Origin of the sequence: Sediminibacterium sp. (assembly GCF_019264485.1) — a bacterium.
GTDB lineage: Bacteria > Bacteroidota > Bacteroidia > Chitinophagales > Chitinophagaceae > Sediminibacterium.
This window is the reverse complement of the sequence record NZ_JAHVAA010000013.1, coordinates 57,672-142,148: the sequence shown is the minus strand read 5'-3', so window position 1 is coordinate 142,148 and position 84,477 is coordinate 57,672. Positions and strand designations below refer to the sequence as shown.

Here is an 84,477-nt window from a genome sequence, read left to right as displayed (position 1 = left end):
AAAGTCCGGAAGACCGAAAGAAAAATTTATTACAGATGTCATCGTCGGACTTCCGGACTTTCCGACTTCCGGTCTTTCGGACTACCCAACTCCTATGCGATTCGAATAACTTTTGCGGGATACCGTTCTGTAAAACTACGGATCATGGATCGTATCGCTTCATTCTCAGGATAAGTAGTCAGGTGTTCTTTCAGAATATCCAGCGCTTCAATCTGAATATTTTGATCAGGGGTACCCATACCATAAAACACCCCGTTTTCTACCAGCACACAGGCTCCTTTATCACGGATAATAAAGGTTTCTTTCTGATCAATCGTCCATTGAATGGCTTCTTTTATTTTTTCATTATACAGGTCTACTTCAGGCCATTCTTTTTGTTCTGTCATGTCAAGGAAGCAAAGCGCAGGATTCAACTCAAAGGTTTTTACCATTTTCCATAACATACGATGGGCATCAGCCAGGAGAGCAAATGACAATAAAGGCTGCAGGTATTTTCTTTTTTTATCGATGGCCAGCCGCAGGTAACCCCTACTGTCTTCAAACATATAAATACCCCATACCTGCTCAAATCTTTTCTGACTCTTGTTATGAGCCGGCCATAGCCTCTTTATTTCAACACTTTCAAAAAGAGAAGCGATAAATTCAGTGGGACATTCCACATGAGAAATCCGGTGTACGGTTCTTAACAGCTCCTGTCGCTTTTTACTGGTATCAAGACCTGTAAAATGGCTCAGTACCCTTTTCTTGAGGTTTTTGGCCTTACCCACATAAATCACTTTGTCTTTCTGGTCGTGGAAATAATATACGCCCGGAAGCTGCGGCAGGTTTTTGACCTGGTGCTCCGGCAAATGTGCCGGAAGGGTCTGGTTATGGTTATCTCTTTTGAGCAACTCTTTAATGAGTCGCATGCCATTGTTCTGTAAAACCAGATCCAGTATTTGTGCTGTGGCAATAGCATCACCACCCGCACGATGCCGGTTGGTGATCTGTATATCCAATTCGCGGCATAAATGTCCAAGTCCATATTTCCTGAACCCTGGGAACACTTTGCGGGCCAGCCGGATGGTGCAGAGCTTTGATACATTTAATTGAAAACCTGCCTGTTGCAAATGACACTTCACGAAAGAATAATCGAAATTCACATTATGCGCCACAAAAATCCGGTCCTTAAGCAGGTTAAAAATATGGGGTGCCACTTCTTCGAAAGAAGGCGCTTCTGAAACCATTTTATCCGAAATACCCGTCATATTGGCGATATAGGGTGGAATGGGCTGATGAGGGTTAATCAGGGTTTCGTAACGCCCCTCCACTTCGGTTCCATTGTGTAATACAATAGCTATTTCAGTCATTCCATGTTGCTCAGGGAAGCCGCCGGTTGTTTCTATATCAACGATCGCAAACTGCATAAATCAGGCTTGTAAATTCGGGAATAATCACATATCTTACAAACAAAGAATTTTTAATCCCCCTTTAGCCCCGGAATTGACTGTAAGCCTGGTTGTCTCTCAAAGATGTTTTTATATCCTCTGAAAGACCGTAAAACCTTTTTACGTACCAAATCTGCTTGCCATGTCTAACACAAAATCTCATTTTCACCTGAGTGAGAATGCCCGTAATGCCACTATTGTAGCACTGATCCTCATTGTAGTAGTGGTGATTTCCTATCTTGAATGGAAGGGTCGGTCATAATAATCTTCGCTGGTATTATACACTTAAAATGCTGCGGTAACCCATGTTACCCTAAGGTTATTTATTGCCACAGGGTAACCAATCTATGGGAATAAGGCATTGGGCTGGTCATACTTGATAAACCTTTGTCCCTACTTCATCACTCACTATTACAGTCCCGATATAAAAATCACCGGGACTGTAATAATTTGAGCCTGGTTCAGACTTATTAAAAAAAGTTGCCCAAAAACTGTAACCTAAAGTCTTAATAAACGTTAGGTATAATTAACAATGATTAACCTGTTATTATAAAATACAGGATTAGCTTTGCACCAGAAAACAACTGACATGAAGAATATTATACTGATCTGCCTGCTGATCGCTTTTACCGCCTGTAGTGGCAATCAGATCCGTAGTTTTTGTAAGAATACAGGCAAGAAATTGGCCAGTTGCTGCACATCTATGAGCATCAAGAAAAAAGAGGCTTTGGCTGCAGGTATAACTGCCGAATCGAATGAAGAAAAGCAAACCCGCTACCAGACTCCTGCTGCCATTTCTTTACTGGAATGGAATGAAGCTGTTCATGTTTGGTAAGTAACAGATCCCTACCCATATACCAAGAACCACGCCTGCGTGGTTTTTTTATGTCTTCTGATGGAGGATTTTAGCCACAGACACACAGATTAATGGCCTGAAATCTGTGAATCTGTGGCTAAATACTACAATTGTAATAGCACCACCTCATCCATTTTAGTTTACCCTTCTCTCTGCCCCCGGTTTTTCGTAAGTTTGCCACCCGTAAAAACAGGATCAGGAATGGAATTGAGCAAGAACTACTTACCCGGAGATATTGAAGCCAAATGGTATCAGCATTGGTTGGATAAAGGTTATTTCAACAGCAAGCCCGACCATCGTGAGTCGTTTACTGTGGTAATACCTCCTCCCAATGTTACAGGTGTATTACACATGGGTCATTGCCTGAACAATACCATCCAGGATATTCTTGTTCGTCGAGCCCGTATGCAAGGCAAAAATGCCTGTTGGGTACCAGGCACCGATCATGCTTCCATTGCCACAGAAGCCAAAGTAGTGGCTATGCTGCGTGAGAGAGGCATTGCAAAATCGTCAATCGGTCGTGAAGAGTTTCTCCAGTATGCCTGGGAATGGAAGGAAAAATATGGTGGAATCATTTTACAGCAGTTAAAGAAAATGGGTTGCAGCCTCGACTGGGATCGCACTTCTTTTACCATGGATGATGCTTATTACAAATCAGTAATTGATGTATTTGTTGACCTCCATAAAAAAGGATTGATCTACCGTGGTAAACGTATGATCAACTGGGATGTAAAAGCCAAAACGGCTTTGAGTGATGAAGAAGTAATTTACAAGGAAGTAAAAAGCAAACTCTATTATGTTCGGTACCAGATTGCGGAAAGCGATGAGCATATCACTATCGCAACTGTTCGTCCGGAAACCATTTTGGGAGACACTGCCATTTGCGTAAATCCTGATGATGAACGTTACCAACACCTGCATGGTAAATATGCCATTGTTCCGTTGATCGGGCGTCGTATACCCATTATTGCCGACGAATATGTAACTACCGACTTTGGTACCGGTGCACTGAAAGTAACACCGGCACATGATATGAATGATTACCAGTTGGGACAGAAATACAACCTCGAAGTAATCGACACCATGAACGATGACGGCACCATGAGCGAAGCCGCACAGTTATACCTTGGTGAAGATCGTTTTGAAGTGCGTAAAAAAATAGTACCTGAACTGGAAGGCAAAGGACATATTGTAAAGATTGAAGACTATACCAATCAGGTAGGTTTTAGTGAAAGAACAGATGCTGTTGTTGAGCCCCGTTTGAGTTTGCAATGGTGGGTAAGCATGAAAGAACTGGCAGCACCAGCCTTAAAAGCCGTGATGGAGGAAGAAATACAATTCCATCCGGCTAAATTTAAAAATCTCTACCGTCACTGGATGGAGAATATTAAAGACTGGTGCATCAGCCGCCAGCTCTGGTGGGGCCATCGAATTCCAGCATGGTATACACCAGATGGACAATACGCAGTTGCTGCTACAAAAGAAGAAGCCTACTCAAAGCTCAAGGCTCAAAGCTCAGGGCTCACTATTGCCGATCTACGTCAGGACGATGACTGTCTTGATACCTGGTTCTCCAGTTGGCTCTGGCCTTTTGAAGTATTCAAGGGATTTTCTGATCCGGGAAATGCAGAAGTGAAATATTATTATCCTACCAATACACTGGTAACCGCTCCTGAAATTATATTCTTCTGGGTAGCGCGTATGATCATGGCGGGAGAAGCATATATGAAAGAGATTCCTTTCAAACATGTTTATTTCACAGGTATTGTAAGGGATAAGCAGGGAAGAAAAATGAGTAAAAGCCTCGGCAACTCTCCTGATCTGCTGGCACTGATTGATCAGTATGGCGCCGATGCAGTACGTTTTGGCATCATGATATCTTCACCTGCCGGAAATGATATTTTATTTGATGAATCTGCACTGGAACAGGGAAGAAATTTCAACAATAAACTCTGGAATGCGCTCAAACTCATCAAAAGCTGGGAATCGCGCATAGAAAGCTCATCACTCACAGCCCAAGGCTCACAGCCTTCCTCCTTCGCCACCGACTGGTTCGAATCGCGTCTCAGTCAGGTTAAACAGGAAGTAGAAACATTGATGCAGCAGTTCAGACTCAGCGAGGCATTGAAAACCCTGTATTCACTGGTATGGGATGATTTCTGCAGCTGGTACCTCGAATGGGCCAAGCCAGGTTTTGAGCAGCCGGTTGATGCAGCCGTATATAACAAAACCATTGGTTATTTTGAAGAGATGATGCAGTTATTACATCCTTTCATGCCATTTATTACCGAAGAGATTTACCAGTTATTAAGACAACAGGAAGAAGACCTTTGTATAAAACAACAAACCATTACCGGAAAAAGCAATCATGATATCCTCCGGGCAGGTGAATTATTAAAACAGGTAATTTCTGCATTACGTGATGCCAGAAATAAAAACCAGATCAAACCAAAAGACCCGATAAAACTTCATATTGAAACAGTTGATCAGACCCCTTATCAAAATATCACAGGAATACTTTCGAAACAGGTGAACGCAGAAAAAATAGATTTCGAATCTGCCAGCACCAACAATATGATAGTAGTGGCTGTAGAAAAAGACAAGTTCTTTATTGAAACAGAGAAACAGCTTGATACAACATCACTTAAAGCCGAGCTACTGAAAGACCTGGAGTACCAGAAAAATTTCCGTGACAGTGTTTTGAAAAAACTCAGCAATGAACGTTTTGTACAAAATGCAAAAGCAGAAGTAGTGGAACTTGAGCGTAAAAAAATGGCTGATGCAGAGGCAAGAATTAAAAACATTGAAGAGAGTTTAAAAAATATATAGCATCCCCAACCCAGCGTTATCATATTCGATCAATTAACCACCATACATGAACCCTTCAGTGCATATCCGTATAGCCAATGAAAATGACAGGGCCATCATTCGGCAGATAGCAGAAATAACCTGGCCGGTTGCGTATGGTGAAATTATATCAGAGGAGCAGATACGTTATATGCTTGACCTGATTTATTCAGATGTGGCGCTGATGGAACAAATGCTGAAAGGTCACCAGTTTTATATAGCCGAATACCAGAATACACCCATTGGTTTTGCCTCTGTATCGCTTGAAGCTGATGAGGGCTGTAAACTTAACAAACTCTATATTCTTCCCGATATTCAGAAAACCGGTGCAGGTAAAGCCTTATTGCAGGAAGTGATTGACTATACCCGGTCGAAACAGCAAACCCGTTTATTCTTACAGGTAAATAAAGAAAACAAAGCCAAAGATTTTTACCATAAAATGGGATTTACCATTGAACAGGAATATAAACTCGATATTGGAAACGGCTTTTTCATGGATGATTATATTATGGGACTCATTGTTTAACTATTTTATACTTCCCATTTTCCTTTCATTGTAGCACTTTCTAACAAGCAGCCTCAGCATATGTAATATTGATTATTTATATGTAAAAATCAGGTTAAACAACTGCTCGTAAATATTGAGACTGTCTTATATTACATCCTATTACCGAAGATGTTTTGCATGAGGAATTTATTGTTGCTTTTTCTATCCATCATCATCTTAAAATCCTATGCTCAGGTTCAGCGACCCGAGAACACTGTCGCATTGTATGAACAACTGAAAAAAGCAAAGGGTGAAGAGCGTGCATCCCTCCTCTTACAATTGGCCAGGATAGAGTTCCCGAAACTGCCAGACCAGTCCATGACTTTTACACAGGAAGCTTTAACCATTTACCGGCAGGAAAATAATGAAAACGGACAGGCTGATGCCATGATCGCACTGTCGAATATGTATCGCAGGAAAAATAATTTCACTCTGGCTTATGAGCTTGATTCGGTGAGTTATTCACTCTCTAAAAAAAATAATTATCTCAGGGGTATTGCCACTGCGTCATTGAACATGATCCCTAATTATATGCGGTTACTGAATTATCAGAAAGCACTCTCAGTGGCCAATGAAGCGGTTGATGCAGGTAAAAAAGCTGATCTTGACAGTCGCCTCATGATCGGACTTTATTTAACGAGGGGTAATATTTATATGCAGATGAAAGATGCTGACCGCGCTTCTGCTGATTATGAAACGGGATACAACCTGGCAGAACAAATAAATGATGAAGTCAGTAAACAAAGGGCACTCGCATCTATGGCTACATCAGCCCGGCTGAATGGCGATAAAGTAACTTCACTCGACCTGATTCTGAGGGCCATTAAAATGGCAGAAAAATCGCAGGATAAAATTGCACTTGCCAGTTTATACCTGGCTGCCGGCAATATTTATACAACGCTTAATAACACCGGAGAAAGTCTTTACTATTATAAAAAAGCTTATTCCTTACAGCAATATATTACACAGTCTGTTATTAAAATGTCGGTACTGGGTAATATATCCCGATCGTTTACCAGAATGAAAGAATACGATTCAGCTAAGCTATATAGTTCTCTCAGACTGAACATCGCCGTCACACAAAAAGATTCGGCGGCGATTGCTGCTACTTATATCGACCTGGGTGATATCGCCAGTGCAAAAGAAGAATATCCAAGTGCAATAGATTATTATGAGTTGGCATTGACAACATATATACAAAGAAAACAGGCCCCGGAAATGACCAGGGTGTATAATGCACTTGCGTCTGCTAACCTGAAAACAAAACAATTTAAAAAAGCAGAAGATTATCTCCTGAAAAGTTATTCATTACAATCGAGGGGCATTGATAAAGGATCAAAACGTTATACCGATTATCTGCTGAGCAAAGTATATGAGGAAACAGGTGAAATGGATAATGCCCGCCGGTTCAGAAATGAATACCTGGCCATGGGCGGAGAAGCCGTGACTGCAGAAACAGAATTAAAAATAAATCGTATACAATCCGATTATGAAATAAGTAAAAGAGAAGATGCATTGGCGTTGGCTGCAAGGGAGCAGCAACTAAAAAATCTACAGCTAAAAGATACCAGACTGCGGTTATGGGGTTCCGTTGCAGTGATTGGCTTACTGGTTATTGTAGCGGCTGTGGTGTATAGAAATTACAGAGAAAAAAAGAAAGTTGCCCTTCAGTTAGCACAAAAAAATGAGCGTATTGAAACATTGATGCGGGAACTCCACCATCGTGTAAAAAACAACCTGCAGGTAATAGGAAGTGTACTCAATTTACAATCACTTAAACTAACCGATGTAAATGCCCGTTCAGCTATTGAAGAAGGCAAAGCCAGGGTGGAAGCCATGAGCCTGTTACACCAGAAAATGTACCTCGATGACAACCTGCGCGCCATCAATATTGAAGAATATATTACTTCTCTAAGCAATATGCTGGCACATAGTTTTGGGTATGATCAATCCATTGTTCGTACCCGTATTCAGCTTAGTTCAAAAAATATGGACGTGGATCTGGCCACACCCCTTGCTCTCATTATCAATGAACTGATCACCAATGCGTTTAAACATGCTTTTCAACAAGTGGAAAAACCTGAGTTAACCATCGAGTTGACAGAAGACATGACTGACCAGACAGTTTCATTGAAAGTAAGTGATAATGGTAAAGGCATTAACCTATCTGCCGTTTCTCCCTCTTCCTTTGGTTTAAAACTGATCCGTACCTTTGTTCAACAAATGGGCGCCACCATGGATATATCCAATACCAAAGGATCTGTGTTTAATATATCTTTCAATTACGCTCAGTAGTCTTATCCTATGACTGAAAAAAGAATTCTGATTATAGAAGATGAACTGATTGTTGCAGAAAATATAGCTGCTGTACTCGAGGCTCAAGGTTACAGTATTGCAGGTATAGCAGACAGGTCAACAACTGCACTCACTCTTTTCAGGGAAACCAAACCACATCTCATTATCTGCGATATTCATATCAAGGGTAAACTGAATGGTATTGAAACGGCTAAAGCCATTACCGCACTCGAACCTGTACCCTTTCTTTATCTCACCGCCTATGCAGATGAAGTTACATTGAATGAAGCTGCCACCACCGATTTTGAAGCCTACCTCTTAAAGCCATTTGTACCAGCCCAGTTAACAGTAGCAGTTAAACTGGCATTTGAAAGGTTTTATATAAAACATCCGCAAAGGGTAAAACTGGTTCCGCCCGGTAAAAGAGAACTAGAAATTCTGGAACTGGTTGCTTCCGGGAAAAGTTCTGGTGAAATAGCTGAACTACTCTTTCTCAGTATTCATACGGTAAATACACATCGCAAAAACCTGATGAACAAGTACGATGCACAAAGCAGTGCCGAACTGATTGCACTGGCGATAAAACAGGGCTGGATATCCTGATTACCCGTTTTACACTCCCATTTCATTTGTTACACTTCAGTGCTACCAGACATTACTCATTAAATTTTCACTGAAAACTAAAAAAAGTTTGTAGAAATGAAAATTGTACTGTTACTTTGTATTTCAAAGTACTTTTAAAACAAAAAATAATTGTATGTTTAGTCAACCTGAAATTACCCGCAACGTATATCCGGGCTCATTGCTAAAAAGAATGCTATTGGGCGCAGGCATTGGACTGGCGCTGATCAGTTTTTTTCTCTTGAATGTTAAGAATCCGGATCCATCCTGGCCTGAATACTGGATGATCAGACCCCTTCTTGTAGTACCGGTGGCTGTTGCAGGTGCCGGTCTGTGTTTTCATTTCCTTGACAAATACCGTTTCGAAAAAGGCTGGAATAAAACCTTCATCACAGTGCTGGGCATACTCGGTCATATTATTGCACTCTGGATGGGAATGGTGCTGGGATTGGATGGTACTTTGTGGAATTAGAAAGCTGCGAGCTATGAGCTCTGAGCCATGAGTCATAAAAATAGCCCATCTTCCATTTAGAAAGCTTGAACACTCATAGCTCGCAGCTAACAAAAATCTGCTATAAAACTATTTAGCCTGTTATTGTGCATCGTTTTACAAACTGATTTATCTTTCCGCTTCTGTGTCTGATAAATAAACAGAATTCATGAAGATTGCAGATAACACCCATCAACACTCATTATCTACACAGTTCAGACGAAAAAGATTTCAATTTTTTCTAAGCCTGATCAGTCAGCTTCCGCGTCCGCTCCATATTCTCGACATCGGTGGAACAGAAGCTTACTGGAATATGATGGGGTTCAATGATCCGCAGGTTCATATCACTTTATTAAATCTACACACACAACCGGTTTCAAATACACAAAGGTTTACCAGCATTACAGGCGATGCTACCCAGCTTGTTGGTTTTGCAGATCAGTCGGTTGACCTGGTTTATTCCAATTCTGTTATCGAACATTTGTTTACACTGGAGGCGCAAGAGAAAATGGCAGACGAAATAAGAAGGGTTGGTAAATCTTATTTTGTACAAACACCCTATCGCTACTTCCCCATCGAACCACATTGGGTTTTTCCTTTTTTTCAGTTCCTTCCACGTACTGCGCGAATAATACTTACACGCAAATTTTCATTAGGACATATACCTCGCATCAACGATCCACTACTTGCAGCAAGGCAGGTAGACGAAGTAAGATTGATGACCATTAACGAATTAAAAAAAATGTTCCCCGGAGGATTGTTGTATAAGGAGTTTTTCCTTGGGATGATTAAATCAGTGGTGATGTATAAGCTGTGAGCTTCAAACCGCAAGCTACAAGCTACAAGTTTCAGGTGTTTTTCTTTTAACGCAAATCAAAAAAAAAGCTAGCAGCTAGAAGCTAGTAGCTCGCAGCTCCTAATGCACCAACACATGCGTCTGCTTAATCACCCCCATTACAAATACGCTTTGTACATGACCAAGGTTTTCTGCCTGACTGAGTTTGTTGACATGAAAATTGTAGTAATCATCCATGTTTTCTGCTACTACTTTCAGCATGAAATCAAATTCACCGGAAATATTATAACACTCAATAACTTCATGCATCTCCAGAATGCTTTTGATAAACCGCTCTCCCGCATTCCGGTTATGTTGTTTGAGTGATACATAACAGATTACCATCAGCCCCTTTTTCACTTTGGAATGATCTAACAAAGTAGCATACTGACGTATTACGCCCTGTTCTTCCATACGTTTAATACGTTCGTGTACAGGGGTGGTACTCAGTAATACTTTATCGGCTATTTCTTTTACCGTTGCACGGGCATTTTGTTGTAATACCCGAAGTATGGCGAGATCCTTTTCATCCAGTTGTAAACTGATGGTAGTGGATTCGGCTGCTGAACGTGTTTTTGCCATTATTTTTAGCTTATTTATTCTACAAAATATAAAATATATACTATTTCATTCCAAAATAATTAATTATTTCAGAATATTCGTCTGTAAATATAGATTTGCACTTCACAAAAACACTAAAATGTCAAATTTAACCTCTTCCATTGACTTCAGTTTGAAGTATAAAGTGGCCGATATCAGTCTGGCTGACTGGGGCCGTAAAGAAATTCGTCTGGCCGAAGCAGAAATGCCCGGTCTGATGTCGCTCCGTGCCGAATATGGTGCTTCTCAGCCCCTGAAAGGTGCGCGTATTGCCGGCTGTTTACACATGACCATCCAGACCGCTGTGTTAATTGAAACACTGGTTGCCCTGGGTGCCGAAGTGAAATGGAGCTCATGTAATATTTTCTCTACACAGGATCAGGCTGCTGCGGCTATCGCTGCTGCAGGTATCGGTGTTTTTGCATGGAAAGGCCAGACACTGGAAGAAGCTGACTGGTGTATTGAACAGACTTTATTCTTTGGTGGTGCCGATCGTCCATTGAACATGATCCTGGATGATGGTGGCGACCTTACCAATATTGTATTCGACAAATACCCTGAGCTGGTTCAGCATATCAAAGGTTTGTCTGAAGAAACCACTACTGGTGTTCACCGTTTGTATGAGCGTATGGCAAAAGGTACTTTACCAATTCCAGCGATCAACGTAAACGACTCTGTTACCAAATCTAAATTCGATAATAAATACGGTTGCCAGGAATCACTGGTAGATGCGATCCGTCGTGCTACTGATGTAATGATGGCTGGTAAAGTAGCTGTTGTAGGTGGTTATGGTGATGTGGGTAAAGGTTCTGCCCTCTCTTTACGCGGTGCAGGCTGTCGTGTAATTGTTACTGAAATTGATCCAATCTGTGCTTTACAGGCAGCAATGGATGGTTTTGAAGTAAAGAAAATGATTGATGCTGTTAAAGAAGCCGATATCGTTGTAACTGCTTCAGGTTGTCGCGACCTGCTGACTGAAAAACATTTCCGTCTGATGAAAGACAAAGCGATCGTTTGTAATATCGGTCACTTTGATATTGAAATTGATATCGCCTGGTTGAACAATAACTATGGTCATACCAAAGACACCATCAAACCACAGGTTGATCTGTACAATATTGATGGTAAAGATGTAATCATCCTGGCTGAAGGCCGCCTGGTTAACCTGGGTTGTGCAACCGGTCACCCATCATTTGTAATGAGTAACTCTTTCTCTAACCAGACTTTGGCTCAGATTGAACTCTGGACCAATTTCAAGAACTACGAGAACAAAGTGTATGTGTTACCTAAACACCTTGATGAGAAAGTAGCCCGTTTACACCTGGCAAAAGTGGGTGCTGAACTGGATGAACTGACTGATGAGCAAGCCGATTACCTCGGTATCTCTAAAGTGGGTCCTTTCAAAGCAGACCACTATCGTTATTAATATTTTGTGTGATTTTTATGCGAGCCCGGTATGTATGTACCGGGCTTTTTTATAGAGAGAAGTCCGGAAGTCGGAAAGTCCGAAAGTCCGAAAGAGGTTTTATTGAAAGTAATCATCTTCCGGTCTTTCGGACTTTCAGACTACACAATAATGCCTGCTCTTTTTATGAACGCCGCTTACTGATTTATCTTATTTTTCAGTTTCAAATTGCTTGTATATGAAAAAGTTGCTCGGCTTTCTTTCGTTATCATTATTCGTGTTTGCTGTTTCGGCTCAACAGACAGATCCAATTCATATTATACCACAACCTTTATCTCTTATAAAAGGAGATGGTGTGTTTGGTTCAAAGCAAACCATGAGTTTTTCCATACATGGAGCAGGTACAGATAATATTGCCCAACAGTTTACCGTGCGTTTCTCAAATGCAACAGGTACCGTTTTAAAAACAGAAAAAACCAATACTGATATCGAATTTCATCTGCTTGATAAATCAGATAATGAATTAGGATCAGAAGGGTATCGTTTAACTGTTCTGCCAACAAAGATTACACTACATGCTAATCAGCCAGCCGGTTTATTTTATGGTATGCAAACCATATTTCAGTTATTACCAAAAAAAGCGGAAGGTAACAACGGGTTAAGAGCGAAAAACGTATGGAGCATCCCTGTAGTTACCATCACTGATAAACCCCGTTTTGGCTGGCGCGGACTGATGTTTGATGTAAGCCGTCATTTCTTCACCAAACAGGAAGTAAAACAGTTTATTGATGAAATGGTGCGTTATAAATTCAACCTGCTGCATCTTCACTTAACAGATGACCAGGGTTGGAGGATACAGATCAAATCATTACCCCAGCTTACCGATATTGGTGCCTGGAGACCGCTGCGTGAAGGTAAATGGGCCAACACACCTGATCCCTCGCCCGATGAACCCAAAACCTATGGCGGTTTTTATACGCATGATGATATCCGCGAACTGGTACAGTATGCCAAAGACCGTTTTGTAAATATTTTACCTGAGATAGATATTCCCGGTCATAGTATGGCCATGCTGGCTTCTTTTCCGGACCTATCGGCCACACCCGGCACTAAATATTGGGTGAATGCGGGTGAAAAATTCATGGAATGGCCGGCAGGTGCTCATTTCTATGCTTTGAAAGACAATAACCTCTCTCCCGCTAATGAAAAAGTATACCAGCATTTAGACAAAATATTTACCGAAGTGGCGCAACTCTTCCCCTTTGAATACATTCATATGGGGGGTGATGAAACGGCTAAAAACTTCTGGGAAAAAAGTGATGAGATCAAAGCATTGATGCAAAGAGAGAAACTGAAAGATATGGACGCGGTTCAAAGCTATTTTGTAAAGCGGGTAGAGAAAATCATCAGTTCAAAAGGTAAAAAGATGATGGGTTGGGATGAAATCTTGGAAGGTGGATTAGCTCCTGGCGCCTCAGTCATGAGCTGGAGGGGTATGAAAGGTGGTATTGCAGCAGCCAAAGCCAACCATACCGTGGTAATGTCGCCCACCGATTTTGCCTATTTAGACTATTATCAGGGTGAGAAAACCATGGAGCCGCCGGTGTACGCAGGATTACGACTTCAGAAAGCCTACCAGTTTGACCCATTACCCGATAGTATTGATCCGAAATTCATTCTTGGCGGTCAAGGCAATCTCTGGACCGAGCAGATTCAAAACTTCAGTGCTGTACAATATATGCTATGGCCCAGGGCATTGGCCATTGCAGAATCGGTATGGTCGCCCAAAGAGCGTAAAAACTGGCCTGATTTTATTAACCGGGTGGAACAACATTTTGAAAGGATGAATTTTGCCAAAATCAGGTATAGTACTGCCATGTACGACCCCATTATTTCGGCTCAGAATGATGGAAAAGGCAATCTTATACTCGTGGTTGACAAAGAAATACCCGATATGGCGGTTCATTTTTCAATAGACGAAAGCAACCCAGACCATACATACCGCCAATACCAGGCCCCCTATACCCTACCCAAAGACGTAGCCAATGTTAAGTTTGTCTGCTACAAAAACGGGAAACAGGTTGGCCGGCAGATTAATATTTCGGTGGAGGAGCTTAAGAAGAGAGCACCGAGGAGGTAAGGAAAGAAGCTGCAATCTACAAGCTGCAAGCAGTAGGTTATTGGGTAATATGATATTGATACAACGATTAAAAGGGATAATCACGCAAAAGCGATTATCCCTTTTAATATCCAAAATCATACTTGTAGCCTGTAGCTTGCCGCTTGAAACTTAAAACTCGCAGCTTCTTTCGCCGACTTCCCTGCCGTTCATCCTAAACCGTACATTTGGTTTCTGCTACTCATCACAGTGAGACGGCCTTTAATATTTCTTTAAGAATTCCCCTGAAAACCTTTACTGCAAAGGGTTATAGTGCTATATTAACAATGCTTAACATTGGCATTAACACCACTCATAATATCACTCATCCTACGCTTGTAACTAATCACAATTCCCTTCGTCTATATATCACTCGGTTCTACTTTTGACTTGTCAATTCAATCAAAAGAAAAACGACAAACTAATTATAAACACATTAATAAAAAGAAAATGAAAAAATTAATCATCCTCACCTTAGCGGTGATCGCCCTTGGAACCAGCGCTTTTGCTGATACCAACAAAAAAACAAGTTATAATGGTGCCAGCCATTTCAGCTCAACATTTACCACAGCCAAAGAAGTAAACTGGAGCGCTGATGCCAAATTCGAAAAAGTAAGTTTTCTGGAGAATGGTATTAAAAAAGAAGTGTTTTATACCCACCAGGGTGAACTGATTGGTTCGGCTAAAGCTTTTGCTTTCGACAAATTACCAAAATCTGCCCTGCAGACGATCACTACTAAATACACTTATCCTGAGTTTCAGCTTGAAGATGTGATCCAGTTTGAAAATGCAGAAGGCGAAACCAGCTATTTTGTATCGATGGATAACGCTGATATGAAGATTGTATTAGAGATTTCAGCTTTCGGACAGGTGAGCGTTTTCTCTAAAGAAGTTAAATAAAACAGCCCTTAGCATTGATTCGATATGACCCGGCCTGTAAGCCGGGTTTTTTATTATCGTTATAAGCTTTTAACATTTAGCGTTTAACTACTACCGATTCCTTAACTTACCGGTGATTATTACCAACTGAAAACCGGGGTCCCGTTCAGGAATGCTTGTGCGCACTATTTTATATCGTTTGCTGTTTTTTGCCTTCTGCTACACCTGCTTCTATCCCGCTTTGTCGCAAAACAGGTTACAGGAAGACACCGTTTTCTTTCTCGCACATAAAAAAGGGTTACTCGGAAAATTGGGTCGTGCTGTGTCCATACGCGGACAGGAAGATATTATTACAGAAAACAAGGGTGCTGTAAAAAATGAAGCAGCATTCCAGCCTTTTAAAGGCAAAATTATCCGCCAGATCAGGGTTGATAAATTGTCTTTTGATAATTCCGTAAACGATACAAGCCGTTCTGGGAGACGGTTGATGAATGATATCAGCGATGCACTTTATACAGGTACTACCAATAAGACCATTTTACGCAATCTTTTCTTTGTCACCGGCGACACCCTTTACCCCTACCTTATGGCTGATAATGAAAGATTCCTGCGCGAACTGTCTTATTTACAGGATGCCAAAATTGTTGTTGCAGATGTGAAAGACGATCCCGATGCCGTGGATGTGATCATCCGTTGGAAAGACCTCTTTCCAATCGGTGGCAGCGCAGAAATTGGCTCGGCTACCAGTATGAGTCTCGAACTCAATAACGATAACCTTTTTGGTTCCGGCGACCGAATACAGTTCAGGGGCTTATATGATATGGACCGTAAACCCGATTTTGGTTCCGGTATTGAATACACCAAAAGAAATGTGGGCGGCAGTTTTCTTAATCTTTCTTTTGGTTTTCAAACCCAGGCACCCGCATTCAACAGTGGAAGAAGAGAAGAAAAAGCATTGTACTTACGTGGCGAATTACCACTGGTTAGCCCTTATCATCAGTGGACAGGTGGCTTTGAAGTAGGTAAACACCTGACCAGTAACAGCTATCTTACAGACTCTCTTTATAAAACAGGATTCAAATACAATTATCGTTTATTAGATGGCTGGCTGGCTTTAAATATTGGCGCAAGAACAAAACTGAAACAGAATCTCTCCTCCAGGTTAAAGAGATTTGCCGGCATCAGAGGGGTACAAAGATTATTCAATGATATACCCGAGCAGTTTAAAACAACTTACAATTATTATTATTCCAATGTAGAAGCCGTACTCGGTAGTTTCACCATTTTTGAACAGGATTATTACCGCACCAATTTTCTGTACGGTTTTGGAAGAAATGAAGACGTTCCTGAAGGTTTTAGCTTATCGGTTATAGGCGGATGGGTTCGCAGAAATAATGTGGAGCGTCCCTATATTGGATTCGATTACCAGCGCGATTATTTTTCTGATAGTAAAAACTATGTCAATTATATCATCCGATTTGGGACTTACTTCAATAAAAACCAGTTTGAAGACATTAGCGGTTTAACCAGTATTGAATATTTTACCAGACTCAGAAAAATCAGTGGCAGCCACTGGTTCACGCGTCATTTTTTAAGTGGAAGTATTACACAACAGGTAAGAACAGTATTGAATGAACCCTTAAGACTTACCAGCATTTTTGGTATACCGGAATTAAACACCAATTCAGTTCGCGCATCCACACGCATAAGTGCCAACTGTGAATCTGTTTTTTACAATACCACTAAAACCTATGGGTTTAGTTTTGCCCCTTTTGTATTTACCAATATTACTTACCTGAAAACCATCGGTCAGGGTTTTGACAAAGGAGATATTTACACTTCTTTTGGCAGTGGTGTTCGTACCCGAAATGAGAACCTGGTTTTTGGAACAATGGAGTTGAAACTCTATTATTACCCAAGAACTACGGGAAGAATGACACCCTGGAACCTCACTTTTAATACAGGTCTTCGATTCAAATACAACAGCCAGTTATTACGTAAACCCGATTTTATACAGGTAAACTGATTTTTAACAGACCAATTATCATAAACCTATACGGGGCTTCAACCTTTTACAGTAATTTTCGTTTATAAACATAAACAAGTATATCATGAAGAAATTATTCTCTTTTTCGATCCTGATGGGATTGATGTTCACTACCATTACAGCCTGCGCTCAGGGCGGCGGAGATCCTTCAAAAAGACCTAGTCCACCTGCCAAAGCAACAGAAACTATTGCCAGCGGTGCTACCATCACGATCGATTACAGTTCGCCTTCGTTGAAAGGACGTACCATTGGTAAAGATGTAGAACCCAAAAAAGGAGAAGTATGGCGCGCCGGTGCCAATGATGCCACAGTATTCGAAGTAAGTAAAGATGTTACCATAGAAGGCAAAACATTACCTGCCGGCAAATACGCATTCTTTACTTTAGACAATGGCAGTGATTATACCCTCATTTTCAACAAAACTTCAAAACAATGGGGGGCTTACTCTTACAAGCAGGCCGATGACGCTTTACGTGTAAATGTAAAACCCGGCAAGTCAGATACTTCAGTAGAAAAACTGAATTATAGCATCAGCAAAGCCGGCGTGGTTACACTCACATGGGGTACACTAAAGGTTGATTTTACAGTGAAATAATCTATCCCGATATTTATGGCCACAGATCCGCAGCTTATTACGCGAATCTGTGGCTTTTTTATTCCTATTCACCTAAAATGCAGAACCTTTGCATAAGCTATCTGTATTTATAATAAATGGTACAAGCATATAATTTTCTGGCCAGCTGGCAATTGTTTCCCGAGAAATGCGATTTTCAATCGGGTATCCCTCCTAAAAGCGGCAACTATAAAATTGAATCTATCGAGAATGGACATGCTTTGGGCATTAGTATCAACTGGGTATCGATGGATAATGAAGCCTATTATACCCAATACAATATTATTCCTGATGGAGCATTAAGGGCATTTGATAATACAGACCTTGCCGACAAGGCTGAAGCTACCATCATCAATTCCTCTACCCTCCTGTTTCGTTTTCTCAGCAATGAGCAAACCGTTCTGGAAGTGAAACATGAAATCATGCCCAACGGATATCTCAAACTTACACAGCAGGGCACTGATGCTTCCGGAAAAGCTTTTGTTAATATTGAGATATACCATAAGCAGCTCAGTGTACTACCTTATGCTTCTTCTGTTGCTGGTGTGGCTATACGTCCCACAAAAGAAGGTGTAATTAAACACAAAGCCCTTTCGGCAATGGAAGACCAGACCAATATGCAACTCGATCAGATCAGACAGCAGATTGAATTACTGGCCAGACAGGCACAGGAGATCAGGAAAAGAAAGGAACTGAGTATGATGATTTATGAGGCCAAACTGAATTTCAAACCTCAGATAGGACATATCTATCATCTGTATGAAAAAAAGGATGGTCAACATATACTTTCACTCGTATCGCCTCAGGAATGGGGAGGATCCGGGCCATTCAGACAATTTGTTTCATCTGTGCGTTTATTAGCCGATCATACCTGGGTTGAAATAAATAATTAAATTACAATTCATCAAGTAAACAAGATACAAGTATGGTTATAGATCATTTACATAATGCAGGTAAATATTACGGTCTAGGTAATGGTATCGAAAAAGCATTGCGCTTTTTACAGGAACACGATTTACTGTCTTTGGAAAATGGCAAACACACGATCATTGAAGACAAAGTCTTTGCCATTGTTCAGGAATATGAAACAAAAGATCCGGCGCTGGAGAAACTTGAATCACACAAGAAGTTCATTGATGTACAGTATGTAGTAAAAGGTAAAGAAAAAATGGGGCATGCATTATTACAAACGCAAACTCCATCTCGTCTTTATAATCCGGAAGATGACTATATGTTGTTTGATGAGTCTCCCGATTTCTTTTCAGTAGTAACTGAAGGCATGTTTACTATTTTCTTTCCTGATGACCTGCATATGCCATGTATTCAGCATGGAGATACCGGACAAGTTAAAAAAATTGTCTTAAAAGTAGCTGTAGACATTTAATGATTGAAGAACTCCTCCCGTTCTCTTATTCTCCCTGTTAAAACCTTTCTGTATTTGCAGGGAGAATAAGAGAACGGGAGGAGTCATTTAATAAATTTCAGCTACTGCTAAAGATTGGCCTTATAGATAGGAAGCGATTTCTTTTACAGAAGCTCTTTTTCTGTAATCGGGATTAAAGAATACATATTTAATCTTCCCATTTTTTCCAATAACATAGGTAGCTGGTACTGGCAGATTGGCACCATTTCCCCCATTAACCACATTAAAATCGATGCCGAAATTTTTATAGCGGTCGATTGTAGCCTGCGGAACAGCAAAATTTACCTGATAATCTTTCATGATCTTCATCTGCACATCGCTGATAACAGGAAAAGACGCTTTTGTTTTTTCAACTGTTTTCACCACATTTTCCTGTATTTCAGGTGATATGGCTACTACTGTAGCTCCCTTTCCGGTAATCATTGAAAGAGAGTCGTTCATTTGGCTCATTTGTTTATTACAATATGGGCACCACTGTCCACGATAAAACATCAGCACTACATCTCCCTTTTTCAGGGCCGACTCAAGCGAAAAGGTTTTCCCATTCATATCAATGCCGTTGAACATCGGCGCTGTATCACCCACTTTTAATCCGGCTGGCTCGGAGGTCTGGGCTTTTAACCCGAGAGAAAATAAAACAACTACTGCAGTTAAAAGGTATTTCATCTTTGCTTTTTTTATAATGACGCAAGAGGAATCATTTACTTACAAAAACCTAAAAGGCAATAACCGCTTTTTACCGATTCAGAACTATTAATGACCGACAATAGATGATAAACTTCCTCCTTTCTGGAATAATCTGTCTACTCTTTTTTCTATAGCCGGATCTTTGAGTACCGGTGGTGCGTGATGTGGTTTAATACGTGCATCAATAATCATCGGTCCCTTGCAGCCCCAATGTTTGTGCTCAGTAAATGCAGCCACTCCATGTATATCATGAGAAGGATTACAACGGGTATAAGTAACCCATAAATAATTATTTAAACTCGCCGCTGTAAAAGCAGCATCATCACAAACTATTATTTGTACAATACCCTTTAAATCATTTAATATCGGCTTGAAGGTTTCATCAAGCACACTCATTTCATTTGCCGCAGCAACTGCATCAGAATAGGTACTTATTTGCAGACAAATGACCCCGGGCATGACCATCTGTGCGGGTCCGAATGAGTTCTTTTCTGAAAACGACGCAGGTATTTCTGTAGCAAGTACTCTTTTGTTATCGCCATAGGCGGCCACTACTACTTTACTGCCTGTATTCAATCCGGTACCGGAATAATCCAATGTATCGATGGTTGTATTGGTATGAAAATGTATATCCCGGCTGAGGTCTACTCTTTCAAACAAATAGGTAAAAAAGTCTTTCACACGATGTGTACTCAGCTTTTGTGTGTCATCTGCCGTAATAAATAAAAATTTGGCGAGGCTGAGTTGGCCCGTTCCCAAAATATGACTGGCAATAGTGAGTAATTCTGCTGGTTGTTTTGTTGGTAAATAGGGCGTATAACGTTCACTGCCGATAGCTAAGAGCAAAGGATGAACACCTGCCGCATCTACTGCATGTACTTCTTTCACTCCGGGTATTTCCTGCGGAATGGCATCGCCTGTAATTTCATGTATCAATTGTCCGAAACTGGTATCTTCCTGTGGGGGTCTTCCGACTACCGTAAATGGCCAGATAGCATTTTTCCGCGCATATACTTTATGCACACGCATCAAGGGAAACGAATGTTTTAGGCTATAATATCCCAGGTGATCTCCGAAGGGTCCCTCTGGCTTATTTTCTCCCGGATAAACTTCACCGGTAATTACAAAATCAGCATCAGTACTGATACAAAATCCATCTGCATAAGTATACCTGAATCTTCTGCCACCCAAAACGCCTGCGAATGTCATTTCACTGATTCCTTCCGGCAGAGGCATCACTGCAGATACAGTATGCGATGGCGGCCCACCCACAAAACAACTGACTTTTAATGGAAGCCCTTTGCGATTGGCTTTGGTCTGGTGTACGCCAATACCCCGATGCAGCTGGTAATGCAGGCCAATTTCGCGGTTGGTCTCGTATTCATTTCCGTTTAGCTGAATACGGTACATACCCAGGTTTGCTTTCATGATGCCGGGCTGATCAATATCTTCCGTATATACCTGTGGCAAAGTAACAAAAGCACCTCCATCATTGGGCCAGTGGTGAATCAGTGGAAGATCACTGATCTGAATTTCTTCATATAAAACCGGTTTAGTAAAAGGATTTCTTAGTGGTAATGCTTTTAATGCAGCCCACCCGGCGCCGAAATTTTGCAAAGGGTGTTTTATGGCTTTGATGGGATCACCTTTCAGTTCAATGAGTTTCTGAACTGAGGCCAATGTATTCCTGAATATAAAACGACTGCGATCGAGTGTTCCGAAAATATTAGATGCCGCTCTGAAACGAGAGCCTTTTACGTTCTCAAACAACAAAGCAGGACCTCCTATTTCATACACACGTAAATGAATAGCGGCCATTTCAAGATAGGGGTCCACTTCTTCTTTTACACGTACCAACTGACCATTCCGCTCCAGGTCAATTAAACAGGATTCAAGAGATGAGTATGCCATAAATACAAAACACTAGTCAGTAAAAATTGTTGAAAATCCTTATACCTATGCAAATTACGCTATTGCCTTCATCCTGTTGATGCTTTGATTTTTATTTACGATCTTGTTATATTCCTAAACCCAAAACAACCTGCCATGCTTCATCATTTCACCGACCATGTTAACTGGTTATCACTCATCATTGGTTCAATCGCCTATTTTTTACTTGGTGCCATCTGGTACGGAGGTGTATTCTCCAAGGCCTGGGTGCGATTATCGGGCATCAATCCAAATGATCCGGATATGAAAAAAGGAGTGGCTCTTACAATGATCAGCAGCTTCCTGTTCATGGCACTAAGCTGTATTGGTTTAACTATTTTCAGACAACTGGTACCCATGAATAACTATGCCGATGCCTTTCATCTTGCCATACTGATTTCTGTCTGCTTCAGTACTCCGGCCATCAGCATCGGATACCTGTATAATAAAAAACCGGCTGCATTGTATTTTATTGACTGCTGCTATCATATCCTTGGATTGATCATTGCCAGTATGATCATGCAGTATTTCGGATAAGTAATTCAATCGGAAGTCGGGCAATACGCATAAAATCCCGACTTCTGATTAACTTTACCGCATGACAAAACTCAGTGTGAACATCAACAAGTTTGCCACGCTCAGAAACAGCCGGGGTAGCGATAATCCGAATGTGTTGAAAGCTGCAGTTGATGCAGAAAAATTTGGCGCCGATGGCGTAACGGTTCACCCACGTCCGGATGAAAGACATATACGTTATGCTGACACACGTGCCATCAGAAAAATCATCACAACTGAATTTAATATTGAAGGCAACCCAACCGAACAGAAATTTGTTGATCTTGTATTGGAAACCAAACCCCATCAGGTAACATTGGTTCCGGATGCACTGGGGCAGCTTACCAGTGATCATGGATGGAATACCATCGAACATAAAAATTACCTGGTTAATATTATCGGAATTTTTAAAACCGCAGGTATCCGTGTATCCATTTTTGTTGATCCGGTGATTGAAATAGTTGAAGGCGCTGCATTAACCGGTACCGACCGTATTGAATTATATACTGAAGGATACGCTAAGTTATTTGCAGAAGGTAAAGCTGCAGAAGCGGTTACACCATATGTAAAGGCCGCAGCTAAAGCAAAAGAGCTTGGTTTGGGTATTAATGCCGGACACGATCTTGATCTTACCAATCTCAAATATTTAAAACAACATATCCACTATCTGGATGAAGTAAGCATTGGTCATGCCCTGGTATGCGATGCCATTTATCTCGGGTATGAGAATGCAGTTCAAATGTATAAACGTCAGCTATCATAATTCCTTGCCCCGGATTTCAATCCGGGGCAAGGAATTAATACCTGCATTATATACTTGTTTACTCAAATGCACGCTTGTGAAAAAAATTATCATTGTTCTGTCTCTTCTCCTATCCCTTCAATCCAAATCACAGAAGATACAACCTGTTTATCCTGTTCCCACCAAACAACAACTGGTATGGCATGAAAAGGAGTTTTATCTCTTTATTCATTTCGGCCCGAACACTTTTACAGATAAGGAGTGGGGTGAAGGCGATGAACGACCCGATATTTTCAATCCAACACAACTCGATTGTGGGCAATGGGCGCGTGTCGCCAAACAGGCTGGTGCCAAAGGCATTATTCTTACTACAAAACATCACGACGGATTCTCCCTATGGCCCAGTAAATACAGTACACATACAGTGAGAGAAAGTAAATGGATGAATGGCAAAGGTAATGTGGTGAAAGCTTTATCAGAAGCCTGTAAAAAAGAAGGGATTGAAATGGGTGTGTATTTATCTCCGTGGGATAGAAATCATCCCAAATATGGCACACCCGAATACAACGATATCTACATCGCTACCATGAAAGAACTCATTCAGCAATACGGCCCTTTTTTTGAGTTCTGGTGGGATGGCGCCAATGGAGAAGGTCCCAACGGGAAGAAACAGGTATATGACTTCAGGCGATTTGAAAATGCAGTTTTCAAATTACAACCCAATATGATCATCTTCAGCGATATTGGTCCGAGTATCCGTTGGTGTGGCAATGAAAAAGGATTTATTGGCAACACCAATTGGAACCTGCTTGATACGGCTGGTTTTGCACGTGGACTTGGTGCGCCACATGTTGACACTTTGAATCAGGGAAATTTTAATGGTAAACACTGGATACCTGCTGAAGCGGATGTATCTATCAGACCGGGATGGTTTTATCATAAAGAAGAAGATGATAAAGTAAAAACACCGGAAACCTTATTTAATATTTATTTACGTTCTGTTGGTAATGGGGGAAATTTATTATTGAATGTACCTCCCGACAGAAGAGGATTGTTTCACCCGAACGATTCTGCTGCACTGATGGGGTTTGCCAGAATGAGAGCGGAAGCTTTTCGTACAGACCTGTTTGTAAATGCTGTCATTACAACGAATGACCCACAAAAAAAGAATTTATTAAACCTGACCGATAAAAATATCAGCAGTTATTGGGCTGCAAAATCGGGGAATGAAGTTCAGTTAACTTTTACCATTCCAGGTGAGCAAACATTGAATGCAGTGAGCCTCGAAGAAATGATTGACTATGGACAAAGGGTGATTTCATTCAGCATTGAATACTGGCACAAAGACCGTTTCGAAAAAATATTCAGTGGAACTACCATCGGGAGAAAAAAAATAGCCAGTTTCAGTACTATTAAAACAGACCGGATACGAATAACTATTCATGAAACAAAAGCTCCCGTTGTGCTCAGGTCTGTTGGTGCTTATTATATCAAAACCATGCCCTAACCCTTTTTCCCAGCGGCTAAAATTATCTGTATGTGTTATTAAAGACTATACATGTTTATATGTAAATAGCCGACCTGCTTAGTACCTGTTATCCACTAAAATATTCATTCGTCATTTTAAATATGATGAACAGGATGTTCTGTGTAGATTGCCGCTATAAAACGATACAACATGAAGAAATTATTGTTTGTCTGTTGCCTGCTCAACATAGGTTTTGTTCAGGCACAAAGAATACTCACTACACCACCAAGCGGGGGCAATAAAAAAGCCATGACGGGTGAACAGATAGGTTTAACCACTGTCACCATTCATTACGATCGCCCGGCTGTAAAGGGCAGGGAAGGAAAGATATGGGGACAACTGGTACAGCCTGGTTTTTTTGATCAGGGTTTTGGCAATACCGCCGCTGCGCCCTGGCGTGCTGGCGCAAATGAAACCACTGTTATTGAATTTGATAAAGATGTAACCATCGAAGGGAAGCCCCTAAAAGCCGGTAAATATGGTTTCTACATTGCTTATGGTGCCGAACAATCAACTTTAATTTTCTCTTATGACCATCAGTCATGGGGTAGTTATTATTATGATCCAAAGAAAGATGCACTTCGGGTTACGGTGAAGCCAGTGGCCACTGCACAATCTACAGAGTGGCTGCGTTATGATTTCTCAAATCAAACAGAATCTGCTGCTACCATCAGCTTAATGTGGGAGAAGTTGGCCATCCCATTCAGGGTTGAGACCGATCTGGTTCAACAACAACTTGGTATATACCGGCAAGAACTCAGAACAGATAAAGGTTTTTACTGGGCTCCCTGGCAGCAGGCCGCACAATGGTGTCTTGATAAAAATGTAAATCTGGAAGAAGCGTTACAGTGGGCCGATACAGCTGTAAATACCACATTGGGTGACCGTAATTTTGCTACACTTTCAACACGCGCGAGGATTCTTGAAAAACTTGGGCGATCAGCAGAAGCTGCAACAGGCATGAAAGATGCCTTGAATATGGGTAATATGAACCAGATTCACCAATATGCACGCCAATTATTACAGCAGAAGAAAAACACGGAAGCATTAGAGATATTCAAATTAAATCTGCAAAAAAATCCTGGGCAGTTTACACCACTCCTCGGAATGGCAAGGGCTTATTCGGCAGTGGGTGATTATAAAAAAGCATTGGAAATGGCAGAAAAAGCCCTTCCCCTTGCCCCTCCCGGTGCCAATAAAACCTTTGTTGAACGTGCATTGACATTGTTGAAAGAAGGTAAAGACATCAACTAAAAACCATCTATATTTTTCCGGCTCCGGACTTAAGTCCGGAGCCGGAAAAATATAGATAAATTCGATTTGCTATCTTTGTCATATGACTAATCCTTCTCCCCTCGTTGGTATCATCATGGGTAGCGATAGCGACCTGAGTATTATGCAGGCTGCAGCAGATATGCTCAAACAGTTTGGTATTGCTTTTGAATTAACGGTAGTATCTGCACACAGAACACCACAGCGTATGGTTGCGTATGCCGAGAAAGCAAAATCCAGGGGGCTTCAGGTGATCATTGCCGGTGCCGGTGGCGCTGCACATTTACCCGGTATGGTGGCTGCAATTACTACATTACCCGTAATTGGCGTACCCATCAAATCATCCAATTCCATCGACGGATGGGATTCTGTATTGTCTATTCTGCAAATGCCCAATGGTGTTCCGGTAGCAACAGTGGCTTTGAATGCGGCTAAAAATGCCGGCATCCTTGCTGCGCAGATCATTGGCTCTACTGATACAATTACAGGAGAAAAATTAGCTGCTTATAAAAAGCAGCTACAGGATGAAGTAAGTATCAAAATAGAAGGTCTTAAACAAGAATGGCCAAATGGTTTTGACGAGTAGTATATATTCTAGTCAATTACCAGTATCGTAAACCCTGATTCAAGGCTTAAAGAGTTATTAGCCACCATATCTATCCAATCTTTCCCATAACGGGCATACCATCCCGATAGATTATCTACACGCTCCTGTAAACTATCATTGGGGAATAACTGTTTTTTCAGAGACTGAATCTGTCGTTCTTCTGCTTCATACTTTCTTTTCTCAGCCCTCAACATTTTCTTTTCCAGTTCTGCCAGTCGTTTGGATGATTTTACAAATAATGATTCTACATGTGCTTTCAGTGTTCCATCCACTGCACCTGCCTGCTGTTTTATTTGCTCATACAATACCTTGAGCTGTTCAGTTTCATTATTTAATGCAAGCTCCCTGCTGGTTCTTTTTTTCACCAGTTGTTCCAGTAACAGGTTTGCCTTGTGAAAGAGTGTTTGATGATTCAAGTCCAGTTGTTGCATACGCTTTTCCTGATCTGCTGTCATAACCAGGAACGAGTTACGCAATAACAGTACAGGATATGGTACTCCTATGGCCTCAAATACATTTTTTAATTCCAGCCAGTAGGCCAGTTCTCCACCACCACCGATAAAGGCAATATTTGGTAAAACTGTTTCCTGGAAAGCACCACGCAATATTACATTCGGACTAAAACGTTCAGGATATGTTTTCAGTTCTTCTAATATCTGTTCCTTTGTAAAACGCAGATTTAAGGAGTTTACCAGATAATCATCTCCTTCTTTTTCAATTCTTTCTCTCCGGTCATTGATCAGGTAAAACAGGTTGATTTCTCTTCCGCCAGCCTGCACCTTATAATTTTTTCCCAGTTCACTAATGGTACCACTTACGATCTGATGTGAGAACCCTTCCAGCAATTCTTTTTGTACGATGGAACTGAATGCCGCTTTCACCGCATGCTGATCGGGTATCAGCACTACCAATCCAAACCTTCCAAAGAGTGCATTTACCAGATCCAATGTAGCTTCCTGTATGGTTCTGCCAGGAGTATATGCCTGTCTGAATAAATCAGACAATTCTTTTCCGAAAGGCAACACGCCAGTTTGTCCCTCAATACTGTCTAATAATTTAATCAGTTCTTTATCTACCGTCATCCGGCCAACAGCACCTGTTTGTTTGGTAGCCCAGTGTAAGGCATTACCATCAACAGTAACCTGCCCAAGTTCATCCAGGTCAGCATCCTCACTACCCATATAATAAACTGGTACAAAACGATAGGCAGGTAGTTGTTCAGATAAATATTCAGCCAGTTGAATGGCGTGTAAAATTTTATAGATAAAATAAAGTGGTCCGGTAAAAATATTGGGTTGATGTGCGGTTACAACAGTGAAGCTTTTTTCATCTCCCAGTGCTTCAATATTGGCAGTTACAGCCCTGTCTGTACTGATTGTATTGTATTGCTGCTGTAAACTACTAACCAGCACATTACGGGGTGTTGCAAATTGTTGACGGGCTTTGATAGCATCCTGTATACCCTCCAGGTTGGGCATGTGCGCATAAAATGGACGAAGTGTTGATGTCTGCGCTAAATAATCGGCCACAATCGATGAAAAATATCCGGTGCTTTCGTAAGATAAACGGGTACAGTGATGCTTCATATGAGGCGTAAAAATACAATTTACTGCAAATACATGGTGCCGCTGGTAATTTTTAACAGGGAGCGTGAATAGTGAATGACCAATGGTGAATAATTGTTTACTGCTGGTCGCCAACCATACCAGTATGCTCCTGTATTCACCATTGACCATTGACGATTCCCGGAATATTCCTAAATTTATTGCTATTACGATTGCCATATGGAAACCTACGGAAAGATTATCCTGATAGCCATGCCTGTATTCTTATTACTGGTACTTTTTGAAAAATGGTATGGCTGGTATAGGGGAAAAGAGACCGTTCGTACACTGGATATGATTTCCAGTCTTAGTTCCGGCGTTACCAATGTTACCAAAGATGTCCTCGGTCTTGGCATTGCTGTCATCAGTTATGAATGGATGGTAGAAAAGTTGGCCATTACCCAGGTACCTTCCGGAGCACTCACTTATTTTATTGCGTTTATAGCGCTTGATTTTGCCGGTTACTGGATACACCGGATTGCGCATGAATACAATTTTTTCTGGAACAACCATATCATTCACCATAGCAGTGAAGATTTTAACCTGGCCTGTGCACTTCGCCAAAGTATCTCTTCGATTGTAAAAATTTTCACCATCTTTTTATTACCAGCCGCCCTGTTAGGTGTGCCCGGACAGGTGGTAGCCATTGTAGCGCCTTTGCATCTGTTTGCACAGTTCTGGTATCATACACAGCATATTGATAAAATGGGTTTCCTGGAAAAAATTATTGTAACGCCCTCCCATCATCGTGTGCACCATGCCATTAACAAGGAGTATATGGATAAAAACTATGGGCAAATTTTTATTTTCTGGGATAAAATGTTTGGAACCTATCAGGAAGAATTACCAACTGTACCGGCTGTGTATGGCATCACAAGACCTGTACATACCTGGAATCCCATCAAAATTAATTTTATGCATTTATGGTTACTGATTAAAGATGCATGGCATGCGCAAAGCTGGAAAGATAAGTTCCGAATCTGGCTCATGCCTACCGGCTGGAGACCGGCAGACGTGGCTGAAAAATACCCGGTATACAAAATTGAAGATGTGTATCACTTCCAGAAATACGAATCGGGAAATACCAAAACATTACTCACCTGGGCCTGGATACAAATGGTTTCCACACTTTTGCTTATCAGTTATTGCTTTGGCAATATTGCTGCCATTGGCAGTCCGGATATATTTATCTACGGCGGGTTTATTTTTTTGCAGGTCTATGCTTTTACTGAACTGATGGACAGAAATAAATATGCCTGGATTTGGGAAATATTCAAATTCGTTTTTGGCATTACAGTATTAATACGTACCGGGGACTGGTTTGGCATGAGCAATCTTTTCAACGGAGCTTTTTACGCAATGACAACCTATCTGGTGCTTTCCCTTTTTGTTGCCTTTTATTTTTCATGGATAGAAAACCCGAGAGCTGTACAAACAGAGAAATAAGGAATAAGAAACAGAAGAAGTAAGAAAGAATCCAACTTTCACATTCCTTATTCTTTATTTCTCTGTTCCTCTGTTTACTACACCACTTCTCCTTCCAGATCGTAATCGTATGCTTTTGTAATTTTTACCTGTACAAAATCGCCGGGTATTAATTTTTTTGTCGAATGTACTACCACTTCATTATCTACTTCTACACTGTCAAATTCTGTTCTTCCCAGGTAGCGGCCCGCTTCTTTTTTATCGATTAACACTTTAAAAATTCTGCCTATTTTTTCCTGGTTCTTTTCATAACTGATTTCCTGTTGCACTTCCATAATTTCCTGTGCTCTTTCTGCTTTCAGCTCGGCTGAAATATTATCTTCCAGGTCGTAAGCACCGGTATTTTCTTCATGGCTGTAGCTGAAAATACCTACACGGTCGAAACGGTGTTCACGTAAAAAATCTTTCAACTCTTCTACATCTTCTTCTGTTTCTCCCGGAAAGCCTGCAATTAAAGTGGTACGCAAACAGATACCAGGTACTTTTTCCCTGATCTGTTGAATCAGTTCACCCATTTCTTCTCTGGTAATATTTCTTCGCATGGCTTTCAGCATATTGTTGCTGGCATGCTGCAGTGGCATATCGAGGTATTTGCAGATATTATCCCTTTCGCGCATCACATCCAGCATCTCAAGCGGAAACTTACTGGGGTAAGCATAATGTAAACGTATCCATTCAATACCTTTTACATCTGCAAGTGCATTCAATAGTCTGGGGAGCTCACGTTTTTTATAAATATCCAGTCCGTAATAAGTGAGCTCCTGTGCAATCAGCATGATCTCTTTTACTCCCTTTTTTACCAGGCCTTCCGCTTCAGCCACCAGTTCTTCAATGGATTTGCTGATATGCTGTCCGCGCATCAAAGGAATTGCACAGAAAGAACAGGTACGGTTGCAACCTTCGCTTATTTTCATATAAGCATAATGCTGCGGGGTACTGAGTAATCTTTCACCTACGAGTTCCGCTTTATAATCTGCTTCAAATTTTTTAAGGATCAGGGGTAATTCCATCGTGCCAAACCAGGCATCTACTTCAGGCATTTCGGCTTCAAGATCGCCACGGTAGCGTTCACTTAAGCAACCCGTTACATACACTTTATCCAGTTTTCCTCTTCTTTTCAGTTCTACCTGGTCGAGAATGGTATTGATACTTTCTTCTTTGGCCTTGTCAATAAAACCGCAGGTATTCACTACCACTATATTGTGATCAAATTTTTTATTCTCATGCACTACATCAATGGCATTGGCGCTCAGTTGCCCACTCAGCACTTCACTGTCTACCAGGTTCTTGCTGCAACCGAGGGTGATGATATTAACCTTATCTTTCTTTAGTGTTTTCGATTTCATACGTGGCGGCAAAGGTAGTAATTAGGTGGCAGACACCTGTTGCTGCAGCAGAAAGGAACGTTGAATCATAAATACATTCAGGTTTTTGCCATGATCCATCATATCGGCTTGCCGTTGAAAATCAGCTTTTTGCAACAATGCCACCGATGGCAGGTTGGCAGGTTCGGTAATGGCAAAAATTTCAGGTCTCTCACTCTGAGTTACCAGCCATTGAAGCCCTGCAAACAATAATTCCTTTGCCCATCCTCTTCCCTGTGCCCAGGGCATCAGGGCATAACCAATATGCAAAGCTTCACGGTCGGGCATCATCAGCACCGAAAAGGTACCGGCAAAAGTCTGTGATCCTTTTTCACCAACATAATACCTGCCAATAGCAGACCCAGTTTGGTATAACTGAATATTTTCAAGTAAAAAAGCATCACATTCCTCTCTGCTTTTTACCGGTCGGATATAACGCATTACTTCAGGGTGGCTATTTAATTGATAAAATGCCTCCGCATCAGATCGATCAAATTGCCTGATAATCAGATTATTAGTTACGAATAAATCCACTGTTTAATCTTTTTTTAATTTTTTATGACCCGATACGGTACAAAGAAAGCATTTTTGTAATGCAATCGTTAGCTACTATTTTATGAAAAATGTTTACCATTTTTTCTCCCGACCTGGTTTTTTGTCTTCAAATTACACGTTGAAGTTCTTATTTATTGCTTTTATTGGTGTGCATATACCTCTCATTGTGCTTATTATGGCTGTGGTGTTTGACTGGATACCACTAAAAGGCTGGAATGTAATATTGGTAGCCTTAGCTGCTACACTCATTGCAACTGGTTTAACCCTCTTATTACTAAAAAGCCTTTTATGGCCAATACTTCAGGCTAAAAATGCATTACAGGATTATACCCGAAAGAAGGTCATTCCGAGTTTACCGGTTCATTATACCGATGAAGCCGGACAATTATTGCAACAGGTGCAGATTGCTATCGATTCCATGGATGCCTTGTTAAAAGAACGAAAAGATATACTGACCTTATTATCACACGATCTCCGAACCCCTTTTACCCAGTTAATTGGTTTGGGAGAATTATTACAATCAGAAAAAAGCGAGGAACTTTCTGCAAAATATGGTGCCATCATTCAAAAAATGGCAGAAGAACAATTGATATTTATTAAGGACATCATTCAAATACTAGAAACAGGAAAAGAAGATGAAATATCCCATGTTTTTGAAGCCAGAAATATTGCTGATATCTTATCACTGTCAATTGATATGCAGCAGTTGTCTGCTGTAAGAAAACAGATTCAGCTCTCTGTTCACCCGGTCCCTGCTATTCAGGTAAAATGTAACAGCCGTTTATTATCGCAGGCTATTTCCAATATTATAGGCAATGCCATCAAGTTTTCACATCGGGGTGGCGAAGTGATTGTGAAAATTCATGTATTCAGTGGTCATATTCATTTACTGGTTGCCGATAAAGGAATTGGGTTTGACACAGGAAAAGCAGCATTACTTTTCCAAAAATTTACTTCTGAAGGAAAAATGGGTACCGATGGCGAAGTATCATCAGGTGTGGGGCTCTACCTTACCCGTAAAGTTATTCAAAACCACGGTGGCATGATTGCTGCTTTCAGTGAAGGTAAAAACCAGGGTGCCGTATTTACGATTCAATTGCCCATTGCTAATTAACCCCTGCGGTTTATCTGCGCTATCTCCTTTCTCGGCGGTGAGCATTCTGGTACATTCACCGCAGAGAAAGGAGAACACAGTCCTCAGGATTCCTATCGAGAAGATTCGCAGAGATTTATTTATGTATTTCGCTGGAGAAATGGAACTTGATATCCGGATTATTAGTGATCTCCGTATTCAGGAACCATTCACTTTGTGCAAGATATACGGGATGCCCGTCTTTATCTTCTGCCGAATTCTGTTGTTTAAACCGAAGAAAATCATCGAGTTTTTTCTGGTCAGTACTGGTAAGCCAGCAGGCTTTATAAAAAGGCAGTGTCCTGAATTCGCAGGCGGCACCATACTCCTGCAATAACCTGTACTGAATGACTTCAAACTGCAGTTCACCCACACAGCCAATGATTTTTTTATTGCCTCCAAACTGTGTAAACAATTGCGCCACACCTTCATCTGTCAATTGACTGATGCCTTTTTCAAGTTGTTTGGTTTTCATCGGGTCCTTATTCACCAGTTCTTTAAATATTTCAGGTGAAAAAGTAGGAATCCCTGTAAAATAAAAATCCTCTCCTTCTGTAAGCGTATCCCCTATTTTAAAATTACCGGTATCAAATAAACCCACCACATCACCTGCATAAGCATCTTCTATTACATCCTTGCTCCTGGCCATAAAACTGTATGGATTACTGAAACGCATATCCTTATCAAGTCTTACATGATGGTAATACTTGTTCCTTTCAAACCTGCCGCTGCAAACACGCATAAAAGCAATACGGTCGCGGTGTTTGGGATCGAGATTGGCATGTATCTTAAAAATAAAGCCACTGAATTTTTCTTCTCCTACTTCTACCGTTCTGGCTGATGTATTTCTGCTTCTGGGCACTGGTGCAATACGAATAAACGCATCGAGCATTTCTTTCACACCGAAATTATTCACGGCACTACCAAAAAATACTGGAGCTATTTTAGCAGTGAGATAATCATCCACTTTCAACTCACCATATACTCCATCTATCAGTTCTACATCTTCACGTAACTGTGCTGCATCTTTTTCTCCTACTTTTTCATCCAGTAAAGCAGAAGAAAGATCATCAATGGCAATGGTATCATCATCATCGGCCTTGGTACTGGCCGTAAACAAACGCAGACTCTTATCGTGCAGGTTATAAACTCCTTTAAATTCCTTTCCACTATTAATGGGCCAGGTCATGGGGTGAAGTGAAATATGCAGTTCTTTTTCAATCTCTTCCAACAAATCAAAACGATTCTTTCCGTCACGATCCATTTTATTGATGAATACGATTACCGGTGTATCGCGCATGCGACATACTTCCATCAGTCTCCGGGTCTGGTCTTCAACCCCATTCACACTGTCTACTACCAGTATTACACTGTCTACAGCAGTAAGGGTTCGGTAAGTATCTTCTGCGAAATCTTTGTGACCCGGTGTATCCAAGAGATTTATCAATGTATTGCTGTACTCAAAAGACATAACCGAAGTGGCTACCGAGATACCTCTTTGTCTTTCGATTTCCATAAAATCGGAAGTCGCATGCTTCTTGATCTTGTTACTTTTAACGGCACCTGCTGTTTGAATGGCACCACCAAACAGTAACAGTTTTTCTGTCAATGTAGTTTTACCCGCATCGGGGTGGGAAATAATGGCAAATGTTTTGCGGCGGTTGATCTCTTTTTCGTACTTCATAATGATAGGTCCGAAAGTCGGGAAGACCGAAAGGCCGCAAGTCAGGGAGTCCGGAAGAACTGAAAACTACTGACAGTTTCCTCGGACTTTCGGACTCCCTGACTTTCGGTCTTCCTGACTTTCGGACTTTTCAGCCCGCAAAGTTATGATTTGTAAGGGAAAGACAAGGCCTAATACTTCATTTGCTTAGCTTCAGCCTTACCATCTTTAACGGTTACTACCCAATAGGTATCGTAAACCGATTCATCGAGGTTTGGGAATTTATTCTCCTTGATCAGCATATTCACCAACATGGGTGTTGAATTGGAATGACCCGCTACCACTACTGTCTTACCCTCCATTTTGAGGAGTTCTTCGGCAAATCCTTTCAGGTTACGGTGATCATACACCTGTATTTCCTTACCTGTCTTTTTTGAAAGTGGCGTTACGGTTGATTTGGTTCGGATAAAATTGGTGGAATAAATAGCATCCGGAGCAAATGTTTTTAATACTTCAGGAATGCGTGCGGCCCGTGCTTCACCTTCCGGACTTAATTTCGGATCGGCCTGCATCATGGTTGATCCCTGTGCGCTCGTATCTTTTTCTGCATGGCGCATCAATATAAATGTACTGGTCTGTGCATCTCCATTAATAGCGGTCAGCACCAGAAAAGAAAGAAATACAAGGCTAAACAGTTGTTTCATGCGAAATATTTTATGTACCAAGATAAGCGCTAAATGAACTTCCTTTCAACCGTCCGTCCATTTTATCACTTATCCAGGTGATTTATAAGGTATTCTTCACATCTTGTTCTGATCAGAGGGTTTATTTTTGAAACGACCGATTTGGTATCATTTTTGAACAAGTTATAAAAAAGAAGCATGAAAAGAATCCTTACACTACTTGTTTTAATTATCCTGCAGCTAAACACAGATGCCCAGAAATTGGGTGGGTTACTGAATAAAGCCAAAAATGCGGTATCAGGTAACCAGACCGGTTTGGCTAATGATGATATTGTGGCGGGTTTAAAAGAAGCCCTGGTGCAGGGTTCATTAAAAGGGTCGAACTTATTGGCACAGACGGATGGTTTTTTTGCCAACGCAGCTTTGAAAATATTACTACCCCCTGAAGCTCAAAAAGTAGAAAAAACACTGAGAAGTGTTGGACTTGGTAAACAGGTTGATGAAGCCATCCTGAGCATGAACCGTGCTGCTGAAGATGCCTGCAAAAGCGCCGCTCCCATTTTTGCAGATGCCATCAAGCAAATGAGTTTTCAGGATGCAGTGGGTATATTGAAAGGATCAGATACTGCAGCTACTGCTTACCTGAAATCTAAAACAACCAATCCGCTTACCGAAGCATTCAGGCCGGTGATTGAAACTTCTTTGCAAAAAGTAGATGCCACGAAACACTGGAACAGTTTGGTCACCAGTTATAATAAATTACCATTGGTTCGTCAGAAACTCAATCCTGATTTATCGGCATATGTAACAGAACGTGCTATGAGTGGTATTTTTTATCAGGTAGCAGTGGAAGAAAAAGAAATCAGGAAAAATCCGCTGGCGAGAACCAGTGATATTTTGAAGAAGGTGTTTGGAGCGAAATAAGAAAATGTCTGATGTCGGATATGATTTTCGATAGTAGTTTTATTGCCACTGAGCGCACAGAAGAACACAGAATTATTCAGTGTATTTCTGTGCTTTCAGTGGCAATTCTTTTTTATGCAAACTGTATATCATCTGTAAAAGGCATTCTTCTGAAACGTTTGCCAGTTGCAGCGAACAGGGCATTCGCCAATGCGGGTGCAATTGGTGGCAGTCCTGGTTCTCCCAATCCGGTAGGGTTTTCTTCAGAAGGCACAAATCCTACTACTACATCTAATGGTGTGTTGCGCATTCTTACAAAATTATAGGGACCGAAATTGGTTTGAACTGCCGCTCCATTCTGGAATGTGAGTTTAGTATACATGGCATGTCCCAATCCATCAACCACGGCGCCCTGCACCTGGTTTTCGGCGCCACTCAGGTTCACTACCCTGCCGCAATGAACTGCACAGTAAACTTTTGTTATTTTGGGTTTTCCTTTCTCCATTTGAATTTCTACGACCTGTGCCACATAACTATTGAAAGAGAACCAGGTTGAAAATCCACGGTAGGTATTTGCGGGTGTTTTCCCCCAGTTACACATTTTGGCAACCAACTCTATGACACTGATAAACTTATCCGGATCATAAGCCAGTCGGCCTACTGGTTGTTCCTTTGCCTTTTTCAGCAATTCAAGACGAAATGCCACCGGATCTTTTTTCAGCTCTGTGGCTACTTCATCCATAAAACATTCATTGGCAAAAGCCTGCACATTATGTGTTGGTGCACGCCACGGTCCTGTGGGAATATTAGTAGGTAAACTATAACTTTCAATCCGTAGGTTTTTCAATGCGCCTGCCGGATAAGTGTCGGGGCTTCTTCCATTACCCAAACAGGCAAATGATTGTTGCCATGCTTCCAGGTTACCATCTTTAACTGCAGCTTTAAAGCGGAACATTCCGCTGGCGCGATAGAAATCGTTCTGCATATCATCTTCACGCGTCCACTGCACCTGAACAGGACATTGTGCTGCCTGAGAAATCAATGCTGCTTCTACGCCGTTATCAGGACGTAGCTTTCTGCCAAATCCACCACCCTGTCTGGGCAAGCCTAATGTAATATTGGCCGGAGGTATATTCAGTTCTCTGGCAACTGTAGCAACTAAATTTTGTGGCACTTGCGTGGGTCCGTATAGTTCTGCTTTACCATCACGTACATCTGCATAGAAATTCAATGGTTCCATCTGCGCATGCGATAATACAGGTACTTCATAATACACATCCAGTACTTTTGAGGCAGATGCCATGGCTGTATCCACATCTCCGTCATTGCGGTTAGGGGTAGCAGCAGGTTTACTCAATAATTCCCTGAATGCTTTATCATGATCGGTAGTACTTTCCAGTTTAGCAGCATCTTCCCAATTTATTTTTAATGCGGCTCTTCCTTTGATGGCGGCCCAGGTAGAAGTTGCCAGTACAGCTACACTACTCTTTACCTGTACTACTTTTTTCACCCCTGTTATTTTTAATGCTGCACTGTCATCAAATGACTGCAGTTTTTTTCCGTGTGCCGGTGGTCTTGCCACAACAGCAAATAACATTCCCTCTCGTCTTGTATCAATTCCAAATAAAGGTTTTCCTGTAACGATGGCTTGTGCATCCACATCTTTTACACGCGTGCCGATGATCTTGAACTCTTTCGGATCTTTTAATGGAACATTGGCCGGCACCGGCATGGAAGCCGCTTTGGTTGCCAGCTCACCAAAAGAAAGTTTTTTGCCCGCTATTTTACTCACTACAAAACCATTCTCCGCATAACAATCAGCCGCAGCAACACCCCAGGTATCTGCAGCAGCAGCTATCAACAATACCCTCGCAGTAGCACCTGCTTGTCTGAGTGGTGTATAACGGCTTCTTACTGCTCCGCTACCACCTGTTGTCTGGCTACCATATTTTGCATCAAGTGGTGCTATTTCCACCTGTATTTTTTGCCAGTCTACATTCATCTCTTCGGCAATCAGCATCACCAGTGATGTTTTTACGCCCTGACCAATCTCCGGATTGGGCGATACCAGCGTGATTTTACCATCAGGCGCAATTTTTATATATACATTGGGTGAGAATGGCGTTTCATCCATTGTTGCCTTTTCATCTTTACCCAATGTTGAAAAACCAACCAGCATACCGCCACCGGCGATCATGCTGACTCTCAGAAAATTTCTTCTTGATACAGATGATGTACTCATAACTTACCTCCTTTTGATGCAGCCAGGTGAATGGCTTTACGGATGCGTACATTGGTACCGCAACGGCAGATATTGGTAATGGTTGAATCAATTTCTTCGTCGCTGGGCTTTGGATTCTTTTTCAGTAAAGCCACTGCAGCCATGATCTGGCCCGACTGGCAATAACCGCACTGAGCCACATCCATTTCTACCCATGCCTGTTGTACAGGGTGATCTCCCTTTTCACTCAATCCTTCAATGGTTACCACTTTACCTGTTCCAACTGCCGATACAGGCAACTGGCATGAACGAACCGGGCTTCCGTTGTAATGAATAGTACAGGCTCCACATTGTGCCACGCCGCAACCATACTTGGTTCCTACCAGGTTTAACTGATCGCGTAACACCCAGAGAAGTGGCGTGTCGGCATCTGCTTCCACAGATACTTGCCTGTTATTTACTGTAAAATTATACTTTGGCATATGGGAGATGGATTTATAGTATTCGTAAACTAAGTATTATCTCAGAAAAAGAAAAGCCAATTGAACAAAAATCGGTCAATGGCTCCTGTAAACAACTCATCCTCACTATCCTGGTTTTACCCTTCCGGTAAGCGACTATTCATGCCGCTCTCCTTTGACCACTTTAAAGAGATGAAGCACGTATGGAAATATAGCATCCATTGTTTCCTTCACTCCTTTTACTGATCCGGGCAAGGTAATGACAAGCGTATCTTTTACATAACCAGCAACACCTCTCGATAACATAGCATAGGGTGTTCGCTGTTGTCCGTAATTTCTTGCCGCTTCCATAATACCCGGAACAATTCTGTCTAATAAAGGTTCAATGGCATCGGGTGTTACATCTCTGGGCGACAAGCCGGTTCCGCCAGTAAACAATACGAGGTTATAACCTTGTTCTGCATATGACTTTACCTGATCCTGTATATGTTGTATATCGTCTGGAATGATCTTGTATGCTGAAACTTTCACACCCAGTTGCTCCATTTTTTGCACAATGGTTTTGCCGGAAACATCTTCTTTCTCTCCGGTCGAGACTGTATCGGAACAAACAATTACAGCACAGGTTAATGTGCCCGCATCAACAGGCAAATGCTCAGACTTACCTCCTTTCTTTTGCTCCAGCCTGATATTGGATATTTCAACGTTTTTATCCAATGGCTTCAACATATCATACATGGTTAATGCGGTAACAGAGGCACCGTGCATGGCTTCCACTTCAACTCCGGTTTTATAAATAGTATGTACTTCAACGGTAATAAGTATCGTGAGCCCGTTTATTTCATGTTTGATGGAAGCAAATTCAATAGGCAAAGGATGACAATCGGGAATCAGGTCACTGGTTTTTTTAATAGCCAGTAAACCGGCAGCACGGGAAAACTCAAATACATCGCCCTTGGGCACCTGTTTGTTCCGTACAGCATCTATTGTCTCCTGTTTTGACACAGTAAGTGTTGCAGTGGCTATTGCCTGCCTGAGTGTATTTGACTTTGATGTTATATCAACCATAATTATTGATTCAGTTTCCACTGATGTGTATTGTCTTCAAACAGTTCTGCTCCCCAAACCGGCAGTTCAGCTTTTATTCTTTCCACCAGTTCAGCACAGGCTTCAATAGCGGCTTTACGATGAGGGGCCGATGTAAATACAAACAAACAGATTTCTCCTGCCTGCACTTTACCCAGACTGTGATATACATGCATACAGGTTAATTCATACTTCTCAAAAATCGCTTCCCTGATCTCATGCATTTTTGGTAAAGCCATTTCTTCATACGATGTATACTCGATAGCAGTAACTTTTTTACCTTTGATTTCATCGGCCCGAACCTGACCAAGGAAAATGCTATGCCCTCCTATTCCTGTTTTGGAACTGTGTTTTTGAATACTGTCTGCAATAAATGAAGCTGCTATTGCCCCCTGTACAAATATATTTTTAAGTTTTACTTCTTTCATATCATTTCGTTTGACAAAATGTTTTCCAGGCAATAATACCTCCTTGTAAACTATGGATACGTTTGGTGGTACCCAATTGCTCCGACAAGAATTTCATGGCCAGCAGACTTCTTTTTCCCGACTGACAAAATACAACAACTGTATCATTTTTTAGTTGCAGGTATGCTGTTTTAAGCTCTGCCAATGGAATACGGTAATGTTGAAATTCATCCACTGCAGGCATTTCATGTAATTCCCGTACATCTACTATATCAATATTTCCTTTTTGAACTAAGTTATTGAAGGTTCTGGCATCAATTTCATTTACTGTCGAGGGAGAAGCACAAAGCCATGCATAATCTGTTTTTTCGAATGCTGCTGCGGTTTGGGGTATTAGCTGTGCTGTCTCTTGCTTAGCTGTAATTTTTACAGTGTACAGCTGGTTAGTCATGGCATTGAAAGTGAGCAGTTGATTCACAAGTAGCTCTCCCATACCGGTAATTACCTTAATTACTTCGTTTGCCTGCATGGAACCTATGATACCAGGCAATACACCTATTACACCTGCGTCGGCACAATTGAGTATTTCATTTTCTCCAGGGGGTTCCGGAAAAAGATCACGGTAATTTGAGGATCTTCCTGCCTGTGCCGTTGGATAATTAAAAATGGCTACCTGTCCTTCAAACCTTGAAACGGCAGCATATACCAATACCTTATTCATCAATACACAGGCATCATTAATCATGTACCTCGTGGCGAAATTATCAGTACCATCAACCACGATATCAAATGCAGATATAATTTCCAGCAAATTTCTGCTGCTTACATTTTCAGCAATAGGTTGGATAACTATCTCAGGATTTAATCTACGCAGACGATCAGCTGCTGTTTCCGCTTTGTTCTTTCCAATATCAGATGTATGAAACAACACCTGTCTGTGAAGATTACTAAGCGATACCGAATCGCCATCTGCAATACCAATTCTACCCACACCTGCAGCAACCAGATATTGTAAAACCGGACATCCCAACCCACCAGCACCAATGACCAATACACTTGCATCAGCCAACTGCCCTTGGGCATGCTCCCCAAAGCCGGGTAATATCATCTGTCGCTGGTATCGTTCGTATGAAATTTCTTTCTGCATATTATCCTCCAGAAAATGGTGGCAGCAAGGCCACAATACTATTTTCAGGTAAGTTTTTATTTCCGGAAATCATCTCCTGGTTAACCGCCACTACATATTTAGATTGAGCCAGCACAGGGAACTGCTCATGTAGTATTGACAATAAAGCAGCGGTATCCGCACAACCTTCCATTTCCAATTCTTTGGAGCCGGTTATTTCTGCTAATTGTCCAAATAAGAGAACTCTTGTTTTCATGTTATCAAATTCTATACTAAACTTACTGCTTGTTAGGCTCCTGTAAACAATAATTTATACGCTGCCACAACCAATACCAGCGCCAGTATTTTTTTCATAACCAGCTGCCTGAATTTCATTGACCCGAAATAAGCACCTCCCAGCCCACCTGCAAAAGCAATCACCACGTACCAATACATATCTGTGCTAAACTGAATACCATTCGTTAATTGTCCCAATAAACCAGCTGCTGAATTTACAAAAATGAATAATGCACTGATGGCTGCAGTCTGCTTCTGATCTGTCCAGTTAAAAAAAATCAATAAAGGTGAAAGTATAATACCTCCTCCAATTCCAATCATTCCTGATAATAACCCTATTCCCCCACCCATTATCAATGCTCCGGAGAAATGAGCAGGTTTCAGTTCGGATGAGGTATTTTTTGCCGGCATCAGTAAACGAATCACAGAGAATACCAGCAGTAATCCGAGTATTTTTTTATAGATCGTTGCGTCAATTATAATCAACCCTCCTATAAAAGCCATCGGTACCGATGCCAGTGCCAATGGAAAAAATACTTTCCATACAAAATGTTTCCCCCGGTAGAATTGCAGAAAAGCAGTAAGTGATACAAACAGGTTCAGCAATAAAGCAGTTGGTTTCATTACTTCCGGTGCCACACTAAACAAGGCCATTAATGCCAGGTAACCGCTGGCACCACCATGCCCTACCGATGCATAAAGGAATGCTACAAGAAGCAATAAAATATAAAACAGAAATATACTATCCATTACATATTATTATTCGGGTAAGAGGTGAACAGCGACTATTGTTCCCTGATCACAATCTGTGATTGCCTCATCGAGTTCAATCAGACAATTCGCTCCGGCAAATGAACGCATCCTGTATGATTCCTGCGCGCCCAGGGGGTTTACTGTATGGCCATCAAAATACCCTTTTAAAAAATGTGTGAGCCCGGCTGTTTTCTGATAAGCACTGGAAAGTGGAACCTGTTTTATCAACAACCCATTCTTTCCATTTATCATTTTGTTTACAACTGGTAACACATACATATAAAAACAGGTAAGCACTGAAGACGGATTACCGGGTAATCCGAAAATCAGTTTTGATTCTTTTGTACCAAAGAAAAGCGGTTTGCCGGGTCGCTGTTTCAGTTTATGAAAACGCGTACTGATACCACAACGCTGTGCTGCTGCTACAACAAAATCATAATCACCCACACTTACACCTCCGGTTAATAAAACAATATCACTCTGTTCCAATGCCTGTTTCAATTGATGAGTCAACTTCTCTAACTCATCAGACACCTGAACGAGTTGTACCTGCTTTACACCACATTGCTGTAAAGCTGCTGTTAATGCAAAAGAATTGGAATCGTATACCTGCCCGTATGACAATTCATGACCGGGCGTTTGCAATTCATTGCCAGTTATGATAATTGTAATGACAGGCGGTGGGAAAACCAGCAATTCTGTAATACCCATTGCAGCCAGGAAACCAATAGCGGCCGGTGTTACAGTCATTCCAGCCGACAAAGCCAGTTCACCAGCTTTAATTTCTGAGCCTTTCAAACGAACATTGGCGCCTTTTTTTAACTGTTCGTCCTGTATCTGTAATACTCCATTTATAACGGTTATTTTTTCCTGCATCACCACTGTATCGGCACCAGGTGGTACTGCAGCCCCTGTAAAAATGCGGATGGCCGCGTCTGGATCAATTTTAAACTGATCACTACTTCCTGCTGCCATCTCTCCCTTAATTTGTAACCCGGTATTATTTTGCCAGTCTGCAAAAGAAAAAGCATACCCATCCATCGATGATTGCGGATAGGCAGGTATATCAAGTGGAGAAAATATATCAACAGCCAGTCTGCAGCCAACAGCATCCTGTAATTTCATAGATAAGGGCTGTAATGCTGCACCATATTGCTGAATAATTTCTCTGGCTTCTGATACACTGATCATCTGTGTCAAATATTTTATTAAAGCATCTACTTATCCGCCAATAGTAATCATTGACCTGTTTTGAATAATATCTGCCTGCAACAGTTCATAGTCTTGTGTAAACTGCCCTCCCAGTTGTGCCGCTTTGGTTGAAATAGACTGATGTATCAAAGGCAATACTTCTTCTCCATTTCGCAAAGGTGTTAACAGATCAACTTCATCTTTTGAAAACAGACAATTTTTCATTTTGCCATCAGCCGTTAAACGGATGCGGTTACAATCGCCACAGAAATGAGCACTCATGGTACTGATTACAGCAAATGTTCCTTTATGTTCCGGTACCATAAATTTCTTAGCCGTATCATTTTTTTCCGCCTGCAGCGGTATGAATTCATATTTCTCTGAAACAGTTGCTAAAATATCTTCCAGCGTAAATACTTTATTGCTTGTCCAGCGGTTACCGCTAAAAGGCATGAATTCAATAAACCGAACATGAACAGGTGTATCTTTTGTCCATGCAATAAAATCATTGATTTCCGAATCATTTACACCACGCATCACAACCATATTCACCTTTACATGAAAGCCCTTTTCAATCATCAACCCAATATTTTGCTGCACAATACCGAACTGATCCCTTTTGGTGAGCAACTGGAATTTGTCGGCTTGTAAAGTATCGAGACTGATATTTACAGATCGTACATTACTCTCTTTCAACACATCTACAAAATCATGCAGCCTGGTACCGTTGGTGGTAAGTGTTAAGGTTACCGGCAATTGTGCCAGTTGCCTGATGATTGCTTTTGCATCTTTTCTCACCAGGGGTTCACCGCCAGTGAGCCTTATTTTAGTCACCCCCTGGCTCACAAACAATTTTGCCAGTGCTTCAATTTCATCTGCCTGCATCAGTTGTTGTGCCGAAGCAAAATCGTAATCATCTTCCGGCATACAATAAAAACAACGAAGATTACAGTTATCGGTCAGCGATATCCGTAAATAATTATGTACCCTATGATGTGTATCTACAATCATGTTTTATTGTTTAATCAATCGCTCATAATCCTCTTCTGTATCAATATCAATATTCCCAAGTGGAAAGTTAACCAATCCAACCCGATGCCTGTCTTTATTTAACAGAAGTCTTGCGCCTTTGTCGCCATTCAGTTCCAGTAATTCCGGAAATATACTGCGATGAAATAATACCGGAGTCCCAACCGTATCTGCATAAGTACAGGCAATAATCGGGTGGTTTGCCTGTTCATATGTTTGAATCATCTCCCTGAACAGTTCAACCGAAACATAAGGCTGATCGCAGACTGTTATGATGACTGTATCTATAGCAGGAAATGCAATTTGCAATTTTTCAATACCGCAGCGTATGGATGTTGCCATTCCTTCCTGCCACTGGTGATTAATCACCGTTATTATATTTTCGGGTGCCATTAACGCGCTATCCTCACCCAAAACCAGCAAAACAGGTCCTGCCTGCAGGTTGGTTGCTGTGCTGATAATACGGTTTAATAAAGTGTCCTTATTAAATAAAAGCTGCTGTTTGGGTCTACCCAGTCTTCGGGAAGCTCCGGCAGCCAATATTAATACAGCAGTTTGGGCAGGTTTCATATTATGTCAGAGACAGATGAAGTGGATGATACGGCTTTAATAACAAGATCTGTACGCTGGTGTATGGCATCCTGTTTATCTCGTAGCGGAACTGCATTCGCAGCAGTCAATTTTGCCTGGATTTCAGCTATAATGGATACCGCAATTTCTTCTGCTGTTTCTGCTCCAATATTCAGTCCAACCGGCCCATAAATGGCATTCAGTTGTTTTTGAGACAATACTATACCTTCTGCCGTCAGTTCATCCATCATCATTTTCATTTTTTTATGTGGACCCAATATTCCGATATAAAATACTTCTTTATCTAACAAAGCTTTGAGTATGGCGAGATCGTAATTGTAGTTATGCGACATCAATACAAAGACTGTGCGGCTGTCAATCTTTACATGTGTCAAAATATGATCTGCTTTTGCATGTAAAACCTGACAGGAGGGCATGGGAAATCTTTCTTTACTGGCATACATGGGTCTGCCATCAATTACAGTAGATTGCCATCCCAATATATCAGCCATCTTCACAAGGGGTACTACATCATTGCCGGCTCCAATAATAACAAGCGATACGGGTGGTTGAATAAATTCAGCAAATACAACGATTTCGGTTGCATTGTTTTCATATTTACTGAATGAAGACTTTTGTTGTTCCATTACCAGTTGAATCTCCTTTCGCACCATTACTGTATGCTGTAGAGGTATTTCGCCAAACTCATCTCCCTGCTCTGTTATAAGAAAGCAGGAACCATGTTGCGGTAATCTTTTATCCTCAATGGAAAATAAAGTAAGCAGCACCGATTGCTGTCTGGAAGCTGTAGCCCTGATCAATAAATCAATTATAGCAGTTCCCCTTTCTCCCTGCAAGGGTTCTATTAATACCTGTATCACGCCCTGACAACCAAGGCCCATACCAAATCTGGCATCATCATCATCGGCCGTATCATACGTAACCAACATGGGTTTATCGGAGAGAATTACATGCAAGGCTTTGCGAAAAGCATCTCCTTCCAAACACCCTCCGCTGATGGATCCTGTGAGTTCGGCATCTTCGGTAATCAGCATTCTGGCACCGGGTCTTCTGTAAGAAGACCCTTCAACATGCACCACTGTTGCCAGTGCCGATTTTTTACCATCTGCCGAGGCCTCCTGATAAGCTTTTATAATAGCAACTATTTCATGCATGACAGTTTCTTATACCTATTGCTGCTTATTTACGCTGTGCTTTCACCATGGCAGGTGTAATGGTACCCGGAATTTTATTCCCCCAATTATTCTTGATATAATTCAATACATCCGCAATCTGTTCATCATTCAGGTATTCCTGTGCAGGCATAGCACCCAGGTATTTTTTTCCATTTACGGTTATACTGGCTGTTGAACCTTTTAATATTACGCTGATTAGATCTTTAGCAGGTCTTTTCATATAATCAGCTTTTACCAAAGGAGGGTTTACTTCCGGCATTCCCTTACCATCTTCCATATGGCAGTTCTGACAATAAAGACCATACACTTCTTTTCCTCTTACAATACTTTTTTGTACATCACTTTGTATAAAACCGCTACTGATCATTACGATTGAAACGATTACTGTTACTGTCAATACCTTTTTTATCATACTTGTAAATTATCAAAAATAAACAGATCAAACCTTCGCCAGGTCAAATGGTAATTTCCTGATTCGCTTACCTGTTAAATCAAAAATAGCGTTGGTCAGGGCTGGTGTAAATGGCGGCAACCCGGGCTCTCCCACACCTCCTGCATCTTCATTATTGTCCATAATGAATACTTCGATCGGTGGAATTTCATTGATTCTCGGCATGCGGTAAGTGGTGAAATTTTTCTCCACAGCCAACCCGTCTTTGAAATGAATTTCATGATTGGTTGCAGCCCCTAAAGCCATAACAATAGAACCTTCAACCTGAGCACGAACAGTATCAGAATTTACGTACCAGCCACAATCTATCACAGCCCATACTTTATCAATCTTGATTTTTCCCGTAGCATCTTTAGATACTTTCACTACCTGTGCAACGCTGCTATTGAAACACTCAGTGATTGCAACACCATATCCTTGTTTAGGCTTTCGGGATTTCCATCCGGAAACCTGCTCTACCTTTTCTAATAATTTCTGACAACGTTCGTTCTTCAGGTATTGTTTTCTGAAAGCCAATGGATCTTTACCTGCTGCAATGGCAAGCTCATCCATAAAACTCTCATATGCAAACCCATTGGTAGATGCATATACCGAACGCCACCACATGATAGGAATCGGCGTTTCAAATGGAATGTCGGAGAAACTGATATTTTTAATGTTATCGAAATAATGTGGCTGGAAGCCTTCCAATACGCTATCATTGGGAACATCTTTTTTACTGCCCATCCAATGCCCAATATTCTGTCCGCATAACCTGAATTTAACGGCACTGATCTCTCCGTTATTCACAGCTCCTTCAGCTCTGTAACTAACACCCGGACGGAACGGTCCCTGCGTCATATCATCTTCACGTGTCCAGATAACCTGTACTGGTGCACCTGCTTCTTTCGAGATCAAGCAGGCTTCATGTGTGTAATCAAGAAATGCTTTTCTTCCAAAACCTCCTCCAAGAAAAGTCATATTTACGTGCACATTTTCTTTTTTGATGCCCATTTTCTGACTGATATCTCCCTGTACCCAATCAGGTGCCTGAATAGGTCCCCATATTTCAATGGAATCTCCTTTGTGATGTGCCACACAATTCAATGGCTCCATACAAGCATGGGCCTGATAAGGTGTTTCATAGATAACATCCAGTTTATTTTTCTGCTGTGCCAATACCGGATCCGGATCACCTTGTTTTTTGGCAGACAAGCCATCCTTAGATTGCAAGTCGGCTTTCATTTTCTTATATATCTCTTCTGTATTCACATATTCAAAACCCGCATCATCCCACACCACTTTCAACGCTTTTCTACCCTGCATAGCTGCCCAGGTTGAATCTGCTAACACTACCACTCCTTCCCGATCGGTATCGAATACTTTCATGGTAACTTTAAACACTTTCTTTACCCCGGGTATTTTAAGCGTTGCACTATCATCATATGATTTCACTTTGCCTCTTAAACGTGGATTGCGTTCTACCACAGCATAAAGCATTCCTGGTAACTTTTTATCTATACCAAAAACTGCTGTTCCATTGGTTTTCAAAGGTGTATCCTGACGGGGAAGTGGCTTACGGATGAGTTTATAATCCTCTACTTTTTTGAGTTGCACATTTTTAGGTGCTTCCAACTTTGAAGCATCTACCACCAATTCTCCATAATGCATTTTCTTACCTGAAGGGCGATGCGTTACATGTCCGGATTCCGCAAAACATTCTGCAGCCTGCACACTCCACTTGGCAGCAGCAGCGGCAACCAGCATTTCACGTGCACTTGCACTTAACTTCAATAAGTTTTTGTAAGTACCCCGAACAGTTGAGCTACCACCTGTAATCTGATTGCCATACTTGACCGTATCTCCTTTACCGAAAATGATATTGACTTCGTTAAGATTCACTTCTAATTCTTCTGCAATCATTTGCGGTATTGCCTGATAAGCTCCCTGACCCATTTCAGCACGATGGCATACAATGGTTACTTTACCATTGGTATCAATATGTATCCATGAATTGAGAGATACCCCATAGTTCTCTGCATCTTCCCCTTTGATAATTGTGGATGCTTTTGATTCACCGGAAAAGTAAAAACCTAACGTAAGCGCAGTGGCTGATAGTCCGGTAGCTCTGATGAATTTTCTTCTTGATATATCTTTTGGTTCCATGATGGATCATTGTTGTGGTTGGAAAATGTTTAACATTAGCTTTTAGCCGACATCTTTTGGGATGCTTTTTTTATTGCCTCCCGTATTCTTGGATAGGTTCCACATCTGCAAATATGTCCTTGCATTGCGGTGTCAATATCTGCATCAGTAGGTGACTTTTTCTTTTGTAACAATGCTACGGCTGCCATGATTTGCCCGGACTGACAATAACCACATTGTGGCACCTGCTCTTCAATCCATGCCGCCTGAACAGGATGTGTATTATTATCTGAAAGTCCTTCAATGGTGGTAATTTTTTTTGTACCAACACCTGCTACCGGCAACTGGCATGATCTTACCGGCAAACCATCTATATGAATGGTGCAGGCCCCACAGGCAGCAACGCCACATCCAAATTTAGTGCCGGGTAAATCGAGGTGATCTCGCAGCACCCATAAAACCGGGGTAAGGGGATCCACATCCACTTCTTTTTCTTTTCCGTTTACATGTAGTTTAATGATTGCCATATTGATTAGGTTTATTAGCTCCGGATTGATTTATTTAGAAAACTATAACCGGGACAGTAAGTTCCGATTTTTTCACGAATCAACCTACGAATTGTGACAAATGGATATTACATCTTTCCTGATTGGATCTTTTACCAGTAAAGTGGCCAGCCATACAAATATCTTCCATACTATAAGTCATCAGTTACCCGTTTTACGGTTTTTCTTACCTTAATTACTGATCTTATCCGGGCTGATCTGCAATTGCTGTCCTTTTCTGTAAATTCGCGTACATCAAAAAAAATGTGATGCAAGATATCATCCTGCGTTATGCAACCATCGAACAGAATCTTCCGCCCCATCAGATACGAATGATAAAACCAATTTTACGGTTTTTATTATCAGCAACTTTTGTGTTATGCTCCTGCACTAATTTATTCGCACAAAAAAATGAACAGATGGTAAGACTGGCTAAGATAAAAGTTGATCCTGCACAGTTAACTGAATACAATAAAGCTTTATTGACACAAATGAAAACAGCTGTGGCACTTGAACCCGGCGTATTAACTTATTATGCTGTTGCCGATAAAAAAGATCCGTCAAGCATCACCATACTTGAAATATATGCCGACACTGCTGCTTATAATAAACATATACTTACTCCCCATTTCAAGAAATACAAAGACACCGTAAAAGACATGGTAAAATCACTCGAACTGGTGGATGTAGATATGATCGGATTTGCCAGAAAGCCCGATAACTAATCAACTCCTCTGGATAAAATCATTCGAGTAAATGCATCGCAGAGACATTCAGCAATAAAAGATGCCGGAACAAAGTCCGGCATCTTTTATACGTATTCATTCAAATCAGACATCTGCCATCAGACATCCGACATTTCTAGATATCTATCGCTTCGCCATAAGCCGCCGCAGTGGCTTCTTTCAGCGCTTCACTCATGGTTGGGTGAGGATGTACAGCATTAAGGATTTCGTGTGCCGTGGTTTCCAGTTTGCGGGCAACCACTGCTTCGGCTATCATTTCAGTTACATTGTAACCGATCATATGACAGCCTAAGAACTCCCCATATTTCGCATCGTAGATTACTTTTACAAAACCTTCCGTTGCACCTACAGCAGTGGCTTTACCACTGGCCACAAATGGCAGCTTGCCTACTTTAATTTCATAACCCGCTTCCTTCGCTGCTTTCTCTGTATAACCCACACTTGAAATTTCAGGTGTGCAATAGGTACAACCGGGAATATTATTGTAATCAATGGCTTCTGGCAGGTGATGATGTTTCTTCTCCAGGTAGGCCATGTGTTCTGCCGCATTGATACCTTCTTTTGAAGCTACGTGAGCAAGTGCCTGTCCGGGTGAACAGTCGCCAATTGCATAAATACCGGGTACAGAAGTCTGCTGGTATTTATCTACTACAATTCTACCCTTCTCTGTTTTAATACCATTTTCTTCGAGTCCTATATTTTCAATATTGGCTACTACACCAACAGCACTCAATACCACTTCAGCTTCAAGTGTTACAATTGACCCATCTTGTTTTTTTACCTGTGCCTTTACACCGGTACCACTTGTATCGAGTGATTCAACAGAAGCATTGGTCATAATTTCAATGCCCTGCTTTTTATAGTTCTTTTCCAGTTCTTTTGATATGTCTTCATCTTCCACAGGAACAATACGTGGCATAAATTCTACGATAGTTACTTTGGTACCCATGCTGTTGTACACATAAGCAAACTCAACCCCGATGGCACCGCTTCCCACGATGATCATGCTTTTGGGTTGCTCTGGCAACACCATGGCTTCACGGTAGCCGATTACTTTTTTACCATCCTGTTTCAGGTTGGGTAATTCGCGGCTGCGACCACCAGTGGCAATAACAATATATTTTGCTTCCAGCACCTGCTTGCTTCCATCGGCTGCAGTTACTTCTACTTTTCCTTTTGACTGCACTTTTCCATACCCCATGACCACATCAATCTTATTCTTTTTCATGAGGAACTGAACACCCTTGTTCATTTTTTCAGCAGCACCACGACTGAACTTGATGACACCACCAAAATCATGCGTACCACTGGCATTGATACCGTATTTGGCACTGTGTTTTACATACTCATATACCTGTGCGCTTTTTAACAGTGCCTTTGTGGGAATACAACCCCAGTTCAGACAAACACCACCCAGACTTTCTTTTTCAATGATAGCCACTTTAAAACCAAGCTGTGAAGCACGAATAGCCGCCGGATAACCTCCCGGGCCACTGCCAATTACGATTAAGTCGTATGCCATAAAATATATTGATGATTAGATGAATACCGGCTTTCGCCGTTGCGGATGCGAAAATACTGAAAAATGTGAATGGTGAATGGTCAATTGTGAATGAGGAGAGGGAGGAGTGAGTAGTCAGTAGTGAGTAAGGAATCTCACCTAACACCTGATAGCTAAGGGCTGGAGGAAAACTGTTCGCTTTTAGCACTTAGCTATTAGCTTTTTTCAATTAAAGTGAAAATTTACGGATGGAATTTAATTGGCTAAAAGCTAATAGCTAATAGCCAGATCCTCATCCCTCAAAAAATACCCGAACCGTCTGGTAAAACCAACTGGTATCAACAGAAGGGGCTTTCTGGAGTTCCTCATTATAGCCCTGCAAACCAAAAAGACCTGCCATATTACCATTTCTGAGGGCAATTTCGAGGTAGCCGGCCGAATTAAACCAGGCCAGTTTCTCAGTTTCCGGAACCGATGCATAGCTATTACTGATACTTTCTATGACTTCATTGCGTTTGAACACAATTTTGAACCCCCTGCCCCTTCGGTGTTCATTGAATTCTGCTTCCGTTATATTAATAACCACATTTTCAAACTGATCAATAAACAAGATCTGACCTTCTATCCAGTCGGGACCTACAGTGGGTCTGAGCGGATATTTTTCGTCGATCGTTTCAATAGCTTGCCCCAAACTGCTTAACTGTCCGGTTTTCGATACCGTATTCACCGCCACTGCAATTGCCGACGTGATTTGCAGGAGGTTATGCGTGTTATTTAAAGCAATCGCTGCAATTTCTTTTGGCTTCTCTCCCGTAATCATCGTGAGCAGTCCATTATCGGCACAAATAATATATTGCTGCTGGTACTTTGCCATGAGCAGGTATTTTATGGGCGATTCATAGAGATTGGCAATCACCACATGAAAAGTACCGGATGGATAATGCTTAAAGGCATTGGCACAGATATAAGATGCCTGCGGGAAATTGGTCTGCGACAGGTAATGAGTGATATCGCATATATTAACGGTTGGGTCCAGTTGCAGGAACTGTCCCTTGATAGCGCCAACAAGAAAATCGCGCTGGCCTATATCAGTTGTCAACGTTACAATGGGCATGCCGCCTATTTAACGTAAGGATGGCGTTCTTATTTCACCAGCTCCCCGTTTTTGAAGAAAAACTTGCGTACGAGTTTATCGGCCAGTGAAGGAAAAAACCTGTTTAGTAAAACAGTTTCTTTGCCGGTGAATGTGAGCACAATGGTGCGCTTTCTTTTTACAATGGCTTTTATGATATGCTGAGCACATTCCTCCGCACTCATCATTTTACCCTCATCCATGGGCGATTCCCCATGCGATTGGCCTTTTTTGTTCAATGCCGCATTACGGATATTGGAACTGGTAAAACCAGGGCAAACCCACATTACATTCACACCCGATTCGAGTAATTCGGTACGCAAAGCTTCAAGCCAGCCATGAACGGCAAATTTGGAAGCTGAATAACCACTTCTTCCCGGCAAGCCCCTATAACCTGCTATGGACGATACCCCTACGATAGTGCCTTTGTTTTTTATGATATGCGAGAGCGCAAATTTGGTACAGCAAACCGTACCCCAGAAATTAATGTCCATCACTTTGCGGATGGTATCCAGTTCGAGGTCCTGCACCAATGCCCTCATAGATACACCGGCATTGTTGATCAGAATATCGATGGTACCAAATGATTGGATGACCTGGTCTATAAACTGTCTGCAATCCTGTTCCTTGCTTACATCGGCAGTATGAATAAGCAGGGGCTGACCTGTATGTGTTGACTGTAACTGGTATAGTTTATCATAATTCCTTCCACAGGTGGCTACTTTGGCACCCTGCTGCAGAAAAGCTTCTACCAATGCTTTACCTATACCTTCTGAACCACCGGTTACGACTACCACTTTGTTGAGGAATTGCGACATATACTGTTGATTAAGAAACAAAAATACAGTAATGAGGCCCGCAAGAAAAAAATGGCATAAAAAAAGGTTACTATGTTTAAATAGTAACCTTTCTTTCTGTGATCCCGCTGGGACTCTAAATATCTTATCTCAATTTACTCTATTTTATTTCATTATATACTTACAATTGGTAGTCAATTATTTATAAAAATATTTTTCTCTCGCTTGTTATCTCATTCTCTAAAAAAGTCGTAAAATGCAACACAAATGCAACACGAATTTTATGAGGCGACAATTTCAGCGTTACATCAAACCCGATTATTTTAAGCAGAAATCAGAGTTGACACCTGTGTATATTCGGTATGATTACAACCGGACAAAAAGAACTTTTATTAATACCGGGCATAGGATAGATCCCGATTTGTATTGGGATTTTAAAAAACATACCATCAAACGTTCCTGCCCGGATTTTGAAAAAGTTTCGCAGGACATAGAAGATATTGAAAATAAAATTTCCAATATCCTTCAATATGCACGAAATAACCGGATTGACCCAACACCTGAATACCTGGTTGACCGTTTACAGGATATTAAAGGTCTATTTGTTGAAAACAATAAGCAAACAGCTTTTTTTCAATCCTTGGATAGATTCATTAATGATAGGGAATCAAATGGGAGTGTGTGTGAACACGTTGTGAGGGATTATAGATCCTTGCGCAAACACCTGGTTAATTTTGAAAAATACTGGAAACGCCCCATCAGTTTTGTAAGTCTTGACATCGAATTCTATGAAAAGTTCGTATACTATCTTACTTATGTTGTTGAGAAACCGGATAAACAGATAGGTCTTAAGATGAACACTATCGGTAAGCAGATCAAAAACCTGAAAGTTTTTTATAATGACAGGAGACAAAAGGATAACCTTCCTGTTATCGATCTTTCTGATTTCAAGAAAAAGAATGAAATGGTAGATCATGTGTATTTAACGGAAGCAGAGATTTTGCATATCTGGAATTTTGATTTATCAGAGAACCCTGATTTGATTGAATCAAGAGATTTATTGGTATTTGGTTGTTATACTGGCCTGCGGTATTCCGATATTTATTCCCTAAAGCCTTATCATTTTAAAAAGGTTGTCGTAGGTGGTGATATCCAAACAGCTATTCAGAAAACACAAAGGAAAGTGCATGAGAAGGTAGATATTGCCTTGATATATCTCGCTAAAATCGTTGCGGAAAAATATGGGTATGCTTTACCAAAAATTCCGATGAATGAATTTAATGAGAAACTGAAGAAAATAGGAGAGAAGGTTGAACTTGATGAATTGGTATCACTCACTCATAAAAAGGGCAACGAAGTAAAAGAAGATGTATATAAAAAGTATCAATTGCTTTCATCGCATGTTTGCCGCAGATCATTTGCTACCAATATGTATCTACGAGGAATTGAACCCGACATTATCATGACCAATACAGGGCACAGTTCATTAAAAACACTTTTTAGTTACATTAAAGTTACCAAGCGGGAGAAGGCATTTAAACTGTACGATTATTTTACTGTTACGGAGACAAAAGAGAAGGTGCTGGTGAAATAAAAATCTGGAAAGTAGAGTTTTTGGTGTTTCCAGCCGAAAACACACAACTTAACACTACGGATTGAAATCCGCAGGTTCATTTTGGAATGAGCTCGTTTTTTTTTTGGGGTACCAGGTAATAAAATCATCATGCCGCTGGCACCGGTACCATTGCAAAACCGGGTGAAAGACCATGTGCAAATAGACACCAGAGCCACTTGCAATTTTTTTAGGTGGTACCCGTCCGGTCCGCTTTTAGAATATCAATTCTCACCAAAAGCCTGCAAATCGTTGATTTTGCAGGCTTTTTAGTTTTGGCACTATGCCAAAATATTCACTAGAAATCAAAACTCTGGTGAGTTATTCGGTGAGTAAACTTTTTTCAAAAATTTACTCACCAGCTTTTACTCAAATGCTTTACTGGTAAGGTGTTCATAATTTGAACATCTTGTTTGCTGATGGTGGCAAGTCTAATTTTGTCAACTTTTTAAAGGTCACCACACCATGCAAAACAGTATCAGTTTACTTTTCTATTTAAAGAAGCCTAAAGCCTACACTTCAGGCATGATTCCTATTTACCTAAGAATAACAACCCATGGTCAGAGAGCTGAAGTTTCCACTGGCCGGGAATGGCTTCCGGAAAAATGGAATGCCAGTGCCGGCAGAGCAAGCGGTACTAAAGAAGATGTAAAAGCTTTGAATAGTTATTTAGACACTCTCCAGGGAAAAGTATATGAAGCTCACCGGCGACTGATGGATACAGAAGAAATTGTAACTGCTGAAGCCATCAAAAATAAGTTCACTGGCAAAGCTGAAAAGCCCCGGATGCTGGTACCAATTTTTCAAGACCATAACAATAGAATCAAAGCTCTGTTAGGTGAAGAGTTTTCAAAAGGCACCTTGTGCCGATATACCACAGCACTAAAACATACCACTGATTTTCTGCAATGGAAATTTGGCATCTCTGATATTGACATTAGAAAAGTAGACCATGCTTTTATAACTGAATTTGAGTTTTACTTACGCAGTGTCCGCAAATGCAATAACAATTCTGCCGTTAAGTATGTAAAGAATTTCGGCAAAATCATCCGCATTTGTATTTCAAACAACTGGTTAGATAAAGACCCGTTTGTAAATTATAAATCAAAATTCAGAGAGGTAGTAAGAGCATTTCTTTCTCAGGATGAAATTGATGCCATCGGCGCAAAAGAATTTAGCATTGAAAGACTTAACCAGGTGAGGGATATTTTCTTGTTCAGTTGCTATACAGGATTAGCCTACATAGATGTAAAACAACTAACCCGAAATAATATTAGCCTGGGCATTGATGGCGAAAAATGGATTTTTACCAGTAGGCAAAAAACAGATACGCAAAGTAATATTCCTTTACTGCCGATGGCAGAGCAAGTTTTGAATAAATACAAAAATCATCCGCAGTGTATTAATGAAAAAAGTTTGCTGCCTGTATTAAGCAATCAAAAAATGAATAGCTATCTAAAAGAAATTGCAGATGTATGTGGCATCACTAAAGAGCTTACTTTTCATATTGCACGGCATACATTTGCAACAACTGTAACGCTTACAAATGGTGTATCAATAGAAAGTGTAAGCAAAATGCTTGGCCATAGAAGCATTAAGACCACTCAGCATTATGCTAAAATATTGGATAGAAAAGTGAGTGATGACATGAAGGTTTTGAGAGAAAAATTTCAAACCAAGTCTTTAGAAAGTAAAATTGGATAGAGAATCCTGTTACAAGTATTAACTATAATTATGAAATTATTTCCGCATCGTTGACTCCCTTACAATCAATTTCGGCTTTAATACAATGTTATCAGATGAAGCAGTGCTGTCGTTATTCATCATTTCAATAAATAACCTGGCAGCAGTCTTTCCCATCTCAAATGCCGGCTGGTCTATAGTACTTATTGATGGAGAAAGTAAATTGGTGATGGGTTCATTATTGAAACCAATTAAACCAATATCATCAGGAATTCTTAGCCCATGTTTTTTTATTGATTGCATGGCGCCAATAGCCAACCTGTCGCTCATAGCAAAAATGGCATCGGGTTTTTGTTTTGCCCTTAATAATTCATTTGTATTTACATACGCATACTCCTGGTTAAAATCTCCATGCTCCACAAATTTTACATTAAATTTTATTCCAGCTTCTTTCAGGGCTGATTTATAACCTTCAAAACGCTGGTTACTTATGGACATTCTTTCTGGCCCACCCAGGAATGCAATCTTTGAATATCCTTTGTTTATAAGATGTTTCGTTGCTATATAGCCCCCTTCAAAGTTGTTCAATAATATTTTTGGAGCTTGTAATTCATTAACATCACGGTCAAAAAATACCATTGGAATGCCTTTATCCTGTATCTTTTTAAAATGGTCAACTATTTTGGTATCACTGCTGACCGAAATAATAAAACCATCAACCCGGCTTTCCAGCAGCCTCTTAGTGTTGATTAATTCTTTTCCATACGACTCGTTTGACTGGCAAACCATGACGGTATATCCGGCTTCTAATGCCGCTTCGTCAATACCTTTGATAGCAGTAGCAAAAAAATAATCAAGATTAGGAACCAAAACCCCTATCGTATTGGTATGTTTATTCAACAGACTAAGCGCCGCTTTGTTAGGCTGATAATCCAATTTTTCCGCCAAATCAACAACTGCTTTACGGGTTTCAGCATTTACATCAGGTTGTCCTCTTAAAGCTCTTGATACAGTAGATATTGAAATGCCTAGTTCAATAGCAATATCTTTTATCGTTAGCAATCGTTCCATTGTATAAAAGTAACAGATTATAAAGAAATACCGAAAAATTACCGGGAGCGTTACCGGAAAGGTTTTCAGTTAATATATTTGAATAATATCTACTAATTATTAAATAAGCTTAAATGTTATCAAAGAAATATAAATAATTATTAGAAAAAAATCAGACACTTAGTTTATTCGGGGTTTAAAAAAATAAATCAATTTCAAATCTCTAACGATGCATGCTTTGAGAAAAAGTTCAATTATACTTTTAATACTATCTTTTATATTATATACAAATAATGTATTAGCAAAGTCCTTTCTTGTAAACTCTCCGCAGGATTTATACAGCATTCAAAAAGAAGTAAAGCCCGGCGACAGTATCCTCTTTGCAAATAGAGTATGGACTGATGCTCAAATTGAGTTGAAATTTTCCGGCACGGAAGCTTTACCAATCCGGGTTCTGCCACAAACAACCGGGCAAGTTATTTTTTCAGGAACATCCATGTTAAAAATTTCAGGATCGTTTATAATTGTCGATGGCTTCGTATTCAAAGACATAAATAACAGGAATGCTATCATACAATTCAGGACTGATAAAAATAACCTGGCAAATAATTGCAGGGTTACTAATTCAGTAATTGATAACTGTAACCCCGCCGACAGGCTTTCAGAATCAAACTGGATAATCTTATATGGACGAAATAACAGGTTTGACCATAATACCATCATCAATAAAAAAAACCTGGGTACTACATTAACTGTTGAATTAAACAATACGCTCAACCAAAATAATCATCACAGTATTGACCATAATTATTTTGGTCCAAGAGATAAGGGCGGTTCAAACGGCGCTGAAATTATCCGCATTGGTAATTCTACTTTTTCAAGAACCAGTTCACAAACTATTATTGAGGAAAATTATTTTGACCGCTGTAATGGCGAAGTCGAAATTATATCAGTAAAAAGCTGTGATAATATTTTACGGCGTAATACTTTTTTTGAATGTGAAGGCGGATTGGTACTAAGGCACGGTAACAGGAATACCGTAGAGGAAAATTATTTTATTGGGAATAATAAAATACATACCGGTGGAGTAAGAATTATCAATGCAGGTCATACAATAAAAAATAATTTCTTCTACCAGTTAGCTGGTGAAAGGTTCCGTTCTGCTTTAACCGTCCTTAATGGTGTTCCCAACTCCCCAATAAACAGGTATGATAAAGTTAAAGATGTAACTATTCAAAACAATACATTTCTAGAATGCAGGAATGTAGAATTGTGCGCTGGAAAGGATTTTGAAAGAACAGCAGTGCCGGAGAATGTTGTATTCAGTAATAATACTTTCATAAATCAATCAACTGATTTAAGGTTTGTAATTAATGATGATATAAGCGGTTTTAAATTTCAGGAAAATAAATTATCAGGAAAAATATCCGGCTATCCACCAACAGGTTTTATCAAGTCTCCAATTAAAGTGGTTGCAGAGAGGGGCCAATGGAAAATTAATCAGCAGAAGTTTAAATTATATGCAACGCTTGAAAATACAGGAGCAACCTGGTATAAAAATTTACATTCTGTAAAAATTAATTCAAAAGGAAAATTGGTAAAGGTAGAACCGGGCGAAAATACTTTGTACGAAAAAGCGGCAACGGCAAATGATGGAGATACATTACAATTAAGTTCAGGTGTATACCTGCTTTCAAAGGTTATTATAATAAATAAAAAAATTGTAATAACCGGTACCGCAACTGCAAACTCCCGGCCATTGGTTCAGTTTACCGGTGAGCAGGGCGGCTTTTCGTTTTTTAGTATCGAAAATGGCGGTAATCTTTCTTTATCCCACCTTCGTTTCAATGGATTATCAGCCAATGCTGTTGCTGAAAGTTTTATCAGAACCAGCAATATTGCAATGCTTGACCATTATAATCTTTTTGTTAATGGTTGTGATTTTGAAAACATTACTGATGGACGTAAGAATGCTTTGAAAGTAAACAAAGGAAGTTTTGCAGATACTATTCAATTCACTAATTGCTTATTCAATAATATCAGCGGTGAAGTAATAAGTATTGCCGCCGAGAAAGAAGACAAAGGTATTTACAATGCAGAGTATATCATTTTTAATAACTGTGTATTCAATAAAATATTAGTAGGCGCAATAGATGTTTACCGTGGTGGTAATGATGAAAGCACTACCGGCCCTTACTTTACAATGAACCACTGCACATTTAATGAGGTAGGGAATGTGGAGCTATGCAGCGTTGTAAGATTGATTGGTGTGCAATATTCAACTATCACCAACTGTATTTTTAATAACAGTGGCAGAAGTGGCAGAACAGTGAAGTATGAAGATTATGGCTGGACAAAAAACAGCATCAGCTTCTGCAACAGTTACGAGGCAGGTAAAGTAGAATCATTTTACAGTAATATAATTGGTAAAGTGATGTTACGATTAAATCCACTGTTTGAAAATATCAGTACCGGTGATTTTAGATTGAAGGCAAATTCTCCTTTAAAGAAAAATGGCAATGACGGAAAGGACTTGGGAGCAATATTTTTTAAGGACGGGCAATTAAAACTATAAATAAAAAACATGAATACATTAAATGGTAAAGTAGCATTAGTAACAGGTGGTGGCCGTGATATTGGCCGTTACACTTCTCTTAAACTGGCGTCAGCAGGTGCAGCAGTTTGTATTAATTATTTTGATGGTGAAGAACTAGCAAAGGAAACATTGAAAATGGTTACCGATGCAGGTGGCAAAGCAATACTTGCACAAGGCGATATGACTAAGGCCGCAGATGTTAATAAAGTTGTAGAACAATGCAAAGCATCTTTCGGTAACGAAATAAATATTTTGGTAAATGTTGCTGGTGGATTAATGGGAAGAAAAACGATGCCTGAACTCGACGAATCTTTCTGGGATACGGTGATGAATGTAAACTTGAAATCGGTTTACCTCGTTACAAAAGAAGTATTGCAATATATGCCTAAGGGAAGTTCGATAGTAAACTTTACTTCACAGGCTGCAAGGGATGGCGGCGGGCCGGGAGCACTGGCATATTCTACTGCAAAAGGCGGTGTATTAACATTTACCAGGGGCCTTGCAAAGGAATTGGGTCCTAAAGGCATCCGTGTAAATGCAGTTTCTCCGGGTATGATTAATACTACATTTCACAACACATTTACCAAGCCAGAAGTAAGAACAAATGTGGCAGCAGCAACACCTTTACGCAGGGAAGGCGAGGCAACTGAAGTAGCTGATTTGGTTTTGTATTTGGCATCTGATAGTTCTTCATTTATAACAGGAACTTCAATTGATATAAACGGCGGTACTTATTTTGTATAAACTATTTTATGTTAAAACGATTGCTTACTAACTTTTTTTTATTTCTGCTGATGTTGGTTTCACCATCACAATTAATTGCACAAGGTAATCAGCACCCATCATTATTGATTACTAATGCAGATGGGATACTAATTAAAAAAAATGTTAAGCAATCGCTTTTATTAAAAAAATCTTTTGACGAAGCAAAGAAAATTGCTGACAAGGCCATTGATGAAAAAATGGATGTGCCTTTTCCTAAAGATCCTGCAGGAGGCTATACACACGACAGGCATAAGAATAATTACACAGCTATGTATAATGCTGGATTGGTTTATACCATAACCGGAGAAATAAAATATGCTGACTTTATTACTGGAATGTTACTGAAATATGCAGAACTGATACCTATATTAAAAAACCATCCGCAAGCAAAAGGCAGTTCACCGGGCAGGTTATTTCACCAAGCATTGAACGATGCTAATTGGTTAGTCTATTCGGCAATGGCTTATGACTGCATTTATAATTATGCAAATGCAGTGCAAAGAAAAAAAATTGAAGATGGTGCTTTTCGGCCGCTATGCAAATTCTTAACCATTGATTTAAAAGACTGGTTCAATTTAATTCATAATCATGCTGTGTGGGCCTGTGCAGCAGTTGGAATGACAGGTTTGGTAATTGGTGATGACACAATGGTACAACAGGCTTTATATGGAACAAACAAAGATGGCCAGAGTGGTTTTATTGCTCAATTAGATAATTTATTTTCTCCAGATGGTTATTATACCGAAGGGCCTTATTATGCAAGGTATGCATTACTGCCATTTTATTTATTTGCTGAGGCATTACAAAACAACCGGCCTCAATTAAAAATATTTGAACATAGAAATCAAATATTAAAGAAAGCGTTGTACGCAGCTTTGCAGCAAACAAATACCAATGGAGCATTCTTTTCCCTTAACGATGCAATTAAAGATAAAACTTATATCAGCAGCGAAATGGTTTTTGCAATCAATATTGCATTTAAAGAATATGGACAAGACGAGGCATTACTGAATATTGCTGCAAAACAGAAAAAAGTACTGCTCAATAGTTGTGGAATGAAAGTAGCAGATGCGATAAGCAATTTTAAGGGGAGCTTACCCGAATTCCCTTACGCCTCTGTTGAATATACAGATGGAGCAGATGGAAAGCAAGGGGGTATCAGTATTTTAAGAAGCAACAATACTAAAAGTCTTGCAACATTGGTTGTTAAGTATGCTTCACATGGTTTAACACATGGCCACTACGATGAATTGAACATGCTGCTCTATGATAATGGTAATGAAATTTTACAGGACTATGGCGCTGCAAGGTTTTTAAATGTAGAACAGAAAGATGGCGGCAGGTATTTACCGGAGAATAAAAGTTTTGCAATGCAGACCATCGCACATAATACAATGGTGGTGGATGAAAAATCGCAATTTGATGGTAAAGAGAACATAGCTTCTTCTTATCATTCCTCAAAATATTTCAGCAGCCTGAATGATAAGATACAGGTAGTATCTGCAAAAGACAGTAATGCCTACAAAGGTGTTGTTTTGCAACGTACTTTATTTATGGTGAGTGATGAAAAATCAAACAAGCCAATCTGCATAGACATTTTTAAAGTCGCCTCTGCAGAGGAACATCAGTACGACCTGCCTTTCTGGTACAATGGCCAATTAATAGCCACTTCTTTTAAATACGATGCTTTTACAGAAACTCAACAACCGCTTGGCAGCAAAAATGGCTACCAGCACATCTGGAAAGAAGCTACCGGTAAAACAAACACCTCTTTAGGAACCTTAACTTTTTTAAACGGTAATTCGTATTATTCTATCTGTAGCAATGCAGACGAACAAACTGCATTTTACTTAGCAAGGGTTGGTGCCTCAGATCCCAATTTTAATTTAAGAAGGGAAACAGGATACATTATCCGTAAAAAAGGCAGGAATCAATTGTTTGTATCGGTTATTGAGCCGCATGGAAATTTTAACCCGGTTAGTGAATCTTCATCAGGTTCCCAATCATCCATAAAAGAAATTGCTACAGAATTAGATAATGACAAGTATTCAGTGGTGAAAATAATTTTCACTAACGGAACCGAATGGAAAATTTTTATTGTTAACAACGATAATGCTGATATAAAACATTCACTGGAGATTTCTGGAAAAATATTTTCATGGGCTGGACCCTATTTTTTAAATAAAACTAAATAATTTTTTTAAACCCAAAAACTAAGAATATGAGAAAGATTGCTTTTCTAATCTTGTGTATAATACTGGTAGCCGGTTGCTTTTTTGCGGGTTCAGTAGTTGCACAAACTACCTTAACCGGTATCGTTGTTTCGGCGGAAGATGGCAAACCGTTGCAAGGGGCAACTGTTACTGTAAAAAGGAACCTAAATAATCACCGCAACTACGAAATAGACTTGAGTAGTGAAATAATGACACAGAACCAGGGATATTAAAAGAAAAAAAAGAACGATAATGAAATATATTTTGTCTTTTTTCTTCATCACTTTCATATTTTCTGCAAGTGCAACGATTAAACTGCCATCATTAGTTAGCAGCAACATGGTACTGCAAAGAAATGTTTCCGTAAAAATTTGGGGCTGGTGCAGTAAAGCTGAAAAAATAACCATCAGCTTTATGGGCAAACAATATAAAGCTGTGGTAAAAGACACTACATGGAGTTTGTTGTTACCAGCCATGAAAGAAGGTGGCCCATATGAAATGAAATTAAAAGGCAACAATGAAATTGTACTTAAAAATATTTTGATTGGTGAAGTATGGCTTTGCAGCGGGCAAAGCAATATGGGCTTTTTAATGATGAACACCAGCAATGCCAATGAGGAGATGCCAAAAGCCAGTTATAAAAATATCCGTTTGTTTACTATTAAAAAAGATTACAGTGTTAAGCCTTTGCAAGAAGCTGCTGATGTAATTAAATGGGAAGAATGTACACCAGCATCCGTTGCTGCATTTTCGGCAGTGGCTTATTTTTTTGGAAAGAAACTGCATGAAGATTTGAATGTACCTATTGGTTTAGTGTGGAGTGCTTATGGCGGCAGTACCATTGAAAGCTGGATAAGTAAAGAAGGCCTTGCTGGTGAACCTACTTTTGGTAAAGCGGCAGCAAAAATTGAACAAAGGGATTTGAATAAAGAAATAAAGAAAAATAATGAAAGGTTTAACGCCTGGATTAGTACAGTAAATAAAATGGATGCAGGTTACGATAATGCCAGTTACAATTGGGCAAATAAACTTCATGCAGATTGGAGCAAAGCAAAAATGCCTGCCACTTGGGAAAACATTACTGCATTAAAAAATAAAGATGGGGTTATCTGGTTTCAAAAAGAAATTCAATTAACTGCCGCTGATATTGTCAATGATGCAAATATTTCATTGGGTGCTGTGGCTGATGAAGACTTTACTTTTATTAATGGGCAGCAAGTTGGCCACCGGTTTGATGATAGAAATAAAAAGAGAGAATATCCAATTTCAAAATCTTTATTAAAAGAAGGAAGCAATTTTATTACAGTGCGTATTACCAACTATCGGGATGATGGTGGTTTCATGGGTAAGGCAGATGAACTGTTTGTACAAACATCCAACAATAAAATTTATCTATCTGGCGAATGGAACTATAAAATAGGTTTGGATACTGTAGTGCCAACAGGATTAGCAAGGCAGTTAAATACAAGGCAGGTTCCATGCATTTTATACAATGCCATGATTGCCCCTGCAACTAATTATATATTTAAAGGTGTTATATGGTACCAGGGCGAAAGCAATGCCCTGCGTGGCTTTCAGTACAGGGAGTTATTTGCAACGATGATTAAAGACTGGCGTAAGAAATTCAACAATCAAAAACTTCCCTTTGTATATGTTCAATTACCCAACTATAAGAAAATATTGGCAAATCCTGCTGATGCAGAATGGGCAGAAATCCGGGAATCACAATCAGAGGTATTGAAGCTGCCATACACTTCAATGGTTTGTACAATAGAGCAAGGTGAGGCTGATAACATCCACCCAAAATATAAAAACGAAGTAGGCAAAAGACTTGCACTACAAGCAGAATACAATGTGTATGGAATTAAAAGTTTTGTTCCATCAGGACCAGTTTATAAAAGCCTGAAAGTAGTCGGTAATAAAATTTTAATTGAATTTGATGTTACGGGTGCTGGCTTGCAAACAACAGATAACGGTAAAAAAATAAAAGGTTTTGCAATTGCCGGTTATGATAAAAATTTTGTATGGGCAAACGCTGAAATAGTTGATAAGAAAACGGTTGCTGTTTCTGCTGGTGGAATTAAGAAGCCTGTTGCTGTTCGTTATGCCTGGGCAGATAATCCTGGTGAAATAAATCTCACAAACAATACCGGGATGCCAGCTTATCCTTTCCGAACAGACAAATGGAAGGGGAAAACAGAGGGTATAAAAATTTTGGATTACAGTAAAGGCGCTGTGCAGTAACAAACAGAAAATATTTTTTATAATAAATTCGAATTTCCCTGTCTTTAATTAAGAATCAAGTTATATGAAAAAAAGAATATTGTTGATTGCTGGTTTGTTTATATTTTTTAATACGCTGGCAAATGCTCAGAATAAAATAATGAGACCCATAGTTTATACTATGAACATACAAATGCTTGAGAAAAATAAAAGCAGGGTTAGTGCTAAAGACCCCCTTATTCTGCCGGCATATAAGTTATTATTGAAAGATGCAAACAAGGCCTTGGAGTTCGGCCCGGTGAGTGTGATGGAGAAAAAGAATACACCACCCAGTGGTGATAAACATGATTACATGAGCCTGGCGCCTTATCACTGGCCCGACCCATCCAAACCCAATGGATTGCCTTATATGCGTAAAGATGGACAAACAAATCCGGAGGTGAAAGAATATAAAGACAAGGAATATATGCCAAAACTTTGTGCAGATGTAAGCACTCTGGCAATGGCTTATTATTTCTCCGGTGAAAAAGTATACGCAGAGCATGCCGCTAAATTAATCAGGGTTTGGTTTTTAGATACAGAAACAAGGATGAACCCCAACCTGAATTTTGCGCAAGCCATCAAAGGTATTAATGATGGCAGGGGAGCCGGGCTGATAGATTCACGTCATTTTATAAAACTGATAGATGCCATTGGCTTGCTGCAGGGTTCAAAATACTGGAGTGATAAAGACCAGAAAGGGATGCAGCAATGGTTTGCCGATTTCCTGCACTGGATGCAAAACAGTAAGAATGGAATAAGTGAAATGAACGCCGATAATAATCATGGTGCATGGTATGATGCTCAGCGGCTGTCTATGGCTTTGTTTACCGAAAATAGTGAACTGGCAAAAAAAATTGTATTAAATGCCAGGGAGAGGCTCGATAAGCAAATGGATGATGCAGGAAAATTTCCCAGGGAAATGGAAAGAACTATTTCGCTGCATTACACAGCATTTGTAATGAATGCTTTTTTCACCATTGCTCAAATGTCAGAAGAGACCGGGATTGAATTCTGGAATTATACCAGCCCTTCAGGAAAATCATTGAAACAAGCTTTTAATGTACTGCGCCCTTATTTAGTACAGGAAAAAAATTGGGAAGGGCCGCAAATCAAAAACTTTGAATATGAGGATGGATACCCTTTACTTATGGAAGCCGCTGACCGCTTTAATTGTAAAAAATGCAGAGAGGCTGTAACATCTCTTGCCGGTGATAAAGCCGGACGTTTGCGGATTTACCTTTTATACTAAAACGATTTTATAAAACTCTAAAACTGTTGTTATGAAAAAATCAAATTGCTTGCTGTTTTTCTTGCTTTTGCTGTTTGGTAGTACAGCGATGGCACAAAAGAAGGTGGTTACCGGTAAGGTACTTAACCAGGCTACTAATGAACCTATGCAGGGAGTAAATATTCTTGCAGATAAACAAAAAGGTGGCTCATCCAGTAAGGCAGATGGCACCTATTCCATTTCTGTGGATAAAAACACATCAACGCTAATTTTTTCCTATGTAGGTTTTACCACTCAAACTATCTTAATTGGCGATAAGACTACTATTGATATTTCTTTAGTGCCGGCAGTAGTAGCGGTGGATGAGGTAGTGGTAATTGGCTACGGTACACAAAAAAAATCGCATCTCACCGGGGCTGTATCTAAATTTAAAAATGACAGACTGGATGAAACACCTGTTTCAAGACTTGACCAGGCGCTACAGGGAAAAATAGCAGGTGTGCAAATTCAAAATATCAATTCAGAAGCAGGTGCTGACCCAAAAATAAGAGTAAGGGGTTTGAGTTCTATTAACGCCGGTGCTAACCCATTGGTAGTAGTGGATGGCCACCCTGTACCGGATGGATTGGCCTTTGTAAATATGGCGGATGTGGAATCAGTAGAAGTATTGAAAGATGCTGCTTCAGCCGCTATCTATGGTTCAAGAGGTGCCAGCGGAGTAATCATTATCACTACTAAAAGTGGTAAAGCAGATAAACCAAAATATTCTTTTAAATTTTCAAATGGCTCTAAAACGGCGTATGAAAGGTATCCGATGCTTACCACTACAGAATATACTAACCTCTTATTTTATGAAGCATCGTTGAAAGCAAAAGATCCCAGCATTCCTCCGCCAACTGGTACAGCTATCATTGCAAATAATGAAAGGGCTGCATATATCGTAGAGAATTCTATTGTTGGTTATCCTACCGACTGGCAGGATCAGGCACTTCGTAATGCTACTGTTCGTAATCTGCAACTAAGTGTTGCTGGTGGCAACAGGCAAGTAAAATATTTTATTTCCGGTGGTTATCAGAAAGACCAGGGCATGATGTATCACAGTGAATATGATCGTTTCAGCCTTCGTACCAAACTGGATGTTCAGTTAAGTAAAAAAATAAAATTCAATTTTAATTTTAATCCTTCTTATATAAAAAGAGAAAGACCTTCTGTTGGATATATTGATTTTGTTCGTTTCCAGTCTTTCCTTCCTGTTTATCATACACCGGCAACTGTTGCTTTTGTAACGCAGGTGCCTCTATGGGCCAATATTAAAGTTGGTGATTTTGTGCAGGCAAGACATTTTAATGGAAGGATTTATAGTGGACCAATGCCTGATGGTACTATCTATACCAGCACATCAGCCCTCGATCCTTTTAATACCGGCAATAATACACCCAAGTCGGTAATGGAAACAAGAACAATCACTTCCAACGATTACCGGTTGCAAACTTCCGGCGATATGACAATTAATATTTTACCAGGGCTTGACTTTAAAACTCTGGCCAGTGTATATATTAATTATACTACAGGATTAGATTTTGCAAAAAGAAATTCTAACAGGGATGGTGATGTGAACAGGGGAGTTTACACCAACCGCCTTTTTATGGATCTCTTATCTGAAAATACATTCACTTATAATAAAGTAATAAAAGATCATACTTTTAATGTATTAGCAGGCTTTACCGCTCAGAAAACAAAAATTACAGATGAACAAACGACAGGGCTGGATTACCCCAGTGATAATATTACAACACTGAATACGGCCCTGCTGATTGATCAGGCAAAAACAGCTACTTTCAACCTGAGAAATCAAATAGGCTTACTTTCTTACCTCGGTCGTGTTTCTTACAGCTTTAAAAATAAATATCTCCTTTCTGCCAGTTATCGGGCAGATGGCAGTTCTTATTTTGCACCAGGAAACAAATGGGGATATTTTCCGTCGGTATCACTTGGATGGGTGGTTACGCAGGAAAAATTTATGGAAAAAGTCAACTGGCTGAGTAACCTGAAACTGAGGGCCAGTTATGGAGCTACTGGTAATAATCGTATTGTTGATTTTGCATTTGTTGATCTTTTATATGCTGCTAATTATCCTTTAGGATCAGGCACTGGTGTTAGTACTGTAGGGCAAACACCATCAAGAGATATTTTAGCTAACCCAGATATTACCTGGGAAAGAACTTTCCAATACAATGGTGGATTAGATGTGGCCTTGTTTAAAAATGCAGTAACATTCTCTATTGATGTTTATCAATCTAAAACAGATAAACTATTGCAGCGGCAATCTACATTAGCTTTTACGGGAGTCCCGCAGTATTGGAACAATATTGGCAGTTTGCAGAACCGGGGAATTGAATTTGAGATTACCACTACTAATATCAAAAAGAAAGATTTTAAATGGACAACTTCTGCTAATATAGCACACAATAAAAACAAGGTGTTGGAATTGGGCGCCGAGACATTTCTGCTAAACCAGGGAGAACGAACCGAACTTTATTTAAATAAGGTGGGTGGCCCGTTAGTTCAGTTCTTTGGATATAAAACAGACGGTGTATGGCTTTCGCAAGCCCAGATTGATGGAGTAAGGGCTGCAGGACTTAGCAGTCCGTTAAGCAACATGTTTGTACCTGGTGGTTTGAAACTGGTGGATACAAATGGCGATAATATTATTAATGCTGATGACAGGGTAGTTACAGGTTCCCCCTACCCTGATTTTACCTGGGGGATCACCAATAACTTTACCTTCAAGAATTTTGATCTTAGCTTCTTATTACAAGGGGTGCAGGGGGGACAATTGGTGAACGGAGATCCAAACTACAACGAAACAAAACGATACAATAAAAATTACAATAAAAATCGTTGGCTTAGTCCTATGTTCCCCGGCGATGGTAAAACGCCTTATTCCACTATTGGGTTTAACTGGATGCTTACAGATTATGTGGTAGAAGATGCTTCCTATTTTAGTTTGCGTGAGGTGATAGTTGGTTATACACTACCGCAGAAAGTAGCAAAATTAGTTCACCTCAGTTCCATGCGGGTTTATTTCTCCGGACAGAATTTATTTTTCAGTAATGCCAAAAATTACAGGGGTATCAATACAGAAGCAAGGTCTACTTCCGGTCCTTATAACACTCCATTGGTGGATGGTTATCAGCGGGGAGGTTTTCCATTGCCAAGAACAATTTTATTCGGACTCGACATTAATTTTTAACCGGCAAAAAAAATATTTATGAAACTTATACATTTTATCTTATTGTTTTGCTGCGCTGGTTTGTTCGCCTGCAAAAAAACGATTGACTTGTATCCACAGTCTAATCTGAATACGGCAACATATTACTCCAACCTGGCGGAAGTAAAATCTGCTTTAACCGGTTGTTATAACGGTATGCAGCTTTCACTATTCAATGAGTGGCAGTTTACGGAACTGCGTAGCGACAATGCCAAGGTAGCTGGCACAGGTAGTACTGCTTCTGCTAACCGTGACCTGAGTGATCTGGATATGTTTATTCCGGCTACTTCTCAGCAACAGATTTATAACTATTGGTTGGCTACGTATAATAATATCCGCAATACTAATATTGTATTAGAAAAATTAGGCGTAGTGTATGATCCCGCAACAGGAGCATTGACGTTTACTACGATCACTATTCCCATTTCAGAAACCGACCGCAAGCAACTGGCAGGCGAAGCCATGGTAATAAGGGCATATCATTACTTTAATCTTGTCCGTTTATTCGGTGGCGTTTTCCTGGTGCATAAACCTATTACTGCGGATGAAGCTAAAACGATGAACCGTGCTTCAGTAGCGGATATTTATAAATTGATTGAAGCTGATCTGCTTACAGCTGCTGCTTCTATGAATACCCTGAAGTTTAGCCAGATTGCAGCTGCTGATAAAGGAAGAGCTACTCTGTGGGCAGCAAAAGGATTGTTGGGCAAGGTTTATCTTACGCTTAACAGAAAACCTGAAGCTATTGTACAATTACAGGATGTAATCACTAATAGCGGTTATTCTTTGCAAACAAACTATGCCAATGTGTTTTCAATTACTAATGAAATGAATAGCGAAATACTTTTTGCAGTCCGCTATAAGGCTGGCGGTCTTGGTTTAGGTTCCCATTTTGGGAATACATTTGCTCCGTTGGGTACAGGTTCTGCTGTTATAAATGGCGATGGCGATGGATTGAATTATCCAACTGCCGATTTGGATACTGCCACTAATGGGGATTTGCGAAAGCCTACATTGATTGGCACTTTTGGTACGGGGACAGCTACCAAGTGGTATGTAAAAAAATACCTGTTTCCTGTAACCTTGGTGGATGATGGTGAAAGCGACTGGCCGATACTTCGCTATGCAGATATATTATTGATGATGGCAGAAGCTCAGGGGTATTCACCTGCCAGTATTTCCCTGATCAACAGTGTTAGGCCAAGAGCAGGCCTACCCAATTATACGGCAGCAACCATTACATCAGTAGCGAAATTTGAACAGGCACTGTCAAATGAGAGAAGAATAGAGTTTGCGTTTGAAAACCAGCGTTGGTTTGATTTGGTCCGCTTTAATACAACTATGACAACTATTACTGCGCAACAAACTATCAAAGATCATTATGCCGACGAATATTACGCACACTACAGGTTATACCTGCCCCCTACCCCAACACTGGCACAGTTGCAGGCAAATATTACAGTGGAAAAATTGTTGCTTCCCATACCACAACGAGAAATTGACACCAATACACAATTGGTTATTCCTCAAAATCCGGGTTATTAAACGTAAGGCAAAATGAAGAAATTGTTATTAGGTATAAGTTTATTGTTGCTGGCTTCTATTAAACTGCTGGCACAAGATGTCGACAGTACATATAAGCCTGTTCCGGTACCCCAGGGGTTTACTAAGCAATTGAATGTTATTTACAAACAAGTAAAGGACTGGATCGGAAGAGTAGATATTTATTTACCGCCGGTAAAAGATAAGCCGGTGCCGGTAGTAATAAACATACATGGCGGTGCCTGGAGAAAAGGTGCTAAAGAAGCACAGGGCGGTTTCAATACTTATTTTAAATTAGGCTTTGCTGTAGCTAATGTTGAATATCGCTTAAGTTCACAGGGCGTTGCACCTGCCGCTATTGAAGATGTTCGTTGTGTAATGCAATATTTAATTAATCATGCTGATTCATTACACATTGATGTTACGAAAATTATTTTTGCAGGCAGTTCGGCCGGCGCTCACCTGGCATTAATGGCCGGTTTAACAGCGAATATAAATAACCCATTTGATAAGGATTGTCCTGTTTCCTCAAAGACGTACAAGATCGCAGCTATCATTGCACAGTCAACACCATCTGTTTTGTACAGTACTAGAGCGGACGGGCAGTTACAGGTGTTAAAAGACGGGGCTGTATATGAATGGTTCGGAGGCAGAAAAGATGATGAAAACTTTGCACAAAAACTTTCACCTGTTACTTATGTTAGTAAGGATAACCCACCAATTTTTTTGTCACATGGCGATGCAGATGGGAGGGTTCCTTATCAGCAATCGGTTGACCTGGATGCAAAACTGACGAAAGCCGGTGTGAAGCATGTCTTTATTACCATACCCGGAGGAGGGCATGGTGGTTACTCAAAAGAAAAACAGGACGAGATCAAAAATGCCATCACAGAATTTTTAAAAGAGAATGTCATCAACAAATAAGTAACCAGGGTTGGCTGTCTCTGCTTGACCGGATGATGCGAAGAAAAAAGTTAATTATGAAAAGAATAAATTTATTGATTATCTGGAAAACTATTGCTTCCCATACCGCAGCGGGAAATTGATACCAATTCACAGCTCGTTATTCCTCAAAACCCAGGTTATTAATTATAAAATGATTATATATGAAAAAAGTACTTCTAGCTACACTTTTTTTTATTTCTTTCCAAACATTTACCACTGCACAAACAGCAGATACTACGATCTATAAACCTGTTGAATATCCTGAAGGCTATGAAGCTCAAATTGATGTTGTTTATAATAGAGGAAAAGACTGGCAGGTAAAGCATGATATTTATTTCAACCCCAAAGCAATTAAACCCACACCGGTCGTATTCAATATCCACGGTGGAGGATGGAATCATGGCACCAAAGAAGGTCAGTCAGGATTTGGAAGTTATTTTAATATAGGGCTTGCTGTTGTTAACGTTGAATACCGCTTAACCCCACAAGCAACCGCACCAGCCGCAGTTGAAGATGTTCGTGCCTCAATTTTGTACATCGTAAAACATGCCAAAGAACTTAATATTGATCCAAATAAAATAATAGTTATGGGTAGTAGTGCCGGAGGGCATTTAGCGTTGATGGCAGGCTTACTTCAAAATGATAATAAGTTCGACGGCGACTATAAAGATGTTAATTGTTATACAATAGCTGCCATAATAGATAAGTTTGGACCAACTGATTTAACTGTATCCGGCATAGATAAGAATAAGTCTGTTATTGCTTGGATGGGATCGCACAGTAACGACAGAAAATTTATTGAGTCCATGTCGCCTATTTTTTATGTTAAGAAAACAAGCCCTCCGGTATTCATTATTCATGGAGATGCTGACCCCATTGTGCCTTATCAACAGTCTGTTGATCTCCATAAAAAATTTCTGGAAGTTGGTGTAAAGACAGAATTCATTACCATAAAGGGAGGTCTGCATGGAAAATTTGACAAGGAAAATAATTCACAAATTAAAAAAGCGATTGCGGATTTTCTGAAGAGCCTTGGCCTGTCCAAAAACTAATAAAACTGTAAAAAATAATGCTTAAGACCAATATTTAGCTGGCAATAATTTATCTAATGATTAAAAAATAATTTTATGTATAATGAAAATGTTTTTATAGAGAATAACAATGTCCAATGGGAAGAAGTTGGACAAGGCGTAAGGAGAAAAATTCTGGCTTACGATGATAAGCTGATGGTGGTACGAGTGGAGTTTAAAAAAGGAAGTATTGGAAATATTCATCAGCATTACCATAGCCAGATAACAAATGTAGAAAGCGGCAGCTTTGAAGTACAGATAGATAGCCGTAAGCAATTATTAAAAGCGGGGGATGCATTTTATATTCCACCTAATATTGACCATGGCTGTGTATGTATGGAAGATGGTGTATTAATTGATGTGTTCAGCCCGATGAGGGAAGATTTTATACTGAGTGGAAATAATACAAATGGCGGATTATTAAAAGAAAAAAAACAATAAACTTTCTGCAATTCGGTCAGATAACACCACAAATTGAAACAGAAATTGTGAAATGAGTATTAAAGATTGAAGGAAATACATATAGCAAGCAATCTAAATCGTCCTGTTTCTACAGGATGATTTTTTAAAATAAACTATAAAAAATGAAAATAAATGGTCTTCGCTGGTGGATTATCACATTAATAGGATTGGCTACAGTTATTAATTATATTGACCGTAGCGCCATCAATATCATGTGGCCTTATATTTATAAAGATTTTGGTATTGCTGATACGGATAATAAAAACGCATTGGCCTTAATCACTACTTTTTTTATGATTGCTTATGCTATTGGGCAAACAGTTACAGGTAAAATGATGGATGCTATCGGCACCCGTTTGGGAATGGTTATTTCTATTGCAGTATGGAGCGTATCTATTGCCTTGCATGCATTAGCAAAAGGCCTTTCTTCATTTAGTGTATTTCGTTTCTTTCTCGGTATCAGCGAAGCAGGTAACTGGCCCGGAGCCACTAAAAGCAATGCGGAATGGTTTCCTGCAAAAGAAAGGGCAATTGCTCAAGGCATATTTGGAGCAGGTGCATCGCTCGGTTCTGTAGTAAGTGCTCCTGTTATTGCAGCTTTATATCTTGCAATAGGATGGCAGGGTACGTTTGCAGGGATTGCAGTCTTAGGCTTTTTATGGATTATTCCCTGGCTCATCATTAATAAGGCAACACCTGATAAACATCCTTGGATAACCAAAAAGGAACAAGACCATATTTTAGATTGCCATACAGATAAAGTAAATACGGTACCTGAAACAAAAGTATATACATGGAAAGAGTTACTTAATTTTAAAACTACCTGGAGCATTATTGCTTCCCGTTTTTTTATTGACCCTGTATGGTGGTTGTTTGTAACATGGCTGCCTACTTTTTTAAAAGAACAATTTGCATTTGATATCAAACAAATTGGCGCTTTTGCATGGTTCCCCTATTTATTGGCAGCAATGGGCAGTTTAATTGGCGGTTACTATTCATCAAAACAAATACGAAAAGGCGTAAATGCGGTAGTGGCAAGAAGAAAAGCCGTAACAATCGGATGTATTATCATGCTGGTTTCTTTAGTAACAATTGTTTTTATGCTCGATCAATTAAAAGAGCAGCCCGCAGTAACTATTGGATTAATAAGTATTACCCTTTTCGGTTTCCAGTTTTTAATTGGTAATATACAAACTTTACCATCTGATTTTTTTAATGGAAAAAATGTGGGTACAGTAGCAGGCATGGGTGGTACAGCAGCAGTGCTGGGAGTATTAATAACTACATGGATGGTACCGGTACTTACTAAAACAAGCTATGTTTCTTTCTTTATACTGGCAGCGTTACTGGTGCCGCTATCATGGCTCTCATTAAAATATTTTGCTAAAAAGAATGCATGATTAAGTTTATCCCGATAACTTTTTTATGCATATTGAATAGGTTTTGCCTTACAGTTGTATATTTTAAAGATTCTGCAAAACAATCTTTGGCTGGTTGAATATAATATAAAAGAAAGATGAAAAAAATTGTAGTTTTTGGAGAAGTGCTACTTCGTCTCTCTCCACCCGATTATACAAGATTTGGACAGGCAACTGCATTTAATATTTATTATGCCGGGGCTGAATATAACACAGCCATATCACTTGCCTTATTGGGGCTGCCTGTTTCTTTTGTTACCCGTTTACCGGATAATGATTTGAGTATTGCTGCTGTTCAACAATTAAAACGATATGGGGTTGAGGGAAATAATATTTGTTATGGAGGCAAGAGGCTGGGTACTTATTATCTGGAGCAGGGAGCCGTAATGCGGGGAAGCAAAGTAATTTATGACAGGGAACATTCCTCAATTGCCGAAATAGAACCGGGCTTGTTAGATTGGAAAAACATTTTAAAAGATGCCGGATGGTTTCATTGCACAGGTATCACTCCTGCAGTATCACAGGCAGCAGCAGATGAAACATTAACAGCGGTAAAAATGGCCAGCGAACTTGGCCTCACAGTAAGTATTGATTTAAACTACCGTAGTAAGTTATGGCAATACGGGAAACATCCTAAAGAAGTTATGCCTGAAATAATGAAATACTGTAACGTTGTTTTGGGTGATATGAATACCGTAAAAACCTATTTCGAAATTGAAAGTGCGGAACAAGACAAGAAAGATTCCTACAAAGACTGCATGCAGCAATTAAAGAAAATGTTTCCAAATCTGCAGCATATTATTTTTTCATTCAGGGATACACACTCTGTTACTAATAATAGCATCGGCGCTTTTAATTTGAATAGTGATAAACTAATTGAATCAACTGTGTTTAATATGCAGGGCATGGTGGACAGACTTGGGGGAGGTGATGCATTAATGGTAGGGATTATTTACGGCCTAAATAAATTTAAAGACAATCCCCAAAAGTCAATTGATTTTGCTGTAGCCGCCGCTGCATTAAAATCCTCCATTCCCGGGGATACAAATTTTGTTACAGAAGATGAAATATTGTCTTTAATGCAGGGCAATACTTCGGGTAAAATTAATCGGTAAAAATGACAGATACAATCAATCATATTATCCGGCATAAATTAGTTCCGGTTTTTTATCACGATAATAGAGAATGGTGTTTAGATGTAATGAACACTTGCTATAAGAATAGCATTAGGGTGTTTGAGTTTACTAACAGAGGACAAAATGCTTTCGATAATTTTATCGCATTGAATCAATTTCGCCAGCAGTATTGCCCCGATATGGTTTTAGGTGCAGGAACTATTTTAGATAAACAAACTGCCGGGAAGTTTATAGAGGCAGGAACTTCATTTATTGTATCACCATGTTTCATTAAAGAGGTGATGGAGGAATGTAAACAAAATAATATACCCTACCTACCAGGATGTATGACCGTGAAAGAAATTTATGATGCCACTGTAGCCGGTTGCAAAATTATTAAAATATTTCCGGGTGAAGTGACTGGCCCGGCATTCATAAAAGCAGTGAAGGCCGTATTACCAGGAGTTTCTGTGATGATTACAGGTGGGGTAAATAATAAAAATATAAATGGTTGGTTTAAGGCTGGTACTGAAGTTGTTGGTTTAGGTTCTGATTATTTTAAAAATGCGGATACCAATAAAGATACTCTGCTAATAATAGAAGCAAAAATCAAAGAAGCAAAAAGACTCTTTTGATTAAAAGTTTGATGAATGAAACTATCTCCAAAATACTATCTAATCTTGAAGACCAACTCAAGTTTATTGACCTTGAACAAGATGATACAATCAAATGTGCAGAGCTTTCTATTGATGTGAGTAGAAAAGCACTTGATAAGTTAAAGGCTACAATGCTAAAACACAAGTTTAGGTCACAGGGAGAAGAAATAATTTTTTTTAAGAAAACCAAGCCCAAATTTTTAGCTCCTCTTATTTATCATTTAAAAGTGTACAAAATAGAATCCCGTAAACCCAATGGAAGTGATAAAATTAGGAGAAAGTATTTGTTGAATGAATTGGATAAGCTGAAACATTATTTTGACAGCAACCTTGATTTTTACCGGTATTACCGCACCCAAAGTAATTACTTAGACCATAAATATTTTCTCCGGGGTAAATACGATATACGGCTCACTGTTGACAGTTTCTTTTTTGAAGCAGATGATACGCCAAAGTATGTCGCTCTGAAATTTCTTTCCAAGAATAGTGAATTTTAGCAGTAAACTGGTATCCCAGAAAGTAGAAGGATGTTCAAAATATATAATATTAGGTATTTATACAAGAAAAATACCCATTTAGGGTATAAATATTGTATTTTTACCTAAAATGGGGAATATCCAACCATATAGACAATTAGAGCAATGCCTGGATGATATACAAGGCAGGGGGAAATTCTATTTCACCCTGGAAGAAGTAAAAAGGCAGCTACAGATTGAACAAAGTGCTATCCAGAAGCAATTACAGCCCCTACTCAAAAAACAAAAGGTGGCCCTGATCCGAAAAGGGTTTTATGCCATTGTTCCACCTGAATATCGCATCACAGGAGCGCCGCCTGTAACTTATTATATTGATGGAATGATGCAGGTATTAAAACGACCTTATTATATTGGTCTTTTAAATGCAGCAGCATGGTATGGGGCTGCTCATCAGCAACCGCAGAAATATGCCGTGATAGTTCCCCCTCCGGTATTACCTGCTATTCGTAAGCCCTATGCAAGCATTGAATTTATTTATAAGAAAAGCTGGCAGGAAAAGGATATAGTACAACAGAAAACAAATGCAGGCTATGTGATGGTTTCGTCTCCTGAGTTAACTGCACTTGATTTGTGCTATTATAGCAGGCACGCTGGAGGCATCAACCAGGTTGCAACTGTATTGCAGGAACTTTCAGAAGAAATAGATGCAACTAAATTAGTAGAAGTAGCCGGGCGTTATTTCAGTATGATGGCTGTGCAACGATTAGGATACTTATTGGAGCTTTTGGGCTATGAGGAAAAGGTATTGCCTTTAAAAGAATGGCTTCGGCAACAAAAATATCATGCAGCATTACTGGAAGCGGGAGATAAAAATCACAAATCAAAAATTACAGGCAATGATTGGCGTGTCATTGTCAATACAGAAATAGAATCCGATATATGATACCCAAGGCATACATAGATGAATGGAGGCAAGATGCACCGTGGCGGGATGATTACCAGGTGGAGCAGGACTTAATTATTAGCAGGGCACTCAATGCTATCTTTTCGGATACAGAATTGAAAGAGAAACTGGCATTCAGAGGGGGAACGGCTTTGCATAAATTGTATTTCCAGCCTGCGGCTCGATATTCTGAAGATATTGATCTGGTACAGATCAAAGCAGAACCCTTTGGCCCTGTTATGGATCAACTTAGGGAATGCTTATCCTTTTTAGGTACACCGGCACGTAAGCAAAAAGAACATAATAACACAATGGTTTACCGCTTTGAAAGCGAAGGTGGTCAAAAGATGAAACTGAAAATCGAAGTCAATACAAGGGAACATTTTACGGTGTTTGGGTATCAGCAAATACCTTTTCAATTGGCTTCTTCCTGGCATAACAGTGAAGGAACAATAACAACTTTCACATTGGAGGAACTATTGAGTACAAAACTCAGGGCTTTATATCAACGGAAAAAAGGAAGGGATTTATTTGATCTTTGGTACGCTGTTACAAAACTTGATTGCCAGCCACAAAAGATTGTAGAAAGTTGGAGAAAGTATATGAAAGAAGAGAACCACACTGTAAGCCGAAGAGAATTTGAACTAAACCTCGATGCTAAAATGCAATCGGCACAATTTACAGGTGATATGGATTTTTTGATCAGGGAAGGCATTCGCTATAATGTTCCTGTGGCAATAGAAATTGTTCGTAAAGAAATTATTGAATTAATATAAAAAAGCAATAGGCATCAAACCCGCGCCAGTCGCTGGTTTCTTGTTTTTGGATCTATTAGTAAACCCGTACGACTCCCGATTCGCAGTAGAGAAAAACCTTAAAAAATAATAGCCAACAGTTTTTATAACTCTATGAAATGTTCGACCTATAATATTGACCGTAAAACTTTGAGAACAATTTTTAAACAAATATTTTCATTAACAATTGAATGAGGTATCCTTATAGCCACCTCCAACCTCAATGCATGTTCGAAATAATCCAAAAACCTTGGCTATAAGCTTCATTTCCTTGAATTGGTCGGAATATCTAAAATTGGCCTGTGCTTCCAATGATACAGTTGAGCCGACTTGTATAGCCCGGTTTATTTGTTTTTTTTTGCTGGCCGTAACTTTGTGCAATATTTGTTTTTGATTTTCATTCGAAGCCCAAAGCCCTGCCGCCTAGTTATCTGATGGATTAAATTCGTAGAGTGATTGTGATTAATTATACATTCAACTTTATGGAGATATCAGCCTGACAAGATATATTGTCTTCCATGAATTCCTTTGAAATAAAGACCTGGTTATATTGTATCCTTGAGGGTGAGTAAATATTGTAAATGCATATATAACTCTTTATAGAAGTCTTACAACGAATTAACGCAGGACAGTTATGAAAAAGTGTTTGATTCTATTAACAGTAAAATCACAGTTTCATTAAGCGTGACTGATTTTTTTAAACTAATAAAGCCAGTTGACCTACTCAAACTCACGGAAAGAGTGCGGACTATTCAGGATATTCTTGCAGAATCCGGTAAAACAATTATTCAAATAAAAGATGATGGGTAAACCAGAAAATTAATCATTTTCTTCCACGGCCATCCGCATAAAGAAAGAAAATGACAGGCATCACAAACGAGTCATCTAAACACAAAGAAACGATACCTAACATTAGAACAGAGAGAAAATAAAAACACCTTTCGTTTGACCGCAACAGTGGCTGTCCTGCTGTCAATTGAAAATCAGATGTTGCAGGCCACTGTTGCGGTCAAACGAAAAAGCCAAGCCGTTTTGGGCTTGGTTTTTTGCAGGTGATGCCGGGCGCGGCAGGCAGGATATAACTGACAGGCTTTACGGGATAGTTGGTTTTACTTTTTATGTATATAGCTACTATTGTCACCGGCTGGCTTGTCTGTATTTAATGCACGCATCGCGGCACTGTCTGCTTTCATTTTCTGCTTCAAGTTCCAAACTTGGGCGTTATGGGTTTCCTCTTTTTCTACGGAATCTCTTACATTATCCGGGTTCTGCTCAACGTTTGCAGATACATCCTGCATGATTTCCGTGAGGATTGGCTTGGCACCCAGCAGTAACTTTCTCCATTTAGTATCATTGTTACGATACTGGTTTAAGTGTTGCCCGGTTTGGAACCAGCCAACACCAAAACTTACACAAACACAAAAAAGCGCTACAGTAGCATAAAGTAATTTTGGCACATGATGCTCATGAACTACTTTTTGAATAAGCGGTTTTTTCAAGAGCTCACCATGAGAATCGATCTTTGCACCAAAATCTTCGAGTTGTTCGATTGGCACGGCGATACGCTGCATTAGTATTTGCTGTTCCTTTTTAAATGTTTCCATTTTTTGATGTAAACTGCTGACCTGTTCCTTTGTTTCCTGGATCGATTGCTGTTGCTTTTCCTGATCTGCTTTTACATTTCTTAAATCCTTACTGTCTTCAAGGCGTTCTTCTGAGATCCGGTTCAGCGCTTTTTCAATGGTTTTCTCTTCCATGTTTTATTTTTTTATGTGGTATTCGGTTTATAAATGTTGTGACAGGTATTTACGTTTTCTTTTTTTCTGTAATAATTCATGTGGTGTCTGGCTATTATCTCGCTCGGTTCTTAATAGTATTTCTATGGCTTTACTGTAATCTATTGTCCTTTCCTGTTGCCTGTTTTTTGACATAGTGGGTGATGTAGATTTTGATTGCTGCCGGACTTTGGTGACGATCACCTTTTTACTTGTCTGTTCCAGTTTTTGGTGCAACTGCTGCCGCCTTTCAAGGGAATAAGAAAGTATTTTTTCAATGGTGCGCAAAGAATACCCCAGGTCACTGCCCTTTATGTGCATTTTTTTGTCATCGATAAAACTGATGCCCCGGCTCTTTATTACTTCTACATTACGTTTATCCATTTGGCGAATAAAGTCAGATAAGCTGGTAGCATTTAGCAGGCAATCCCGTATATTTTCTTTCAGTTTTTCTTTGCGATGATCTATACGTTGTTCGAGGGTGTGTTCCAGTCTTTGCTCATGGCTTAGGAATCTGTGCGGGCTTAAAACCTGTTTGAATTCATACTTCAATTCCAGTTTACGACAGATCGCAGCAACTTTTCGGTAGCTGTTGGAATCAGTAATAGCCTTCCCATCGAAGCCTATCCGGTTGACTACAATATGCAGGTGGGGATGCTCCGTATCCTTGTGATAGATGACTATGTATTGGTTATTTTCAAAACCGAACTCTTTAGCAAAATCCTGTCCGATCTGCCTGAGCTCCTCCTTTGTAAAAAGATCCTCCGGGTCGAGGCTTAATGAAATATGCATCACTGGCTTTGATAAATTGGGGCGTAAAGTTCTTACATCATTAAACTGGCTGACCAGTTCTTTTTTATTACCGAAGCACATATTATACTCCAATACCTCTGCCCGGTTCTCATGTTGCAGGCCATCCTGTAACTCAAGGGCCAGCTTCTGCTCATGACTTAATTCCTGCTTATCTTCCAGGCAATAACGCAGGCAACCCCCAAAAGATTTTCCGATAGATATTTTCCCGATCATACAAAATGGGTTTTTATAGTGATGGTCAGTTCCTTCAATTGGTCACATAACTCCAGTTCTTTGACGGACAGGTATGCATCAAATTCTTCTCCGCTATTTCTTTTTTTTGCCAACTGGTTTAAGTTCGCAGCAATATGATTGAGTGTTCCATTCATCGTTAAAGCCTCTTTCGGGAACTCCCTTTTTGGCCTGTCAATTTTTCCGGACAACCCAATCTCACGCAAATATTCTGAGACAGTCATACCGGCTTCTTTACCCTTTGTTTTCAGCAGCCTTTGTTCAAAAGCACTGCAATGCACTGTGACCGTTTTATTTCTTTTGATCTCTTTAGACGGCCTGCCCCCTTTGTTTCTATGTTTTACTGTTGTCTCCATAGTTTTTAATAGTGTCTTAGGGTTCGCCAGTGGCGAACCCTCTCCACGAATGCGATAGCATGAGTGGAGCGAGCGTTTCGGGGTTCCCGAAACATAGCTCGCTCCCAAAAAAAGAAAAAAATATTAGGGGCTTACAGATAGTTTTCCATTTTGCAAATCCTGTTATTGCTGTTGAAAAGAAAAATGATTCTTCTTACGTAATGCCACTTATTGAAATCTTTATACTCTTCATGCATCCGGTTTTAGGCGACTATTTTTTTAACACACAAATAGCTGATTAAATACTATTCATCGCTGGCAGGATACTGATCTGAAGTAGACCAACGTTTATTCACTTGGCTTCGAAAAAAAAAGAAGTTTAGTACCGGAAAATTTGTCAGTGATGGATTTTATTTTCTTAAACTATCGCAAAGCTTCACTGTTAAAAATCTTTGGACTACCCGTACCATGTTTACGGATATTGTCTTTTAAATCCATCCACAAACGGATATTGTAGTCCGCTATTTCATGTAATTCTTCTGGGGTTAATTTGTGCGGATTCAAAACAGCAGGAGCGGATTTGTCTTCCGGTTGCGGTTCAAAAAAAGAAAATAAATTAGGTGCATAGCCTTCGCCCACTTCCAAACTTTTCCCGATTGCGATGCTGTTGCCGAACAATTTGATTTGTTTGCCTGAGTTTAAGTGCAGGGTTCTTCTTTTAAAGTCTGTCATAATTTTTGTTTTAAAATGTTAAGCGAATAATTTTTTGATGTTTTTTTGTCATAGCCAGTTGGGGCGGTTAAGAAGAAAAAATTGATTTTTTACAATCACTCTTCTTTGGGAGTTGCCCTCATGGACTGCATTTGGTTTGTTCTGCCCAGGTAAGCCAGGATCTCGGTTTTATTGTAAAAGACCCTTGAACCGATATGGTATTTGCGGTAATAACCCCGTTCAACATGGCTATCAATAGTAGGTTTGGAAACCCTTAGCATCCTGCACACTTCCGGTTTTTTGATGTAGACAATCTCCTCTTCCTGTCTGGTAACAGAGGACAGTTCCTGCTGAATGGACTGCCGGATAAACTCCCTGAGTTGTTCGTAGAAGTGCTCAGGGGTATCACTGAATAAAATAGTGTTAGACATAACCTTTCAATTTTGATGCAATCTCGAATTGAAGGGAGATGGGATAAAGGGAAGTAATACCTTAAAAAGGTAGTGGGTATGCCTTTTAAAGTGTTTTGGGAATGGGTCTGGACACTAAATCAGGCTTATTAATAGGAAAATATTTCCGAAATGACCGCTTTAATGGAAAAATATATCTAAAACAGGCCTATTATTCAAATTTAATCGTAATTTAGTAGAAAATTATTCCAAGAATAAACTATTCAATAGAAAAATATATCCATAATAGTAAAAAACCCTGTTTTAATCGAAAAAAATAGCAACCATGAGGTTACAAGAAATCATTATAGGAACAAAAGAAAGATCTAAACAGATCAGTAAGCTGGAGAAAGAGGGCCTGATTAAAAAGATTGCGCCCCGTTTATACACATCCAATATGACGGAAGCTCCGGAAAAAATTGTGCGGCGTAACTGGTATCGAATACTGTCTGAATTATACCCCGAAGCCTTCTTAAGCCACCGCAGTGCATTAGAACGGGTGCCGACAAAAGGCGGGCATATTTACCTGACACACAGCTATACAAAGAACACCGTATTGCCCGGACTGACCCTTCATTTCTTACAAGGCCATGAGGCACTTGCACCGGATGATACCTTGTTTTTTGGCAACCTGCGAACATCGGGACTTTCGCGGGCTTACCTTGAAAATTTACAAAGTAGCCGCGCAAGCGGGG

The 84,477-nt window shown here is 40.0% G+C and carries 76 protein-coding genes (1 of these 76 cut by a window edge); 44 read left to right on the top strand and 32 right to left on the bottom strand.

Translation table 11 applies throughout. The features are described from left to right. Positions 1–92: 92 nt before the first annotated feature. The gene (locus KXJ59_RS11465; protein WP_295204696.1) at positions 93–1,406 is read right to left on the bottom strand and encodes an exonuclease domain-containing protein; all 1,314 of its coding nucleotides are present in this window, start codon (positions 1,404–1,406) and stop codon (positions 93–95) included. A gap of 610 nt (positions 1,407–2,016) precedes the next feature. On the opposite strand from KXJ59_RS11465, the gene KXJ59_RS11460 reads away from it, so the two are divergent. The 7 genes from KXJ59_RS11460 (at position 2,017) to KXJ59_RS11430 (ending at position 9,900) form a co-directional block, all read left to right on the top strand. Continuing rightward, positions 2,017–2,262 carry a hypothetical protein gene (locus KXJ59_RS11460; RefSeq protein ID WP_295204694.1) on the top strand — a complete coding sequence of 82 codons (246 nt, stop codon included), beginning with the start codon at positions 2,017–2,019 and terminating at the stop codon, positions 2,260–2,262. 222 nt (positions 2,263–2,484) lie between these two features. Next, positions 2,485–5,112, top strand: coding sequence for a valine--tRNA ligase (locus KXJ59_RS11455; RefSeq protein ID WP_295204692.1), 2,628 nt, complete (start codon positions 2,485–2,487; stop codon positions 5,110–5,112). A 46-nt stretch (positions 5,113–5,158) separates the two neighbouring features. After that, positions 5,159–5,656, top strand: coding sequence for a GNAT family N-acetyltransferase (locus tag KXJ59_RS11450; RefSeq protein WP_295204690.1), 498 nt, complete (start codon positions 5,159–5,161; stop codon positions 5,654–5,656). A 159-nt stretch (positions 5,657–5,815) separates the two neighbouring features. Continuing rightward, a complete protein-coding gene (locus tag KXJ59_RS11445; RefSeq protein ID WP_295204688.1) occupies positions 5,816–7,972 on the top strand; it encodes a histidine kinase dimerization/phosphoacceptor domain -containing protein in 2,157 nt (718 codons plus the stop codon). Positions 7,973–7,981: 9 nt separating this feature from the next. Then, positions 7,982–8,575, top strand: a complete 594-nt coding sequence (locus KXJ59_RS11440) for a response regulator transcription factor (protein ID WP_295204686.1) — start codon at positions 7,982–7,984, stop codon at positions 8,573–8,575. 154 nt (positions 8,576–8,729) lie between these two features. Beyond that, positions 8,730–9,065 (top strand): hypothetical protein, encoded by a 336-nt coding sequence (locus KXJ59_RS11435; protein WP_295204684.1) that lies wholly within the window; start codon positions 8,730–8,732, stop codon positions 9,063–9,065. Positions 9,066–9,252: 187 nt separating this feature from the next. After that, a complete protein-coding gene (locus KXJ59_RS11430; RefSeq protein WP_295204682.1) occupies positions 9,253–9,900 on the top strand; it encodes a methyltransferase domain-containing protein in 648 nt (215 codons plus the stop codon). A gap of 99 nt (positions 9,901–9,999) precedes the next feature. Here KXJ59_RS11430 and KXJ59_RS11425 read toward each other — a convergent pair whose 3' ends face one another. Then, positions 10,000–10,500, bottom strand: coding sequence for an Lrp/AsnC family transcriptional regulator (locus KXJ59_RS11425; RefSeq protein WP_295204679.1), 501 nt, complete (start codon positions 10,498–10,500; stop codon positions 10,000–10,002). A 118-nt stretch (positions 10,501–10,618) separates the two neighbouring features. Here KXJ59_RS11425 and ahcY point away from each other — a divergent pair, with 118 nt between their 5' ends. From ahcY to KXJ59_RS11390, 7 genes are all read left to right on the top strand, one after another. Continuing rightward, positions 10,619–11,944, top strand: a complete 1,326-nt coding sequence (ahcY, locus tag KXJ59_RS11420) for an adenosylhomocysteinase (RefSeq protein ID WP_295204677.1) — start codon at positions 10,619–10,621, stop codon at positions 11,942–11,944. Between the two features lie 217 nt (positions 11,945–12,161). Continuing rightward, positions 12,162–14,063 (top strand): beta-N-acetylhexosaminidase, encoded by a 1,902-nt coding sequence (locus KXJ59_RS11415; RefSeq protein WP_295204675.1) that lies wholly within the window; start codon positions 12,162–12,164, stop codon positions 14,061–14,063. A gap of 468 nt (positions 14,064–14,531) precedes the next feature. Next, complete coding sequence (locus KXJ59_RS11410; RefSeq protein ID WP_295204674.1) at positions 14,532–14,981, top strand: hypothetical protein; 450 nt, start codon at positions 14,532–14,534, stop codon at positions 14,979–14,981. A 157-nt stretch (positions 14,982–15,138) separates the two neighbouring features. Continuing rightward, entirely contained in the window at positions 15,139–16,986 is a 1,848-nt protein-coding gene (locus tag KXJ59_RS11405) for a hypothetical protein (protein WP_295204672.1), read from the top strand. A gap of 85 nt (positions 16,987–17,071) precedes the next feature. After that, positions 17,072–17,602, top strand: coding sequence for a DUF2911 domain-containing protein (locus KXJ59_RS11400; RefSeq protein WP_295204670.1), 531 nt, complete (start codon positions 17,072–17,074; stop codon positions 17,600–17,602). A 116-nt stretch (positions 17,603–17,718) separates the two neighbouring features. Further along, positions 17,719–18,513, top strand: coding sequence for a DUF2452 domain-containing protein (locus KXJ59_RS11395; RefSeq protein ID WP_295204668.1), 795 nt, complete (start codon positions 17,719–17,721; stop codon positions 18,511–18,513). Between the two features lie 32 nt (positions 18,514–18,545). Then, the gene (locus KXJ59_RS11390) at positions 18,546–19,004 is read left to right on the top strand and encodes a YhcH/YjgK/YiaL family protein (RefSeq protein WP_295204667.1); all 459 of its coding nucleotides are present in this window, start codon (positions 18,546–18,548) and stop codon (positions 19,002–19,004) included. Positions 19,005–19,124: 120 nt separating this feature from the next. Here the strand turns inward: KXJ59_RS11390 and KXJ59_RS11385 are convergent, their stop codons facing one another. Continuing rightward, complete coding sequence (locus tag KXJ59_RS11385) at positions 19,125–19,709, bottom strand: peroxiredoxin-like family protein (RefSeq protein ID WP_295204665.1); 585 nt, start codon at positions 19,707–19,709, stop codon at positions 19,125–19,127. Positions 19,710–19,796: 87 nt separating this feature from the next. Then, positions 19,797–21,641: a UbiD family decarboxylase gene (locus KXJ59_RS11380; protein ID WP_295204663.1), complete on the bottom strand. Its 1,845-nt coding sequence runs from the start codon at positions 21,639–21,641 to the stop codon at positions 19,797–19,799. A 135-nt stretch (positions 21,642–21,776) separates the two neighbouring features. Between KXJ59_RS11380 and KXJ59_RS11375 the strand changes: the two genes are divergently transcribed. The 5 genes from KXJ59_RS11375 (at position 21,777) to purE (ending at position 26,342) form a co-directional block, all read left to right on the top strand. Continuing rightward, entirely contained in the window at positions 21,777–22,196 is a 420-nt protein-coding gene (locus KXJ59_RS11375; RefSeq protein WP_295204660.1) for a DUF1761 domain-containing protein, read from the top strand. Between the two features lie 61 nt (positions 22,197–22,257). Beyond that, positions 22,258–22,977, top strand: a complete 720-nt coding sequence (locus tag KXJ59_RS11370; protein ID WP_295204658.1) for a pyridoxine 5'-phosphate synthase — start codon at positions 22,258–22,260, stop codon at positions 22,975–22,977. A gap of 76 nt (positions 22,978–23,053) precedes the next feature. Beyond that, the gene (locus KXJ59_RS11365) at positions 23,054–24,463 is read left to right on the top strand and encodes an alpha-L-fucosidase (protein ID WP_295204657.1); all 1,410 of its coding nucleotides are present in this window, start codon (positions 23,054–23,056) and stop codon (positions 24,461–24,463) included. Between the two features lie 171 nt (positions 24,464–24,634). Next, positions 24,635–25,738 carry a DUF2911 domain-containing protein gene (locus tag KXJ59_RS11360; RefSeq protein WP_295204654.1) on the top strand — a complete coding sequence of 368 codons (1,104 nt, stop codon included), beginning with the start codon at positions 24,635–24,637 and terminating at the stop codon, positions 25,736–25,738. A gap of 82 nt (positions 25,739–25,820) precedes the next feature. Beyond that, positions 25,821–26,342 carry a 5-(carboxyamino)imidazole ribonucleotide mutase gene (gene purE / locus KXJ59_RS11355; RefSeq protein ID WP_295204652.1) on the top strand — a complete coding sequence of 174 codons (522 nt, stop codon included), beginning with the start codon at positions 25,821–25,823 and terminating at the stop codon, positions 26,340–26,342. Between the two features lie 8 nt (positions 26,343–26,350). On the opposite strand, the gene bshC is transcribed toward purE, so the two are convergent. Then, positions 26,351–28,147, bottom strand: a complete 1,797-nt coding sequence (bshC, locus tag KXJ59_RS11350) for a bacillithiol biosynthesis cysteine-adding enzyme BshC (protein WP_295204650.1) — start codon at positions 28,145–28,147, stop codon at positions 26,351–26,353. On the opposite strand from bshC, the gene KXJ59_RS11345 reads away from it, so the two are divergent. Continuing rightward, positions 28,148–29,413: a sterol desaturase family protein gene (locus KXJ59_RS11345; RefSeq protein WP_295204647.1), complete on the top strand. Its 1,266-nt coding sequence runs from the start codon at positions 28,148–28,150 to the stop codon at positions 29,411–29,413. Positions 29,414–29,490: 77 nt separating this feature from the next. Here KXJ59_RS11345 and rimO read toward each other — a convergent pair whose 3' ends face one another. Together rimO and KXJ59_RS11335 are read right to left on the bottom strand one after the other, a co-directional pair. Then, complete coding sequence (rimO, locus tag KXJ59_RS11340) at positions 29,491–30,798, bottom strand: 30S ribosomal protein S12 methylthiotransferase RimO (protein ID WP_295204645.1); 1,308 nt, start codon at positions 30,796–30,798, stop codon at positions 29,491–29,493. Positions 30,799–30,819: 21 nt separating this feature from the next. Then, entirely contained in the window at positions 30,820–31,350 is a 531-nt protein-coding gene (locus KXJ59_RS11335; protein WP_295204642.1) for a GNAT family N-acetyltransferase, read from the bottom strand. Positions 31,351–31,489: 139 nt separating this feature from the next. On the opposite strand from KXJ59_RS11335, the gene KXJ59_RS11330 reads away from it, so the two are divergent. Continuing rightward, on the top strand, positions 31,490–32,485 hold the full coding sequence (locus tag KXJ59_RS11330; protein ID WP_295204640.1) for a HAMP domain-containing sensor histidine kinase: 996 nt from the start codon (positions 31,490–31,492) through the stop codon (positions 32,483–32,485). 115 nt (positions 32,486–32,600) lie between these two features. On the opposite strand, the gene KXJ59_RS11325 is transcribed toward KXJ59_RS11330, so the two are convergent. Together KXJ59_RS11325 and KXJ59_RS11320 are read right to left on the bottom strand one after the other, a co-directional pair. After that, entirely contained in the window at positions 32,601–34,187 is a 1,587-nt protein-coding gene (locus tag KXJ59_RS11325) for a peptide chain release factor 3 (protein ID WP_295204637.1), read from the bottom strand. Positions 34,188–34,357: 170 nt separating this feature from the next. After that, positions 34,358–34,870 carry a phosphoglycerate mutase family protein gene (locus KXJ59_RS11320; RefSeq protein ID WP_295204635.1) on the bottom strand — a complete coding sequence of 171 codons (513 nt, stop codon included), beginning with the start codon at positions 34,868–34,870 and terminating at the stop codon, positions 34,358–34,360. Positions 34,871–35,047: 177 nt separating this feature from the next. On the opposite strand from KXJ59_RS11320, the gene KXJ59_RS11315 reads away from it, so the two are divergent. Next, entirely contained in the window at positions 35,048–35,773 is a 726-nt protein-coding gene (locus KXJ59_RS11315) for a DUF4197 domain-containing protein (RefSeq protein WP_295204633.1), read from the top strand. A gap of 112 nt (positions 35,774–35,885) precedes the next feature. Here KXJ59_RS11315 and KXJ59_RS11310 read toward each other — a convergent pair whose 3' ends face one another. The 14 genes from KXJ59_RS11310 to KXJ59_RS11245 all read right to left on the bottom strand — a co-directional run bounded on the left by KXJ59_RS11310 (position 35,886) and on the right by KXJ59_RS11245 (position 49,164). Further along, a complete protein-coding gene (locus KXJ59_RS11310; RefSeq protein WP_295204632.1) occupies positions 35,886–37,994 on the bottom strand; it encodes a molybdopterin cofactor-binding domain-containing protein in 2,109 nt (702 codons plus the stop codon). Then, a complete protein-coding gene (locus tag KXJ59_RS11305) occupies positions 37,991–38,455 on the bottom strand; it encodes a (2Fe-2S)-binding protein (RefSeq protein WP_295204631.1) in 465 nt (154 codons plus the stop codon). The genes KXJ59_RS11310 and KXJ59_RS11305 overlap by 4 nt, the downstream gene beginning before the upstream one ends. 135 nt (positions 38,456–38,590) lie before the next feature. Next, complete coding sequence (gene moaCB, locus KXJ59_RS11300) at positions 38,591–39,502, bottom strand: bifunctional molybdenum cofactor biosynthesis protein MoaC/MoaB (RefSeq protein WP_295204630.1); 912 nt, start codon at positions 39,500–39,502, stop codon at positions 38,591–38,593. A gap of 2 nt (positions 39,503–39,504) precedes the next feature. After that, positions 39,505–39,948: a molybdenum cofactor biosynthesis protein MoaE gene (locus KXJ59_RS11295; protein WP_295204629.1), complete on the bottom strand. Its 444-nt coding sequence runs from the start codon at positions 39,946–39,948 to the stop codon at positions 39,505–39,507. A gap of 1 nt (position 39,949) precedes the next feature. Beyond that, entirely contained in the window at positions 39,950–41,074 is a 1,125-nt protein-coding gene (locus tag KXJ59_RS11290; RefSeq protein ID WP_295204628.1) for a HesA/MoeB/ThiF family protein, read from the bottom strand. Between the two features lies 1 nt (position 41,075). After that, complete coding sequence (locus tag KXJ59_RS11285; RefSeq protein ID WP_295204627.1) at positions 41,076–41,309, bottom strand: MoaD/ThiS family protein; 234 nt, start codon at positions 41,307–41,309, stop codon at positions 41,076–41,078. Between the two features lie 32 nt (positions 41,310–41,341). Further along, positions 41,342–42,079, bottom strand: a complete 738-nt coding sequence (locus KXJ59_RS11280; protein WP_295204626.1) for a sulfite exporter TauE/SafE family protein — start codon at positions 42,077–42,079, stop codon at positions 41,342–41,344. A gap of 9 nt (positions 42,080–42,088) precedes the next feature. After that, positions 42,089–43,273, bottom strand: a complete 1,185-nt coding sequence (gene glp / locus KXJ59_RS11275; RefSeq protein ID WP_295204625.1) for a gephyrin-like molybdotransferase Glp — start codon at positions 43,271–43,273, stop codon at positions 42,089–42,091. A 30-nt stretch (positions 43,274–43,303) separates the two neighbouring features. Further along, entirely contained in the window at positions 43,304–44,284 is a 981-nt protein-coding gene (gene moaA, locus KXJ59_RS11270; RefSeq protein ID WP_295204624.1) for a GTP 3',8-cyclase MoaA, read from the bottom strand. 3 nt (positions 44,285–44,287) lie between these two features. Continuing rightward, positions 44,288–44,872: a nucleotidyltransferase family protein gene (locus KXJ59_RS11265; RefSeq protein WP_295204623.1), complete on the bottom strand. Its 585-nt coding sequence runs from the start codon at positions 44,870–44,872 to the stop codon at positions 44,288–44,290. Further along, positions 44,869–46,047, bottom strand: a complete 1,179-nt coding sequence (locus KXJ59_RS11260; RefSeq protein ID WP_295204622.1) for an XdhC/CoxI family protein — start codon at positions 46,045–46,047, stop codon at positions 44,869–44,871. Before KXJ59_RS11260 ends, KXJ59_RS11265 begins: the two co-directional genes overlap by 4 nt. 25 nt (positions 46,048–46,072) lie before the next feature. Continuing rightward, positions 46,073–46,480: a cytochrome c gene (locus KXJ59_RS11255; RefSeq protein ID WP_295204621.1), complete on the bottom strand. Its 408-nt coding sequence runs from the start codon at positions 46,478–46,480 to the stop codon at positions 46,073–46,075. A gap of 27 nt (positions 46,481–46,507) precedes the next feature. Continuing rightward, complete coding sequence (locus KXJ59_RS11250) at positions 46,508–48,664, bottom strand: molybdopterin cofactor-binding domain-containing protein (RefSeq protein ID WP_295204620.1); 2,157 nt, start codon at positions 48,662–48,664, stop codon at positions 46,508–46,510. 35 nt (positions 48,665–48,699) lie between these two features. Further along, positions 48,700–49,164 carry a (2Fe-2S)-binding protein gene (locus tag KXJ59_RS11245; RefSeq protein ID WP_363266050.1) on the bottom strand — a complete coding sequence of 155 codons (465 nt, stop codon included), beginning with the start codon at positions 49,162–49,164 and terminating at the stop codon, positions 48,700–48,702. A gap of 293 nt (positions 49,165–49,457) precedes the next feature. On the opposite strand from KXJ59_RS11245, the gene KXJ59_RS11240 reads away from it, so the two are divergent. Continuing rightward, positions 49,458–49,913, top strand: a complete 456-nt coding sequence (locus tag KXJ59_RS11240) for a putative quinol monooxygenase (RefSeq protein ID WP_295204618.1) — start codon at positions 49,458–49,460, stop codon at positions 49,911–49,913. A 136-nt stretch (positions 49,914–50,049) separates the two neighbouring features. Here the strand turns inward: KXJ59_RS11240 and lpdA are convergent, their stop codons facing one another. The 3 genes from lpdA to KXJ59_RS11225 form a co-directional block, all read right to left on the bottom strand. Further along, the gene (lpdA, locus tag KXJ59_RS11235) at positions 50,050–51,456 is read right to left on the bottom strand and encodes a dihydrolipoyl dehydrogenase (RefSeq protein ID WP_295204617.1); all 1,407 of its coding nucleotides are present in this window, start codon (positions 51,454–51,456) and stop codon (positions 50,050–50,052) included. Between the two features lie 271 nt (positions 51,457–51,727). Beyond that, entirely contained in the window at positions 51,728–52,549 is an 822-nt protein-coding gene (locus tag KXJ59_RS11230) for an SAM-dependent chlorinase/fluorinase (RefSeq protein WP_295204616.1), read from the bottom strand. A gap of 29 nt (positions 52,550–52,578) precedes the next feature. Further along, on the bottom strand, positions 52,579–53,385 hold the full coding sequence (locus KXJ59_RS11225) for an SDR family oxidoreductase (RefSeq protein WP_295204615.1): 807 nt from the start codon (positions 53,383–53,385) through the stop codon (positions 52,579–52,581). Between the two features lie 262 nt (positions 53,386–53,647). Here KXJ59_RS11225 and KXJ59_RS11220 point away from each other — a divergent pair, with 262 nt between their 5' ends. After that, a complete protein-coding gene (locus KXJ59_RS11220) occupies positions 53,648–54,958 on the top strand; it encodes a tyrosine-type recombinase/integrase (RefSeq protein ID WP_295204614.1) in 1,311 nt (436 codons plus the stop codon). Between the two features lie 483 nt (positions 54,959–55,441). Then, a complete protein-coding gene (locus KXJ59_RS11215; protein ID WP_295204613.1) occupies positions 55,442–56,680 on the top strand; it encodes a site-specific integrase in 1,239 nt (412 codons plus the stop codon). 36 nt (positions 56,681–56,716) lie between these two features. Here the strand turns inward: KXJ59_RS11215 and KXJ59_RS11210 are convergent, their stop codons facing one another. Further along, complete coding sequence (locus KXJ59_RS11210; protein WP_295204612.1) at positions 56,717–57,730, bottom strand: LacI family DNA-binding transcriptional regulator; 1,014 nt, start codon at positions 57,728–57,730, stop codon at positions 56,717–56,719. A 208-nt stretch (positions 57,731–57,938) separates the two neighbouring features. Here KXJ59_RS11210 and KXJ59_RS11205 point away from each other — a divergent pair, with 208 nt between their 5' ends. The 18 genes from KXJ59_RS11205 to KXJ59_RS11125 all read left to right on the top strand — a co-directional run bounded on the left by KXJ59_RS11205 (position 57,939) and on the right by KXJ59_RS11125 (position 79,450). Continuing rightward, positions 57,939–60,284, top strand: a complete 2,346-nt coding sequence (locus KXJ59_RS11205; RefSeq protein WP_295204611.1) for a polysaccharide lyase 6 family protein — start codon at positions 57,939–57,941, stop codon at positions 60,282–60,284. 9 nt (positions 60,285–60,293) lie between these two features. Then, complete coding sequence (locus KXJ59_RS11200) at positions 60,294–61,049, top strand: SDR family oxidoreductase (protein ID WP_295204610.1); 756 nt, start codon at positions 60,294–60,296, stop codon at positions 61,047–61,049. An 8-nt stretch (positions 61,050–61,057) separates the two neighbouring features. Next, the gene (locus KXJ59_RS11195) at positions 61,058–63,265 is read left to right on the top strand and encodes an alginate lyase family protein (RefSeq protein ID WP_295204609.1); all 2,208 of its coding nucleotides are present in this window, start codon (positions 61,058–61,060) and stop codon (positions 63,263–63,265) included. A 26-nt stretch (positions 63,266–63,291) separates the two neighbouring features. After that, a complete protein-coding gene (locus KXJ59_RS11190) occupies positions 63,292–63,516 on the top strand; it encodes a hypothetical protein (RefSeq protein ID WP_295204608.1) in 225 nt (74 codons plus the stop codon). Between the two features lie 19 nt (positions 63,517–63,535). Beyond that, entirely contained in the window at positions 63,536–65,527 is a 1,992-nt protein-coding gene (locus tag KXJ59_RS11185) for a sialate O-acetylesterase (protein ID WP_363266029.1), read from the top strand. Positions 65,528–65,591: 64 nt separating this feature from the next. After that, positions 65,592–66,797: an alginate lyase family protein gene (locus KXJ59_RS11180; protein WP_295204607.1), complete on the top strand. Its 1,206-nt coding sequence runs from the start codon at positions 65,592–65,594 to the stop codon at positions 66,795–66,797. A 31-nt stretch (positions 66,798–66,828) separates the two neighbouring features. Further along, entirely contained in the window at positions 66,829–70,029 is a 3,201-nt protein-coding gene (locus KXJ59_RS11175; RefSeq protein WP_295204606.1) for a TonB-dependent receptor, read from the top strand. An 18-nt stretch (positions 70,030–70,047) separates the two neighbouring features. After that, positions 70,048–71,592, top strand: coding sequence for a RagB/SusD family nutrient uptake outer membrane protein (locus KXJ59_RS11170; RefSeq protein WP_295204604.1), 1,545 nt, complete (start codon positions 70,048–70,050; stop codon positions 71,590–71,592). 12 nt (positions 71,593–71,604) lie between these two features. After that, on the top strand, positions 71,605–72,513 hold the full coding sequence (locus KXJ59_RS11165) for an alpha/beta hydrolase (protein WP_295204602.1): 909 nt from the start codon (positions 71,605–71,607) through the stop codon (positions 72,511–72,513). A 93-nt stretch (positions 72,514–72,606) separates the two neighbouring features. Beyond that, entirely contained in the window at positions 72,607–72,678 is a 72-nt protein-coding gene (locus KXJ59_RS16020; protein ID WP_363266048.1) for a hypothetical protein, read from the top strand. Positions 72,679–72,695: 17 nt separating this feature from the next. Beyond that, positions 72,696–73,586, top strand: a complete 891-nt coding sequence (locus KXJ59_RS11160; protein ID WP_295204600.1) for an alpha/beta hydrolase — start codon at positions 72,696–72,698, stop codon at positions 73,584–73,586. Positions 73,587–73,661: 75 nt separating this feature from the next. After that, positions 73,662–74,045 (top strand): cupin domain-containing protein, encoded by a 384-nt coding sequence (locus tag KXJ59_RS11155; RefSeq protein WP_295204599.1) that lies wholly within the window; start codon positions 73,662–73,664, stop codon positions 74,043–74,045. Between the two features lie 143 nt (positions 74,046–74,188). Next, complete coding sequence (locus KXJ59_RS11150) at positions 74,189–75,466, top strand: MFS transporter (protein WP_295204598.1); 1,278 nt, start codon at positions 74,189–74,191, stop codon at positions 75,464–75,466. A 116-nt stretch (positions 75,467–75,582) separates the two neighbouring features. After that, entirely contained in the window at positions 75,583–76,599 is a 1,017-nt protein-coding gene (locus KXJ59_RS11145) for a sugar kinase (protein WP_295204597.1), read from the top strand. 2 nt (positions 76,600–76,601) lie between these two features. Continuing rightward, on the top strand, positions 76,602–77,234 hold the full coding sequence (locus tag KXJ59_RS11140; protein WP_295204596.1) for a bifunctional 4-hydroxy-2-oxoglutarate aldolase/2-dehydro-3-deoxy-phosphogluconate aldolase: 633 nt from the start codon (positions 76,602–76,604) through the stop codon (positions 77,232–77,234). Then, a complete protein-coding gene (locus KXJ59_RS11135; RefSeq protein WP_295204594.1) occupies positions 77,231–77,752 on the top strand; it encodes an RteC domain-containing protein in 522 nt (173 codons plus the stop codon). Before KXJ59_RS11140 ends, KXJ59_RS11135 begins: the two co-directional genes overlap by 4 nt. A 109-nt stretch (positions 77,753–77,861) precedes the next feature. Next, positions 77,862–78,674 (top strand): type IV toxin-antitoxin system AbiEi family antitoxin, encoded by an 813-nt coding sequence (locus KXJ59_RS11130; protein ID WP_295204593.1) that lies wholly within the window; start codon positions 77,862–77,864, stop codon positions 78,672–78,674. Continuing rightward, positions 78,671–79,450 (top strand): nucleotidyl transferase AbiEii/AbiGii toxin family protein, encoded by a 780-nt coding sequence (locus tag KXJ59_RS11125; protein ID WP_295204592.1) that lies wholly within the window; start codon positions 78,671–78,673, stop codon positions 79,448–79,450. Before KXJ59_RS11130 ends, KXJ59_RS11125 begins: the two co-directional genes overlap by 4 nt. 1,127 nt (positions 79,451–80,577) lie before the next feature. On the opposite strand, the gene KXJ59_RS11120 is transcribed toward KXJ59_RS11125, so the two are convergent. The 5 genes from KXJ59_RS11120 to KXJ59_RS11100 form a co-directional block, all read right to left on the bottom strand. Continuing rightward, positions 80,578–81,225 (bottom strand): hypothetical protein, encoded by a 648-nt coding sequence (locus KXJ59_RS11120; RefSeq protein ID WP_295204591.1) that lies wholly within the window; start codon positions 81,223–81,225, stop codon positions 80,578–80,580. Positions 81,226–81,252: 27 nt separating this feature from the next. Next, a complete protein-coding gene (locus KXJ59_RS11115; RefSeq protein WP_295204589.1) occupies positions 81,253–82,269 on the bottom strand; it encodes a relaxase/mobilization nuclease domain-containing protein in 1,017 nt (338 codons plus the stop codon). After that, positions 82,266–82,643, bottom strand: a complete 378-nt coding sequence (locus tag KXJ59_RS11110; RefSeq protein ID WP_295204588.1) for a mobilization protein — start codon at positions 82,641–82,643, stop codon at positions 82,266–82,268. Before KXJ59_RS11110 ends, KXJ59_RS11115 begins: the two co-directional genes overlap by 4 nt. A 402-nt stretch (positions 82,644–83,045) precedes the next feature. Next, a complete protein-coding gene (locus KXJ59_RS11105) occupies positions 83,046–83,354 on the bottom strand; it encodes a hypothetical protein (RefSeq protein ID WP_295204586.1) in 309 nt (102 codons plus the stop codon). A gap of 95 nt (positions 83,355–83,449) precedes the next feature. After that, entirely contained in the window at positions 83,450–83,764 is a 315-nt protein-coding gene (locus KXJ59_RS11100; RefSeq protein ID WP_295204584.1) for a helix-turn-helix domain-containing protein, read from the bottom strand. Positions 83,765–84,068: 304 nt separating this feature from the next. On the opposite strand from KXJ59_RS11100, the gene KXJ59_RS11095 reads away from it, so the two are divergent. Continuing rightward, positions 84,069–84,477, top strand: partial view of a Fic family protein gene (locus tag KXJ59_RS11095; RefSeq protein WP_295204582.1) — the start only. Its footprint extends 1,052 nt past the window's final position; the window shows 409 of its 1,461 coding nt (coding positions 1–409); its start codon is at positions 84,069–84,071; the stop codon falls past the right edge of the window.

Coding starts and splice junctions, on each gene's coding strand:
- KXJ59_RS11465 (WP_295204696.1), bottom strand. CDS start 1,406: ATGCAGTTTGCGATCGTTGATATAGAAACAACCGGCGGCTTCCCTGAG.
- KXJ59_RS11460 (WP_295204694.1), top strand. CDS start 2,017: ATGAAGAATATTATACTGATCTGCCTGCTGATCGCTTTTACCGCCTGT.
- KXJ59_RS11455 (WP_295204692.1), top strand. CDS start 2,485: ATGGAATTGAGCAAGAACTACTTACCCGGAGATATTGAAGCCAAATGG.
- KXJ59_RS11450 (WP_295204690.1), top strand. CDS start 5,159: ATGAACCCTTCAGTGCATATCCGTATAGCCAATGAAAATGACAGGGCC.
- KXJ59_RS11445 (WP_295204688.1), top strand. CDS start 5,816: ATGAGGAATTTATTGTTGCTTTTTCTATCCATCATCATCTTAAAATCC.
- KXJ59_RS11440 (WP_295204686.1), top strand. CDS start 7,982: ATGACTGAAAAAAGAATTCTGATTATAGAAGATGAACTGATTGTTGCA.
- KXJ59_RS11435 (WP_295204684.1), top strand. CDS start 8,730: ATGTTTAGTCAACCTGAAATTACCCGCAACGTATATCCGGGCTCATTG.
- KXJ59_RS11430 (WP_295204682.1), top strand. CDS start 9,253: ATGAAGATTGCAGATAACACCCATCAACACTCATTATCTACACAGTTC.
- KXJ59_RS11425 (WP_295204679.1), bottom strand. CDS start 10,500: ATGGCAAAAACACGTTCAGCAGCCGAATCCACTACCATCAGTTTACAA.
- ahcY (WP_295204677.1), top strand. CDS start 10,619: ATGTCAAATTTAACCTCTTCCATTGACTTCAGTTTGAAGTATAAAGTG.
- KXJ59_RS11415 (WP_295204675.1), top strand. CDS start 12,162: ATGAAAAAGTTGCTCGGCTTTCTTTCGTTATCATTATTCGTGTTTGCT.
- KXJ59_RS11410 (WP_295204674.1), top strand. CDS start 14,532: ATGAAAAAATTAATCATCCTCACCTTAGCGGTGATCGCCCTTGGAACC.
- KXJ59_RS11400 (WP_295204670.1), top strand. CDS start 17,072: ATGAAGAAATTATTCTCTTTTTCGATCCTGATGGGATTGATGTTCACT.
- KXJ59_RS11395 (WP_295204668.1), top strand. CDS start 17,719: ATGGTACAAGCATATAATTTTCTGGCCAGCTGGCAATTGTTTCCCGAG.
- KXJ59_RS11390 (WP_295204667.1), top strand. CDS start 18,546: ATGGTTATAGATCATTTACATAATGCAGGTAAATATTACGGTCTAGGT.
- KXJ59_RS11385 (WP_295204665.1), bottom strand. CDS start 19,709: ATGAAATACCTTTTAACTGCAGTAGTTGTTTTATTTTCTCTCGGGTTA.
- KXJ59_RS11380 (WP_295204663.1), bottom strand. CDS start 21,641: ATGGCATACTCATCTCTTGAATCCTGTTTAATTGACCTGGAGCGGAAT.
- KXJ59_RS11375 (WP_295204660.1), top strand. CDS start 21,777: ATGCTTCATCATTTCACCGACCATGTTAACTGGTTATCACTCATCATT.
- KXJ59_RS11370 (WP_295204658.1), top strand. CDS start 22,258: ATGACAAAACTCAGTGTGAACATCAACAAGTTTGCCACGCTCAGAAAC.
- KXJ59_RS11360 (WP_295204654.1), top strand. CDS start 24,635: ATGAAGAAATTATTGTTTGTCTGTTGCCTGCTCAACATAGGTTTTGTT.
- purE (WP_295204652.1), top strand. CDS start 25,821: ATGACTAATCCTTCTCCCCTCGTTGGTATCATCATGGGTAGCGATAGC.
- bshC (WP_295204650.1), bottom strand. CDS start 28,147: ATGGCAATCGTAATAGCAATAAATTTAGGAATATTCCGGGAATCGTCA.
- KXJ59_RS11345 (WP_295204647.1), top strand. CDS start 28,148: ATGGAAACCTACGGAAAGATTATCCTGATAGCCATGCCTGTATTCTTA.
- rimO (WP_295204645.1), bottom strand. CDS start 30,798: ATGAAATCGAAAACACTAAAGAAAGATAAGGTTAATATCATCACCCTC.
- KXJ59_RS11325 (WP_295204637.1), bottom strand. CDS start 34,187: ATGAAGTACGAAAAAGAGATCAACCGCCGCAAAACATTTGCCATTATT.
- KXJ59_RS11320 (WP_295204635.1), bottom strand. CDS start 34,870: ATGAAACAACTGTTTAGCCTTGTATTTCTTTCTTTTCTGGTGCTGACC.
- KXJ59_RS11315 (WP_295204633.1), top strand. CDS start 35,048: ATGAAAAGAATCCTTACACTACTTGTTTTAATTATCCTGCAGCTAAAC.
- KXJ59_RS11310 (WP_295204632.1), bottom strand. CDS start 37,994: ATGAGTACATCATCTGTATCAAGAAGAAATTTTCTGAGAGTCAGCATG.
- KXJ59_RS11305 (WP_295204631.1), bottom strand. CDS start 38,455: ATGCCAAAGTATAATTTTACAGTAAATAACAGGCAAGTATCTGTGGAA.
- moaCB (WP_295204630.1), bottom strand. CDS start 39,502: ATGGTTGATATAACATCAAAGTCAAATACACTCAGGCAGGCAATAGCC.
- KXJ59_RS11295 (WP_295204629.1), bottom strand. CDS start 39,948: ATGAAAGAAGTAAAACTTAAAAATATATTTGTACAGGGGGCAATAGCA.
- KXJ59_RS11290 (WP_295204628.1), bottom strand. CDS start 41,074: ATGCAGAAAGAAATTTCATACGAACGATACCAGCGACAGATGATATTA.
- KXJ59_RS11285 (WP_295204627.1), bottom strand. CDS start 41,309: ATGAAAACAAGAGTTCTCTTATTTGGACAATTAGCAGAAATAACCGGC.
- KXJ59_RS11280 (WP_295204626.1), bottom strand. CDS start 42,079: ATGGATAGTATATTTCTGTTTTATATTTTATTGCTTCTTGTAGCATTC.
- glp (WP_295204625.1), bottom strand. CDS start 43,273: ATGATCAGTGTATCAGAAGCCAGAGAAATTATTCAGCAATATGGTGCA.
- moaA (WP_295204624.1), bottom strand. CDS start 44,284: ATGATTGTAGATACACATCATAGGGTACATAATTATTTACGGATATCG.
- KXJ59_RS11265 (WP_295204623.1), bottom strand. CDS start 44,872: ATGAAACCTGCCCAAACTGCTGTATTAATATTGGCTGCCGGAGCTTCC.
- KXJ59_RS11260 (WP_295204622.1), bottom strand. CDS start 46,047: ATGCATGAAATAGTTGCTATTATAAAAGCTTATCAGGAGGCCTCGGCA.
- KXJ59_RS11255 (WP_295204621.1), bottom strand. CDS start 46,480: ATGATAAAAAAGGTATTGACAGTAACAGTAATCGTTTCAATCGTAATG.
- KXJ59_RS11250 (WP_295204620.1), bottom strand. CDS start 48,664: ATGGAACCAAAAGATATATCAAGAAGAAAATTCATCAGAGCTACCGGA.
- KXJ59_RS11240 (WP_295204618.1), top strand. CDS start 49,458: ATGCAAGATATCATCCTGCGTTATGCAACCATCGAACAGAATCTTCCG.
- lpdA (WP_295204617.1), bottom strand. CDS start 51,456: ATGGCATACGACTTAATCGTAATTGGCAGTGGCCCGGGAGGTTATCCG.
- KXJ59_RS11230 (WP_295204616.1), bottom strand. CDS start 52,549: ATGCCCATTGTAACGTTGACAACTGATATAGGCCAGCGCGATTTTCTT.
- KXJ59_RS11225 (WP_295204615.1), bottom strand. CDS start 53,385: ATGTCGCAATTCCTCAACAAAGTGGTAGTCGTAACCGGTGGTTCAGAA.
- KXJ59_RS11220 (WP_295204614.1), top strand. CDS start 53,648: ATGAGGCGACAATTTCAGCGTTACATCAAACCCGATTATTTTAAGCAG.
- KXJ59_RS11215 (WP_295204613.1), top strand. CDS start 55,442: ATGCAAAACAGTATCAGTTTACTTTTCTATTTAAAGAAGCCTAAAGCC.
- KXJ59_RS11210 (WP_295204612.1), bottom strand. CDS start 57,730: ATGGAACGATTGCTAACGATAAAAGATATTGCTATTGAACTAGGCATT.
- KXJ59_RS11205 (WP_295204611.1), top strand. CDS start 57,939: ATGCATGCTTTGAGAAAAAGTTCAATTATACTTTTAATACTATCTTTT.
- KXJ59_RS11200 (WP_295204610.1), top strand. CDS start 60,294: ATGAATACATTAAATGGTAAAGTAGCATTAGTAACAGGTGGTGGCCGT.
- KXJ59_RS11195 (WP_295204609.1), top strand. CDS start 61,058: ATGTTAAAACGATTGCTTACTAACTTTTTTTTATTTCTGCTGATGTTG.
- KXJ59_RS11190 (WP_295204608.1), top strand. CDS start 63,292: ATGAGAAAGATTGCTTTTCTAATCTTGTGTATAATACTGGTAGCCGGT.
- KXJ59_RS11185 (WP_363266029.1), top strand. CDS start 63,536: ATGAAATATATTTTGTCTTTTTTCTTCATCACTTTCATATTTTCTGCA.
- KXJ59_RS11180 (WP_295204607.1), top strand. CDS start 65,592: ATGAAAAAAAGAATATTGTTGATTGCTGGTTTGTTTATATTTTTTAAT.
- KXJ59_RS11175 (WP_295204606.1), top strand. CDS start 66,829: ATGAAAAAATCAAATTGCTTGCTGTTTTTCTTGCTTTTGCTGTTTGGT.
- KXJ59_RS11170 (WP_295204604.1), top strand. CDS start 70,048: ATGAAACTTATACATTTTATCTTATTGTTTTGCTGCGCTGGTTTGTTC.
- KXJ59_RS11165 (WP_295204602.1), top strand. CDS start 71,605: ATGAAGAAATTGTTATTAGGTATAAGTTTATTGTTGCTGGCTTCTATT.
- KXJ59_RS11160 (WP_295204600.1), top strand. CDS start 72,696: ATGAAAAAAGTACTTCTAGCTACACTTTTTTTTATTTCTTTCCAAACA.
- KXJ59_RS11155 (WP_295204599.1), top strand. CDS start 73,662: ATGTATAATGAAAATGTTTTTATAGAGAATAACAATGTCCAATGGGAA.
- KXJ59_RS11150 (WP_295204598.1), top strand. CDS start 74,189: ATGAAAATAAATGGTCTTCGCTGGTGGATTATCACATTAATAGGATTG.
- KXJ59_RS11145 (WP_295204597.1), top strand. CDS start 75,583: ATGAAAAAAATTGTAGTTTTTGGAGAAGTGCTACTTCGTCTCTCTCCA.
- KXJ59_RS11140 (WP_295204596.1), top strand. CDS start 76,602: ATGACAGATACAATCAATCATATTATCCGGCATAAATTAGTTCCGGTT.
- KXJ59_RS11130 (WP_295204593.1), top strand. CDS start 77,862: ATGGGGAATATCCAACCATATAGACAATTAGAGCAATGCCTGGATGAT.
- KXJ59_RS11125 (WP_295204592.1), top strand. CDS start 78,671: ATGATACCCAAGGCATACATAGATGAATGGAGGCAAGATGCACCGTGG.
- KXJ59_RS11120 (WP_295204591.1), bottom strand. CDS start 81,225: ATGGAAGAGAAAACCATTGAAAAAGCGCTGAACCGGATCTCAGAAGAA.
- KXJ59_RS11115 (WP_295204589.1), bottom strand. CDS start 82,269: ATGATCGGGAAAATATCTATCGGAAAATCTTTTGGGGGTTGCCTGCGT.
- KXJ59_RS11110 (WP_295204588.1), bottom strand. CDS start 82,643: ATGGAGACAACAGTAAAACATAGAAACAAAGGGGGCAGGCCGTCTAAA.
- KXJ59_RS11105 (WP_295204586.1), bottom strand. CDS start 83,354: ATGACAGACTTTAAAAGAAGAACCCTGCACTTAAACTCAGGCAAACAA.
- KXJ59_RS11100 (WP_295204584.1), bottom strand. CDS start 83,764: ATGTCTAACACTATTTTATTCAGTGATACCCCTGAGCACTTCTACGAA.